This is a genomic window from Polaromonas sp. OV174, assembly GCF_900112285.1.
Taxonomy (GTDB): Bacteria; Pseudomonadota; Gammaproteobacteria; order Burkholderiales; family Burkholderiaceae_C; genus Polaromonas.
Window position 1 is genome coordinate 115,344 of the sequence record NZ_FOKZ01000003.1, and the last position, 115,343, is coordinate 230,686.

Genomic DNA, 115,343 nt, shown 5'->3' on the forward strand with positions numbered 1-115,343 from the left:
ATCACCAATCAGGTGGTAGGTACTCCAGCTCGAAAGTGCCGACTCGTCGTGCTGGCAAGCCTGCAGGGCAGCAGCCAATTCATCGCGCTCCAATTGACCATCGACCAGGGCCGACATGAGTTCAGGGGTTTGCATAGACGGGTTCATGGTGTTCCTGGGCAGCAAATCTGCCGGTATCAAATATCTGAAAACTAGCCCTGATTCATGGGTTCATCAACGACTCAGCGGTGCTGCTGTCTGGCCTGGCCAAGCCCGTCACCAACGCTTGCCCGACTGGTTTTCAAGCAAAGGCTTGACCTTCTCCGAAATCGCTTCACGCGCCCGAAAAATACGGGAGCGCACCGTGCCTATCGGGCAACTCATGGCATCCGAAATTTCCTCGTAACTCAAACCTTCTATTTCGCGCAAGGTGATGGCCTGACGCAGTTCTTCCGGCAGCGCATCCATGGCGGCATTGATAATTTCCGCTATTTCCTTGCTCGCCAACACGGCATCCGGCGTTTCTGAACTGGTTAGTTCGTTTTCGACCGGAGAAGTTTCATCGTCATCCGCCGATTTGTAGGTGTTTTCCGATACCGTTGGGTTGCGCTTGAGATCCATCAAGGCCTTTTTGGCCGTATTCACAGCAATCCGGTACAGCCAGGTGTAAAACTGGGCCTCACCCCTGAATTGCGCCAAGGCCCGGTAGGCCCGGATAAAGGTCTCCTGGGCGATATCTTCGACCAGATCGACATCACGAACCATGCGCCCTATCAGACGCTGAATGCGTCGCTGGTACTTGATGACCAGCAGTTCAAACGCTTTTTGATCACCCGCGACAGCGCGCTCGACCAGCATGGCGTCGCTGTCTGTCGCCTTCTCGGCCGGCAGCGGGGGAAGCTCGGTGCTCATGACTTGATTCGCCTGACAGAATGCATAGCGTTCGATACTGCCACAGCCGCAGACGGCGATAACGCGGGCTCCGCAGACAATAAATCGTGTGGCGGCAACTGGGCAGCGGACGACTTGCCCGGTGAATACACAGCCCGGCGCAAATCCAGCCAGCGCTCGGGCATGGCATTGCGCTCCAGCCACAGCCACAAACGGCCACCGGACTGGTTTTCGAGTCGGAGCAACAACGCTTGCTGAAAATCGGCAATCACGGAAACCTCGTGTTCGGCGCTACCAATCTGATAGCTGCCCGGCTCCCAATGCCAAACCTCACCATCCCACGCCAACTGACCTGCCTGGGCGGCGCCAGTCCAGCCACGACGCGCGGCCAAGCCAGCCCCCACTACGGCGACCAAGCCCACCAGCATGCGCCAATCGAACAAGCGGGTTTGCTCAAACCACAGCAGCACCGACAACAAGCCAGCCAACCACAGCGCGAACAGAAAGCGGCCCAGAAAACGCGAACGCCCCAGCGGATAGACAACCGGCGGGGCGTTATGAAGACTCAAGACAGTCAGGAGCTTGGTGCGCTTGAACGGGAACAATCAGACCAGGTCAGGCACGCTTGAAGACCAGCGTGCCATTGGTGCCGCCAAAACCGAAATTGTTTTTGACCGCAATTTCAATATTGGCATCGCGCGCGGTATTGGCACAGTAGTCCAGGTCGCACTCCGGATCCTGGTTGAAAATATTGATGGTGGGCGGGATCTTCTGATGATGCAGAGCGAGCACGGTGAACACCGACTCTATGCCACCCGCGCCACCCAGCAAGTGGCCGGTCATGGATTTGGTAGAGCTGACCACCATGTTTTTGGCATGGTCGCCGAATGCCGCCTTGAGGGCATTGGTTTCGTTCAGGTCGCCCAGCGGCGTGGACGTGCCATGGGCGTTAAGGTATTGCACCTCATCGGGATTCACACCGGCATTTTTCAATGCCATGACCATGGAACGACGGGGACCATCAATATCGGGCGCCGTCATGTGATAAGCGTCGGCACTCATGCCAAAGCCAATGACTTCGGCGTAAATCTTCGCGCCACGCGCTTTGGCGTGTTCGTACTCTTCCAGCACCACCACGCCACTGCCCTCGCCCAGCACAAACCCGTCACGGTCCTTATCCCAGGGACGCGAGGCTGTTTTGGGGTCGTCGTTGCGGGTAGACAGGGCTCGGGCCGCGGCAAAACCGCCAAGACCCAGAGGCGAGACGCAGGACTCGGCGCCGCCAGCAATCATCACGTCGCAATCGCCATATTCAATCATGCGGGCCGACTGGCCGATGGCATGAAGGCCGGTGGTGCAAGCGGTGACAACCGCAATATTGGGGCCCTTGAAGCCGAACTTGATGGAGACATGACCGGAAATCATGTTGATGATGGATGCCGGCACAAAAAATGGCGAAATGCGGCGTGGGCCGCGGTTCGTCAACTCGGTGTGCGTCTGCTCGATCATGGGCAAGCCGCCAATGCCAGAGCCGATGTTGCAACCGATGCGCGTCGCCATCTCATAGTCAAGTGCCTCGCCCGTTGGCAAGCCACTGTCGGCCACGGCCTGGCACGCTGCGGCCAGGCCCAGATGAATGAAGCGGTCCATATGCCGGGCTTCTTTTTCGGGGATGTAATCCGCGATATTGAATCCCTTGACCTCTCCGGCAAATTTGCAAGCAAAGTTGCTTGCATCAAAACCCGTGATCAGATCAATTCCCGAAGTTCCGGAAAGCAAGCTGGCCCAGGAATCGGCAACGGTATTTCCAACCGGGCTGACACAACCCAGACCTGTCACGACGACACGACGACGGCTCATTCAGTAATCCTGAAAAAAACCTGAAAAAACCGCGAATGGCTTTTCAGGTTTGATAACGACAAAGGCGCGAAACCTTAGGCTTTTTGATGGGTGTTCGCGTAGTCAATCGCGTTTTGCACGGTGGTGATTTTCTCGGCATCTTCGTCCGGAATCTCAATGCCAAACTCGTCTTCCAGGGCCATGACCAGCTCTACGGTGTCCAGCGAATCAGCGCCCAAATCGGCCACAAAGGCTTTTTCGCTGGTGACTTGACCTTCTTCCACGCCAAGTTGCTCGGCAATGATTTTCTTAACACGTGCTTCGATATCGCTCATAGATCCCTCTGAGGGTTGTAAATTAATCCGTGATTTTACCGCGTTAGAGTTGTTGCCCTAAGCGCCGGGCCGGACGGATAAAAACCGGCGACGATTTTTTGTGTTTTACCACTGCCATGCAGCCGCCTCGCGAAACCCGCAAGGTCGGCAAGGTCAGCGGCTGGCACTACATATACATGCCACCATTGACATGAATTTCCTGACCCGTGATGTAAGCCGCTTGCGGACTGGCGACAAACGCCACGGCGTGCGCAATATCTTGTGGCTTACCCAGATGGCCCAGCGGAATTTGGCCCAGCAGGGCTTTTTGCTGCTCTTCAGGCAAGTGGGCCGTCATGTCGGTTTCAATGAAACCCGGCGCCACGCAATTGACCGTGATGTTGCGCGAGCCCAGCTCGCGCGCCAGCGCGCGCGTCATGCCAGCCACGCCGGCCTTGGCGGCCGCGTAATTGGACTGACCGGCATTGCCCGAAGCGCCCACCACCGAGGTGATGCTGATGATGCGGCCATAGCGCTGCTTCATCATGGTGCGCATAACAGCGCGGCTCATGCGAAACACTGCCTTGAGATTGGTGTCCATCACGGCATCCCAATCGTCGTCTTTGAGGCGCATCGCCAGCATGTCCCGCGTGATGCCGGCATTGTTTACCAGCACCTGCAAACCACCGTACTCCTTGACGATGTCGTCGATCAAGGCCTCTGCGGCCACCGCGTCGTTCACATTCAGGTTCTTGCCACCACAGCCGGGAAATGCGGCCAGGGTTTGGCTGATTTTGGCCGCACCCTGATCGCTGGTCGCCGTGCCAATCACTTTCAGGCCTTTTTGGGCCAGTTCCAAGGCAATGGCGGCGCCTATGCCGCGCGATGCTCCGGTGACCAGCGCAACCTGTCCTTCAAACTTGACTTCGCTCATGCCAGCATCTCCTTCACTTCAGCCAACGAGGCCGGATCAAACAGGGGGGCGCCCGTCAGCGCGGGATCAATTCTTTTCGCCATGCCGGCCAGCACCTTGCCCGGCCCGCATTCAACCAGCGTAGTCAAGCCGCGCGCCTGGATGGCTTGCACGCACTCGACCCAACGCACCGGACCAAAAGCCTGGCGATACAAAGCCGCCCGAATGCGATCAGCATCCGTCTCTATGGTCACGTCAATATTGTTGATGACCGGGATCTGGGGCGCCGCAAACTGAACGTCCGCCAGTTTTTCCTTGAGCTTCTCGGCTGCCGGCTTCATCAGGCTGGAATGGAAGGGGGCCGAAACCGGCAAGGGCAAGGCGCGCTTGGCACCGTTGGCCTTGAGCACTTCACAGGCCTTTTCCACGGCAGCCTTGCTGCCGGCAATGACGGTCTGCATCGGGTCATTGAAATTGACGGCCTCCACGATTTCCAAGCTATTTTGGCCAAAAGCGCCCGTCACCTCTGCGCAACCAGCTATCACTTTAGTAGCATCCATACCCAAAATCGCCGCCATCGCGCCGACACCGACGGGCACGGCGTCCTGCATGGCCTGCGCCCGAAAACGCACCAGGGGCGCGGCCTGCGCCAGCGACAACACGCCCGAGGCCACCAGTGCGGAATACTCGCCCAGCGAGTGGCCGGCCACCACGGCCGGCGCAGCGCCAGTCTCGGCCATCCAGGCCCGGTATGCCGCCACACCGGCCACCAGCATCACAGGCTGGGTGTTGGTGGTCAGGGCCAGCGCCTCTTTCGGGCCTTCCTTGATCAACTGAGCCACATCCTGAGCCAGCGCATCAGAGGCTTCCTCCAGTGTCTGCCTGATGACGGGGTGATCGCCCCACGCGTCCAGCATGCCGACAGACTGCGAGCCCTGGCCGGGAAAAACAAAAGCGAACGATTTCAAATAATTACTCCGGTTAGCAAGCCTTGAGAGGTATCAAGACCCATTTTAAGAAAATGCCTGATGCTCTTATCCGGGTCCACTGCGGACAAGGGCCGCTCCGGCGCCCCGGCCTCGCGTCAGCAACAGTCTGACGCCAAACTTCAGCGACTGGAACAGCGCAGCCGTCGCCAGCCAAGGGTCCAGAAGATAGTCCCACAGATTGGTCGACTCCAGCAACCCGGCCGTCCAGGCGAGCAAAGCCAGAGCCACCACCATGGGCAAAAGCCGCAGACCCCGGACCCAGCAAAATACCGACAAGGCCAACAAGGCCAGCCACAGGCCTGGCGCACCCCAGCCCAGCCTATAGGCATCCCAGTCGCCCCAGCCCAGCGCAAGCGGATATAAAAACAAGGCGGTCGCAGCGAGCACGCCATTCAAGGCCATTCGCTCGCGCTTCTCCAAGGCGCCAAGCCCGAGCAGACGGCGCCCCAGGCTCAGAGCAGCCAAGGCCACCAGCGTAATGCTCAGATCAGAACTGATGCCCCGTACATAGGCCAGCAGCGGCAACTGAGCGGCCCCCACCGGCATCCATAAAATGACAAAGCAAGCAGCGCCCACCCATTTGGACCAGGCACTGGCCTGACTAAAGTCGCGCCGCCAATTCAACAGTCGCAACAGCCCGGCGCAAAGCACCAGATCAATGCCCAGCAAGGCGACAAAGTCAGTGAGAGGCGGCAGCATGGCTGGGAACTGCCGGAGCAGCTAAAACAGGTTGCAGGGGATCGAGCCGAACATGCTTGATGCGCGTACGGTGCCAGGTGTAAATCAGATGGATGAAACCATCACGACTTTGCAGCAAATAGGGATAGGAAAATTCCTGCGAGCAACTGTCGGCGCCGCACAGCTGGCGCTTGGCGCTGGTCAGATAAGCCTGAGTCTGCGCCTCGCTGGCGCCGCGCGCCCTGAGCTCGTCACCCAGCAAACGCTCATAGTCGCCCGTGGGAATACGGGCTTTCGTGCTCTTTGTCGACTCCACGATCCAGGGTCGTACGCCATCGAAGCTGGCGCCTGTTTTGGCCTGCAGCAGCGCAAGGACTTCGCGATTGCTGGGAGCCGGGTTCAAGGCCAGCCATTGCGTGCCGTGACCGGTCACAACCCCGGCCAGCGCAGAGTCCGGGTTGGGCCAGGCTGTTGCATGGGTGTCAGACCAGGTCTTGCCGGCATCGCCGGTGGCGGAAGCCATCAGGGCTCGCGCATTGCCCGAGCGCATATAGACCTGCGCCTGCTCAGGCCCGGCAACGAGCAGCACGGGCTGCAAGCTGGTTCGACTGCCTGGAATGCGGGTTTTGTCGACCACCTGCCCCTGGGCGTTGATGCGCAAGACTTCAGCAAATTTCGTCACAAACTCGTGGTACACCGGCAGCCCGATTTGCCCATCCAGATAAGCCACAGGCGCACCCTTGACCAAGGTGCTGATGTTGATAAAAGGTGAGGTGACCAAACGCCTGGGCTCACTCCAGCTCACCCCCTCATCCGTGGAACGCGTCCAGGAAATGGAGCTGCCGGCCCAGCCGCCCAGCGACACATTGACAGTCCAGAGCAAGAGCGACCCGTCGGGGGCTCGGGCTATCACGGGATTGCCGAGCTTTTTCACATAACGCCAAAGGCCTTGCTGAAGCCGAATGCGGTCCAGCAGTGTGCTTTCCTCGCTCCAGCGCAAGCCCTGCGCATCCATCACGGCGGTGCGTATGGCCACGTCTGCCGCCCCTTCGCGGGAGCCTGAAAACCAGACCGCGCGCAAACGGCCATCGTCTAATTCGACAAGAGAGGCCGCATGCACGGCCTGGCCGGGAGAAGAAGAGACAAACTGCGCATCAAAGCGAAAGCTGCCATCGGGCGACAACTGCTGAGGCAGGTTTGCCTGCGACATGACTTTTGGAGTGCTCGCCAGCGCTGTCGCCTGCTGGGGCACACTGACAAAGCCCGCCGCGGGCAAGCGGCTCATCGTTTTCCAACCGGCCAAAACAAAGGCCAGTACCAGCAAAAGCAGCGCGGAGCGTTCCATCCCGACGCTCAAGCCAGAGGGTCTGAGATTCATGCAAGCACCTGTCTGCCAGGGGCGGGCTTAAGAAAAGAAGCCCTCATCTCAGTAGTTGAGAAGCACGGCACCCCAGGTGAAGCCTCCGCCCACGCCTTCGAGCATGAGGGTGTCGCCTTTTTTGATCTTGCCGCTACGCACGGCCGTATCCAGCGCCAGCGGAATCGACGCGGCCGAGGTATTGCCATGCTGGTCGACCGTGACGATCAGTTTTTCCAGCGGCATCTTCAGCTTTTTGGCGGTACTTTGCATGATGCGGATATTGGCCTGATGCGGAATCAGCCAGTCGATATCGGCATCGGTCAGATTCGCCTTGGCCAGCGTGGCGCGGGCCGCGCTTTCCAGCACTCCCACGGCCAGCTTGAACACGGCCTGACCGTCCATTTTGAGCAAGGGCTGACCCAGCACCTTGCCACCCGATACATGGCCAGGCACACACAGAATGCCGACATGCTTGCCGTCCGCATGCAGATCGCTGGCAAGAATGCCAGGCGTCTCCGAGGCTTCCAGTACCACGGCACCGGCGCCGTCACCGAACAGTACGCAGGTGGTGCGATCGGAAAAATCAAGAATGCGCGAGAACACTTCCGCGCCTATCACCAGCGCCTTGTTGGCGGAGCCCGTTTTGATCATGGCATCGGCCACGGTCAAGGCATAAACAAATCCGCTGCAAACCGCCTGAACATCAAAGGCAGCGCAACCGGCAATACCCAGTTTGTTTTGCAAAATGCAGGCCGCGGACGGAAACACCATGTCCGGCGTCGAGGTGGCAACAATGATGAGATCAATGTCAGACGCCTGCAAACCGGCCGCCTCGAGCGCGTGCTTGGCCGCCTCCACGCCCAGATCGCTACTGGACACATCGGCTGCTGCAAAGTGGCGCGCCCGAATGCCGGTGCGCTCCACAATCCATTCATCGGAAGTTTCAACGCCCTGGCTTGCCAGCTCGGCTGCCAGATCGGCGTTGGTCAGTCGGCGTGGTGGCAAATAACTACCAGTGCCGGTAATGCGTGAATAACGGGTCATTAATTAATGTGCCGAGGTTGAAACGATTGCGTCAACTGGCGTTGAAGAGACCACTGACGCTGCATCGGATAGCGGCGCCACTCGTGCAGCGGCCAACAATGGAGCAGCGTGGGCAATGCGTTCGCGAACTCTCTCAAGCAAGTTGTTCCGAGCCGCATCATAAGCCCGATTAAGTGCCCGCTCGAAAGCAAAGGCATCGGCCGAGCCATGGCTCTTGAACACCAGGCCTTGCAGGCCCAGCAGCGCAGCGCCGTTGTAGCGTCTATGGTCAACTCGATTTTTAAATGCAGCTAAGACCGGATAGGCAACGATAGCGGCAATTTTCGTCAAGAAGTTGCGAGAAAACTCCGCCTTGATAAAGCCGCCTATCATGCTGGCCAGGCCTTCGCTGGCCTTGAGGGCCACATTGCCGACAAAGCCGTCGCACACCACGATATCCGTCGTGCCCTTGAAAATGTCGTTGCCCTCGACATTTCCATAAAAATTGAGATCGCCAGAATTGGATGCTGATCGCAACAATTCGCCGGCTTTTTTGATAATTTCGCTGCCCTTGATCGCCTCTTCGCCAATATTCAGCAAGCCGACGCTGGGCGCGGGCTTGTTGCTGATGGCTGCCACCAAGGCAGAACCCATGACGGCGAACTGTAGCAAATGGTCTTCCGTGCAATCAACATTGGCACCCAGATCCAGCACGGTGGTGGCACCGCCTGTCGCATTGGGCAGCTGCGTAGCAATGGCCGGCCTGTCTATGCCATCCATGGTTTTCAGCACGTAGCGGGCAATCGCCATCAGGGCACCGGTGTTGCCGGCCGACACGGCGGCCTGAGCAACGCCGTCCTTGACCTGATTCATCGCCACCCGCATGGACGAATTTTTCTTGCGCCTGAGGGCAATTTCTATCGGGTCGTCCATGGTGACGACCTCGCTGGCGGCCACGATCTGACAACGGGCGTGCGACTGCAGCCGGGCGTACAGCGGATGCGCAGCCAAAATTTCCGGCTGACCCACCAAGACCACGGCGGCCTCGGGGTGAGCATCCAGAAACGCCAAGCTGGCCGGAATGGTGACGGCGGGACCGACGTCACCCCCCATGGCATCGACAGCGATCCTGATCATGAGACGACCGGTGCAGTCAAAAATTGGAGCTTAGACAAAAGAAAGGCCCGCAGTATGAGTGCGGGCCAGTACTCAAAGCGTGAAATTACGCTTCGGCTTTGGTTTTCAACACTTTGCGGCCACGGTAGAAACCGGTGGGGCTGATGTGGTGGCGCAGATGGATTTCGCCGGTGGTGGATTCCACAGCGATACCTGGCACGTTCAGTGCGTTGTGCGAACGGTGCATACCGCGCTTGGAAGGTGACTTTTTGTTCTGCTGGACGGCCATGTTCCGCTCCTGAGGGGGTGTAGGGTTGGTAAATTACGCACCAGAGATTTTGACTCCAAGCAGCTGGGCCGTATGGGGCCGCAACACTGCATTGGTACGCGAAGCCTTTGATTATAGCCCGATACCGGACAATTTTCACCAGACCCCGTTTTAGCTGTCTTTTGCGGTACACAGACACAGCACATTGACCGACAAATTCAGCACCGAATTCAGCGCCGAATTCAGCGCCGAACGCTGCAGCAACGGCTATTTTTTCTTCTTGAGTTGCGCCAGCACGGCAAAGGGATTGGGCTTTTCAGTGGTTTCGCCCGCAATCTCTGCCTCGCCAGCGCTCAGCGTGGGCGCCACTGGACAGGCCTCATGCATGGGCACCAGCGGCAAAGCCATCAACAACTCGTCTTCCAGCACCGCCAGCAAATCAAACTGTGGTGCCATGACCAGCAAATCCTCTTCGGACTGGTCGTCTTCCGCCATGGCGATGTCCTCATCTGCCACAAAGCGATACCACTGATCAACCTCCAAGGGCGTGGCCACGGCGCTCATGCAACGCTGACAGGTCAGCGGTATCGACGTGGTGGCCTGCAAATGCAGCCAGACCTCGTCGTCGGCACCGGTACGCGGCCGCAATTCTGCCCTGGCTTGCCAATTCACAACAGAATCCGGCTCCAGCCCATGCGCCTCCTGCGCAAGGCGCTCCAAATTTTGTAGCAAAGTGGTTTCGACGAGGGGCACGCCGTCTTGGGCGAAGGCCTGGATATTGAGATGGTTGGCTTGAAGAGATCTGGTCATGCTGGCAGTGTAAGAGAATCGGAGCATGAACATTGCCACCTCCCCCCTCGTTGCCAGCGCCGTAACAAGCCGCCCGCTGGTACTGGGCTCGACCTCGCGCTACCGCCGCGAACTGCTGCAGCGCCTGCACATCCCCTTCGACGTCGCCGCGCCCGACGTTGATGAAAGCCCCTTGCCCGACGAAAGCCCTCTCCTGCTGGCGCAGCGCCTGGCCCTGGCCAAGGCACGCGCCGTGGCCCGGGCCTTTCCCCATGCCGTGGTGATAGGCTCCGACCAGGTTGCCGACCTCAATGGCCTGCCGCTGGGCAAACCGGGCAACCATGAACGCGCTGTCGCGCAGCTGCGCCAGATGCGCGGGCAAACGGTGATTTTTCAGACCGCCGTCGCCGTGGTCTGCCAGGAGAGCGGCTTTGAGCAAAACAGCCTGGCCGCCGTACGGGTCAAGTTTCGTGACTTGACGGATGAGGAGATCGAAAACTACCTGCGCGCAGAACAACCCTATGACTGCGCCGGCAGCGCCAAGAGCGAAGGCCTGGGGATTGCCTTGCTGGAGGCTATAGAGAGCGATGACCCCACCGCACTGATAGGACTGCCGCTGATCCGCACCTGCAAAATGATCCAGGCCGCCGGTGTGGCGCTGCTGACCAACCGGAATCCCCAGCCATGAACAGCGTCGCCAAAGGAAAACTCTATCTGGTGCCGGCACCGCTGGATTTCGGCTGCGACACGCAAGCCCCGCTGCAGGATGTGATGCCCCTGGGAACCATCCAGATCGCCGCCCAGCTCTCCCATTGGATTTGCGAGAACGCCAAAAGCACGCGCGCCTATTTAAAACGCATCAACGAACTGCAGCCCTTGTCTCATCCGGTGCAAGCACAACAAATTCAGGAGCTGCCGCGCGAAGTCCACAAAAAAGGCGACCATGGCGGCAACTTTGACGCCAAGCCCCTGCTCGCCGCCGCCCTGCAAGGCCAGAACATAGGCCTGGTCAGCGAAGCCGGCATGCCCGCCATCGCCGACCCGGGCTCCTCGGTGGTGCGCGCCGCGCACGATCTGGGCCTGCAGGTGATCGCGCTGACCGGCCCGATGTCGCTGATGCTGGCGCTGGCGTCCAGCGGCCTGAGCGGCCAGAACTTCGCCTTTGTCGGCTACTTGCCACAAGACGGCGGCGAGCGCAGCCAGCGCATACGCGAGCTCGAATCATTGGCCCTGAAAACCGGCCAGACCCAACTCTTTATTGAAACGCCTTACCGCAACACCGCCCTGCTGCAGGCCTTGCTGCAAACCCTGCAGGGCAATACCCGGCTGGCGCTGAGCTGCGGCCTGACGCTGGACAAGAGCTGGTCGCGCAGCGCACTGGCCAGCAGCTGGAAGCGCGACAAGCCCAGCGCGCCGCTGGATTTGCCGACGGTTTTCTGCATAGGCCGCTGACCCGACCGCCTCAAGGGGCCAAAGCGCAAAAAAGCCCGGATGCCGCGGGCTTTTTTCTGACTGGGCGCGCCTAGCGAATGGCCGGAATCGCCTTGAAAGCCTTCATGGCGCCCTCACCCATGGCCGCGCCAAACCGCTTGGCCAGGCGCTCGGCAACGTTTTCCCGGCGCGTGTAGTCGATGATTTCCTCGGCCTTGACCACTTCGCGCGCGACGTAGTCCAGATTGCCCAGCTGGTCGGCCAGGCCCAGCTCCACCGCCTGCTGGCCACTCCAGAACAGGCCGCTGAACATCTCTGGCGTCTCCTTCAGGCGCTCGCCGCGCCCGGCCTTCACCACGCCTATGAACTGCTGGTGAATCTGCTCAAGCATGGCCTGCGCAAAAACGCGCTGCTTCTCGCTTTGCGGGCTAAAAGGATCAAGAAAACCCTTGTTTTCGCCCGCCGTCAGCAGCCGGCGCTCCACGCCCAGCTTGTCCATCAGGCCGGTAAAACCAAAACCATCCATCAGCACGCCTATGCTGCCAACGATGCTGGCCTTGTCGACAAATATCTTGTCGGCCGACACGGCAATGTAGTAAGCGGCCGAAGCGCAGCTTTCTTCCACCACGGCATAAACCGGCTTTTTGTATTTAGCCTTCAGGCGCAGGATTTCATCATTCATCATGCCGGCCTGCACCGGGCTGCCACCCGGGGAATTGATCAAGAGCACGACCGCCTTGGAGCCATCGTCTTCAAAGGCTGCGCGCAGCGCCGCATTGACAAACTCGGCACTGGCATCGGCACCGGCGGCGATTTCGCCCTTGACCTCGACCACAGCCGTATGCGGCACGGTCGCGTCGCTCACCGGCGTGCCGCGGTGCAAGGCCATCCACACCAAGGCAATGAAAAAAGCCAGCCAGGACAGGCGCACAAAGGTTTTCCAGCGGCGCGTGGCTTTCTGCTCATTGAGCGCGGCAAAGGCCAGCTTCTCCAGCGTTGCCCGTTCCCAGCCGGGAGCGCTGGCAGGGTTGGTGCCGACAGCTTTTTTCGCTATCGATTCAGAAGCATCCTGCGCCTGTGGAGAAAGGGCTTCAGCCTGATTTGACTGAAATTCCGGCTCCTTTTTCGGTTCCAGGAAAGGGTCGGTGTTACCGGGGCGGTTTGAATCGTTCATGGTTGCTAGTTTAGAGAGTTGTTAAAACGATACCGGCTTGAGCTTGTAATCGGCATGCCAATAAACAACACCGTGGTTTTCCGACAGCGCGATTTTGACCAGTCCGCCCTGACACGGGCCGCCCGCGCATTCCCCGGTATCGGGCCGGTAAGCCGCGCCGTGGCTGGCACACAGCAGCCACTGGCCGCTGTCATCAAAGATCCGGTTGGGCTGCCAGTCCAGCTCCATGGCCACATGGCTGCAGCGGTTCAGATAGGCCTGCGCCAACCCCTCGTAACGAATGGCAAAAGCGCGGCAAGTCTGACCGGCGTAATCGACGTCAAAGGGCACGGCGTCCCCGCCTTCCAGCAGATCGCAGCTATTGCAAAGCGGCAGCAACTCGTTCATAGGTGAAATTCAAGGCCAAAAACCGAAAACCGGGTGACTCAACGGGCTAGCCGTTGGCCAGCAGCCAGTCGTGCAGCCCCCGCACCGAGTGCGCGATGTAGCGCGGCGACAGGGCCGCAAAATCGTCAGGCTCATGCGCGCCATAGCTCACGCCCACGCTGGGACAAGCCGCGTTGAGCGCCATTTGCAGGTCGTGCGTGGTGTCGCCCACCATCAACACGCGCTCGGCCGGCAGATCGAACTGCTCCATCAGCTCGTGCAGCATGCGCGGATCGGGCTTGCCGGCGGTTTCATCGGCGGTGCGGGAGGCATCGAAAACACCCTTGAGTTCCACGCTTTGCAGCGTTTCGTCCAGGCCGCGCCGGGATTTTCCGGTGGCCACCGCCAGCAGATGACCGCGCGCCTTGAGTGCGGCAAGCAGCGGCAGCACGCCCTCAAACAGGCTCAGGTCGTTGAAATGGGCGGCATAGTGGTGGCGGTAACGCGCGCCCAGTTCCGGGTATTTTTCCGCTGGCACATCGGGTGCGGCATGGGCCAGGGCCTGCATCAGTCCCAGCCCTATGACGTAGCCCGCGGCTTGGTCGGTGGGCACGGTGCCGCCCACATCGCGCACCGCCGCCTGGATGCAGCGCACGATGATCTGGGTGGAGTCAAACAGCGTGCCATCCCAGTCGAAGGCAATCAGGTCAAAATTTCGAGTGTGCATCAGCCTATTGTCGCCGCGCTGCGGCCAGTACCGGTGTTCAGGCTGCCTCGGCCCGGGACGGCAAAAACTGTTGCAACTCCCCGGGCAGGGCGGCTTGCAGCTGAACCACTTTTCGGGTTTTGGGATGGTTGAACTTCAGGCTCCAGGCATGCAAAAACATGCGTTTCAGGGAAGCCGCGCCGGCGCTGGATTTTTGTAAGGCCTTGTTCAGCTCAAAGTCGCCGTATTTGTCGTCGCCGGCAATCGGATGCCCTTCGCCGGCCAAATGCACGCGAATCTGGTGCGTGCGGCCGGTCTTGATAGTGACTTCCAGCAGGGTAAAGGATGTGGCCGGCGCCAGCGGATTGGCAGCAATGGCCGACTTGACCTTGACCAGCGTGACCGAGCGCATGGCGTCGGGATGGTCGTTGGGAACAATTTTCACGCGACGCTCGCCATTGGGCAGCAGGTATTTGTGCAAGGCCTTGTCAATCACGCGGTGATTGGCGGGCCAGTCGCCGTTGACCAGCGCCAGGTAGACCTTGTCGGTTTCACGCTCCCGAAACTGCTCCTGCAGCAGCTTGAGTGCCATGCGGCGCTTGGCAATCAGCAAAATGCCGCTGGTTTCACGATCCAGCCGGTGCACCAGCTCCAGAAAATCGGCCTCTGGCCTGGCCATGCGCAACTGCTCGATGATGCCGAAGCTGACGCCGCTGCCGCCGTGCACCGCCACGCCAGCGGGTTTGTCTATGGCCAGCAGGAAGTCGTCTTCAAACAGAATCGGGAATTCTGCGGCCGGCGCGTAGCCGCCCACGGTGGAGCTGGCGCCGTGGCGCGCCACCTCCTGGGCCATGGCCTGGGCTTTTTGCTCGGCCCGCTCCGAGGTGCGTACCGGCGGCAAACGCACCACATCCCCGGCCTCAACACGGGTATCGGCATGCGCCCTGCCCTTGTTGACGCGCACCTCGCCGCTACGAATGATGCGGTAAACATGGGTTTTGGGCACGCCCTTGAGCTGGCGGATGAGGAAGTTATCCAGCCGTTGGCCGGCGTAATCCTCGTCCACGGTGACCAAGGTCACCTGGGGCGCGGCAGGGGCTGCCGCCCCGTGGTTGACTGGGCTTGGCAGAGCGGATGGTTTTGGTTTGATGGCAGCTGCAGGTGTGCGAAGCGGCGTAGTCGCCGGTCTTCTTGTCTTGCCTGAAGCTGGCCCTATAATGTGTTTCACTAGCGATGCGCTGTAAGCGGTTGATTTGTCTGGAGTTTAGTCCACACGAGTGCTAAGCCCTCAAAAGCCCCACAAACAGCCTTGCTGGAAAGTCGATGCCATGCCGGCAATTGCCCGCCAGCGACGAGTGCCAGGCACCTCGCGACACAGGAATTGCCATGCAGACGAGTCGACGTTTTGCGAACACAACTACGGAATACCATGTGTGCAGCCCCTGGTCACGCACCAGAGGCTGCATTCGGATCCAGCTGAGATCAAGTCCTTTCACGGGTAGCCTTCTGATGACAACACGGGTCAGTCTGATTTTCTTTTGCCTGCAGCGCCTCTGGGCCCTGCTTTGCGGCACAAGTCAGCCTGTAGCTCTTGTACAGCGGGCGCAAGTAGCTACTTTTTTTGTAGCAGACACCTACCGGACCCCTGCTCACTCCATCCACGCGCCTACGCCCAGACCACTTGGCTGACTGATTATTCAGTTGGCCAGCGTGCAGTCCAAAGCTCTCCGGCAATTCCCCACGTTCGCATTGCGTTGCTCCTGGCGTCGTTCGCCCATTTTTGGGATTTAGAACGAAGAACACAAAGGAAAATCCATGAAACGCATGTTGGTAAATGCCACCCAAGCCGAAGAACGCCGCTTGGCCATCGTCGATGGACAAAAGCTCCTCGACTACGAAATCGAAATTGAAGGCCGCGAGCAGCGCAAGGGCAACATCTACAAGGCCGTCGTCACCCGCGTCGAGCCTTCGCTGGAAGCCTGTTTTGTTGACTACGGCGAAGACCGCCACGGCTTCCTGCCCTTCAAGGAAATTTCGAAACAATACTTCGCCCAGGGCGTGCCGGTCAGCCAGGCGCGCATCAGCGATGTCATCAAAGAAGGCCAGGAACTGCTGGTCCAGGTCGAAAAAGAAGAGCGCGGCAACAAGGGCGCAGCCCTCACCACCTTCGTCTCGCTGGCCGGCCGCTATGTGGTGCTGATGCCCAACAACCCGCGTGGTGGTGGCGTTTCGCGCCGCATCGAGGGCGAGGACCGGGCCGAGCTGAAGGAAAACATGGACCAGCTGGAATACCCGGCCGGCTCCAGCATCATCGCCCGCACCGCCGGCATTGGCCGCAGCGCACCTGAATTGCAGTGGGACCTGAACTACCTGATCAAGCTCTGGACCGCGATTGACGGCGCCGGCAAGGGCGGCAAGGGCGCTTTCCTGATTTATCAGGAATCCAGCCTGGTGATCCGCGCCATCCGCGACTACTTCAACAGCGACATCGGCGACATCCTGTTCGACACCGACGACGTCTACGAGCAAGCGCGCCAGTTCATGGCCCACGTGATGCCCGAGCATGAGCACCGCGTCAAGCGCTACCGCGACGACGCCCCGTTGTTCAGCCGCTTCCAGATCGAGCACCAGATCGAGTCGGCCTATGCCCGCACCGTGCAGCTGCCAAGCGGCGGCGCCATCGTGATCGACCACACCGAAGCCCTGGTTTCGGTTGACGTCAACTCGGCCCGCGCCATCAAGGGCGGCGACATCGAGGAAACCGCCACCCGCACCAACCTGGAAGCCGCCGACGAAGTGGCGCGCCAGATGCGTTTGCGCGACCTGGGCGGCCTGATCGTCATCGACTTTATCGACATGGAAGAGTCGCGCAATCGCCGCGACGTGGAAAACCGTTTGCGCGATGCGCTGCGGCAAGACCGCGCCCGCGTGCAGTTCGGCACCATCAGCAAATTCGGCCTGATGGAAATGAGCCGCCAGCGCCTGCGCCCTGCATTGAGCGAAGGCGCTTCGATTCCTTGCCCGCGTTGCGGTGGTTCCGGCCACATCCGTGACACCGAAAGCTCGGCGCTGCAGATTCTGCGCATCATCCAGGAAGAGTCGCTGAAGGACAGCACGGCTTCGGTGTTGGTTCAGGTGCCGGTCGATGTGGCTTCTTTCCTGCTCAACGAAAAGCGTTCGGAAATCAGCAAGATTGAAATGAAGCAGCGCATCAATGTGCTGCTGGTGCCCAACAAGACGCTGGAAACCCCCAACTACCGTCTGGAACGCCTCAAGCACGACGACCCGCGCCTGGACAACATCGACGCCAGCTACAAACTGGCCGAGGAAATCGAGGACCCGACCACCGTCACGCGCCGCAGCCAGGAAAAGCACAACAAGCAGGAACCCATCATCAAGGGCGTGCTGCCCGATGCACCCGCGCCTGTGGCTCCACCCAAGCCGGTCGCGGCCCCTGCAGCCCCCAAGGCGCCAGTCCGCCCTGCGGCAGCACCGGCTCCGGCCGAAAAAGGCCTGTTTGGCTGGATCAAGAAACTGCTGGGCGGCGCCCCGGCACCGGCGCCAGTGCCTGTCGCCCAGGAAGTGAAAAAAGACGAGCGCGGCGAAGGCCGACGTGAGGCCCGCCAGGACGGCCGTCCTGATGGCCGTGGCGAACGCTCCGAGCGTGGCGGCGAGCGCGCTGGCCGTGATGGCCGTCGCGGCGGTCGCAACCGCGGCGAAGCTCGTGGCGAGGGCCCAGCCGAAGCCCGCGGTGAAAACCGCAACGAGGGCCGCAACGAAGGCCGCGGCAACGAACGCCGCGAGCGCCAGCCCGATGGCCGCGGCGAAGGCGCCCGCCAGGAGCGCCCAGCCGCCGAGCCACGCGGTGAAGCCCGCAGCGAAAGCCGCAACGAAGCCCAGCCACGCAATGAAAACCGCGAAGGCCGCGGCGACCGCAATCGCCCACGTGGCGAGCGCGCCGAACGCGCTGAACGCATCCCGCGCGATGCCGTAGAGCAGGATCTGGCATTGGCCAATCAAGCTGCCATGGCTGCGGCCATGAGCGGCGATGCAGTCGAGCCGCGCCAAGAGCGTGCGGCACCGGAAGCCGGCCGTGACGGTGAGCGCCAGCAACGCGGCGAAGGTCGCCGTGAACGCGGTGAACGTGGCGAGCGCAGTGGCCGTCGCGGCGAGCGCCGTGGCGATCGTCCCGAAGGCGCGGAAGGCCAGAACGCCGCAGCCTTGGAGCCAGCCGTCAAGCCGCTGGCCGCCGATGCCGCGCCACAGGCCGCTGTCACGCTGGATCAGATGGGCAGCACTGCGGCACCAGCCCAAGAAGCTGTCAACGAGCAGGGTGAAGAGCAGCGCCAGCCGCGCGAACGTCGCAGCCGCGACCGTTATGGCCGCGATCGCCGTGAACGTGGCGAGCAGCGCAACGAGACTGGCGCAGAAAACAGCGCCCCCGCCCAAGCCGACGCTTCAGAGACAAACAAGGCTCCAGCCCAGCAGGATCGTGCGCCCGTAGCTACTGAATCAGTAGCACCCGTGGTGGCACCAGCACCCGTGCAAGCCCCGGCTCCCGTGCCAGCGCCGGTAGTGCCCGCACCAGCAGTGGCAGTGGCAGCAGCCGCTCCCGCAGCAGTGGTCGCGGCCACGGGCGGCCTGCCCAAGGTCCAGTCTTACGACTTGCCTTTGCAGGATCTGGTTCAGGTGGCCCAGGCCTCCGGTCTGCAGTGGGTCAACTCCGATGCGGCCAAGATTGCCGAGGCGAAAGCCGCCATCGCCGCCGAAGTCAAGCCAGTGCAAGTTCCGCGCGAACGTCCGGCCCCCGTGGTGTCTAACGAAGGCCCGCTGGTGCTGGTGGAGACCAAGCGCAATCTGGGCACCATGCCCCTGCCGTTTGAAGAGTCCGCTCGCTAAGCGCTGATCCCAAGCTCGTTTGAGCCCCCGAAAAAAGCCCGCCATGCGGGCTTTTTTCTTTGGTGCCTGGTGTAGGCCACAGGCTAGGTCATGCAGCTGTTCGGGGCCCAAGAGCCTGTTCACGATCTCTACGGGGCCGCGCAAGTGTCTTTTCGGAATGGGATGCAGGGCACGGTGCGCGGCCAATAGCCCGGCTATGCGCAAACATCGCAACACCGCAGACCACCCGACAAGGCACTTACCCGGCGGGTTGGGGTGAGATCGTGAACAGGCTCTAAGCACAGCCGTGGTTTTGCAGGCCCTGAGCTTGCGCTCAATGGCCGGTACGGCAACCCGCAGGGGCTAGGAACATCAATCAGTGGAGATCAAGCCGTGTAGCGGCTTGCAGGGCACTAGCGGCGGCTGCCGCCCGAACGGGGCTTGGCAGCCTAGAGCAGCGCGGCCTGCTTGTAGGCTTGCGCGGCAGCGGCTTCGTCCTCGCGCTGCTCGGCCAGCAGCGCCAGCGCGCGCCAGGCATTGCGATGCAGGGTCTTGTCCTGCAGAGCCGGGGCTACCTGCGTCAGCAACTGGCGGGCCTTGCCCCAAAGCTGGCGATGCAGGCAGGCCATGCCGGCCAGGTATTGCAGCGTGGTATCGCGCGGCCGGCTGAGCTGGGCCGCTTCGATGCGCGCCAGCCAGGCTGCATCCAAAGACTCCAGGCCGGCTTCCAGCACGGAAATGAGTTTGATGCGCAGGTTATCGCCCAGATCCGAATTGGGCGCCATCATGCGCTCCCACACCGGCAGCAGCCAGGCCCTGGCCATGGCGGCATCGCCATTCAGTGCCATCAGGCGCGAAGCCGCATGCACCACCAGCTCGGGCATGGCGCGTTCGTTATCGTCCAGCGAGAACCAGGCCTGCTGCAGTTGCGCCGGATCATGCGCGTCATTGAGCAGCTCCAGCGCCAGGCCACGCACAATGCTTTGCGCGGCGCTGGGCGAGAAGGCTCGATGCTTGGCCAGCAGGCGCGCGGTTTCCAGCGCCTGCCGGGTCTGCTGCGCCAGCCTGGCGGCGCGCAGCTTCATGCGCAGGGCCAGGGTGCGGCGGGCGGCGCCCTGCGGCAGCTGGCCCAGCCATTCCAGGGCAGCGCCGGCATCACGGTCTTCCAGGGCCCAACGGGCGGCGCGAAACTGCACGCCCTCGCGCAGTTCCTGGGCATGGCGCTGGGCCGAGCTGCGCAGTGCCAATTGCAGATGCTGGTCGCGCAAGGCCTTGTTTTGCAGGGCCTGCGCGCTTTCGGCGGCCAACAGGTGAGCCAGCGAACGCAACTGGCCGGCCTGACTGGCGCTGTGGCCGTGGCCATGACCGGCCTGATCGACCATCAGCCCCAGGCTGTTTTCCTGCGCCAGGGCGTTTTGCGCCGCCTTGCCGGAGCGGATGTAGCGTCCGGCCAGCAGATTGGCGACCGCATCCATGAGGGCGCCGTACATGGCGCGCTCTTTTTGCTGGGCGCGCCAGCGCTTGGCTTCGGCGGGCAGGGAGAACACGGCGGCGCTGGCGCGCAAGGCCAGGTACAGCAACAGGAACAAGCCGGCCAGCAGCAGCACCAGCAGGTTGAAGGAAATATCGATGCGGTTGGGCGGCCAGAAGATGGTGACCACCGCCTGGTTGTTGCCGGCAAACAGGGCCACGGCGACGGCGACGCCAAACAGGGCCAGGAACCAGAGAGCGGCGCGCATAAGAGAGCTGTCAGCCTTTGCGGTGTGAACAGGGTTAGCGGCCGGCGGCGGCCGTGGCCAGCGCGGCCATGGTGTCGTCCAGGCGCGGCAATTCGCTGGTTTTCAGTTGGCCTTGCACCTGAGCCAGCAACTGCACGGCGACCTGGGTCTTGCGCGAGGCCGGATCAAAGTACTTGCCCAGCCAGACACTGGCATTGGCCAGATCGGCGCGTGCCGTTTCGGTCTGGCGCGACAGCAGGCCCAGACGGGCGTTGAGCAGCCTGAGCTTGAGGTTTTCCCGCAGAAAAAACGATTGTTCGGGCGACAGCAGGGCCGCCTCGGGCTGATCGATACGGCTCACGCGCAGCAATTTGTGGGCTTCTTCGCGCAGGCCATCCAGCGCCGGCCGCAGCCAGGACTGCAGCGCCAGCTTGTCCATCAGTCCCTGCCACCAGGTCTTGTCGGCGGCCGGCTTGCCACCAGCCGGGGCCACAGGCGCGGCCGGTGCAGGGGAAACTACCGGACGCGGGGCGTTATTGGCCACCATGCCATTGGCCAGCGGCAAATCATCGACCAGACGCACCAATTCATCGAGCTTGAGCATCAGTACCGGCACATCGGTCAGGCTGGCCGCCTTGATGCGGTCCATATCGCGGGCCATGGCCCGCTGCAAGGGGTTGAGGCGAGGCTGGGCGGCACGGGCCAGACGCTGGTCGGCCGACTTGAGCGCCGCCAGCAAGGGTTCGGCGCTGCCGGTGAGCTGCGCCTGCTGCTGCGCCAGCCGCAGTGCCGACTCCATATCGACCACCAGGTTTTCATCGCGCGAGCGCGACAGGCTTTGCATCAGCTCTTCAAGCTGGCCGCGCTGCAGGCTGACTTCGCTGAGGCGGGACTCCTGGATCGCCAGCCGGGTTGACAGCTCGCGCGTACCCTCCTGGGCCTGACGCGCCAGCGTGCGGGCCTCTATCGCCTGCGCGCCCGCATCCGTGCTGCGGCGCGCCAGTTCTTGCTGAATGCTGCCGAGCTTTTCCCACAACAGGCCGCTGGCCAGCAAACCGGCCGCGGCCAGCGCCGTGACCAGCAGCGCCCAACTGCGCGGCACCAGCCAGGCCTGCGGCGATGCGGCCGGCGGCTCACTGGTTTGCGGCTGAGGGGCGCGTGCGATCACAGGCATGTCATCGGGCATGGAGGGCTGGGGCAAGGCTGGGTGACTGTCGCTCATGAATAAAGTGATTCTATCGAGCCCAGCATCTGCCTGATGTCCTTGAGTGCCGGGCGTGACGCCGCTACAACACCCCAACCGGCGGCCCGCACGCTGTCCACAATGCGGGGATGCGTGGCGACGGCACGGGCAAGGCGCCAGTCCACCCCGGCCAATTCAGGCTGGCGCAGCAGATTCAGCAAAGCCTCGGAACTGCTAAAGAGCCAGATCGAGCCGTCGCTGCTGGCGGCACGGGCGCGCTGCAACTGGGCCGCGCTCAGCCTGGGGACGCAGCGCTGATAGACACCGACAAAATCCACCTGCGCGCCGGCGGCCTGCCATTGGCGGGCCAGCCAGTCGCGGCCCGAGGAACCGGCGGCGCCCGCCGCGTCTTCGCTTTGGCCGCGCACGATCAACACCCTTAGCCCCTGCCAGTCGCGCTGGCCAATTTGTTGCCACAAGGCTTCCGAGTCAAACTGGCTGGCATCGACCGCCGGCGCATCAATCTGCGCGGGCGCAATGCCGGCGGCGACCAAGGCGGCCACCGTGCCCGGCCCGGGCGCCAGGTAGCGCAGGCTGGCTGGCAGCTCTCTTACTATTGTTTCTATAGCCGACTGCGCCCGTTCCACCTGGGCTAGAGCCATATTTGGCTTAAAAAAGTGGGTGACGGCATGGCCGCTGACAAACATGCAGGCAGCGTAGCCGCTGAGGGATTGCCAGGCCTGTTGCAGCGCCTGCTGCTGCGCGGCGCTGGAGGCTGCGGCAATCTCTATCAGGGGCAAGGCCTCGGCCGTCACGCCGCTTGCTTGCAGCTGCTGCACCCAGTGCTGCGCGTCAGGCCCCGGCCGGGTGACTATGACGCTGGCCGCAGCCACGCCACTGGCCGTCATCAAGGGCTGAGGTCCTTGCCAGCCCAGACCGCGCCGGCGGCACGCAGCTGCGCCGCCACCGCGTCGCCCAGCGCCTCGGCCTGCTCAAAGCTGCTCACCACGGCCGTTTGCTGGACTTGCACCAAGGGCTTTAGCGGTACGCCTGTTGCCGACTCGGCCGTCGCCGGGTCACCCCAGGCGGCTTTGAGCTGCATATCGTGGCCCACGCCTTCGGTGGCCGGGCCGCTGGTGAAGGCTGCCAGCGGCATGGAGCAGCTGCCGCCCATGGCGCGCGAAACCGTACGCTCGGCCGTCACCGCCAGCCAGGTCGGCTGATGCGCCAAGGTAGCCAGTGCCGCGATCAGATCAGCGCGGTCGGACCGCACCTCTATGCCCAAAGCGCCCTGCCCGGCCGCGGGCAGCATGTCTATGGGCTCAAAGGCGTGGCGAATGCGCGAGGCCAGGCCCAGGCGCTTCAAGCCAGCGGCGGCCAGCACGATGGCAGCGTACTGGCCTTCGTCGAGCTTGCGCAGCCGCGTATCGAGGTTGCCGCGCAGCGGCTGGATGCTCAGATCGGGCCGCAAGGCCTTGAGCAGCACCAGCCGGCGCAGGCTGGAGGTGCCGACCACGGCGCCCTGCGGCAACTCGGCCAGCGAGGCAAACTGGTTGGAAACAAAGGCGTCGCGCGGGTCTTCACGCTCGAGCACGCAGGCCAGCGCAAAGCCTTCGGGCAGGTCCATGGGCACGTCTTTGAGCGAATGCACCGCCAGATCGGCCCGGCCTTCGCTCAGCGCCACTTCCAGTTCCTTGACGAACAAACCCTTGCCGCCGACCTTGCTGAGCGAGCGATCCAGGATCTGGTCGCCCTGGGTGGTCATGCCCAGCAGCTCTACCTGCCAGCCCAGACGGCTTTCGAGCAGCGCCTTGACATGCTCGGCCTGCCACATCGCCAGGCGGCTTTCCCGCGTGGCGATCACGGCTTTGACTGTTGTGGGGAGGGTTTGGGACTCTGCTGACACGCGTAACCTGCTTGTAATCTTGAAGGGGAGTGAATGCTAGCATGCGTGCTTCCGAGTCAGATCAATACCTAGAGGGCAGAGATGGTCACTTCCGCGCGCGCCAAAAAGATCAAAGAAGACAGCAAAGAGATCGTCAAAGACAAGACACCCGGACGCTCCCGGGACAACGAACGACCTCTGGTGGAGGACATACGCCTGCTGGGCCGCATCCTGGGCGATGTGATTCGCGATCAGGAGGGCGTGGCCGCCTACGAACTGATAGAGCAGGTGCGCAAGCTGTCGGTGGCCTTTCGCCGCGATGCCGACCAGGAAGCCGACAAGGCGCTGAAAAAACTGCTGAAAGGCCTGAGCGGCGACCAGACCGTCAGCGTGATACGCGCCTTCACCTATTTCAGCCACCTGGCCAATCTGGCCGAAGACCGCCACCATATCCGCCGCCGCGCCGTCCACGAGCGCGCCGGCGACACCCAGGAAGGCAGCATCGATGTGGCGCTGGCCCGCCTGCGCTGGGCCGGCATCGCGCCCAAAGCCATCGCCGACACGCTGGCCCGCAGCTTTGTCTCACCGGTGCTGACCGCCCACCCGACCGAGGTGCAGCGCAAAAGCATTCTGGATGCCGAGCGCGGCATCGCCCAGTTGCTCACCGCCCGCGATGACATCAAGGCCCTGGCGCTGGCCCACAATGCCGCCAAGGACGCTCTCACGCCGCGCGAGCTGGCCGCCAACGAAGCGCTGCTGCGGGCCCGCGTCATGCAGCTGTGGCAAACCCGGCTGCTGCGCTTTTCCAAGCTCACGGTGGCCGACGAAGTCGAGAACGCGCTGAGCTATTACGAAGCCACTTTTCTGCGCGAAATCCCCAAGCTCTACGCCAACCTGGAGCGCGAGCTGGGCAACCAGCCGGTACACAGCTTTCTGCGCATGGGCCAGTGGATAGGCGGCGACCGCGACGGCAATCCCAACGTCACCGCCGACACGCTGAATTACGCACTAAGCCGGCAGGCCGAAATGGCCTTGCGCCACTACCTGACCGAAGTGCACTTGCTGGGCGGCGAACTTTCCATGTCGGCCATTCTGGTGGACTGCAGCGTCGACATGCAGCGGCTGGCCGAAAGCTCGCCCGACACCAACGAGCACCGCCAGGATGAGCCCTACCGCAAGGCCCTGACCGGCGTCTACGCCCGTCTCGCCGCCACGCTGAAGACCCTGACCGGGGGCGAGGCGGCACGCCATGCCGTGGCGCCACAAAACGCCTATGCGCAGGCCGCCGACTTCCTGGCCGACCTGCGCACCATCCAGGCTTCGCTGAAAAGCCACCACGGCGAGGCCTTGGCGGCCCAACGCCTGCACCCGCTGATCCGGGCGGTTGAAGTGTTTGGCTTTCACCTGGCCACGGTAGATTTGCGCCAGAGCTCGGACAAGCATGAAGAGGTGGTGGCCGAGCTGCTGGCCGTGGCGCGCCTAGAGCCGCACTATAGCGAGCTCGAAGAAATGGCCAAGCGCGCGCTCTTGATGCGTCTGCTCAACGACGCCCGGCCGCTGCGCGTGCTGGGCACCAGCTACTCGGACCATGCCCAGAGCGAGCTGGCCATCTTTGAAGCCGCCCGCAGCGCCCGTGCACGTTTCGGCAAAGAGGCGATACGCCACTACATCATCAGCCACACCGAAACCGTCAGCGACCTGCTGGAAGTGCTGCTGCTGCAAAAGGAAGTCGGGCTGATGCATGGCACGCTGGACCACCAGTCCACCCACGAGCTGATCGTGGTGCCGCTGTTTGAAACCATTGAAGACCTGCGCAATGCCGCGCCCATCATGCGCGAGTTTTACGCCCTGCCCGGCATGGCCCAGGCGGTGCAACGCAGCGGCGCCGAGCAGGACATCATGCTGGGCTACTCCGACAGCAACAAGGACGGCGGCATTTTCACCAGCAACTGGGAGCTGTACCGCGCCGAAATCGCGCTGGTGGAGCTGTTCGACCAGCTGGCCAGTTCGCACAAGATCCAGCTGCGCATGTTCCATGGCCGCGGCGGCACCGTGGGCCGCGGCGGCGGCCCCAGCTACCAGGCCATCCTGGCGCAGCCACCGGGCACGGTGCGCGGACAAATCCGACTGACCGAACAGGGCGAGGTCATAGGCTCCAAATACGCCAACCCGGAGATCGGCCGGCGCAACCTGGAAACCCTGGTCGCCGCCACGCTGGAAGCCACCTTGCTACAGCCGACCAAGCCGGCGACCAAGGCCTTTTTGCAGGCCGCCGACCAGCTGTCGCAGGCCAGCATGGCGGCCTACCGCGCGCTGGTCTATGACACACCGGGCTTTACCGAGTATTTTTTCGGCGCCACGCCGATACGCGAGATTGCCGAACTCAACATAGGCTCCCGCCCGGCTTCGCGCAAGCCCTCGCAGAAAATCGAAGACCTGCGCGCCATTCCCTGGGGTTTCAGCTGGGGCCAGTGCCGCCTGACCCTGCCCGGCTGGCTGGGCTTCGGCTCGGCCATAGAGCAGTTTCTCAACCAGGGCGCAACGCCTGCCAGTCGCAAGGAAGCCTTGAGCCTGCTGCAAAAAATGTACAAGCAGTGGCCTTTTTTCCGCACCCTGCTGAGCAATATGGACATGGTGCTGGCCAAGAGCGACCTGGCGCTGGCCTCGCGTTATGCCGAGCTGGTGAGCGACGCCCGGCTGCGCAAGAAAATCTTCAGCGCCATCGAGGCCGAATGGCATCGCACGACGGAAGCTCTGACGCTGATCACCGGCGACAAACAAAGGCTGGCCGGCAATGCCGCGCTGCAGCGCTCCATACGCCACCGATTCCCCTATATTGACCCGCTAAACCACCTGCAGGTCGAGCTGGTGCGGCGTTACCGCGCCGGCCAGGCCGATCAGCGGGTGCAGACCGGGATTCATATCTCGATCAACGGCATTGCCGCCGGCCTGCGCAATACGGGTTGAGTGTCGGATGGCTGCGCCAGACTGACTGACTGCCGACATAAGGCCATTCGAAGCACTCGCTCCACGCCCGACCTTGACATCCGCAGATTGACCGTCAGCAATGTGGCGCCGATTTAGATAGTGGCTGCACACGAAGCCGGTGAAGTGCGGAAGTTACCCAAGGTCTGCTTAGAGGGGTGTTCGGCCTCCCCCAGAGTGGCGCGCCGCGAGCCGTCAACGCCAGCTAAATGCGATGGTGTGACTGCCGCCACCGATTGCCCTGGATTTTCTTGATCTTCAGTCTGATCAATGACTTTCGGCGCTGCTGCTCAAATACGACGCCGCAGCGTCAGCAACTGGCCCTCTGGTTGCGCTTGCGCCGCTGCTTTAGCACTGCCTTGCCGTGCTCGTCGATGCCGTGGGCCTGAAACACGTTCTTTGCCAGCTTGAGGCCCTTACGGCTGGGGCGTCCACCCCATTGGCCGGCGTCTACAACAACGCGTGAGGCTGCAGGCCAGCGCGGCCAAGCCGAGATCAGATGTCTTCCCCATCTCGATGATCCGAAGCGCCTGGCTATATATCCATTTTTTTTATAAATTTATAGATTAATGAAAATTGACTGATAAATCCAACTCTTTTAACCTGCGGATCAACACCACATTCACAGGAGACGCCGATGCTCACGACCGCAGAAGCCATTCGCACGATTCAGGTCATTCCTTCCGGGAAAGCCCTGGGCGCCGACATTCGGGGCATTGATTTGGCACAGCCTCTATCCGAGGCTCAAATCACGACCATCCGCGAGGCTTGGCAGCAACATTTGGTGCTGCGATTCCCGAACCAGAATCACATCACGATGGCGCACCAGAGTGCCTTCTCCAGCTACTTTGGCGCGCTGGACAAGCGCCCCACCGCGAGCTATGCCATGAGCAAGGAGCACGATGAATTGCCAAGTGAAATTACCGTGATCTCAAACGTTCAAATAGGCGGCAAACCGATGGGCGCGCTGGGCGACGGCGAAGCCGTCTGGCATGCGGACATGACCTACAACGAGATTCCGCCCAAAGGGGCATGCCTGTTGGCCAAGGAAGTTCCGCCCACTGGGGGCAATACGCATTTCGCCAATATGTTCGCGGCTTATGAAACGCTGCCGACGGACCTCAAAAAACGCATTCAGGGCCTAAGTTGCGTGCACGATGCCAGCCGTAACAGCGCTGGTGAGTTACGACTGGGCTTTGTTGACAATACCGACCCACGCCAGACTGTGGGTGCGGTGCATCCGCTAGTCGTCGCCCACGCCCAAACCGGTCTTCCATGCCTGATGCTGGGGCGACGTCGCAATGCCTATATCAAGGGGCTTTCACTTGAAGAGAGCGAAGCACTGCTAGACCAACTTTGGGCGCATGCAACGCAAGAGCGCTTCACCTGGACACAGGTATGGACGGTCGGTGACATGGTGATGTGGGACAACAGTTGCACGCTGCACAAACGCGACTCTTTTGACCCCAGTACGCGGCGCCTCATGTTGCGAACCCAAATCGCGTCACGCTAGTTTTTTGTATCAACTCGCCATTGCCTGGCCACTACGGAAATAGCATAAGGAGACAAGCTCATGATTAATCGCATACGACGTCAATTTTTGACTCTTGGCCTGATGATCGGTTTTTCCGCCGCTTCCTGGGGGCAGCAACCCATTATTCGAATTGTTCATGGCTCCAACGCGGGAGCGCCGCAAGATTTGATGCTGCGCGTCTTGGCCGATGAGATGAGCAAGGCGACCGGCCGCACCGTCCTGGTGGAACCCAAACCGGGCGCTTCAGGGCAAATCGCCATGGGCTTGCTCAAGCAGGCCCCCGCTGATGGCAACACCCTACTGGCTGAAGGAACCGGAATTACGTCCATTTTGCAGCTCCCCGGCCATTTGCATGCGTGGACTGATTTTGAGCCGCTTTACAGGGTTCAGCTCGATCCCTTTGCCCTGTATGCCTTGCCACAGCGATTCAAGGACTTTCCCGCCTTCGCCGAAGAGATGCGCACCAAAAAAGACCACGTGCGCGTTGGCGGCTATGCCATTGGAGGGCCGTTCCAGCTGGTCATGATGCAATTGAGCCAAAAGGTGAAAGGCGATTTCAGCTGGATTCCTTATGACAGCGGCGGCAAAGCCATCTCGGCGGTGGCCGGCGACCTCATCGAAGGCGCGGTCAGCAATGTCAGCGTGGCGGCCACCTTCACGCCCCGCACCAAAATTCTGGCCCAGACCGGCGAGACGCGCCTACCCCAGCTCCCCGACGTGCCTACCCTCAAGGAAATGGGTATCGATCTGGTCAAGTACCACTGGCGGGGATTCTTCATCAAGAAGGGAACGCCGCAGGATCTCATCGAACGCAACTACGCCATGATCAAGGCTGGCGTTAGCTCGGCACGCTTTCAGCAGTACCTGCGCGAGACGGGAACGATCGAAGGAACCATGAGTCGCCCGGCCATGGCCGAGATGTTGGCGGAGCAAGCCCGCAACGACACGCAATTGCTCAAGCAACTCAAGATGGTCAACTGAGAAGCGTAATTTCTTCAAGGCAGCGCCCGTAAAGGGCAGCTTCATTTTCTTTACTTGCGGGGCTGACTTTGTCCATCATTGAAAAAATACAATTGCATGACTTGCGCATGCCGTTCAAAGAACCGTACCCGACTTCGATTGCCACCCTCACCGCGCTGGACACCTTGCTGGTGATCGTCACCACCTCTGATGGTGCCGTAGGTTTTGGTGAGGCGGCCATTGTCGAAGGGTATACCCATGAGACGCGCCAGGGCGGATGGGACTTTTGCGCACAGCAGGCCAGACAGTCGATTGGCTTGACCGGCGAGCAGGCCATCAGCCAATGGCTAAGTCACCGCGCATTGCACTCTCATGCGGTGGCCGCCATGGTTTCTGCCGTCGAAATGGCGCAATCCCATCCAGTCCTTAGTGCACATCAAGAAACGGTGCGCGTCCCCTTGCTCGCACCGGTCAACTCAAAATCCCAAGCCCTGGTGCAAGCGGAAGTCGATCGGCTTCTGGCGAGTGGTTTTAAAACGCTCAAGGTCAAGGTGGGGTTCGACGTGAACGAGGATTTACAGCGTTTGGCCTGGATTCAGTCTCAGGTGGGCGATAGGGCCTCGCTTCGCCTTGATGGAAATCAGGGCTATCAACCCGAGCAAGCGCTTGAATTCGTCAGGCGAATGTCTCCACAAGCGATCGAACTTTTCGAGCAGCCTTGCCAGGACGCCAACTGGGATGCGGCGGTGCAAGTCGCCCGGGTCAGTCCCGTCTCCATGATGTTGGACGAATCCATTTATTTGAGCTCTGACATCGACAAGGCTGCCGAACTTCAAGCGGCGCAATACATCAAACTCAAACTCGTGAAATCGGGAGGGCTCGACTCCCTGGTGGATGACCTTCGCCGCATCACCCAGCATGGCATGCAACGCGTTCTGGGCAACGGGGTTGCCTCGGACATAGGCTGCTGGATGGAGGCCTGTATTGCTCATTCATACATTGGCAATGCGGGCGAATTCAATGGCTTCCTGAAGACCGAGGACAGGCTGTTTCAAAACCCGCTGGTATTCGCCGACGGCGATATTGTTTTGCCGCCAGGGTATTGGCCCATGCTGGACATGCCAGTCGTCGAGCGTCTGTCCGTCAAACAAACATCCTTCCATTAGAAATCACCATGAATTTAAACCTGCAAAATCGTGTGGCGCTCATCACGGGCGGTAGCAAGGGCATAGGCTATTCCATGGCCAAGCAATTGGGCGCGGCCGGAGCCAAGCTGGTGATTTGCGCACGCAATTCACAAGGTCTGGACGAAGCCAGAACATCGCTTGAATCCCAAGGATTCGAGGTGCTGACGGTTTCCGCTGACGTCTGCATGCCTCAGGATATCGAAAGACTGGTCGAGACGGCGCACTCGCATTTTGGGCGCGTCGACATCCTCGTCAACAACGCCGTCAGTTCCAGCCAGAATTCCTTTGATGCCCTGTCTGACGAAGAGTGGCGCCATCACATTGATGTGAAGCTCATGGGCTATATCCGCTGTATCAGGGCAGTCGTTCCGCATATGAAATCGCAGAACTGGGGCCGCATCATCAACATCGCCGGCATCACGGCCCGCGACGTCAGTGCTTACCGAATGACCAATGGTGTGGTCAATGCCGGCATCACAAATTTCACCAAGCATCTTGCGGAACAGGTCGGTTCGTCCGGCATTACCGTCAACGCGATTCACCCCGGCTATACCTGGACGCCGCGCCTGGAGTCAGCCCTGGAGAAGTGGGCCACCCTGGAAAACATGAGCATCGAGCAGGTCATCGCCCTGCGACTGAAGGAAATTCCCATTGGCCGCTTCATACAGCCCGAGGACATGGCGAATCTAGCCGTCTTTTTATGCAGCGAGTTGGCCGGAGCCATCACGGGCCAGGCCATCGCTGTGGATGGTGGATCAAGTCGCGCCATACAGTATTGAAGCCTGCACAGGCTATCTGCGGACTAATTACAAAGGACACCTCATGAAACTCGTTCGTTATGGCAACCCGGGCAAGGAAAAGCCGGGCCTCATTGATGCCGATGGCAAGCTGCGCGACCTGAGCGCCGCGCTCAAGGACATCGGCCCCGATCAGCTCGGTGATGCCGCGCTGGCCAAGCTGCGCAAACTCAAAACCGACAAGCTGCCGCTGGTCAAGGGTTCGCCGCGCATGGGTTGCCCGGTGGCAGGCGTGGGCAAATTCATCGCCATTGGCCTGAACTACGCCGACCATGCTGCCGAGTCCGGCCTGCCGATCCCGAAAGAGCCGGTTGTGTTCATGAAAGCCACCAGTTGCATTCAAGGTCCCAACGATCCGGTGATGCTGCCCAAGGCTTCGGTCAAGACCGACTGGGAGGTCGAGCTTGGCGTGGTCATCGGCACACGGGCCCGCTATGTGTCGCAAAAAGACGCGCTCAACCATGTGGCGGGTTACTGCACCATCAATGACGTCAGTGAGCGTGAATACCAGATCGAGCGCGGCGGCACCTGGGACAAGGGCAAGGGTTGCGACACCTTTGGGCCTATAGGTCCGTGGCTGGTGACGCACGACGAGGTGCCCAACCCGCAAAAGCTGGACATGTGGCTGGAGGTCAACGGCCAGCGCATGCAAACAGGTAACACCAAAACCATGATCTTCAGCGTCGCCAAGATCATCAGCTATGTCAGCCAGTTCATGACGCTGGAGCCCGGCGATGTGATCACCACCGGCACGCCGCCCGGTGTGGGCATGGGCATGAAGCCGCCGGTGTTCCTGAAAAAGGGCGACCAGATGGCCCTGGGCATTGAGAGCCTGGGTGAGCAGCATCAGCTGGTCGTGCCCTTCAAGCTCTGAGCTATAGGGGCTGACGCCCCAGCGTGGCACTAGCAAAAGAGCGACTCGTAGCGGCTGCGCGCGTTGGACCAGGGCGGGGCCAGGGGAGCCTAGGTGTTTATTGAGCCGAGTAAGAGAGCGCCATGGAACACCTGTTCTATCGGCGCTCGGACTTGTCTTTGTGGCGATCTCCGGCAAATTCTGGTCACGCACAAACGATGCTAGACTCAAAAAAACCCTATCCCTCGGCTGTGCAGAGCCTCCCATGGCACCTGCTTGATGTCACGTTTCTGACGCGAAGTGCACGCCGATTCCTGCACTCCAGACAATGCCCGAAAATGAGCATCAACTTTCGCCAGATTGAGGTGTTTCTTGTCGTCGCGAGAACGCTTAGCTTCAGCCAGGCAGCTTCCATCTGTCATTTGTCTCAACCCGCCCTCAGTGCGACCGTCAAACGTCTCGAAGAAACGCTAGGGGTGCGTCTTTTTCAGCGGACTACACGCCAGGTCGGCCTGACCGAAGTGGGTCTGGAGTTTCATCGCATGGCAGAGCAAATTGCCGAGCAGGTCGAGCAGGCACAGACTCGCATCAAGCAATACGCCAACGGGAAACGAGGTCGATTGACGATTGCCGCCGGGCCATCAGTCGCGGCCAGCTTCATTCCGAAAGTGATTCAGCAATTTGTCCCGCGGCTGCCGGATGTTGATATTCAGATTCATGACGAACTGTCTGACATCTGCCTGGAGATGGTGCGCTCCAGGAAGGCCGATATCGCCTTCACGCCGGTTGAGAGCAAGGATGCAGACCTGGTATCGCAGGCGCTTTTTCGGGACTACCTTGTCGTCATCTTTCCCGAGGGCCATGCGCTGGCCGCCAAGAAATCCCTGCGCTGGTCGGATATTCAGCGCCATCCGCAAGTTGCGGTGAACAAGAAAAGTCACATGCGACAGACCATTGAAGAACACTACGCTCAAGCAGGCGAGCAGTTTTCACCGGCCTACGAGGTTGCGCAAATAGCCACCATGTTGGGACTGATCGGCGCTGGATTGGGCGTAGGCGTTTTGTCCGAGTCTTTGCTGGAACGCATCAACATGACAGGCTTGGCCTACCGCCGTATCAGCAGCCGAAGCGCCTATCGGGGAATTTATGCCACGGTACTGGCGTCCAGCATTCCCAGCCCCCTGCTGGTCGAATTTCAGGAAGCCTGCGTACGCGTAGCTGCAGAGAAAAAATGACTGTTGATCCCCCCAGAAGTACTCCACTCCAGCGCCGAGCTTGGCTGGGAAGGCGAGGCGCTGATGAGGCCCTCGTCGCCCCTGACAGGCGTTTGCCGGATAGTCACGGGAACTCATCAATTTGATAGCAAGCTCCGACCGCCCTGACTGGTGAAAAAGCAAAAACCTTCTAAATTTCCAACAAATGCAGCGAACGGGTTCAGGACCCGAGAAACTCGCCAATCGGTTTCAGGTCATCGATACGATCGCAAATTGCCTTGACGATCATCAGAATAGGAATGCCCAGCAGCAGGCCCCATACGCCCCACAGCCAACCCCAGGCCAGCAGCCCCACAAACACCGCAACCGGGCTCATACGGCTGGTGCGGCTGGTCAGCCAGGGGGTGAGCAGATTGCCGACCACGGTGTGTATCAGCAATGAGGCGCCGCCTACCGCCAGCGCCATGTTGAGCGAGCCAAACTGCAAAAAGCCGACCAGTGCCGAGGCGCTGGCCGTGACCAGCGAACCCACATAGGGCACCAGATTCAACACACCGGCGGCAATGCCCCAGACGGCGGCATTGTCCAGCCCCAGGGCCAGCAGAGCCAGGCCCGTCAGCAGGCCGACCAGCGCACTGGTCAGCACTTGCACCTGCAGATAGCGCTGTATCTGGTCGGTGATCTCGTTCAGTGCCTGCAGCGTGATTTTTTTCTTGCTCAAGCTGGGACCGGCCAGCTTGACCAGCTTGCGGCGAAAGCTGTCGCCCGAAATCATCAGGAAATAGGTCAGAAAAACCACCACCGTGACCTGGCCCAGCAGGGCAATCAAGCCTATGGTGCCCGACCATAAATAATCTTTGACATTGAAACGCGGCGGCTCCACCACCACCCGCATGGTGCCGCGCGTCGCGGCTGGCACCGCGGCGCTTTCCTGCGCGGCCTGCTCGATTTGCGACGCCGCCTTTTGCACCGTGTCCAGCGTGCTGTCCGATTTGGCGCCGCGCGTTTTCACGGCTTGCCTGAATTTTTGCGCCGCCACCGGCAGCGCTTCCACCAGCTGAGCGGTCTCGTCGCTCAGGGAATAGGCGGTCGAGCCTATGGCGCTCAAAATGCCCAGCAGCAGCAGCGCCGCGCCCAGCCAGCGCGGCACCCGTTTGAGCGCCATCCAATTGACCAGCGGCGAAAGCGCGTAACTGAAAAGAATGCTGAGCATCACCGGAATGAAGACAGCCTTGGCCCAGTGAAGCACAAACAAACTGGCCAGTATGGCCAGCACCCCAAGCGACACACTACGAATGTCCACCGGCATGTGCAGCAGCACCCGCTCGGGCTCGATCAGAGCCACCTCAGATGCTGGGTCCAGCGGCGCTACGGTATGGTGTTCTTCAGTCATTGGCTTTCCTCGTCAAGCGCCTCGCGCAGCACACAGGCGATGCGACGGGACCTCTCCCGCCTGCACCCGGCTGCTCCGCTATTCAACGCCAGGCGCGAGTCAATCGGCGTAGGACAGCATCACAGGAAGGGGCCGGCAGCCGCGCCATCAAGCCCCCATGGCTTCGCGCACCGCGCTGAGCTGGCGGCGCGAAACCGCCAGCAACTCGTCGATGCCGTTGAGCCGCACGGCCCAGCCCTCGCCCTCCTCGGGGTCGAAATGCTTTTCCAGCGCCCGCACGGCGCGCCGCGCAATCAGGGCATTGCGGTGTATGCGCATGAACAGCCCGGCATGGCGCTCTTCCAGCTCGCTCAGCGAGCCGTCCAGAATGTAGCTGCGGCTGGCGGTGCGCACGGTGATGTACTTGAGCTCGGCCTTGAGGTAGAGCACCTCGGCCAGCGGCACCCGCTCGGTTCTGCCTCTATCCTGTATCAACAGCGTTTCTGAAGGAAATTTGGCCTGTAGCGCCCGTCCAGCATGCGCCAGCCGCTCCACTTTTTGTAGCGCTTGCTGCAACCGCTCCAAGCGTACCGGTTTGGTCAGGTAGTCCATCGCCTCGACCTCAAAGGCCTGCAGGGCGTGCTCGGAATGGGCCGTGACAAACACCACGGCAGGCGGCTGTGGCAGGCGGGCCAGGGTCTGGGCCAGCGCCATGCCGTCCATTCCCGGCATGCGGATGTCCAGCAACACCACATCAAAGCTGTCGCGCTGAATAGCGCTCATGGCTTGCACCGCATCCGCCGCTTCGGCCGCCACCAGCGCCGTCGGCGCCACACAGTCGCCCAGCAGGGTGCGCAGGCGCGAGCGCGCCAGCGCCTCGTCATCCACCACCAGTACCTTGAGTTGTTTCATGCGGGAATCTCCAGCCTGATCTGAAATATGCCATCCTTGTACACGGCACGGAACTGCGCCTGCACATCATGCAGCAACATCAGGCGCTCACGCACATTGGCCAGCGCCAGCCCGTGGCCGCGCTCCCCCACGCCGGCGGGCGTGGTGTTGCTGACCTTGATCACCACGCTGCTGCCGCGCCTGAGGGTGGAGATTTTGAGCTGCGCGCCGCTGGCGCTGGGCTCCACGCCATGCCTGACGGCATTTTCCACCAGCGGCTGCAGCAGCAAGGGCGGCAGCCTGGCCAAGCCTGCATGGGGGTCCAGGCTCCACTGCACGCGCAGGCGCTCGCCAAAACGAATTTTCTCGATCGCCAGGTAACGCTGGGCCAGGACGATTTCCTGCTCCAGCGTGACCGACTCGGCCGGATCGGCCAGCGCATGCCGAAACAGCTCGCTCAGGTCTTCCAGCACCGTCTCGGCCTTGGCCGGTTCGGCGCGCACCAGAGCAATAGCGCTGTTGAGCGTGTTAAACAAAAAGTGCGGCCGGATGCGCGACTGCAGCTCGGCCAGACGCGCGGCCGTGGCCGCCGGGGTGCGGGCCTTGGCGCGCCAGAACAGGCCCGCCAGCACCATGGCCGACAGCAAGGCGCCGGCAGCCGCGCTGGCCCACCAGGACGCCGGCTGCAGCAGCCCCATCAGCGCCAGCAAGCCGCAGCCATAGGCACCAGCGGCGGCCCCCAGCAGCGTGCCGGCCAGCCACTGGCCCCAGGGCGCCAGCTGCATCAGGCGCTTTTTGCAGGCACAAACGACGATCAGCCAGGCCAGCGTGGCGGGCAGCGCGCCGCCGGTCAGCAGCGAAAACCACAGCAGCCAGTCCAGCACCCCGTTCGCGCCGAACATGGCCCCCACGCCCACCACCGCCTCGACAAACAGCACGGCGCGCAGCACCACGCCGACGTGACAGGCGTCAAACATGGCGGAACGGGACGAGGGACTGGCCGCCTCGCCGATGTCCACCGGAATGCTCAGCCCCCCATGCAGCGTGGACTCTTCAAAGTTCGGTGGGTAGTCGGGCAGCGTCATCGTTTCCAGGGACCTCGCAGGCATTTTTTCGATTGGGGGGTTGGCACAGAGGCCCTGATTCTCAGGGCGCCCTAGCGCGCAGATAAAATCACCAGCCAGAGTATTGCACCGGTTGCGGCTTTTCAGCCATGGATTGGCCCACAATCCCAAACGTGCCCGGTCACACAGCATTTGCCCCTGGCGCAGCCGGCCCACAAGCCCGGCCCGCCACCTCCCAAAGAAAGCCCGACGTGAATCAACTCGACAAAAAATCCGAAGCCTGGTCTGCCCTGTTCTCCGAGCCCATGAGCGACCTGGTCAAACGCTACACCTCCAGCGTGTTTTTCGACAAGCGCCTGTGGCAGGCCGACATTGCCGGTTCACTGGCCCATGCCGACATGCTGGCGGCGCAAAACATCATTGCCGCCACCGACCACGCCGCCATCCAGAACGGCATGGCGCAAATCACCAGTGAAATCGAATCCGGCGCCTTTGAATGGAAGCTCGATCTCGAAGACGTGCACCTGAACATCGAGGCGCGCCTGACTCAGCTGGTGGGCGATGCCGGCAAGCGCCTGCACACCGGCCGCAGCCGTAACGACCAGGTCGCCACCGACGTGCGCCTGTGGCTGCGCGGCGAGATCGACCTGATAGGCGGCCTGCTGACCGATTTGCAAAGAGCGCTGGTCGACATCGCCGAAAAAAATGTCGAGGTGATACTGCCCGGCTTTACCCATCTGCAAGTGGCGCAGCCGGTGAGCTTTGGCCACCACATGCTGGCCTATGTGGAAATGTTTGCCCGCGACGCCGAGCGCATGGCCGACGTGCGCAAGCGCGTCAACCGCCTGCCGCTGGGCGCGGCCGCGCTGGCCGGCACCAGCTACCCGCTGGACCGCGAGCGCGTGGCCAAAACCCTGGGCATGGATGGCGTCTGCCAGAACAGCATAGACGCCGTCAGCGACCGCGATTTTGCGATTGAATTCACCGCCGCCGCCAGCCTGTGCATGGTGCACATCAGCCGTTTCAGCGAAGAACTGATTCTGTGGATGAGCCAGACCTTCGGCTTCATCCACATTGCCGACCGCTTCACCACCGGCAGCTCTATCATGCCGCAGAAGAAAAACCCCGACGTGCCCGAGCTGGCACGCGGCAAGACCGGCCGCGTGGTCGGCCACCTGATGGGCCTGATCACCTTGATGAAGGGCCAGCCGCTGGCCTACAACAAGGACAACCAGGAAGACAAGGAGCCGCTGTTTGACACCGTCGATACGCTGAAGGACACGCTACGCATCTTTGCCGAGATGGTGGGCGGCATCACCGTGCAGCCCGAGGCCATGGAGCGCGCCGCCCTCAAGGGCTACGCCACCGCCACCGACCTGGCCGACTATCTGGTGAAAAAAGGTCTGCCTTTCCGTGATGCGCACGAAACCGTGGCCCATGCCGTCAAGGCCGCCATCTCGCATGCGGTCGATCTGTCCGAGCTGCCGCTGGCGGTGCTGCAGCAGTTCAACCCCAAGATCGAAAAAGACGTCTACGACGTGCTCAGCCTGCGCGGCTCGCTCAATGCGCGCAACATCCTGGGCGGCACCGCACCGGCCCAGGTGCGGCTGCAGATTGCGCGCCACCGCGCCCGCTTTCAAAGCGCCTGACGGGAAGCGATGGTGCGCCGCAGCGTCCTGCCCCAGCCCACGCCGCTGACACGCCAGGCTTCAGCGGCCCGCTGGCCCGCAGCAGCGCTTGCGGCGATGATGTCCTTGGCGCTGGCCACGGCCCGGGCGCAAGACGCCTTGCGGCCGGTACCGGCACCAGCCATCCCCGCCGCTGCACCAACGCCGCCAGCGCCTTCTCCCGCGCACATCCGCTGGAAAACCAGCCTGAGCGCCTTTGCCAAGGCCGATCAGGAGCATCCTCCCGCAACCCAGGGCGTGCTCTTCGTCGGAAGTTCATCGATTCGCATGTGGCCCCAACTGGCGCAGGACTTCCGGCAGCTACCGGTGCTGCTCAACCGCGGCTTTGGCGGCTCTACGCTCGCCGACTGCAGCGCGCTGCTGCACCAGTTGGTGATTCCCTACCGCCCGCGCCAGATCGTGGTTTACGCCGGCGACAACGATCTGATGGAAGGCCAGCGGCCAAGCGCCGTGCTGGGTAGTTTTGTCTCGCTGGTGCAGGGCATTCGCGCCGAATTGCCGGACAGCCACATCGCGTTCATCTCGATCAAGCCGAGCCCGTCGCGCGCAGCGCTGCTGCCCCAAATCAAAACCACCAATGATCTGATCGAACGCTATACGCAGACCATGAAGGATGTGCGCTACATCGACGTTTACAGCCCCATGCTGGACGCACAAGGCCAGCCCAGGCCCGAGCTGTTCCTGCCGGACCGGCTGCACCTCAATGCGGCGGGCTACCAGCTGTGGCGGTCTGTGCTTGCCCCTTACCTGGTGACGCCCCAGGTGCCGGTACCGGCACCTGCGCCGCCAGCGGCGGGCTGACGCCAGCGCCCTTGAGAACGGCTGCCGCCGCTGGAAACATAGGCCCGCAAGGCCCGTCCATCAGGCGTTGGGGGCGGTCCAGGCGTAGCGAGACTCTGGCCACCCCATAGAGCGAGGCGAAACAACCCAGCAGCAGCGCCGCATCCGTCCACCAGGCATGGGCATAGGGGTTGGCGCCCCAGATCGCCAGCACCAGCAACACAATCATCAGGTGCGCGCAGAACACCGGCAGCGACGCCGCGCCCAGGGTTTCCAGCCAGCGCACACGCCTCACACGCGCCTTGAGCCAGGGACCGAAATGAATGACCACAGCCACCAGCGCCAACAGGTCGAGCAGGCGAAGCGGCCCCAACAACCACTTGTCAAAAAGCAGGTTCAACCCGACATTGCCGCCGAAAGCCGCCTGCCCGCCTTCACCATGGTGTCGCCAGATGAAGCCCACCAGCGCGACCAGCACCGCGAGCACCGTGACCCAGCGCGCAAACGCCAGCGGCCGGGCTCCCTCGGCCGATCGGCCGGCCCCCATCCACAAGCCCAGCACCCACAACAGCTGCCAGGAAAAGGTTGCGAAGGAGCCGGTTTCCTGAAACGGCACGCTCAAACCGGTCACGGCCACCGTGGCCTGATAGACCCACAGCCCCAGGCCTAACTGTGCCAGTCCCCACGCCAGCACACTCCCCGCCACGATCCAGAACCAGCCGTGCCGCAGCGCATGCGCCAGCACCCAGGGACTGACCAGCATGAAGAGGATGTACATCGGCAAGATGTCCAGCAGCGGCGGCGTATAAATCAGCATCAAGCCGGTGAGCAGCGCCGTCGCGGGGTGCGCCAGGTAAAACGACATCAGGTCCTTGACCGCGGGCTGGTCAATGCGCAGGCCGACGGCGGCAATGACGGTGAACAGAAAAAACAGCGTCGCCGCGTGGCAGGCATACACCTTCAAGGCCCGACGCCAAAACGCACCGCGCATGGCATCTATCCCTTTTTTCCGCGCCATGCGGGCATACACCATGCCGGCCATATAGGCCGAGAGCAGCACAAAGCCCTCGGCGGCAGAGACAAACCCAAAGGGCTGCCCCAGCGGCGAACTCAGGCGTGTGGGCAGATGGGTGAGGGTCATCAGGACCAGCATCAGCCCCCGAAGTGCGTCTAGCTCCCAGCGTCGGGTCATGTCTGTGTTTGGAGAGAAGTCCGTGGCGGCGCGAGTGATGCGGGGAATGGGCCGCCGCTGGCCGCGCAGGGCAAAGCTGCTATTGTACGAAGCGCCCCAAACCAGCGGCGCCAATCCGGGCAGCGGCGGGAGGTGACTGCGGATTGCGCGGTTGGCAGCGTAGACCCGAGCCATCAGCGAGAATATTAAGCCCCGCCTAAGCTGTACGGGTCACACTGTGTGACTTCAAGGAACCCCCATGCGATTGCTGCTGGTTGAAGACGACACCATGATCGGCGAGGCCGTGCTGCAGGTGCTGCGCGACCAGCACTATGCGGTCGACTGGGTGCGCGATGGCAGCATGGCCGACCAGGCGCTGCGCACCGAGCAGTACGACCTGGTGCTGCTCGACCTGGGCTTGCCCAAACGCGACGGCCTGGAAGTTTTGCGCGCGCTGCGGGCCAGGCGCAACCCGGTGCCGGTGCTGATCGCCACCGCCCGCGACGGCGTGGCCGACCGCATTGCCGGCCTGGATGCCGGCGCCGATGATTACGTCATCAAGCCCTATGACATCGACGAGCTGCTGGCCCGCCTGCGCGCCCTGCTGCGCCGCAGCGCCGGCCGGGGTGAGCCGGTGTTCGAGCACAAGGGCGTGAGCCTGAACCCCGCCACCCGCGAGGCCACGGTGCAGGGCCAGCCGGTGACCCTGTCGGCGCGCGAATGGGCGGTGCTGGAGCCCTTGCTGGCTCGCCCGGGCGCGGTGCTGTCACGCGCCCAGCTGGAGGAAAAACTCTACAGCTGGAAAGACGACGTCAGCAGCAACGCGGTAGAGGTCTATATCCACGGCGTGCGCAAAAAGCTCGGCAGCGATCTCATACAGACCGTGCGCGGCCTGGGCTATGTGGTGCCCAAGGAATGACACGACCCACAGGCCCAGACGCCAGCACCGCCCCGGAGCCCACGCCAGCCAGGGCCGCGGAACCGGCTTCGCCGGGCCGCAGGCGCAGCGCCCCCCCGGGGGGCAGCGCAATACGCGAAGCGACAAGCGTGGGGGCTCACTCATTACGGCGGCGCCTGCTCTGGTTTGTGCTGGTCGCCATCTTGCTGGCCACCGTGCTGCAGGCCGTCACGGCTTATCGCGGCGCACTGAAGCAGGCCGACGCCATGTTTGACGACCATTTGCAGCAAATGGCCCGCTCATTGCGCGGCGGCGTTCCGCTGGGCCTGCCGCAGGTGGACGAAGACGACACCGGTTTCGATTTGTATGTGCAAATCTGGGGTCAGGACGGCACGCAGATTTTCCGCTCCACCCACTCGGCCCTGCCGCCGCGCGCCGTACTGGGCTTTTCCGATGTGGAAGCCAATGGCAACCGCTACCGAGTCTACTCGCTGCAAACGCCGGTGCAAACCGTGCAGATCGCGCAAAACCTGAGCGCCCGCACGGCCCGCGCACGAACCCTGGCCCTGCGCGCCGTGCTGCCTTTTGCCCTGCTCACGCCGCTGCTGATGCTGGCGGTCTGGTGGATCATCAACCGCTCGCTGGCGCCCATAGAGCGGGCGCGCCGCGAGCTGGCCAGGCGCGCCGCCGACGACTTTTCCCCGCTGGCAGATAGCGGCCTGCCCGACGAAGTTCGCCCCCTGGTCGATGAGCTGAACCTGCTGTTTGGCCGGGTGCGCAGCGCCTTCGATGCGCAGAAAAATTTCGTCGCCGACGCCGCGCATGAATTGCGCTCACCGCTGACGGCGCTGAAACTACAGGCGCAGGCCTTGCGCCGCACCGAGACCGACCCCGCCGCCCATGAGGCCGGCGTGGCACGCCTGAACCAGGGGTTGGACCGGACCATACGCCTGGTCGAGCAGTTGCTGCTGCTGGCGCGCGAGGAAGCCGGCACTGGGCAAACCGCCAGCGCCGCCGAAAGCGTCGATTTGCAAGCCGTGGTGAAACTGGCCGTGGCCGATGTGCTGCCGCAGGCCGGCCACAAGAACATCGATTTGGGTCTGGCAGCCAAGCAGCCCATGGCTGAAGCCATCACCGTCAGCGGCCAGGGCGAAGCCTTGCGCATTTTGCTGCGCAACCTGCTGGACAACGCCGTCAAGTACACCCCCGCCGGGGGTCAGGTCGATGTCTCCCTGCAACGCCAGGATGGACAGGCGGTGCTGACGGTGGAAGACAGCGGCCCCGGCATTGCCGACGCAGACAGGCCGCGCGTGTTTGACCGTTTTTTCCGTGCCGCTGAGTCGCTTGAGGCCGGCAGCGGACTGGGCCTGGCGATTGTCAAAGTCATCGCCGACCGGCACGGCGCAACGCTGGCGCTGGCTCGCTCGGAATCGCTGGGCGGGCTGAGGGTTGACGTTCGTTTCCCGGTTGCAGCCGCCGTTTAAGCCAGGCCTAAGGCTGCGTCCTCACAGTTATGGGTATCGGCACCAGGGGGTGCCACCAACAACTGAAGGAAGCATCCCATGAAATCCGTCGCACTGAACAATACCCGCCTGGTCGTTGCACTGCTGGCCGCAGGTGCCATTGGCGGTGCCGGAGTCGGCGCCTTCAACGCCGCGCACACCTCGGCCATGGCCGCATTGCTGCCGGCCACCGTGGCCAGCGCTCCGGCCACGCCCATGGCCCTGCCCGACTTCTCGCAGATCACCGAACGCTATGGCCCGGCCGTGGTCAACATCAGCGTGACCGGTACCACCAAGGTCTCCAACGACTCGTCACAAGCGCAAGGCGATGACGACGATGGCATGCCCAGCGACCCCTTCTTCGAGTTTTTCCGTCGCTTCCAGCAAGGCCAGGGTGGACCGGGCGCCGGACGTGGTGGCCAGCAGGAAATGCCCACCCGTGGCCAAGGCTCTGGCTTTATCGTCAGCGCCGACGGCATCATCCTGACCAACGCCCACGTGGTGAAGGGTGCCAAGGAGGTCACGGTCAAGCTGACCGATCGCCGCGAGTTCCGTGCCAAGGTGCTGGGCGCCGACCCCAAGACCGATGTGGCGGTGATCAAGATTGATGCCAAAAACCTGCCGGTCGCCACTCTGGGCAAGACCAGCGAGCTCAAGGTCGGCGAATGGGTGCTGGCCATAGGGTCGCCCTTCGGTTTTGAAAACACCGTCACCGCCGGCGTGGTCAGCGCCAAGGGCCGCTCCCTGCCCGATGACAGCGCCGTGCCCTTCATACAGACCGACGTCGCCATCAACCCCGGCAACTCGGGTGGCCCGCTGTTCAACACACGCGGTGAGGTGGTGGGCATCAACTCGCAGATCTACACCCGCAGCGGCGGCTACCAGGGCGTGTCCTTTGCCATTCCCATCGACGTGGCCAACAAGATCAAAAACCAGATCGTGGCCACCGGCAAGGTCGAGCATGCCCGGCTGGGCGTGGCCGTGCAGGAGGTCAACCAGACCTTTGCCGACTCCTTCAAGCTCGACAAGCCCGAAGGCGCACTGGTCTCGACCGTTGAAAAAGGCAGCCCGGCCGAGAAGGCCGGCTTGCAGTCCGGTGACGTGATCCGCAAGGTCAATGGCCAGGCCATCGTGTCTTCGGGCGACCTGCCGGCCATCATCGGCCTGGCCTCCCCCGGCGACAGCGTCAAGCTGGAGATCTGGCGCCAGGGTTCGGCCAAGGAGCTGACGGCGCAACTGGCCAATGCCAGCGACAAAGCGGTGGCGGTGGCAGGCAAGAGTGATGCCGCCAGCCAGGGCAAGCTGGGCCTGGCCCTGCGGCCGCTGCAGCCCGATGAGAAACAGGAAGCCGGCCTGGATGCTGGCCTGCTGGTGCAGCAAGCCAGCGGCCCGGCGGCACTGGCCGGCGTGCAGTCCGGCGACGTGCTGATTTCCATCAACGGCGTTGCGGTGAAAAACGTCGAGCAGGTACGCGCCATGGTGGCCAAGTCTGACAAGTCGGTGGCGCTGCTGATTCAGCGCGGCGACACCAAGATTTTCGTACCGGTCAATCTCGGCTGACGCAGCCGGTTGCGCCAGGACAAGGCGGGCCCAGGCCCGCCTTTTTCATGCGCTTTTCCCGCGCCTGGCCAGGCTTGCCCCCAGGAAAAATCGGCTACGCTTGCCCCTCCAACGAGGAGTAAACGTGGTCCGAGTCATTTCAAAAATAGCCGCAGTCCTGCTGGCCGCAAGCGTGCTGCAGGCGCAGGCCCTGCAAATCATCAGCGTCTCGCCGCAAGGCGAAGTGGCCCAGATCCGCCAAGTGGTGGTCAAGTTCGACAACAGCGCCGTCAACTTTGGTGACCCGAAAGCGCCCGCGCCCATGTCGCTCAGCTGCAGCGATGCCCAAGCCACCAAGGGCAACTCCCGCTGGATCAGCGATCGCGAATGGGCCTTCGAGTTTGACACCGACCTGCCGCCCGGCGTGAGCTGCTCGCTGCAAGCAAAACCAGGCATAAAATCGCCCTCTGGCGCCCTGCTGACGGGCGCTAGCAGCTATAAATTTAATAGTGGCGGCCCCTTTATCAAAACCCTGCGTCCCAACACCTACCAGCGCATCGATGAAGAGCAGTACTTCGTGCTGCTGCTCAATGGCCCGGCCACGCTGCAAAGCATCAAGGACAAGGTCTGGTGTTCGCTCGAAGACCTGGGCGAGCGCGTCCCGGTCAAGCTGATTGAAGGCCAGGAACGCGAGGCGCTACTCAAGTCGCTAAACGCTGACAAACTCGCGGCCAAAGACCCGCTGCGCTACGTCACCCTGGCCTGCAACCGCCGCCTGACGCCGGCCAGCAAGATGCAACTGGTCTACGGCAAAGGCGTGAGCACGCCCAGCGGCGTGCCCAACAGCGTGGAGAAACGCTTCAACTTCCAGGTCCGCGAGCCCTTCACGGCCAGCTTCAACTGCGAGCGCGAAAACGCCCAGGCCGCCTGCCTGCCGATTCGCCCCATGAGCCTGAACTTCAATGCGCCGGTGCCGCGCAAACTGGCCGAGGCGATTCGACTGAAGTCCGCCAAAGACACGCTCAAGCCGGTGTTTGACAACGACAGTGATGACGCTGACGCCGTCGTCAGCTCGCTCTCCTTCAAGCCGCTGTTTGCCGAGCAAACCCCCTACACCCTGGAGCTGCCCAAGGACTTCAAGGACGCCGCTGGCCGCAGCCTGCGCAATGCCGACAGCTTTCCGTTAAAGGTGGCGACCGGCGCCATGCCGCCACTGGCCAAGTTCGCGGCCTCGCCCTTTGGCATCGTCGAGCGCTTCGCCGAGCCCGGCAGCAAAGCCGGCGACCCGGCCCTGCTGCCCGTCACGCTGCGCAATGTGGAAACCGAGCTGAAAGTCCAGGGACTGGCGGCTGGCCAGGTCAGCGCGCTGCAAGCCAGAAGCGATGCCGACATCATTGCCTGGTTCCGCAAGGTGCAGCGTTACGACAACTACGAAATTTCGCGCAAAGAGGCAGCGGCCGATGTCAAAGGCCCCCTGCCCCGAGCGCTGCAAGCACAGGACAAGAACGACGTGCAGACACGCATGGTCTCGCTGCTGAACGGCCAGGCCGGCGTCAAGACGCTGGACCTGCCCAAGCCCGTGGGCGGCGACCCGCGCCCCTTTGAAGTGGTCGGCATTCCGCTGGCGCCCGGTTTTCATGTGGTCGAGATCGCCTCGAAAAAACTCGGCACCTCCTTGCTCGACGAGCGCCACGGCGCTGGCCGGACCATGTATGTGCGCACGTCCGCGCTGGTCACCAACCTGGGCGTGCATTTCAAACTGGGCCGTGAAAATGCGCTGGCCTGGGTCACCACGCTGGACAAGGGCGCGCCGGTGGCCGGCGCCACGGTGCGCATTTCCAGTTGCAGCGGCGAAGAATTGGCCAAGGCCACCACCAACGCCCAGGGCATCGCCAATTTCAGCGGCCTGTCATCGCAGCCGCCCCGCTGCAGCCGCGACGATTACCAGCAGGCCTACTTTGTCAGCGCACGCAGCACTGCCGCCGGAGTCGAAGACCTGGCCTTCACCTGGAGCGACTGGCACAAGGGCATAGAGTCCTGGCGCTTCAATGTGCCGACCAGTCAGGAGCCGCAAGCCAACGAACGGGCCCATACGATTTTTGACCGCACCTTGCTCCGGGCGGGCGAAACGGTCAGCATGAAGCATCTGCTGCGCAGTGAAACCAGCCGCGGCTTTGGCCTCGCCGCCAGTACCCCCGGCACCCTGGTGATCACCCATGTGGGCAGCGGCCAGCAATACACCCAGCCCATCGTCTGGCGCAAAACCGCCTCTGGCGGACAAAGCGCCGAGAACACCTTCACCATTCCGCCCGCCGCGAAGCTGGGGGTGTACCAGGTGCAACTCGATGACAGCGACAAACGCAGCTTTACCGGTGGCCAGTTCCGGGTTGAAGAATTTCGCCTGCCGGTGCTGGAAGCCCGCATCACCCCCACAGACAAAAAAGCGCTGATCAAGGTGACGTCCGTGCCCACGGATGTACAGATCAACTACGTGGCCGGCGGCGGCGCGGTAAATCTGCCGGTACGCGTGTCGGCGCTGGTGCGCGGCAAATATCTGAGCTACAGCGATTACGAAGACTTCAATTTCTCGCCGCCCCGCGCCAAGCGCGGTGAAAGCAGCGAAGGCGAAGAAGAAAGCGCAGCCTCGCAAGACCAGCGCGTGATTGCCGACAAGCTGCCGCTGACACTGGACCGCAATGGTGCGGGCAAGCTCAGCATCAACGACGTGCCTGCGGCCAAGCAGCCCCAGGAGCTGCTGCTGGAAGCGACTTATGCCGACCCGAATGGCGAAGTGCAAACGATTCGCAGCGTCTCCACCTTGTGGCCGGCTGGAGTGGTCGCCGGCATCAAGACCGAGGGCTGGGTCTCGGCCAGCCAGAAAATCAAGTTCCAGGCGCTGGCGCTGGATTTGAGCGGCAAACCCGCGGCCAATGTCACGCTGGACGTCAAGGCCGTGGCCCGCATAGTCACCACCAGCCGCAAGCGCATGGTGGGCGGCTTTTACACCTACGACAACAAGACCGAAACCAAAGACCTTGGCAGCGTTTGCAGCGGCAAGAGCGATGCGCGCGGCCTGCTGCTGTGCGAGTCCACGCTCGGTGAGCCCGGCGAAGTCGAGCTGATCGTCACCGCCAAGGACAAGGACGGCAACAGCATTCAGGCCGCCAGCTCGGTCTATGTCACCAAACAGGGCGAGCTCTGGTTTGGCGGCGAAAACCACGACCGCATGGACGTGCTGCCGGAAAAGAAAAGCTACCAGCCCGGCGAGACCGCCAAATTCCAGGTACGCATGCCCTTCCGTTTTGCCACCGCTCTGGTGGCGATAGAACGCGAAGGCATTATTGAAACCCAGGTGGTGCAGCTCAACGGCCAGGACCCCACCATCAAGCTGGAGATCAAGGACGGCTGGGGGCCCAATGTGTATGTCAGCGTGCTGGCCTTGCGCGGCCGCCTGCGCGAAGTGCCCTGGTACAGCTTTTTCACCTGGGGCTTTAAGGCGCCGCGCGAGTGGTGGACCTCCTTCTGGTACGAAGGCCGCGAGTATGTGGCGCCCACCACGCTGGTCGATTTAAGCAAGCCCGCCTTCCGCTTTGGCCTGGCGGAAATCCGCGTCGGTACCAAGGCACATCAGCTGGATGTGAGCGTCAAGGCCGACAAGGAAAGCTACCCGGTGCGCGGCAAGGCCCAGGTCACCATCACCGTCAAACTGCCCAACGGCCAACCCGCGGCCAACGCCGAAGTGGCGCTGGCTGCCGTCGATCAGGCGCTGCTGGAGCTGATGCCCAACGACAGCTGGAACCTGCTGGATGCCATGTTGCAGCGCCGCGCCTGGGGCGTGGAAACCTCGACCGCACAAATGGAAATCATTGGCCGCCGGCACTACGGGCGCAAGGCCGTGCCGGCCGGCGGTGGCGGCGGGCGCAGCAACACACGCGAGTTGCTGGACACCCTGCTGCTGTGGAATCCCAAGGTCATGCTGGATGCCAAGGGCCAGGCCCAGGTGACCGTGCCGCTGAATGATGCCTTGACCACCTTCAAGATCGTGGCGGTGGCAGATAGCGGCACCAGCCTCTTCGGCACCGGCCAAACGTCCATCAAGGCGACGCAGGACTTGCAAATCATCAGCGGCCTACCGCCGCTGGTGCGCGAAGACGACCAGTTCCGCGCCCAGATCACCTTGCGCAACACCACTAAGGCGGCGATGAAGGTCGAGGTCAGCCCGCGCGCCACCCTGCTCGATTTGAAACCACAAACCGTGGACATTCCCGCCGGCGAAGCACGTGAGGTGGCCTGGATGGTTACCGCACCGGCGCAACTGGCGCTGACCCGTGCCGAAGCCATCCTCTGGGAGATCGAAGCCAAGGACACGCTGACCGGCGCACGCGACGGCCTCAAGGCGCGCCAGCGCATCATCCCCGCCGTGCCGCTGACGGTGCAACAGGCGACGCTGGTGCAGGTTGATGGCTCCTTCACCCTCGACGTGAACCCACCGGCCGATGCCCTACCCGGCCGCGGCGGCCTGAAGATGTCGCTGCAACCCAAACTGGCCGAAGGCATGGACGGCGTGCGCGACTGGTGGGCCAACTACCCGTTTGCCTGCCTGGAGCAAAAAACCAGCAAGTCTGTCGGCCTGCGCGACGGCAAGCTCTGGCAAAGCGTCATCAGCCAGATCCCGACTTACCTGGACAGCGACGGCCTGGCCAACTACTTCCCGCCGCGTGATGGCGAGGCTTCACGCGGCAGCGATGCACTGACGGCCTATTTGCTGGCCGCCACCCATGAAGCGGCCGGCATCAACCCGGCGTTTGCCCTGCCGGATGAGGTGCGCGCCCCCATGGAGCGCGGCCTGATCGCGTTTGTTGAAGGCCGCATCCAGCGCGAGTTCTGGAGCCCGCGCAAGGATCTGGACGTGCGTAAGCTGGCCGCCATCGAAGCCTTGTCGCGTTACGGCAAGGCCCAGGGCCGCATGGTTGGCAGCATCACGGTTGCGCCGAATCAGTGGCCTACCCATGCGGTGATCGACTGGCTGAACATCCTTAAACGGGTGGCCGATGTGCCCAAGCGCGAGGAGCGCATGGCCGAGGCCAACCAGGTCTTGCGCTCACGCCTGTCCTTCCAGGGCACCAAGCTGGTGTTCAGCACCGAAAAAGACGACTACTGGTGGTGGCTGATGGTCAACGGCGACGTCAACACCGCACGCCTGATGCTGGCGGTGATGGACGACCCGGCCTGGAAGGACGACATGGGCCGGCTGGCCAACGGCTTTATCGGCCGCCAGCAAAAAAGCGCCTGGCACACCACCACGGCCAACCTCTGGGGCGGCCTGGCGCTGGACAAGTTCTCGGCCAAGTTTGAAGCCACGCCGGTGGCTGGGGTGACCAAGGCCACACTCGCCGCTGCCTCGGCCAGCGTGGACTGGAGCAAGGTGGAGCGCATCAAGCCAACCGACGCAGCGGGCGCACCGAATCAGACGACCTTCTTCGGCGCGCCGGCCGCGCCAGGCAACCTGCGCAACAACAGCCTATTTTTGCCGTGGACCAGTTCAGGCAAGGAAACGCTGACGGTAACGCAACAGGGCACGGGCAAACCGTGGCTGACCTTGCAGTCGATTGCAGCGGTACAGCTGAAAGCGCCGTTCAATGCGGGCTATCAGATCAAGAAATCCATCACCCCGGTGGAGCAAGCCGTGAAAGGCATTTACACCCGCGGCGATGTGATCCGCGTCACCTTGGAAGTCAATGCCAGCGCCGACATGACCTGGGTCGCCATCACCGACCCGGTGCCCGGCGGCGCCACCATCCTGGGCAGCGGCCTGGGCCGCGATTCGGAAATCGCCACCAGCGGCGAGAAGAAATCGGGCGCAGGCTGGCCGGCGTTTGAAGAGCGCAGCTTCGAGGCTTTCCGCAGCTATTACGAGTACCTGCCCAAGGGCGTGGTGAAGATGGAGTACACCGTGCGTCTCAACAACGTCGGCGATTTTGCGCTGCCGCCAAGCCGGGTGGAAGCGCTCTACGCACCCGAGATGTTTGGCGAAGCGCCGAATGCGCGCATGAAGGTTGAGGCGGCGAAGTGAAGGCGGCCACACCATGAACACCAAGCTCATAGGCCGCATCGGCCAGGTGATCGCCGTCCTCGGCGTCGGCATGAGCATCTTCAGCGCCCAAGCCTATGGCGGGGCCATCAACTGCCGGGGCTGGAACCAGATCACCTGCTTTTTCCACGCTATCTTCTGGCTGTTCGGAAGCCAGGGGGTAGCGGCGCCGCTCCAGTGGATAGGCGTGAAGAACACGCAGGGCAAGGAAAGAGTCCTGACCCTCCTGGGCGCGACGATCAGCACGCTGGTGGTGATAGGTCTAGGCGCGACCTGGCTGTCTTTTAACCTCGCCATTCAACCCCCTGGCGCCTCATGACACTTCCAACAGAAACCAGCCCATGAAACCTGTTGCCTCCCCTGCTGCTTCAGCCCCGGTCCGCTGGTCCTCCACCGGCCTGGTCGTCGACGGCTCCACGCCCTGGTGCCAGCTGCTGGCCTTTGCGGATACGCTGCTGCGCGGTATCGGGCAAGTCATGCTGCAGAACAACAGCTATGCGGGTCTGATTTTTCTGGTCGGCATTTTTTACAACGCCACGCTTTTCGGCCTGGCGGTGCTGGTCGGAACCGCTGCCAGCAGCGCAACCGCCATGCTGCTGGGCGTTGAGCGCAGCCAGCTGCGCGCCGGCTTGTTCGGCTTCAATGGTGCGCTGGTGGGCATCGCCCTGCTCTACTTCCTGGAACCCAATGCCTTGAGCTGGATTTACGTGGTGTTTGCCGCGGCGGTCAGCACCGTGCTCATGGCGGCCCTGTTCAAACTTTTGTCCACCTGGAACATGCCGGTGCTCACCGCGCCCTTTGTCTTCACCACGCTGTGTTTTGTGCTGGCCTGCGCGCGCTTCGGGCGGCTGCAGTCGACGCAACTGCTGCCCACCGCCGGCCTGCCCAAGAACGCCAGTGTAGAGGGCGTGGTGAGCGCGGCCACCGTGGTGCAAGGGCTTTTCAACGGCGTGGCCCAGGTCTTCTTTCAGGGCAATGTGATCACCGGTGTCATCTTCACCCTGGCGTTGCTGGTCGCCTCGCGGCTGGCCTGCGCGACGGCGTTGCTGGGCTCGCTCACCGGGCTGCTGGTGGCCTGGCTCATGGGCGCCGCCGAACCGGCGATACGCTCGGGCGCCTTTGGTTTTAACTCCGTTCTCACCGCCCTGGCGCTGGGCAGCGTGTTTCTGGTGCTGGATGCGGCCTCGGCCGTTTACACCTTGCTCGCCACGGTGGCCACTGCTGTGCTATTTGCTGCCCTGTCGGCGGCACTGGAGCCGCTGGGCATGCCGGCGCTGACGCTGCCCTTTGTTCTGGTGGTGTGGGTTTTTGTCCTCGCCAGCCCCCTGTTCACGCGGCTACGGCTGGCCGTCAATCCATGATGATTCCCCTTACCCGCTTCACCAGCCCGCTCAAACGTGCCGGATTCGCTCTGCTTTTAATAGCTTCATGCGCCCGCCCTGCCTGGGCTACAGCCACTTTTGATGAGGTAAAACGCGAATTTCGCCCTTCCGACACCCTAATCCTTGATCGCAACGGCGAAGTGCTGCAGCGCCTGCGCACCGACGCCACCGTGCGGCGCGGCCAGTGGGTGGCGCTGGCCGACATCTCGCCGGCGCTGCGCACGGCGCTGGTGTTGAGCGAGGACAAGCGCTTTTACGAACACAGCGGCGTGGACTGGCGTGCCGTCTCCAGCGCGGCCTGGGCCAATTTGTGGAACACCAAAACCCGTGGTGCCTCAACCCTCAGCATGCAGTTGGCCGGCCTGCTGGACGAGGATTGGCGCGCCAGCAACAACGGCCGCAGCATCACGCAAAAATTCGGCCAGACCGTCTCGGCCCAGGTGCTGGAGCGGCGCTGGCGCAAGGACCAGATTTTGGAGGCTTATCTCAATCTGGTGCCGTTTCGCGGCGAGCTCGTCGGCATAGACGCGCTGAGCCGCACCTTGTTCGGCAAGGCCGCGCATGGGCTGGATGAACGCGAAGCCGCCGTGGCCGCTGCGCTGGTGCGCGCCCCCAATGCCAAGGTGGCGCAAGTCACGCAGCGCGCCTGCGGTGTGCTCAAAACCTTGCAGGCCCCAGCCAAGGCCGACTGCGACGGCCTGGACCTGTTTGCCAGCGCCGCCCTGCAACGCAAGGCCTTTGATGCCTCCGAAGGCGTGGCGCCGCACCTTGCGCGCCAGCTGGTTCGCGGCAGCGCGGTCATCAACAAGTCCACGCCGGCAACACTCGCCTCCACCCTAAGCGCCCCGCTGCAGCGCTTCGCCGTGCAAACCCTGAGCCAGCAGCTGCGCGAGTTGAGCGGCCGCCATGTCGAAGACGGCGCCATCGTGGTGCTGGACAACGCCACGGGCGAAGTGCTGGCCTGGGTCGGCTCCTCCGGCGATCTCAGCGCGGCCGCCGAGGTTGATGGTGTGCTGGCGCAGCGCCAGCCGGGCTCCACGCTCAAGCCTTTTTTGTATGCGCAGGCGATTGCCGAGCGCCGCATCACCGCCGGCTCGCTGCTGGAAGATTCCTCTTCGCAAATACAAACGGCGGGCGGACTCTACATTCCGCAAAACTACGACCGCCAGTTCAAGGGCCTGGTTTCAGCGCGCACGGCGCTGGGCGCGTCGTTCAATGTGCCCGCCGTGCGCACCTTGGTGATGGTCTCGCCCGATGCTTTTCACAAACAGCTCAAGGCGGCCGGTTTGCCCTTGAAGGAATCGGGCGACTACTACGGCTACAGCCTGGCGCTGGGCAGCGCCGAGGTCTCGCTGCTGGCGCTGACCAATAGCTACCGCACGCTGGCCAACGGCGGGCGTTACAGCGCCACCTCGCTCAGCCGAAACGCCAAACCCGTGTTCACACCGGCCATCGATGCCCGTGCGGCCTTCATCGTCACCGACATCATGGCCGACCCGCTGGCGCGCGCCCGCACCTTTGGCACCGACAGCATTCTGGCCACGCGCTTCTGGACGGCGGTCAAGACCGGCACCAGCAAGGACATGCGCGACAACTGGGCGGTCGGCTACTCGCAGCGCTACACCGTCGGCGTGTGGGTGGGCAACGCCAGCGGCGCGCCCATGTGGGATGTCAGCGGCACCAGCGGCGCCGCGCCCATCTGGGCCGCGCTGATGAATCACCTGCACCAGCGGGAGCCCAGCCGTGCGCCTGCGCCGCCTGCGGGGCTGGTGCAGCTGCGCACCGGCTTCGGCCATCAGCTCGAAGCCACGCGCATGGAGTGGTTTATTCAGGGCACAGAGCAAGCGCTTTTTGCTATCAATTCAGAAGCTGGTAGCGCATATCCAGAAAGCGCTACAGGCACAAAACGCTTAAAAAATGGCAACCAGGAAGGCCACCAGCCGGCGCGCATCACCGCGCCCGCCTCCGGCACCATCATCGCGCTGGACCCGGACATTCCACCGAATCGCCAGCGCCTGAACTTCAGCGCCCAGGGCAGCGGCCTGCGCTGGCTGATGGACGGCAAGGAGTTTGCGCGCGGCACGCAGGCGCAGTGGCTGCCCTGGCCGGGGCGGCATGTGGTGCAGCTGAGCGATGTTCACGGCAAGGTGCTTGACGAGATCCGCCTGGAAGTGCGCGGCGCCGGCCTGAAAGTGACGCAGGGCGCGGCACGCTGACCGCAGGCGCGGCACGCCGCACAATCGAAGCATGAACACACCCATCGACCTCATCACCTTGCGCGTGGTTGTCACCGCGGCCGACCTGGGCTCCATCAGCGCGGCCAGCGACCGCCTGCAACTGGCAGTGGCCGCCGCCAGCGTGCGCATCACGGCGCTGGAAGACTCCTTGGGCTTTCGCGTGTTTGAGCGTTCGCCGCGCGGCGTGCAGCTGACCCCGGCCGGCCACATGCTGGTGCAGCGCAGCCGCGAATTGCTGACCGGCGCGGATCGGCTGGCCATGGACCTGCACGACTACGGCCGCGGACTGCAAGGCCATGTGCGTGTGCAGGCCAACTCTTCCGCCTTGCTGGAGGTCTTGCCAGGCCTCTTGGAAACCTTTGCGCGCAGCCATCCGCTGATACGCATTGACCTGGAAGAACGCAGCAGCCCCGACATCCCGCTGGCGCTGCTCGAAGGCTGCGCCGACCTGGGCATCGTGGACCTGGCGCATGCGCCCCAGGGCATCACGCTGGCGGATTTTTTCAAGGACTCGCTGGTGCTGGTCACCCCCACCAAACACCGCTTGGCCAACGCCAAGCGAGTGGCGCTGAAAGACCTGCTGGACGAAGACTTCATCACGCTGGCGGACGGCACCGCCCTGTCCAACCGGTTGATGGCCTCGGCGGCGGAAGCCGGCAAACCCATACACATACGCATGCGCATGCGCAGCTTCGATGCCGTTTGCCGCATGGTGGCCGCCGGCCTGGGCGTGGGCATATTGCCGCTGGAGGCAGTGGCGCCGCAGCTGGCCTGCCTGCCGCTCAAGGCGATTGCCCTGAGCGACCCCTGGGCCAGGCGCACCCACCGCCTGGCCACGCGCAGCGGCGTGACGCCGTCGCCCGCGACGCGCACGCTGATGGCCGCGCTGACCACTTAGGCAAGCCTGGGCTTTCGCCAATCGCGAAAGCTGTCTTCAGCCGGCGTGCTTGCCGCAGCAGGGCTGCTTTTCTAGACTGGCCCTCACACACCAACAGGGCCGCCTATGGCCACGGAGAGACGATGAAAATCACACGCGTCAGCGCCACGCCGCTGAACCTGCCGGTATCGGTCAGCATTTCGGGCCGCACCAAAACCACCTCGCTATCGGTCTGCCTGGTCGACATAGAAACCGACACCGGCTTGACCGGCACCGGCATGACGGCCATCACCGAAGAGGAGGTGATAGGCAGCATCGTCAACGACATCGTCGCCCCGCATCTGATCGGGCTGGACCCGATGCGCCATGAGCAGCTCTGGGACAAGCTTTACTGGTTGCTCACGCCGCGCGGCCAGTCGGGCTATGCCAGCCATGCCATCGCGGCCCTGGACCTGGCCCTGTGGGATCTGAAGGGCAAGGCGCTGGGCCAGCCCTGCTGGCGCCTGCTGGGCGGCGCACGCAATCAGGTGCCGGTGTATGCAACCTTTGGCTTCGCCTTTTTCGACCGCGAAGAACTGGCCGAAGCCGCCAAGAGCTGGGTGGCGCGCGGCTTCAAGCGGCTGAAGATGACAGTCGGCCACCACGGCCTGCAGCGCCGCGACGAACCGCGGCCCCTGGACGAGTTGATCGCCGAAGACGTGCAGCGCATACGCGCCGTGCGCGAGGCCGTCGGACCCGAGGTGCAAATCTACATCGACGCCAACTGCAGCCTGGACTACTTCCACGCCCTGCAGCTGGCGCAGCGTGTCGAGCCCTATGGCATCAGTTTTTTTGAAGAGCCGGTGTCGCACAACGACATTCCCAACCTGGTGCAGTTGCGCAGCAAGACCTCGATTCCGCTGGCGGCCGGGCAGAACGAGGGCCTGGCCAGCCGTTTCCGCGACATGCTGGTCGCTGGCGCGGTGGACGTGGTTCAGCCCAATGCCTGCATCAGCGGCGGCTTCACGCAGAGCCAGCGCATCGCCGGCATGGCCTCGGCGTTCAATACCCGGTTTGCCAACGGTGGCGCCTGGCCGCACCACAACATGCATCTGCATGGCGGACTGGCCAACGGCTCGCTGGTGGAATACCACTCGGTCGCCGTTCAGTGCTGCAAGCTGGTGTTCGACGGCCTGCCCGAGCCTGAGGCCGGCGTGCTGACCCTGCCCGAAGCACCCGGCCTGGGCTTCACGCCCAACCGCGAACGCATCGCCGAACTGGCCTTGCGCCCGCTGTCGCGGGGTGCCGGCAAGGCTTGACGAGCCTTGCCGCCCCCTGACCTATAACGCCGCAGCCCCATCCATAAAAATAACCGGAGACAAGCATGAGCCACCCTATTTTCAAATTTGCCCGACGCAAGCTTCTATTGGCCAGTTTGGCCGCCCTCGCCACGCTGGCCGGCGGCGCTGCCCAGGCCCAGAGCTACCCCAACAAGCCGATACGCCTGCTGGTCGGCTACACCGCCGGCGGCGGCGTGGATGCGATGGCACGCATGCTGGCGCCGCGCCTGTCGACCCTGCTGGGCCAGCCCGTGGTGGTGGAGAACCGATCGGGCGCCTCCGGGCTGATTGCCGGCGACGCCACCGCCAGGGCCACGCCAGACGGCTACACCCTGATGCTGGCCGACAGCTCGATACTGATCGCGCAGTACCTGCAGCCACGCATGACCTTCGACCCGGTCAAGAGTTTCACGCCTGTGGCGAGTCTGTTCACGCTGCCGCTGGTCATCATCACCGGCAACAACTTTCCGGCCAAGACGCCCAAGGAATTTGTCGCGCTGCTCAAGGACAACCCGGGCAAATATTCGTATGCCACCTCCGGCGTGGGAACGGTGCACCACCTGGGCTTTGAAATGTTCAAGGGCCAGACCGGCGCCTTCGTGGTGCACATCCCCTATCGCGGCGCGGCGCAGATCGTGTCGGATGTGATGAGCCATCAAGTACCTATCGGCGTGGTCAGCGCCACCTCGGCGATTGCCCAGGCCAAAGCCGGCAAGCTGCGCGCGCTGGCCATCATGAGTCCGGTGAAACTGGCGGGCGCCGAAGACATCGCCCCGCTGGCCGACGCCCTGCCCGGCTTCGACGCGGCGCCCCGCCTCTTCCTGCTGACAGCCGCCGGCACGCCGGCCGCTGTGGTGGAGCGGCTCAGCGAAGCCAGTCGCAGCGTGATGGCCGCGCCCGACATGGTGCATGCTGCCGCCCTGCAAGGCGCCGTGCCGGCCTTTATCCCCGCTGCACAAATGGCCACCCACATGCCGCGCGAATCGGCCCAGTGGGGCAAGGTGGTGCGCGAGCAGAAGATCACCGCCGAGTGAGGAAATTTCCGGCAGGTCTCAAATTATTTCAAATCACAGCAGAGCAAACTCGTTAGGATGACGCCCTTAGGAGAGAAGCCCCCATGCCCGTGATTACCAATATTGAAGACCTGCGTGTTCTGGCGCAAAAACGCGTGCCGCGCATGTTTTACGACTACGCCGATTCCGGCTCGTGGACGGAAAGCACTTACCGCGCCAACGAGGCCGACTTCCAGACCATCAAGCTGCGCCAGCGCGTGGCCGTGAACATGGAGAACCGCAGCACGGCCAGCAAAATGGTCGGCATTGACGTGAAGATGCCGGTGGCCATCGCACCCGTTGGCCTGACGGGCATGCAGCATGCCGACGGCGAGATCAAGGCGGCGCGGGCGGCGGAGAAGTTCGGCATCCCTTTCATCCTCTCGACCATGAGCATCTGCTCCATCGAGGATATTGCCGCCAACACGCAGCGGCCCTTCTGGTTCCAGCTCTACATGATGCGCGACCGCGAGGCCATGGCGGCGATGATAGAACGCGCCCGCAAGGCCGGCTGCGACGCGTTGGTCTTGACGCTGGATCTGCAGGTGATCGGCCAGCGCCACAAGGACCTGAAGAACGGCCTGACCGCCCCGCCCCGCCCCACCCTGGCCAACATCATCAACCTCATGACCAAGCCGCGCTGGTGCTTAGGCATGGCCGGCACGCGGCGGCGCACCTTCGGCAACCTGGTCGGCCATGTCAAGGGCGTGAGTGACATGAATTCGCTAGCCTCCTGGACCAACGAGCAGTTCGACCCGCGCCTGTCCTGGGCGGACGTCGCCTGGGTCAAGGAAAAATGGGGCGGCAAGCTCATCCTCAAGGGCATCCAGGACGTGGAAGACGCACGCCTTGCGGTGCAAAGCGGTGCCGATGCCATCGTCGTGAGCAACCACGGCGGGCGCCAGCTCGATGGCGCGCAAAGCAGCATCAACGCGCTGCCAGCCATTGTCGAAGCGGTGGGCTCGCAGACCGAGGTGTGGATGGACGGCGGCATACGCTCGGGCCAGGATGTGCTCAAGGCCTGGGCGCTGGGCGCCAAGGGCACGCTGATTGGACGGGCCATGGTCTACGGCCTGGGCGCCATGGGCGAGGCCGGCGTGACCAAGGCGCTGCAGATCATCCACAAGGAGCTGGACATCACAATGGCATTTTGCGGCCACACGGATATCAACACGGTAGACAAAAGCATTCTGCTGCCCGGCACTTATTGAGCCTGAGCCAGGCCGGCCAGTTTCAACGCTGGCCAGCAGGCCTGGCGGGCACCGTCTGCAAATACGCATACAGCGCCTGGGCATCGACATCGTTGAGTTCACGCAGCGAGTCAAATGGCATCACCGTGATGGCGCTGCCATCGGGGCGCTTGCCGCTGCGCAGCATGGCGACGAACTGGCCGGCATCCTTGTAGCGCACCATGGCGCTGCCTTCGCCCGGCGTCAGGTTGGCCGCTGGCGCCCAGTCGGGCGGCGTGCCCGGAATCTTGCCGCCTGACAGGCCGGCGCCATGGCAGCCTATGCACATATTCGCCACATAGGCGCCGTGCGCCGCGTTCACCCCTTCTGCCACCGGCTGGGCTGGCGGCAGCGAGTGGTCTATCTTTTGCGCCGCGTCTTCAATGGCGCCCAAGCCATAAAGCAGTTTGACCGGCAGGGACAGTTGCAGCTGCGCCGGCCCACCCGTTGCGGCAGGCAGACTGCGCACATAGGCCACCAGCGCCGCCACGTCGGCATCGGTGAAGCGGTTGTAGTCTTCGCTGGGCATGATGAACAGGGGGCGGCCATCAGGCTTGACACCGTGGCGCAGCGTGCGCACCCAGTCTGCTGGCGTGTAAGCCGCCACCACATTGCCGGCACCCGGCGAGATATTGGGGCTGACCAGGCGCAAGCCCCGGCCATCGTTGATGAACTCGCGACCGGCGCCACCACTGCCGTGGCATTCGGCGCAGCCGCGCGTGTTGAACAGGTACTGGCCGCGTGCCAGGGCGGCGCCATCACCTGCGGCAACCGACACGGCCAGCGGCTGAACATTCACCTTGATCTGGCGCTGGCCCTTGCGCTCGGCCAGTTGGCTGCCCAGCACGACCGCCCCCGCCGCCAGCAGCGCCAGCGCGCCCAAGCTGCCACCCACCCATTTGATCCATCGCTTCATCACCCGGCTCCTTTTTGTCGATCGCCAAGGAAGGCTGTTGCGTGCTGGCCCGGCGCCGACTTTTGGACCAGGGAAGACTCTAGGAGCCGGAGCTGGCCTTGTCAATAAGGCCAGCCGGCGGGCGCGAAGATGGGTGTGTGTAAACGTTTACGCCGAAAGACACGATCAATAAAAAACCCAGGAGTGCTGAGCGGCCGGACAGCCTATCAATCGAGCGAGAGCTGGCGCTCGCGAATCAGTTTGTGCCAGAACTTCGTTTCATTTTGCACAAAGCGGGCCAGATGCGGACCATCAGAGGGCGTCACCTCTAGGCCGAACTCTTCCAGCCTGGCCTTGAGCTCGGGCACCACGATGGCTTTTTGCATTTCGGCCGACAGCCGCTCCACGATGTCCGCCGGCGTGCCCTTGGGCACATACAAACCTTGCCAGGCCACGGCCTCGAACTTGGACAAACCGGATTCCGCCAGCGTAGGTACATCGGGCAATGAGGCAATCCGTTTGGGCGACAGCACCGCCAGCGCGCGTACCTTGCCGGCGCGAATCTGGGCCAGGCCGCCGGCGGTATCGACCACCATCATGGGCAGTTGCCCACTGATCACATCCTGGATCGCCATGGCCGTGCCACGGTAGGGCACATGCACGATGAAGCTGCCGCTGCGCTCCTTGATCAGCTCCATGGCCAGATGGTGCGGGCTGCCGGCGCCGGGCGAGGCATAGCTATAGACGCCGGGCTTCTTCTTCACCTCGTCCAGCCATTGGCGGGCACTGGTGAAGGGGCTGTTCGGGTTGACCACCAGGATCAGCGGAAAGCCGGCCATGAAGCCCAGCGGCGTGAAATCGTCCGGGCTATAAGGCAGCTTCTTGTAGAGCGCGGTGTTCAGCACCATGGCGCCGTTGTCGCCGGTGACCAGGGTGTAGCCGTCGGCCGGCGACTTGGCCGCCACATCGGTGCCTATGATGCCGGCCGCGCCGGGGCGGTTGTCAATGACGATGGACTGACCGAGCTGCTTGCCCATTTGCACAGCAAGATTGCGCGCCAGAAAATCCTGCCCCCCGCCGGCCGGATAGGCAATCACCCAGCGCAGCGGCTTGTTCGGATAGGCTTTCTGGGCCAGAGCGGGCGAGCTGGCCAAAGTGATCGCGGCGGCGCTGCCCAAGGCGGCCTGTAGCACGGAACGGCGGGACAAGGAGGCTGAAAGGGTCACAAGAAATCTCCGGAAAAGTTGAGAGCCAAGAAACGGCTGGCACACCGCCAAGGGCCATGCCAGTTTTCCTCAGCCGATTGTGCCCTCGCCATCGGCAAGGTGAGCGGCAGGCGCGCAATTCTGAAGGTAGCCGGCTACTGTCCGACTCCTCCTGCAGCCGAAAGATTATGTGGGCCGCGGCGTGGATGAGGTCTATGTCGACTTCGGCACCGTGCCCGGCAGGCCGTTCCCGGCTGCCGCTGCGTCAGTTGCACACCCGCGCTATGCTTGACGTGTGAGCGCTCCTTCCCCATCAACACCCTCGAAAATCCGCCGCATCGCCCACCTCGACATGGACGCTTTTTTCGCGTCGGTCGAGTTGCTACGCTATCCGCAGCTCAAAGGCCTGCCGGTGGTTATAGGCGGCGGGCGGCGCAAGGTCGATGAAGCCCTGCTGGCCGACCCTGAGCGACAGCCGCGCTTCATCCCCATCGCCGAGTTTCCGCTGCTGAAAGACTACGTGGGCCGCGGCGTCATCACCACAGCCACCTATGCCGCGCGCCAGTTTGGCGTGGGCTCGGCCATGGGCATGATGAAGGCCGCCAAGCTGTGCCCGCAGGCCCTCGTGCTGCCGGTCGATTTTGAAGAGGTGCGCCGCTACTCGCGCCTCTTCAAATCCACCATCACCGAGATCGCGCCGCTGATGCAGGACCGCGGCGTGGACGAGGTCTACATCGACTTCACCGAGGTGCCCGGCGGCCAGCGTGAAGGCGGGCGCGTGCTGGCGCGGCTGATCCAGAAAAGCATTCTTGAAAAGACCGGCTTGACCTGTTCCATCGGCGTGGCGCCCAACAAGCTGCTGGCCAAGATGGCCAGCGAGTTCAACAAGCCCAATGGCATCTCAATCGTTCATGAGGCCGACCTGCAGACGAAAATCTGGCCGCTCAATGTGCGCAAGATCAACGGCATAGGCCCCAAGGCCGGCGAGAAACTGGCCAGGCTGCATGTGCACACCATTGGCGAGCTGGCCGCGCAAGACCCACAATGGCTGGTGGCCAACTTCGGCAAGGCCACCGGCGCCTGGATGCATGAAGTCGCCTGGGGCCGCGACGACAGCCCCGTGGTGACGGAAAGCGAACCCGTCAGTATGAGCCGCGAAACCACCTTCGAGCGCGACCTGCACGCGGTGCGCGACAAGGCGGCGCTGGGCGCCATCTTCACCGAGCTGTGCAGCAAGCTGGCCGAAGACCTGCAACGCAAGGGCTACGTCGCAAAAACCCTAGGCATCAAACTGCGTTATGACGATTTCAAGATTGCGACACGCGATCAGACGGAGCAGCACTACACGGCCGACGCTGCCAGCATCCGCAAAATCGCCGGCCAATGCCTCAAACGGGTGCCGCTGGCGCGGCCGCTGCGCCTGCTGGGCGTGCGCGCCAGCGCCCTGGCGAAACTTGGCAGCGCCGAAACTTTAGAGTCAAATACGGCTCTAGCCCGTACCAGTCGTGCGCAAACAGCTACTGATTCAGTAGCAAATAGCACACCATCGCTGTTCTGAGCGCCTTATTTTGCGGCCGGCACGCCGGTATCACGGCAAGCCGCTGGACGCCCTTAGCCCGCAACGTGGTGTGTCGCCTGCAGCCGGAAGCGCCCTAGGCGCAACGGCTCAGTCCAGCCCGTCGAAATCCGCGTCGTCCGGCCCGATGTGGGCGGGCGAGCGCCAGCCGGCGTCGCGCATGGAACGCGCCACCTGTTTTTCCACGCCCATCAGCACCGCGAACAGCGCCATGCGCACCGGAATGCCGTTGTCGGTCTGGCGGAAAATCGCCAGTCGGGGATCGTGGTTCAGGTCCACGCTCAGGTCGTTCGCACCCGGCCGGCCATCGCGCGGCAGCGGGTGCATCAGAATGGTGTCGGGCTTGCAGACCGCATCCACCAGCGCCTTGCGCACCTGGAACTCTGGCGTGTAGCCCTCGATCTCCTCGCCCGCAAAGCGTTCTTTCTGGATGCGGGTGGCATACACCACGTCCGCACCGCGCAGACCCTCTTGCAGCGACTGGGTCTGCTCGATCACATGGCCGTGGCGCGCCACCAGTTCCAGCAGATAAGCCGGCATCTCCAGCGAGGGCGGCGCGATCAGCGTGAACTTCAGGTTGCGGTAAAGCGCCAGCAGCCGGATCAGCGAATGCACGGTGCGGCCGTATTTCAGGTCACCGACGATGGCCACATGGGTGCCGTCGACCAGCTTGCCCATGCGCGAGAACTCGCGCTGTATGGTGTAGAGGTCGAGGATGGCCTGGCTAGGATGTTCGCCCGGGCCATCGCCGGCATTGATCACCGGGATGTTGGTGGCCCGCGCAAATTCGGCCACCGAGCCCTGATCGGGATGGCGCACCACCAGCGCATCCACATAACCACTCATCACGCGGCTGGTGTCGTAAATCGACTCGCCCTTGGCCATGGACGAAAAGGTGAAACCCGTGGTGTCGCAGACCGTGCCGCCGAGACGACAAAAGGCCGCGCCAAAGCTCACCCGGGTGCGGGTGCTGGCTTCGAAAAAAAGGCTGCCGAGCACGGCGCCTTCAAGAATACGTGTCACCTTTTGGCGCCGCGCGATGGGCTGCATGATGTCGGCGACCTGGAACAGGTCTTCCAGGCTACCGCGGTCGAACTGCGCGACCGACAGCAGATGCGGCTTGCCCTCCGCCGCGATACGCTGGCCTATGGTGCGGTCGTCTGCCGCGCCCCCGGCCACCGCCGCACCCAGGGCTTCACGCTGCAGGATTTCAGCGACAAATTTGCCCACCATCTCCGGCATGGCCCGCGACTCGCCCGAGTCGTCCGGCAGCAGCCAGGTGTCAAGTGCGCGGCGGCGAACACCCAGCCTTTCGGAAAAAGCATCACGGGTGAGGTTGAGGCGACGCATGGCGTCGCGCAGTAGGTCTTGTTGCTGGCTCATGGCAAAAAGTATACGCCACGAGCCTTTATTTTCTTTGAATATTTACGCATTGCGTATATCTTTAAAGAAAAATGGAGGCTCACCGCTTGGGCACACCGCCCTGCCACTGCGGCCAGTTCTGCACGATGTGGTCAACCACGCGGCTACCGACCTGCGCTACGTTCTCCACCGTCTCGGCAAAGCCGCCTGCGGTTTCGCCCGGTGCCGGGTCCAGGTGCTGCAGCGTCGTTTCCTTGGGATTGCCCTGGTCGAAATTGACCGCGCCGCGCAAACTCATGATGCGGCTAATGCCATGCGTGCGCTGGATCACCAGCGTGAGGGAGGCGGCTTCCATTTCGGTGATGGTGTAGTCGTCCGCGCCATAAAGCTTGGCGATGTACTGCGCCTGCTTGGACATGCCCGGGCCATGAAAAAAGGTGTCGCCCGTCATGTGTGTGCCGGTGGAGACGGAAGGCGCGCGGCGTGCGGCGGCGTCGGGGTAGCGCAGCCGGTATTGACGCGCTTGGTCTGAATCCTTGAGCGGCATGTCGACCGTCAGGTTCATGGCCCAGTTGACCAGGACCGGGTTGAGCTGGAAGCGGCGGTAGTCCTCATAACCCTTGCGCGGCATGAAGGTCGGCTCGCCCGCCTTGTTTTCCTCAGGCGCCCAGCGATGGCCCAGGTCGTAGTCCACCAGCCAGGTCGCCCAGCTGACATCGCCAATGGTGCCGCGCGAGGGCGGCGTACCGGCCACGCCCGACAGCACGTAGTAAGCCTTGGAAAAATCCAGTTGCGGGTTCAGCAAAATCGCCTGCATGGATGAGGAGGAATTGACCTTGCCCATGCCCAGCACCGCGCCGCAAACGCCGTCGGCATTGCAGTAAACCGGGTTGAGCGCGCCCGGCACCGTGATCGGCTTGGCGCCCTTCCAGTAGCGCTCATACCAGTGCTGGAACTCGCCGGCGCGGTCGCCGCTGTTCTGGCCGATCTCGAACATCGCAGCCACAAACACCTTGACCTGAACCGGTTGGGCCGCGCGCGTCTCACGCGTATCAGGCACCGAGGCACAGCCGGCGGCCATGGCCACCAGCCCACACAAGGCCAGCCAGCGGGCGCCTTTCAAGCAACGAGTCAACATGATTTCTTTCTCCCTAAAACGAAACAGGCGCAAGAGCTGCGCCTGAAAAAGACTGAACACACCTCGCCACGGCGACATAGGGTATTCCACAAGCTGGAATTGTCGCCCAAAGGCCGCGCTGCCGCCGATCCGCCCTAGCGTGGACATCGCGCTGACATGGCTTTGACATATGGCTCAACTATAAAAAAGGCCAGTTCATTCTTAAACAAGGTTTTGATTTCATGTTTCCTGCCAATCGTCGCGGTTTCGTCATGGGTCTGGTGGCTGCGGCATCCACCAGCGCCCTTCACGCCCAGGCCACGCTTGCCGGCCAGCCACGAACGCTGCCGCCCTTGCCCGCGGCCAGCGGCACCGCCCTGGCGAGCGATCGCCGCTACTGGGCGGCGGTGCAGTCGCTCTACACCGTGACCCCGAAAACAGTGAACCTGGAAAACGGCTACTGGGGCCTGATGGCCGACCCGGTGCGCGCCGAATACCAGGCCAAGACCGACATGGTGAACCGTGAAAACTCCTATTACGCCCGCGCGCAGTTTGGCAAGGACAGCGCCCAAACGCGCCAGCTGCTGGCCAGTGCCGTCGGTGCTGCGCCCGAGGAAATTGCCTTCACCCGCGGCGCCACCGAAGCCCTGCAACTGCTGATAGGCGGCTACAACAAGCTCAAGGCCGGCGACACGGTGCTGTTTGCCGATCTGGACTACGACTCCATGCAGTACGCCATGAACTGGCTGAAAGAGCGGCGCGGCGTGAATGTGGTCAAGTTCGCCATTCCCGAGCCCGCCACGCGCGAGGCGGTGCTGCAAACCTACCAACAAGTGCTGGCCAACAACCCCAGGGCCAAACTGCTGCTGCTCACCCATGTCAGCCACCGCACCGGGCTGGTGATGCCGGTGGCCGACATCGCCGCTATGGCCAAGGCGCGTGGCGTGGACGTGGTGCTGGACGCGGCGCATTCCTGGGGCCAGGTCGACTTCAAGATAGCGCAACTGGGCGTGGACTTTATCGGTTTCAACCTGCACAAGTGGATAGGCGCGCCGCTGGGCCTGGGCTTTTTGTACATCGCCCAGGGCCGGCTGGCCGACATAGACCGCGCCATGGCCGACGAGGACTGGCCCAGCGACGACATCCGCTCGCGCGTGCACAGCGGCACCTACAACTTTGCCGCCCTGCTGACCCTGCCCAAGGCGCTGGCCCTGCATGCAGAAATCGGCCCCCAGGCCAAGGCCCAGCGTTTGCGCTACCTGCGCGACTATTGGGTCAGCCGTGCCCGCACGCTCAAGGGCGTAGACATCCTGACGCCCGATGAGCCCGGCATGGTGGCGGGCATCACCTCTTTGCGCCTGGCTGGCCACAGCACGCCAGAGCAGAGCAAGGCACTGGTGGCGCAACTGCGCGACCGCTACGGCATCCTGACGGTTCAGCGTGGCGGCGTGGCCAAAGGCCCTTGCCTACGCATCACCCCGGCGCTGTACACCACGGAGGCCGACCTGGACCGCTTTACCTCTGCCCTGAGCGCCATCACCGCCGCCTGATGCGCCCAGGCGGCGGCCTAAAAAAATAGGGCCTGGCGGTGTTGACAGTACCTTTCACGAAACTTACAGTGAAAGTACTGCACGGAGGTTTTATGTCCAGCCCGTCCCGTCACCACCCCTGGCACCGCATCACGCTGGCGCAATTGCAGCGCCTCAAGGACTGGCGGGTGGCGCAGCGCAAGGCGCATCCGGTGGAATGCCAGGTCTGGGAAGCCGTGCTGACCTGCTGGATCATGGGCTGGATAGGCTGGTTGCCCGCCTATGCCTTTGAGGCGTCCTGGGCTTATCCGCTCTGCGTGCTGGGCATGCTCACACCGCGCTGTTATGTGCACTGGCGCGAGCGCGCCCATGAAGCCGCGCGTCTCAGGTGTGACTGGCTAAATCTGGTGAGCTGAGCAGGTCTGGCTTGCGCTGCAGGCCGCCACCACGCAGCAATCACTTGCGCATCGAGTCGAGCTGTTCGCCCTTGCTCTGCACCTGCTGCGCCTTCGCGTAGCTCTCGATCAGCAACTGGTACTCGGGGAATATCTTGGTATAGATCTCGGCCCACTGCAGGGCATCGTCGCGGTGCCAGGTTTTTTGCAGCTCCGAGGCCACCGCCGCCGTGTCCATGGGCACCACACCAGCCTGCACCACACGCGCCAGCGTGATTTCCTGCGCCATCTTGGAGTAAGTGCCTGAGGCATCAACCACCACAAACACCTTGTAACCCTCGGCCACCGCGCTGATCGCCGGGAAGGCCATGCAGACGCTGGTGATGGTGCCGGCGATGATCAAGGTCTTGCGGCCCGTGGCCTTGACCGCGGCGACAAAGTCCGCGTTGTCCCAGGCATTGATTTCACCTTTGCGCGCCACGTATTTGGCGTGCGGGGCATTCTCGTGGATCTCAGGGATTAACGGGCCGTTGGGCCCTTGCGGCACGGACGCGGTGGTGACCACAGGAATCTTGCACAGCGTTGCCATCTTGGCCAGCGCGGCGGCGTGCGCACGCAGTTTGGGCATAGGCATGTCGTTCACGGTCTGGAACAGGCCGCTCTGATGGTCGATCAGCAGCATGGCTGCGTCGTCGGGATCTATGACGGGACGCTGGCCATTGAAGTTGGCCACATTTGGAAAATTACTCACGGCATTTCTCCTTTAAGAATGATGAAAAAATCCCCAGGCCCTAGCCCTGCGGTGTCCGCGTCGGCAGAGGCCGCGTGATGGTTTAGCCCTTGTCGTAGGAAAACTGGATGCCCGCCGTGCCGCCGGTTTCTATGAAAAGATTCATGAAGGCCGGCACGGTTTCCGTGCGCGCCCAGTCGCGCTGCAGTTCGCAGAACAGCTGAACCACGCTGATCATCTTGCCGCCGGCCTGTTCGATGCGGCGCAATGCCGCTTCATGCGCGGCGACCGAGGTGCCGCCAACCGCGTCGGCCACCACGTAGACCTCGTAGCCCTCATCAATCGCATCGAGCGCGGGAAAGGTCAGGCAGGCCTCGGTCCACAAGGCCGTCATGATCAGTTTCTTGCGTCCCGTGGCCTTCACGGCCGCGCGGAACTCGACGTCTTCCCAGGAGTTGATGGTGGTGCGGTCATAGGTGGGCACGCCTTCTAGCGCCTTCCTCAGTTGCGGAATCGGCGGCTTATTGAGGCCGGACTTGACGTTGACGGTGGAGTGCACGATGGGCAGGCCGTAGGCCATGGCGGCCTTGGAGGCGCCAACGATGTTGTTGATCAGCAATTGCCGGTCCATGGAGGCGATCGAATTCACCTGCACGGGCTGGTAGTCGATGATCACAAAGGCCGCGTTCTTGGGCGTGAGCAGATTGTCCTTGACGGGGTCGCGGATGGGTTCACTGGCCATGATGGTCTCCTGACATTCATTGACATGTGCTGAAGCGCAGCACCGCTTTTGCCCGCAGGCAGATCCCCAGCGGCCTCGCCACCGGACCGAACGCGCTACGCAGACGCATGCCCTGCCCATCAGGCGATGCTTTGCCCCCCGAAAATCGCCATGTAGAACAAAGTCGAAGGAGGCAGCTTAAGGACTGGGATTGGCGATGTCTAGGCTGCCAAGCGCACACGCCGTGCTCTCAAAAAGGAAATTCATGCGCTTTGCGTGAAACCCTGCGGTCTGGCGTCTCAGGTGTGACTGCCTGTATCTGACGGGCTGAATTACAGTGCGGGCATGAACCCCCTCACCTGCTTTCAGCTCAGCATCACCGACCACATCGCGCACCTGGTGCTCAGCCGCCCGGAGGCGATGAACACCATGAACCCGACCTTCTGGCGCGAACTGGATGCGGTGCTGACGCAGATCCACCAGGCCGGTGAGGCGCGGGTGCTGGTGATCTCCAGCAGCGGCAAACATTTCAGTGCCGGCATGGCACTGGAAACCTTTGCCGGCGCCATCGCCATGGACGACCAGAGCCCCGAAGGCCGCGCCGCCATCTTCGACCTGCTGAGCGACATGCAGGCGACCTTCACGAAACTGGAGAACTTGCGCATCCCGGTGATTGCCTCCATCCAGGGCGGCTGTATAGGCGGTGCGGTCGACATGGTGACCGCCTGCTGCATTCGCTATGCCAGCGCCGAGGCTTTTTTCTGCATCCAGGAAATCAACATCGGCATGGTGGCCGATGTGGGCACCATTCAGCGCCTACCCAAACTGGTGCCGCTGGCGGTGGTCAAGGAGTTGGCCTATACCGGCCGCCGCCTCTCTGCACAAAAGGCCTTGGGCTATGGCCTGGTCAACGAGGTGTTTGCATCGCAAGAAGCCATGCTGGCCGGCGCGCTGCAATGCGCTGCGGAGATTGCAAGCAAGCCGCCGGTGGCGATCTGGGGCACCAAGCAGGCCATTCACTACGCGCGCGACCACCCGGTGGACGATGCGCTGAAACAAATGGGCTGGCTACAGGGCGCGATCTGGAGCAACCAGCATGTGCGCGAGGCGGTCAGCGCCATGAAGGACAAACGGCCGGCCAGCTTTCCAGCCCTGTCCGCTCTCAAAAATTTTAGCGATTCAGGGCTCTAGCGCTTACTGGTCATGCGCATTCAGCTATATTATTTATAGCAACTACTGGCGCGCCGTGCGGATATTGGCCGGCAAGCCCTGCGGGTGGCTGGTGCGAAACGGGTTGATGTCCAGCCCGCCGCGGCGCGTGTAGCGCGCATAAACCGACAGCTGCAGCGGCTTGCAGCGCGCCCAGACATCCATAAAGATGCGCTCCACGCACTGCTCGTGAAACTCGTTGTGGTTGCGAAAACTCACCAGGTATTGCAGCAGGCCTTCCTGGTCAATCTGCGGGCCGCTGTAGCTGATGCGCACGCTGCCCCAGTCGGGCTGGCCGGTCACCAGGCAATTGCTTTTCAGCAGATTGCTGGTCAGCACCTCGCTCACCGGCGGCTCGTCAAAGGCGGCAGTCAGCAGCTCGGGCGCCGGCGTGTAGCGCGTGCATTCGATATCCAGCCTATCCAGGTTCAGGCCGTCCAGCTCATGCACCGGCTCGCGGTCGAACAGCTCGGGCAGCAGCAGCTTCACGCCCACGCTGGAGGCGTTGGGCGCACCGCGCCAGGCGGCTTCGCTGATATCGGCGCGCAGCCGCGCCTGCACCTCAGCGGCATCGGCAAAGCGCGTGTTGTTAAAGCTGTTGAGGTAGAGCTTGAAGGACTTGCTCTCGACGATATTGGGCGTTTCGCAGGGCACGGTGAAATGCGCCAGCGCCACCTGCGGCTTGCCGCGCAGATTGAGCCAGCTCAGCTCAAAGGCGGTCCACAGGTCGGCGCCAAAAAACGGCGGCGTGCCGCTCACGCCTATCTCCAGGCGCTTAGCCAGGCGCGGAATCGGGAACAGCAGCGAAGCGTCGTACTGGTCGACATAGGCCGAGGCCTTGCCCAGTTGTGAGTGTTCAGGGAGGTTCATGGTCGTCACTTTCAATTCAATGTTGTTTCGTTCTGGCGGCATCCAGGTGCGGAATCAGCAGCGCCAGCAGACGCTGCACCACGCCGGGCGGCAGGTCGTGGCCCATGCCCTCTATGCCGGCCAGCCTGGCGCCGGGAATGCGGCGCGCCGTGTCTTCGCCGCAGGCATAAGGCACCAGCGGATCGCTCTTGCCATGCAGCACCAGCGTGGGCGCAGTTACGTCGGCCAGCGCCGCGGCGCGCGTGCTGTCGGCCGCAATCGCCACCATCTGCCGGGCAATGCCTGGCGGATAAAAGCTGCGCTGGGCGGCGGCGCTGACGCGTTCGCGCAACTCGGCGTCGCTCATGGGAAAAGCCGGGCTGCCTATGGCCTTGAACAGGCGCACGGTATGGTCTATGGCCGCGGGCATGCCCTTGCCGGCGGGGCGGCTGAGCATGGCACGCGTCACCTCGGGCGTGGCGGCAGGCAGGCCGCGCGCGCCGCTGGAACTCATGATGCTGCTCAGGCTCAGCACCCGCTTGGGGGCCAACAGGGCCAGGCGCTGGGCAATCATGCCGCCCATGCTGACGCCTATGACATGGGCCTGCTCTATCTGCAGCGCATCCAGCACGCCCAAAGCATCGGCGGCCATATCCTGCAGGCTGTAGGGCGGTGTGATGGACCAGCCCAGCTTGAACTTCAGTCCGGCCCACAGCAGGCCGGGCGTGCCCAGGGCGTCAAAGCGCTGGCTCAGGCCAACGTCGCGGTTGTCAAAGCGCACGACGCGAAATCCGGCATCGACCAGGGCCTGCACCATGTCCGGCGGCCAGGCAATCAGCTGCATGCCCAGGCCCATGATGAGCAGGACCACGGGCCGGCCCGGCGCCGCCGTGCCGGCGTCGCTGTCCTCGACTTCGATGTGAATTCCGTTTGCTCTTATTTTCATAGCTTTTTGCGCCCATTGCTTATGGCCTGCAAGGCTTTTTTCCTTAAAAAATGCCGGCCGCACGGCCAGCCTCAGTCGCCCTGCTTGCGCCTGAACACCAGTCTATCGATCTCGGAGACGCTGGGCTCGAAACGATAGCCTTCGGCCTCGAAGTCCTTCAGCTTCTTGACGCCGAGCAGCTGGTTCTCGATCGCGTAGCGCACCATCAGGCCGCGGGCGCGCTTGGCATGGAAGCTGATGATTTTGTACTTGCCGCCTTTGAAGTCCTGAAACACGCAGTTCACCACGCGGGCCTTCAGCGCCTTGCGGTCCACCGCCTTGAAATACTCTTCGCTGGCCAGATTGACGATGAGCGGCGAGGCATCGGCCGCGGCGCGCTCGTTGAGGTAGTCAGAAATCTGCGAGCCCCAGAACTGATACAGGTTTTTGCCGCGCTCGGTGGCCAGCGCCGTGCCCATCTCCAGGCGATAGGGCTGCATCCAGTCGAGCGGACGCAGCACGCCGTAAAGCCCGCTGAGAATGCACAGATGCTGCTGCGCCCAGTCCAGTTGCTGCGCATCCAGGCTTTTGGCGTCCAGCCCGCCATAGACATCGCCATTGAAGGCCAGCACCGCCTGCTTGGAGTTTTTTGCCGTGAATTTGGGCGACCAGGCCTCATAGCGCGCCACGTTCAGGCCAGACAGCGCATCCGACAGCTTCATCAGGCTGCCTATGTCCTGCGGTGTCTTGGTCTTGAGCACCTCAATCAACTCGGCCGACTGGCGCGTGAACAGGGGCTGGGTGTGGGTGGCCACATGGGGCGGGGTGTCGTAGTCCAGCGCTTTGGCTGGCGAGAGTAAAAACAGCATGGATGTGAGTTCTTCTGAGCAGGCAAAGGCCAGACTTTACGACAGCCACGGGCTGCCAGGGTAGGGGCGGCCATCAAAGCCCTGCCGGCCGGAACGGCGGCCAGAGGCGGCGGTGGCACCAGTCGAATAAAATCAGGCCTACGCTTGCCCATCTCACTCCAACCCAAGGCGGCATCCCTGCGATGTCGTTTTTTATTGCCCCATGACTGAAGCTGCCATTCCTACGCCCGCCGCCCCCGCTCCCGATGCCACCAAGGTGTTTGCTCCCACACCGGGGCTGGACAGCCTGGCCAAGTCCTTCGAGCCTGCGGCCATTGAAGCCCAATGGGGCCCGCTGTGGGAGCAAAGCGGCCAGTACGAGCCCACGCTGGACGCCAGCAAGCCCTCCTTTGCCATCCAGTTACCGCCACCCAATGTGACCGGCACCTTGCACATGGGCCACGCCTTCAACCAGACCATCATGGATTCGCTGGCGCGCTACCACCGCATGAAGGGCGACAACACGCTGTGGGTGCCCGGCACCGACCACGCCGGCATCGCCACGCAAATCGTGGTGGAGCGCAAGCTGCAAGGCGAAGGCAAAAGCCGTCACGACCTGGGCCGCAAGAACTTTGTCGCCAAGATCTGGGAGTGGAAGGAAGAGTCCGGCTCCACCATCACGCGCCAGATGCGCCGCATGGGCGACTCGGTGGCCTGGAAGCACGAGTACTTCACCATGGACCCCAAGATGTCCAAGGTCGTCACCTCGACCTTTGTGCAGCTCTACGAACAAGGCCTGATCTACCGCGGCAAGCGCCTAGTCAACTGGGACCCGGTGCTGAAATCGGCGGTGAGCGACCTGGAAGTGGAAAACGAAGAGCGCAACAGCTTCATGTGGCACATTGAATACCCCTTCAGTGATGGCCCGCAAACCGCCGCCGACGGCACGCCAATGCGCGGCATGCACATTGCCACCACGCGCCCGGAAACCATGCTGGCCGATGGCGCGCTGGCGGTTCACCCCGACGACGAGCGCTACCAGCACCTGATCGGCAAGATGGTCGACCTGCCGCTGTGCGACCGCCAGATTCCGGTGATTGCCGACACCTACGTGGACCCGGCCTTTGGCAGCGGCTGCGTCAAGATCACCGGCGCGCATGACTTCAATGACTACCAGGTGGCATTGCGCCACAAGCTGGCGCTGATCACCATCTTCACGCTGGACGCCAAGATCAACGAAAACGGCCCGCTGCCATACCAGGGCCTGGACCGCTACGACTGCCGCAAGGCGGTCTTGATGGATCTGGAAGAGCAGGGTTTTCTGGAAAAAGCCGTGCCGCACAAAAACATGGTGCCGGTCTGCACCCGCACCGGCCAGGTGGTCGAGCCCATGCTGACCGACCAGTGGTTTGTCGCCGTCAACAAAGTTTCAGAGCAAGACCCGACCGGCAAGTCGATTGCGCAAAAAGCCATTGATGCGGTGGACAGCGGCGCCGTCAAGTTCGTGCCCGAGCAGTGGGTCAACACCTACAACCAGTGGATGGGCAACATCCAGGACTGGTGCATCTCGCGCCAGCTATGGTGGGGCCACCAGATCCCGGCCTGGTATGACGAAGACGGCAAGGTCTATGTCGCCACCGATGAAGCCGCCGCCCAGGCCCAGGCGCCCGGCAAAAAGCTCACGCGCGACGAAGACGTGCTCGATACCTGGTACTCCTCGGCGCTGGTGCCCTTCTCTTCGCTGGGCTGGCCCGAGAAGACCAAGGAACTCGATCTGTTCCTGCCCTCCAGCGTGCTGGTCACCGGCTACGACATCATCTTCTTCTGGGTTGCCCGGATGATCATGATGACCACGCATTTCACCGGCCAGGTACCCTTCAAGCATGTCTACATCCATGGCCTGGTGAAAGACTCGCACGGCAAGAAGATGAGTAAGTCCGAGGGCAATGTGCTGGACCCAGTGGATCTGATCGACGGCATCGAACTGGCGCCGCTGCTGGACAAGCGCTCACAAGGCCTGCGCAAGCCCGAAACGGCGCCGCAGGTGCGCAAGAACACCGAAAAGGAATTCCCGGCCGGTATTCCGGGCTACGGCGCCGACGCTCTGCGCTTTACCTTTGCCTCGCTGGCCAGCCTGGGTCGCAGCATCAACTTCGACAGCAAGCGCTGCGAGGGCTATCGCAACTTCTGCAACAAGCTCTGGAACGCCACCCGCTTCACCTTGATGAACTGCGAAGGCCAGGACTGCGGCCTGCAAGAACACAGCAAAGAGCAATGCGCGCCTGGCGGCGAATTTGAAAACTATCTTGATTTCTCGCAGGCCGACCGCTGGATCTCATCGACCATGCAGCGCGTCGAAGCCGACGTCGCCAAGGGCTTTGCCGAGTACCGCCTGGACAACGTGGCCGGCAGCATTTACCAGTTCGTCTGGGACGAGTTCTGCGACTGGTACCTGGAAATCGCCAAGGTGCAGATCCAGCTCGGCAGCGACGCCCAAAAGCGCGCCACCCGCCGCACGCTGATACGTACGCTGGAAGCCATCATGCGCCTGGCGCACCCGCTGATTCCCTTCATCACCGAAGAGCTCTGGCAAAAAGTGGCGCCCGTCGCCGGCAGGGCCGGTAAGTTCATCGGCATGGCGGCCTACCCGCAAAGCCAGCCCGAGAAGATTGATACGCAAGCCGAAGCCCATGTGGCCAAGCTCAAGACCCTGGTCGACGCCTGCCGCAACCTGCGCGGCGAAATGAAGGTGTCGCCGGCCACGCGCCTGCCGCTCTTCGTCGTCGGCGATACCGCCTTCATGACGGCCGCCGCGCCGGCCCTCAAGGCTCTGGCCAAGCTCAGCGAAGTCAAGGTCTTCGATGACCAAGCCGCCTGGGCCGCCGCCGCCGAAGCTGCGCCCGTGGCGGTGGTGGGCGACGCCCGCGTCTGCCTCTACATGGAAGTCGATGTCGCGGCAGAAAAAGCCCGCCTGGCCAAGGAGGCCTCCCGCCTGGAAGGCGAGCTGGTCAAGGTCAATGCCAAGCTGGCCAACGAGGCTTTTGTGAACAAGGTACCGCCGGCAGTGCTGGAGCAAGAGCGCAAGCGCCTGAGCGACTACACGGCCACGCTGGAAAAAATCCGCGAGCAGCTGCTGCGCCTGAAATAAGCGCAAGGTAAACGCAAGCGCCGGGGGCCCTAAAGCTCCCGGTGGTTAGGGCATGAGCGCCATCGGCGACTCCAGCCTCACCGGCGCGCTGGGCGGCGCGTTCACGCCCGCCGCAGGCGTACTCAAGGCCTCGTGCAGGCGGTGCGCCACGTACCAGCTGGCGCGCAAGCGCGCTTCACGCGTGTGCGAGCTTAGGCGCGGTGTGATGAACAGGTTTTTCAGCCCGTTGAGTGGCGAGGTCTCGCCCAGAAAACCGGCCTCATGGCCATCAAGGATGCAGGCCTCTATGCGGCCATCGCGCAAAGCCGCCGCCAGCGCCTCCTGCTCGAACAACTCGCTGCGGCTCAGCCCCACCCACAACTGCTCGGGCTTGCAGGCCGCCAGCAGCTTGGCATTGACAAAACCCTTGAAGCGGCTGGCATACAGCATCTGCACCGACACCGCATCGGCCTGGCCGATCAGCTCGGGCAAGGACACCGGCTGGATACGCAACCGCTCCCAGAGCGGCGAAGTGTGATGCACGGCCGGGTCGTAACCGATCAGGCGCACGCCCAGGCCGCTCAGCATGCCGGCCAGCGTCTGCGCCACCGGCGCCAGCCCCAGCATGCCGACCGTGCTGCCGTGAAGCTCACGCCCCAGTTGGATGGCGGCAGGCCGGCGCCCCATCAAGGACGACACCACACCGCGCCGGTACAGCAGCAACAAGCTGCTCAGCAAATACTCGGCATTGGCGCGTACATGAGCGCTGCTGGCATGCACGACCTTGATGCCGCGCGCCTTGCAGGCCTCAAGACCGCTGTTGTCCATGCCCACATGCAGGCGGGCCACGGCCTCCAGCCTGGGCAGAAAATCGAGCAGCTCGTGAGTGACGACGGTTTGCCGGGAAAAGACTATGCCCCGGGTCTTGTAGGCAGCCTGACGCAAGGCCACAAGGTCCTCTGCCAGCTCGGGACGGTATTCCACATGGTGTCTGCTGGCAAGCCAGTCCACGGCCTCGGGCAGCAAGGCGTCAAGAAGTAAGATGTCCACTTGCGTCAATCCTTATGGTGCAAATTGCTGATTGAGGGTTTGTCCCACACCAAACAAGGCCCAAAGCCGATACGGCGGCCAACACAAACCCGTCACACTTTTGTCTTTTCTTTATCAATGTCGATGCCAAAACTCACACTCAACAAAGCGGTATTTCCGGTCGCCGGACTGGGCACCCGCTTTCTGCCCGCCACCAAGGCCCAGCCCAAGGAAATGCTTCCCGTTGTCGACAAGCCGCTGATCCAGTACGCGGTGGAAGAGGCTTATTCGGCAGGCATTCGTCACATGATTTTTGTAACCGGACGCAATAAACGGGCCATCGAAGATCACTTCGATACCGCTTACGAACTGGAGAACGAACTGGAGATGGCCGAAAAGCATGCTTTGCTGGCCCTGGTGCGCTCCGTTCAGCCCGACGATATGAACTTTGCCTTTGTGCGCCAGCCGCGCTCCCTGGGCCTGGGCCACGCGGTGTTATGTGCCGAACACCTGGTCGGCAATGAGCCTTTTGCCGTGCTGCTGGCCGATGACCTGATGGTCGGTCCGGCGAGCGGCCCCTCGGTGCTGGCGCAAATGGCGGCGCAGTTCGAGCAGTTGCAGCAATCCATACTGGCCGTGCAGGAGGTGCCGCTGGAGCAGACGCGCCGCTACGGCATCGTGGCCGGGCAAGACGTGGGCCCAGGCCTGATGAAAGTGCAAAAAATTGTAGAAAAACCCGCGCCGGAGCTGGCCCCATCGCGCATGGGTGTGGCCGGTCGCTACCTGCTCACACCGGCGATTTTCAAGCACATACGCAGCCAGACGGCCGGCGTGGGCGGTGAGCTGCAACTCACCGACGGCATCTCCAGCCTGCTGGCCGAAGAGACCGTGTATGCCCTGCAATACCAGGGCAAGCGCTATGACTGCGGTAGCAAGGAAGGTTTTCTAGAGGCCACCGTCGAACTGGCGCTACAGCATCCGGAAGTCGGCCAGCAGTTTCGCCGCTACCTGAGCGGACTCAAACTGGACTAAAGCCTCGATTTAAATGCTTTTGACCGGCCTTGATCGTTTTTAATGAAAAGCCAAGGCCGGCAAGGCTCAGCGACGCTTCAGTACGTGAATGAAATCGTTGCCCGCCGTTTGCTGCTCAACCAGCTCGTTACCGGTCTGTTTGGCAAAGGCCTGAAAGTCGCGGGTCGAGCCGGCATCGGTGGAGACCACGCGCAAAAGCTGGCCGCTCAGCATTTCAGCCAGGGCTTTCTTGGCTTTCAAAATAGGCAGCGGGCAGTTCAGTCCGCGCGTGTCGAGTTCTTTGTCGATGTTCATAGCAATCCTTGAATGGTTTTTATTTTAGGCAAGAACAAGGCGGGACCCGGCCCCAAGCCCCTGTTCCGCGTGCATTTATGAGGGGTTTTCACCCCAGGCCATAAACGCCGGCTCATGGCCGCGCGAGCGCAGCCAGTCCGCCAGCGCGTAGCCGGTGCTGGACGGCCAGCACTTGAGCTGCTCCAGCTCGTAAAGCTTGTAATCCACCAGCTCAGGCGACAAGCTCACCTCGCCGGTGCAGACCGCATGATAGGCAATGATGATCTGGTTCATGCGCTGGAAGTCATAAACCCCGATCAGACTCAAGGCCGTGGCGTCCAGATTGGTTTCTTCCTTGATCTCGCGGGCAATACCGTCCTGCGGCGTTTCGCCCGCCTCCATGAAACCGGTGATGAGGGCATACATGCGGCCCGACCAGGCCGCATTGCGCGCCAGCAACACCCGACCCTGGTACTCGACGACCGCCGCCAACACCGGCGTGGGATTGTTCCAGTGGGTGTAGTCGCAGGCAGGGCAACGCAGGCGTGTCTTCGCCCCACCGTCTTCCATTTGCGACACCATGGCAAGCGGCGTCGCGCAACTCGGGCAAAACCGGAATTCGTGGTTCATGAGAGACGGATTGTTTTCACAGATTACTCTGATTTTTATAGCTGGTAGCGCCCATGGGATATGGGCTAGGGGCCAATTTTCTTTTCAATCAGGCGGGGAAGACGCCGGTCGAGAGATAGCGGTCACCACGGTCGCAAACGATGAAGACAATCACCGCGTCTTTCACCGTCTTGGCAATTTCCTGCGCCACCCAGCAGGCGCCGGCGGCGGAAATACCGGCAAAAATACCTTCTTCGCGCGCCAGCCGGCGGCACATATCTTCGGCGTCAGCCTGGCTGACCAGCACCAGCTCGTCGACGTTGCTAGGGTCGTAAATCTTGGGCAAATACTCCTGCGGCCATTTGCGTATGCCCGGAATGCGTGAGCCTTCGCTGGGTTGCGCGCCTATGATTTTGATGGCCGGATTTTTCTCTTTCAGGTAGCGCGAAACTCCGGTAATCGTGCCGGTTGTGCCCATGGCACTGACAAAATGTGTCACCTTGCCTGACGTATCTGTCCATATTTCGGGCCCCGTGGTCTCGTAATGGACGCGCGGATTGTCGGGATTGGCGAACTGATCGAGCACCCGGCCCTTGCCTTCGCTTTGCATCTTGTCGGCCAGGTCGCGCGAGTATTCGATGCCGGCGCTCTTGGGCGTCAGGATCAACTCGGCGCCAAAAGCCTTCATGGTCTGGGCGCGCTCTATGCTCAGGTCCTCCGGCATGATCAGAATCATGCGATAGCCCTTGATGGCAGCGGCCATGGCCAGCGCGATGCCGGTATTGCCCGAAGTGGCTTCGATCAGCGTGTCGCCCGGCTTGATGTCGCCGCGCTCTTCGGCGCGCTTGATCATGGCCAGCGCGGGCCTGTCCTTGACGGAGCCGGCCGGGTTGTTGCCCTCCAGCTTGCCCAGAATGACGTTGCCGCGGGCGGCGTTTTCGGTGGCAGCAATACGCTGCAAAGCGACTAGCGGTGTTTTTCCGATCGCATCTTCAATGGTTGGGAAGTTCATGGTCCACACTGTGCCATAATTTCGTTCTTAGCTTTTATTGCCCGGGTGGTGAAATTGGTAGACGCAGGGGACTCAAAATCCCCCGCCGCGAGGCGTGCCGGTTCGATTCCGGCCCCGGGCACCAAATACCTAAAGCCGTCTCTGTTTTCGCAGAGACGGCTTTTTTGTTTTAGCCTTGTTTTAGCGCCGCCTGAAAGTCATCCCCGATGTCCTTGCCAGCACCCCACCCCCAACGCTCCCAACGTTTTGGCCTGGTCGCGCACCGGCGTCACCGCCAGGCCGATAGTGGCCTGGTGCGCTGGGCCCAGGCCTGCGAGCCGGCGATACGGGCACTGGGCCTGGGCCTGCACGCGGTAGGCGGCACTTACGATGCGCTGGCGCGGGCTGGCCGGCTTGCCGGCTATGCACCGCTGGTGCGCTATCCCTTTGGCTACGAAGGCGGGCTGATGCGGCTGGTGTCGCATGTGGCGGGCGCTGCCGACCCCAAGGATGGGCTGGACGGCATGATTTACCTGATAGATCCGGTCGATCCGTCCTCGATTTACCCGGAGGCGCTGGCGCTCAAGCGCCAATGCGTGACGCACGGCAAGCCCTTTGTCTCCACGCTGGCCGGCGCCACCGAGTGGATCGCCGTGGAACTGGCGCACGCGGGTCTGAACGAGGTCAAGATCGAGGGCGCCGAACGGCTGTTCGCACTGGAAACGCAGACGCTGGCGCTGATCGCCCACGATGCCTTGAAGGACCGCATGGTCGACTTTGCCGCCACGCATTTCGAGCTGCTTTCCCGCTTTGCCGGCCGCGTGGCCACCGGCACCACCGGCAGCCGACTCAATGACATGGCCTGGGCGCGCGGCTGGCCCCAGGGCCAGCCCTGGGTCAAGCGTTACCAGAGCGGCCCGCTGGGCGGCGATGCGCAAATCGCTGAGCTGGTACTGGACAGGCGCTGCCACAAGGTCATCTTCTTCGAGGACCCGCATGTGGCGCGCCAGCATGAGGCCGACATCCAGCTGCTGGAGCGCGCGGTCTGCAGCGCCAGCGTGGAAACCACCTGCTTCAACTCGCCGGTGATGGCCCAGCGCTGGGCCCAGGCCTTGCAGCTACGGCCGACCGCCTGACCAGGCACCGGCTTCTGCCGCCCCAGGCGAAGCCTTAATCAAGTTTGAATTCGCCCACCGCCGCCTGCAGCTGGTGCGCCTGTGCCGACAGCGCGGCGGAGGCGGCAGCCCCCTGCTCAACCAGGGCGGCGTTTTGCTGCGTGGCCTGGCCCATCAGCGCCATGGCCTGACTCACCTGCTCTATGCCCTGGCTTTGCTCCACCGAAGCCGCCGAGATCTGCGCCAGCAGGCTGCTGACCCGCTGGACGGCCTGCACGATGTCCTGCATGGTGCTGCCGGCGCGATTCACCAGCTCGGAGCCATGGCCAACCTGCTGCACCGAGTCCCCGATCAAGGCCTTGATTTCCTTGGCCGCCTCGTCGCTGCGCCGCGCCAGGCTGCGAACCTCTCCGGCCACCACCGCAAAGCCGCGGCCCTGCTCGCCGGCCCGCGCCGCCTCCACGGCGGCATTGAGCGCCAGGATGTTGGTCTGAAAGGCAATGCCCTCGATCACGCCGATGATGTCGACAATCTTTTTCGAGCTGCCGCTGATGGAGGCCATGGACGCGACCACCTGGGCTACCACCTCGCCGCCCTGCCCGGCAATGCCCGAGGCCGTGGCGGCCAGCCCGCTGGCCGAGCGTGCGTGCTCCGCGTTCAGCTTGACCGTGGCGGTCAGCTGCTCCATGCTGGACAGCGTTTGCACCAGCGAGGCCGCCTGCTCCTCGGTACGCCGCGACAGATCGGCATTGCCGGCGGCAATGTCCCCGGAAGCCTCGGTAATCTCATCGGTCGAGCCCTTGATGCGGCTGACCAGATCGGTCAAGGTGTCTTCCATCTCTCCCAGGGCGCCCAGCAGCCGGCCAAAGTCGCCGCCGCGCTCGGTCACGAACTCCTGGCTGAGATCGCCCGAGGCCACGGTCTCGGCGATGTAGATGGCCTCCTTGAGCGGCTGCGCGATGCTGCGCACCAGCCGGTAGGCCAGGATGCCGCCCAGCGCCAGCGCGGCCAGGCCCAGCCCGAACATCAGGGCGCGCGCCGAACTCACCTCTGAACCGGCTTGTGCGCTGCGGTTACTGACATGCTTTGTCTGCCAGTCGGTCAGCGACTGGACCTCTTGCTGCAGGCGATCCAGCGCCGGCAGGGCCGCACCCGTCAGGGAACGGGAGGCCGCCTCGCGCTCGCCCTGTTCCAGCAGCTTTGCCACCTGGCCAAAGGCCTGCATATAAGCCGCGCGCGCACTTTGGATGCGCGCCAGCAAGGCCGTCTCCTCATCCGGGAGCACGGCCTGTTCCAGCACCGCCAGCGCCTGGGTGACGAGCTGCTGGTTGCTCTCCATGTGCTGGCGTATTCCCGCCGCCTGCGTCTGGTCGTTCGTCAGGAACAACTCCATCGTTCTTCTGGCATTGGCTTGCGTCGTGGCCTTGACCGTCGCCAGCGCCTCGGCCTTGCGCCAGTCCGTGCCGGCGATCTGCTGGCTGATGGCGCCTACCCCGGCCAGATGGCTCAACCCGACGGCCGTCAAGCCGCCCATCAGCAGCAAAAGCAGGCCGAACGCGGCCATCAGCCGCGTGCTGATCTTCAGATTTTCCAGATGCATGGTGTTTGTGTCTCCTGCCGGCCCCCTCCGTCTCAAGATGCGTGAGATGCCCAAAGCATCACCGTAGCCAGACCACGGCGCCCCATAAGCCCGAAAAAGGGCGAAAAATGGCCGCATTTCAGCGCATTGGCATGCGCCGGCGGCACGGCGAGGCCCACCCGCCTTGGGTTGCCATCGCACTGTTTGAATCAAATCGGGCTCTAGCCCATAACCCACGGGCGCAAGCAGCTCCCGTTTTTATAGCACCCCACTCTGACGCTAAACCAAGCCTTGCGCCACCGTGGGGTAGCGCAACACCATCCTGAGCTCATTTTTCAGGCGCCAGTTGTCCAGCCGCCGCGACTCGCTCATGAAGCTCAGCAGCATCAGCGGCAACTGCTCCTTCGCGCTATCGCGCGCCAGCCGGGGCGGCCGGGGCAACTGGTAGAGGTCGGCGGCCAGGTCGAAGTAGTCGCCCATCAGCAGTTCGGTGTCGTCGCAGGCATGCGTCACGCGTTGCGGCTTGCCGCGCCACAGCGCCGCCAGGCAGGCGCGCGCCAGGTCGTCGGCGTGAATATGGCTGGTGTAGACATCGTCTTCGCGCCGCAGCACGGGCGTGCCCTTGAGCAGTCGCCCCCGCGGCGTGCCGCCTTCGCGGTCGGGCGCATAAATGCCCGGAATGCGCAAGATGTGCACCGGCGTGCCGCTGGCGCGCCCGAACAGCCGCAGATGGGCTTCGGCATGCACGCGGCGCTGCGAGCGCGGCGTGTGCGGGTTGAGCGGCCGGGTTTCACTCACCCTCTCGCCGCCGCAGTCGCCATACACCCCGCTGGTCGAGCCATAGACCAGCGACTGCGGCAGGCCGCGCAAACGCAAGGCCCGCAGCAGCGCCAGCGTGCGCGGATCGCAGCGCCAGTCCGGGTTGTCGCCGGGCGGCGGCGCCAAGTGAACCACACGGGTGGCCAGGCCGGCCAGCCGACGCAAGGTAGCCGGCTGATCCAGATTGCCCAGCAAGGGCGTGATGCCCTGAGCGCGCAAAGCCGGCACACGCCCGGCGGAGGAAGTCAGCGCCAGCAGCTTGAGCCGGGACGGCAACTGGCCGGCCACGCGCTGGCCAACATCGCCGCAGCCGACGATCAACACCCGCTGCCGGCGGAAACGAAAAGGCAGCGCGCCAAGGGGATTCAGGTTTGAGGGCAAAATTGGGGGTTTGCTGGAAGACCAGCCCAGTCATCAAGACCCCCAAGGATACCCAATATATGAGTTTCAACGTGAGCGTGCAGCCCAGCGGCAGAACCTTTACCGCCAATCCCGATGAAGCGCTGCTGGCCGCCGCCATTCGCCAGGGCATAGGTCTGCCCTATGGCTGCAAGGATGGCGCTTGCGGCTCCTGCAAATGCAAGAAGCTGGAAGGCACGGTGAGCCACGGCACACACCAGCTCAAGGCCTTGTCGCCCGAAGACGAGGCCAACGGCTTCATCCTGACCTGCTGCGCCGTGGCGCACAGCGACGTGGTGATCGAGTCGCGTCAGGTCACCGACGAAAGCGCCTTTCCGATCAAGAAAATGCCGGTGCGCATCAACAGCCTGAACAAGCTGTCGCACGACGTCATGGCGGTGCGCCTGCAGCTGCCGGCCAGCGATACCTTCAAATACCACGCCGGCCAGTATGTGGAGTTTTTGCTGCGCGATGGCGACCGCCGCGCCTACTCCATGGCCAACGCGCCACACACCCAGGCCGACAACCCGGGCGTGGAGCTACACATACGCTACATGTCTGGCGGCAAGTTCACCGAGCATGTGTTTGCCACCATGAAGGAAAAAGAGATTTTGCGCATAGAAGGGCCTTACGGCAGCTTCTTCCTGCGCGAAGACAGCGACAAGCCCGTGGTGCTGCTGGCTTCGGGCACCGGCTTTGCGCCCATCAAGGCGCTGATCGAAAACATGCAGCACAAAAACATCACGCGCCCGGCCGTGCTGTACTGGGGCGGCCGCCGCCCGGAGGACCTGTACATGAACGACTGGGTCCAGGCCAAACTGGCCGAAATGCCCAACCTCAGCTATGTGCCCGTGGTCTCAGACGCCCTGCCCGAAGACCAGTGGAGTGGCCGCACCGGCTTTGTTCACAAGGCCGTGCTGCAAGACTTTCCCGACCTCTCGGCGCATCAGGTCTATGCCTGCGGCGCGCCCATCGTGGTGGAATCTGCCCGCGACGAATACAGCGCGGTGGCCGGCCTGCCGGCAGAAGAGTTCTTTTCCGACCCCTTCACCACCGAGGCTGACAAGGCCAAAACCGCCTGAAACACCTGAAGCCGGGCGCCACTAAAGCTATCAAAACCATAGCATTTAGCGCCTAAAACCAAAAGGCTAGAGGCACTTTTTTCTTTAATTCAACACCCAGCACCGCCGCCGCAACAGAGCTTGAGCCCTGTTGCCCTCATGGCACGCCATGAAACAGCTGGGTCAACTTTTTCGAAACCATCAGACCATGAACCGCCGAAACTTCCTGCCTTTTTTGAGCAAAAGCCTCGCACTCGCGTCCATCGCCACGCTGGCCTTGTCGTCCACCCTGGCGCTGGCCCAACCCAAAGTCATGCGCATCATCGTTCCCTATGCGCCGGGTGGCCCGCTCGACATCACGGCCCGTCTGGTCGCCGAACGGGTGAAGGATTCCCTGGGCACCGTGATCATTGAAAATCGCCCCGGCGCCGGCGGCAACATCGGCGTGGATGCCATTGCCAAGGCCGCGCCCGACGGCATGACCATAGGCCTCGCCGCCGTCGCCACCCATGCCATCAACCCCTGGCTGTACAGCAAGATGCCTTACAACGCGGCGACCGACTTTGCCCCCATCACGCAAATGGTGCGGGTGCCCAATGTGCTGGTGATGAATGCCGAAACGGCGCAGCGCCTGCACATCAACACGCTGGCCGACCTGATCAAGTACGCCAAGGCGAACCCGGGCAAACTCAATTTCGCCAGCGGCGGCAATGGCAGCGCCGGCCACCTGGCCGGTGAGATGTTCAAGGCCCAGGCCGGCATCTTTGCGCTGCACATTCCCTACAACGGCGGCAACCCGGCCCAGCTGGCGCTGCTGAGCGGCCAGGTCGACTTCAACTTTGACAACCTCGCCGCCGCCTCAAGCAACATCAAGTCCGGCAAGCTCAAGGCGCTGGCGGTCACCACGGCCAAGCGCAGCGCCATGCTGCCCGATGTGCCGGCCGTGGCCGAAACGCTCAAGGGCTTCGAGATCGACACCTGGTGGGGACTGGTCGCGCCGGCCGGCACGCCCAAGGACGTGATTGCCAAACTCAGCCAGGCCTACATCGCGGCACTGAACTCACCCGAGGCCAAGAGCCGTTTTGCCACCCTGATGGCCGAACCGGTGGCCAGCACGCCCGAGCAGTTTGGCGCTTTCATGAAGAGCGAGCAGGCCAAATACGAGAAAGTGGTGAAAGCCTCGGGCGCCAAGGTCGACTAAGTTCGCAATTTGTGGTGTTTTAGGGATCAAGCCCATACCAGTTGGTCGTAGCAAGCTATGAAATTAATAGCTTGCTGCAGCTACCCTGCCAGCAGCACGCGACAAAAACCTCAGTTTGCAGCCAGCGCCTGCGTCATGTAGACAGCGGCGCCGAGATAAGTCGCCAGGTGCTGCCGCTCGCGCGGGTCGTCCAGCGTCGTGGCCCGAAAACCTAGGCGCTGCCAGAACGCCTGCGAACCCTGCACCGACACCAGGGCGCAATATGCCAACCCCTCCTGCCTGGCCACGGCCAGCGCATGGCTGACCAGCGCGGGACCCAGGCCCTGACCGGCCGCCGCAGTGGAAACGGCCAGATCGTGCAAATACAGACAGTTGGGTAGCGCTGGCGAATGAAAGTGCCCGCCCAGCGGCGTGATCTTGCCCAGTACCGAGCGGTAGGCCACCAGATAAGCACACACCCCGGCAGGCCCTTGCGCCACCCAGGCGGTATCGGGAAACTCGTTCAGGCGGGCGCGCAGCGTCGCATCGTCTTCCAGATAATGCGGATGATAGGAGTCGGCCTGTATGGCCGCGACACTGGCCAGGTCGCCAGGGCGCATCAGTCGCACGCTGGGACTGGGCCGTGTCACCAGATCACTACTCACCCAGATAAGCCGCCCGCACCCGTGGATCATTCAGCAAGGCCTTGGCCTCGCCGTTCATGGTGACATTGCCGGACTCCATGACGTAGCCGCGATTGGCAATGCCCAGCGCGCGGCTGGCGTTTTGCTCCACCAGCAAGACCGTGGTGCCTAGCGCGGACACATCGCGCACCACCTCGAAAATCTTGTCCACCATGATGGGCGACAGGCCCATGGAAGGCTCGTCGAGCAGCAGCACCTTGGGCCGGCTCATCAGCGCCCGGCCCATGGCCAGCATCTGCTGCTCGCCGCCCGACATGGTGCCGGCCAGCTGATCCTTGCGCTCGCGCAGGCGAGGAAACAGCACAAACATCTTTTCGATATCGGCGGCAATGCCGGCCTTGTCGTTGCGGATGTAGGCGCCCATCTGCAGGTTCTCGGTGATGGTCATGCGGGCGAACACGCCGCGGCCTTCTGGCACCATGGCCAGGCCTTCCTTGACCAGATCCCAGGCGCCGCGGCCCTTGATGCTTTTGCCCAGGTATTCGATGTCGCCGGCCAGCATGGGCAGCGTGCCGGTGATGGCTTTCATGGTGGTGGTCTTGCCGGCGCCGTTGGAGCCGATCAGCGTGACCAGCTCGCCCTCGTTGACCTCAAGGTCAACGCCCTTGACGGCCTGGATGCCTCCGTAGGCTACTTTGAGACCTATCACTTTAAGCAGTGTGTTTGCCATGTTCTTGCTTTCCTTCAATGACCGGTGCCCAAATAGGCGGTGATCACTTTTTCATTTTTCTGCACATCGGCGGGCGCGCCTTCGGCGATCTGTTTGCCGTAGTCCAGCACCGTCACCCGATCGCACAAGCCCATGACCAATTTCACATCGTGCTCAATCAGCAAGATGGTGCGGTTGTCCTTGCGAATGCGGTCTATCAGCTCGCGCAGCTGCACTTTTTCGGTGGCATTCATGCCGGCAGCCGGCTCGTCCAGCGCGATCAGCTGCGGGTCTGTGGCCAAGGCCCGGGCAATCTCCAGGCGCCGCTGGTCGCCGTAGCTCAGGGTGCGGGCCTTGAAGTCGGCGTACTTGCCAATGCCCACATAGTCCAGCAGCTCCTGCGAGCGCTTGGCAATCGCCGCCTCTTCGTGCTTGAAACCCGGCGTGCGAAAGACCGCACCGAGCAGGCCGGACTTGGTGCGTATGTGACGACCGACCATCACGTTCTCAAGTGCCGTCATGTCGGCAAACAGGCGGATATTTTGAAAGGTGCGGGCAATGCCGGCCTTGGCCACTTCATGCACCGCCGTCGGCTTGTAAGGCTTGCCGGCCAGCTCGAAAGTACCGCTGTCCGGCGTGTACAGGCCGGTCAACACGTTAAAGAAGGTGGTCTTGCCCGCGCCATTGGGACCAATCAGGCCATAGACCTGACCGCGTTCGATCTTGATGCCGACATCGCTGAGCGCCTGCAAGCCACCAAAACGTTTGGAAACACCGGAGACATTAAGAATGGTTTCACTCATGTCCATTCCCCTTAGTTCTTGACAGGTTTAGCCAGCGACTTGCCGTGCTCTGGCGAAGGCCAGAGACCGCGCGGCCGCATCAGCATGATGACGATCATGGCCAGCGCAATCAGCAGCTGGCGCAAGATGGCGGAATCGAGACGGCCGTCGGTCATGGCCTGCAAGGGCCCGGCCACATGGCGCAGCACCTCGGGCAGCGAAGCCAGCAGCAAGGCGCCCAAAATGACGCCGGGCAGATAACCGATACCGCCCAGCACCACCATGGCCACGATCATGATGGACTCCATCAGGCTGAAGGATTCGGGCGAGACAAAACCCTGGAAGGCGGCAAACATAGCGCCCGACACGCCGCCAAAGGTGGCGCCCATGCCGAAGGCCAGCAGCTTCATGTTGCGGGTGTTGATGCCCATGGCCTTGGCGGCGATTTCGTCCTCGCGGATCGCCATCCAGGCCCGGCCAATGCGCGAGGTTTGCAGCCGGTGGCAAATGATGACAGACACGATCACCAGCGCCAGGAAGAGGTAGTAATACATCGACACCGAGTTGACGGTAAAGCCGAAAAACTCATGCGACTTGCCCAGATCGAAGCCGAAGAACTTAATGGAATCGATCTGGTTGATGCCCTTGGGGCCGTTGGTCAGATTGACGGGCCGGTCCAGGTTGTTCAGGAACACCCGGATGATTTCGCCAAAACCCAAGGTGACGATGGCCAGGTAGTCGCCGCGCAGCTTGAGCGTGGGCGCGCCAAGAATCACGCCAAACAAGCCCGCCAGGGCGGCCGCCGCCGGAATGGCGGCCCAGATCGGCAGGTGCAGGCCTTCGGGAAAGGCGGCGGCAATGGCCGGAAAGGCCTCCGCCAGATGCGGCGAGCCTAGCAGGGCAAACAGGTAGGCGCCGAGCGCAAAAAAGGCCACGTAGCCAAGGTCGAGCAGACCGGCATAGCCCACCACGATGTTCAGGCCCAGGGCCAGCAGCACATAGAGCAACGTCATGTCGACAATCCGCACCCAGGCGTTGCCGCCCTGCTGCAGCAGCAAGGGCAGCACCAGCAGCGCGATGCCGGCGATTAAAAAGGTAGCCAGTTTGTTGAGTTTCATGAGAATTTTTCCTTGTATCTCGGCTGGATAGAGGGTGACGTGGGCCTCAGGCCCGGTCCGCCACACGTTCACCCAGCAGGCCGGATGGGCGCAGCGTGAGCACGAAAATCAGCACGATAAAAGCAAAAATATCGGAGTACTGGCTGCCCAGCACGCCACCGGTCAGCGGGCCTATGTAGCCAGCGCCTATGGATTCAATCAGCCCCAGCAAGATGCCGCCCAACACGGCGCCGCCCAGGTTGCCGATGCCACCAAACACCGCCGCGGTAAAGGCCTTGAGGCCGGGCAAAAAGCCCATGGTGTGCTGCACCGTGCCGTAATTCGAGGCATACATCACGCCGGCCAGCGCGGCCAAGATGGCGCCGATGATGAAGGTGGCGGAAATCACGGTATCGGGTCGCACACCCATCAGCGCGGCCACGCGAGGATTCTCGGCCGTGGCCCGCATGGCGCGGCCCAGCTTGGTGTAATGCACCAGCCACATCAGCACCGACAGCGACACCGCCGTAGCACCCAGGATGAAGAGCTGCGTCACGGTGATCACGGCGCCACCGACCTGAAAGGGCTCACTGGGCAGCAGCGTGGGATAAGGCTTGTAATTGGGCTTCCAGATGATCATGGCCAGCGTCTGCAGCAGCAGCGACATGCCGATGGCGGTGATCAGCGGCGCCAGCTTGGGCGAATTGCGCAGCGGCCTATAGGCGATTTTTTCAATCGTGAAATTCAGCGCCGCGCAGACCACAAAGGCGATCAAGAGGGAGATCAGCAAGATCAGCCAGCCCGGCGCGCCCGGCATGGCTTCCTGCATCCAGCGGATGATGGTCCAACTGGTGAGAGCCCCCACCATCAAGACCTCGCCGTGGGCAAAATTGATCAGGTTGATGATGCCGTAAACCATGGTGTAACCCAGGGCGATCAGGGCATACATGCTGCCCAGAACCAAACCATTGATGATTTGCTGTAGCAATATTTCCATAACTCTCTCCGGTTTGATTGAACTTGCCAACTCCGCTTTCGCCGCCATGCCATGGGATCACCACGACATCACGTGAGCTAACAAAAAGCCCGCCTATCAAAACCAGGAAACTGGGTTGGGTGGCGAGCTAATTGGCGAATTGTAGCCATGGGTCTCTAGCGAGAATTGGGCCAGGAAGGCCGTTTTTGCGGGGTTTACCCTTGAGAAATTTTATTTTTTTCGCGCAGTCAGGGTTTATCAGGAGGGCTGGTCCAGCGTCAATTTCTCTGCTGGTTTTTTAGCTTCAGTTCGTTCAACTTATCCGCAATCCGTATCTCCAGGCCACGGTTGACGGGCCGGTAAAAAGCCGGTGCAGCCATGCCTTCGGGAAAATAATTTTCACCGGCGGCAAAGCCATCCTCCTCGTCGTGTGCATAGCGGTAGTGCTTGCCGTAATCGAGCTCCTTCATGAGCTTGGTCGGGGCATTGCGCAGATGCAGCGGCACCGGACGCGTGCCGTCTTTCTTGATGAAAGCCTTGACCTCATTGAAGGCTTTGTACACCGCATTCGACTTGGGCGCCACTGCCAGATAAACCACGCACTGGGCCAGCGCCAGCTCGCCTTCCGGCGAACCAAGGCGCTCATAGACCTCGGCGGCATCCAGCGCCAGCCGCAAGGCGCGCGGATCAGCCAGGCCTATGTCTTCGCTGGCCATGCGCACCAGGCGGCGCGCCATGTAGCGCGGCTCCGCACCACCATCGAGCATGCGCATGAACCAGTACAGTGCGGCGTCGGGATCGGAGCCGCGCACGGATTTATGCAGCGCCGAAATGGTGTCGTAAAACTGCTCGCCGCCCTTGTCGTAGCGGCGCAGGCGCTCGCCCAGCACCTTGAGCAGCCAGGCATCGCTGACCTCGCTGATGCTCTCGGCCCTGGCCGCCACACTGAGGGATTCCAGGGTGTTGAGCAGGCGCCTGGCATCGCCATCGGCGTAGGCCACCAGCCGCTCTACGGCCTCATTTGCTATGTTTTCAATAGCTGGCAGCGCCCGCTCAGCAAGGACCCTGGCCACGATTTTCTTGAGATCGGGCTCGTCAAGCGGCTGCAGCACATAAACCACGGCGCGCGACAGCAAGGCCGAATTCACCTCGAACGAGGGGTTTTCCGTGGTGGCGCCAATAAAGGTGAACAGACCGCTTTCCACATGCGGCAAGAAGGCATCCTGCTGGCTTTTGTTGAAGCGGTGCACCTCATCGACAAAGACAATGGTGCGCTTGCCGCCCTGCCCTTGCCAGATGCTGGCCTGCTCGACCGCCTCGCGAATCTCCTTGACGCCGCCCAGCACCGCCGAAATGGTGATGAAATGCGCCTCGAAACTGCTGGCCATCAGCCGCGCGATGGTGGTTTTACCAACACCGGGCGGGCCCCACAGAATGCAGCTGTGCGGCTGGCCGGACTCGAAGGCAATGCGCAGCGGCATGCCCTGACCCAGCAAATGCTGCTGGCCAATGACTTCACCAAGATTTTTGGGACGCAGGCGCTCGGCCAGAGGAGGATGGGAAGAAGAAGTCGCCATTAATTTTTAGTGCGGTGCCGCCATGCGGCACGGAAGTTCGCTGGCGCATCGTCGCCAAGTTTATCGGACGCGGCCCGGGCTTACCGGATAATTTGGGCCCTCACCCCCGCATAGGCCTCAAGGATTTTCGTGAAACTTTATCTGCTCTTCGTCGTTGTGGCGACCGCCACCGTACTCAGCCCCGGCCCTGGCGTTGTCATGACGCTGACCAATGCACTTCGCTACGGCATGCGCGGCACCTTTGGCGGCATTCTGGGCATAGCCACCGGCGCCCTGATCGTGGCCGCCATTTCAGCCACCAGCCTGGGCGTTTTGCTGGCCACGTCAGCGCTGGCATTCACCGCGCTCAAGCTGCTGGGCGGCGCCTACCTGGTCTACCTCGGGATTCGGCTGTGGCGCGCGCCGCCGCTGAAATTGTCGGCAGAAGCGGCGCACGAAGCGAATTTCGGCAAACGCTTTCTCGAGGGCCTGTCCCTGCAGCTGACCAACCCCAAGGCGATCTTTTTCTTTCTCTCGGTATTTCCGCAATTTATCGCTCATGAGGCGAATTACGCGAGCCAATTCATGGCGCTGGTGCTGACCTACAGCGCCCTGGTCGTGATCATTCACTGCGTCTACGCCTTTTTCGCCAAAAAGGCCAAGAACTGGCTGACTTCAGAGCGAGGCGGCCGCAGCGTCAACAAGGCCGCCGCCGCCATGTTTTTGTGCTTCGGCGCTGCCCTGGCGACGGCGAGCCGCTGAGACTCTTACTGCCGAATGACATCCGCCCCTTTGGGCGGCGTGAAACGGAAAGTGTCTGGCGGCAGGCTGGGGTTGACCTCGACCTTGCTAAAGCTCAGCAGTGAGCGCTGACCGAAGCTGTCCAGAATTTCCAGTGCCGCCAGACTGGCCGGCTTCTCGCCAGCCAGAAAGCCCACGCGGACGGACTGCAACTGACCATCCTTGGTTTTGGGCGTTGCCAGCACCCATTGCAAGCCATCCTTGTCAGGCGCGGCCGTCAGCGTGAAATCGGCCTGCAGGGCGCGCAGATCGGGCGCAGCGGCAATCAGGGCGGCAGGCGTCGAGCCCAGCGCGCTGGCCTGCTTGCGCGCGGTGACCTGATTCAAGTCGGTGTCATACAGCCACAGCGTCTGGCCGTCGGCCACTATGCTTTGCTCGAATGGTTTTTTGTAGATGAACTTGAAGCGATTGGGGCGGGAGAACTCGAAGGTACCGCTGGAAGTCTTGCTGCGCGCCGCCTGGCCTTCCCTGGTTGGCGCAGTCACCACCTGGCTGAATTCGGCACGGCCGCTATGCACCGTCTTGACGAATGCTTCAAGGCTTTCAAGGCCATCAGCCCAGGCAGAATGGGCGGATACAGCTATCAAGACTGCAGCAAAGAGATTTCTCATCAGACTCACTCCGCCCGCGTGGGCACCAGAATTTCGCGCTGACCACTGCCGCTCATGGCGCTGACCAGGCCGGCCTTTTCCATGTCTTCAACCAGTCTGGCAGCGCGGTTGTAGCCAATTTTCAAGTGCCGCTGCACCAGTGAAATGCTGGCCTTGCGATTTTTCAGCACCACTTCAACGGCCTGGTCGTACATCGGATCTTTCTCCCCACCGGCATCGTCCGCCAGCTCGCCACTCTCGCCGTCGACCGTGCCGCCTTCGAGCACGCCGTCGATGTAATTGGGCTCGCCCTGCTGCTTGAGGTAGGCCACCACCCGGTGCACTTCATCATCACTGACAAAAGCACCATGCACCCGGATTGGAAAGCCGGTACCACTTGGCATGTAAAGCATGTCGCCCATGCCCAGCAAGGCTTCGGCACCCATCTGGTCAAGAATGGTACGGCTGTCGATCTTGCTGCTGACCTGAAAGGACAGGCGCGTTGGAATATTGGCCTTGATCAGACCGGTAATCACGTCGACGCTGGGGCGCTGCGTGGCCAGCACCAGATGAATGCCGGCGGCCCTGGCCTTTTGCGCCAGCCGGGCGATCAGCTCTTCAATCTTCTTGCCGACCACCATCATCAGGTCGGCCAGCTCGTCAATCACCACCACGATGTAAGGCAAGCGCTCCAGTGGTTCGGGCTGCTCGGGGGTCAGGCTGAAGGGGTTGTAGATGAATTCGCCGCTGGCCTTGGCCTCGTCGAGCTTGACGTTATAGCCGGCCAGATTTCGCACGCCCAGTTTGCTCATCAGCTTGTAGCGTTTTTCCATTTCTGCAACGCACCAGTTCAGGCCGTGCGCGGCCTGCTTCATGTCGGTCACCACCGGGGCCAGCAGATGTGGAATGCCTTCGTAAACACTCATCTCCAGCATCTTGGGGTCTATCAGCAGCAGGCGCACATCGCGCGCATCGGCCTTGTAGAGCAGGCTCAAAATCATGGCATTGATACCCACCGATTTGCCCGAACCGGTGGTGCCGGCCACCAGGCAATGCGGCATCTTGGCCAGGTCGGCCACCACGGCATTGCCGGCGATGTCCTTGCCCAGGCCAATGGTGAGCAGTGACTTGGCCTCGTTATATGCCTGGGAACCCAGAATTTCGCTGAGCCTGATCGACTGGCGCTTGGCATTGGGAAGCTCCAGCGCCATATAGTTTTTGCCTGGAATGGTCTCGATCACGCGAATCGACACCAGACTCAGCGCACGGGCCAGATCCTTGGCCAGCGTGACCACCTGCGAGCCCTTGACACCAGTGGCGGGCTCAATTTCATAACGCGTGATGACCGGGCCAGGCGCCGCCGCCACCACACGCACTTCGACACCAAAATCTTTCAGCTTTTTCTCGATCAGGCGCGAGGTCATCTCCAAGGTTTCGGGCGCCACGGACTCCTGCCGCAGCAAAGCGCCATCCAGCAGGTTGACCTGTGGCAGCTTGGAGTCAGGCATTTCGGTGAAGAGCGGCTTTTGGCGCTCCTTGGCGACCCGCTCGCTTTTGGGAATATCCACCAGGGTGGGCTCAATAAAGACCGGCACCGGGTGCTGCGCCTTAATCTCCACGCGCTCGTCAATCAAAACTTCCTCGCGCTCCCGGGCCGCCTTCTTACCCACCGCCAGGTCGACGGCAATCTCGCGTTTTTCGCGCCGTGAGGTGATGAAATGATCAATATAGGCGCCCAGCGCCAAGGCCACGCGAGCCCATGAAAAGTTGAAGACGCAGGAGATGGCAACCACACCCAGCGCGATAAAGACCAGGCCTGAACCGGCAAAACCCAACCATTTAACGCCCAGAGAGCCGACCATATAGCCCAGCGCACCGCCCGCATGTCCAGGCAGCCTGAACTCAAAACGATAAAGCCGTGACCACTCCAGCGCGGCACTGACGAGCAGCAGCACCACCAGGCCCAGCCAGAACCGGATACGGCTGGCCTGTAAGGATTTTTCGGGGGCCAGCGACTCGCCGCGCAAACCGCGCGCCAGCGACGACAGCCAGATTCGCGCGCCCGCTGCCAGTGCCCACCAGGCCGAAAAACCCAATAGGAAATAGCTGCCATCGGCCACAAAAGCGCCCAGGCGCCCGCCCCAGTTTTTAACGACCTGCTGCGCTCCACTGGCCGCGTCGGCATGACCGGAAGTTGACCAGGCGGCATCTTGCGGTGAGTAGCTCAGCAACACGGCCAGCCAAAAAACCAAGCCGGCCAGGCCCAAAATCAGGCTGACTTCATGGGCGAAGCGTTTGACGCCGGGGGATGCGCCCGCGGCGGGGGGGTTTCTGGAATTCAGGGTGTCAAGTGAGTAAGTCATGGGCCGTCTCAGAGCTTACCGCAGTTGAGTCAGGCCCGAATCGCGTGCGAGCGCAAACTGTAAGCGCGCGCCTTCAGCTCAGTGTGTGCAAATGGTCGTTTACCAGCAGGGATCCGTCGTCACGCACTTCAATGAATCCGCGCTCTTCCAGGTCTTTCATGACCCGGCTGACCATCTCGCGTGAAGCCCCTACCATTTTGGCCAGGTCCTGACGCGAGACCTTGTCGCGAATCACGGCCTTGCCATCGGCGTTTTCCCCGGCAAACTCCAGCAACACCCTGGCCACGCGGCCATAAACGTCCATCAGCGCCAGCGATTCAATTTTGCGATCCGCATGGCGCAGGCGCCGCACCAGCCCCTTCAGCACCGCATACGCCATGGAGCCGTTCTCGGGCAGGCAGCGTTCAAACTCTGGCCGGCCGAGTATCAAGGCATCAGTCTGTATCTCTGCGAGCACCGTGGCGGAATGGGGTTCGTTGTCGATCAGGCTCATCTCGCCTACATAGTCGCCAGGACGCATGGTGGCCAGAATCACTTCACGGCCGCGAATATCGGTACTAACGACACGCGCCCGACCGGTCAGAATAATGGACAAGGCATTTGATTTCTTGCCCTGCTCCACGATAGGTTCACCCCGTTTGAAACGACGCTTGACCACGGCATCTGCCACGGATGCGGCCTGAGTGGCCGTTAACATGGAAAAAAGAGGCACCCGGCGAATCAATTCCAGGTTGGACACCATGGTTGTCATATCAACTTTCTTCAAACCTCACAACCGCTCGCAAATGGCATGAGTTCTTACAATGACCGTTAGTCCGCAACAAAACAAATGCCGCAAATCTTACCTTTAGTGGCACTTGAGCGACCTGACTCTACCTGAGTTCCAACCCATCCCAATCAGTTACTCATCATGAAACATTCCAAAGTTCTCATTCTCGGCTCAGGCCCTGCGGGCTATACGGCAGCCATTTATGCCGCACGGGCCAACCTCAACCCGGTGCTGGTTACCGGCATGGCGCAAGGCGGTCAGCTCATGACCACCACCGATGTCGACAACTGGCCGGCCGACGTGCACGGCGTGCAGGGGCCTGAACTGATGCAGCGCTTTCTGGAGCACGCGGAGCGCTTCAAGACCGAGATGATTCTTGACCATATCAACCAGGTTGACCTGAGCAAGCGCCCATTCACCTTGACCGGCGACAGCGGCAGCTACACCTGCGACGCCCTCATCATCGCCACCGGAGCTTCGGCCAAGTACCTGGGACTGGAATCAGAGACCGCCTTCATGGGCCGTGGTGTTTCGGCTTGCGCCACCTGCGACGGCTTCTTCTACCGCGGCCAGGAAGTCTGCGTCGTGGGCGGCGGCAACACCGCCGTCGAGGAAGCGCTCTATCTGTCGAATATCGCCAGCAAGGTCACGCTGGTGCACCGCCGCGACACCTTCAAGGCCGAAGCTATTTTGATCGACAAGCTGCATGAGAAAGTGGCCACGGGCAATATCGAACTCAAACTGCACCACACCCTGGAACAGGTGCTGGGAGACGCATCGGGCGTGACCGGCGTGCGTCTGAAAAGCACGCAAAACGATGCAACGCAAGACGTCGCGCTCACTGGCTGCTTTATCGCCATTGGCCATCAGCCCAACACCGAAATTTTTGCCGGCCAGCTGGAGATGAAAGACGGCTACATCATCACCAAAACCGGCCTGCAGGGTTTTGCCACCATGACCAGCATACCGGGCGTTTTCGCCGCTGGCGACGTACAGGATCACGTCTACCGCCAAGCCATTACCAGCGCCGGTACCGGCTGCATGGCGGCACTGGATGCCCAGCGTTTTCTGGAGCAAAACGCCTGAAAATCGCAGCATCTCAAGAGGCGTCGTGGCGCGCCTCTGCAGGCATTCACGAGGCTGGCCAAGTCGTATTTTTGAAATTTTTTGTTTTCGGGCTATAATTTGCGGCTTAGCTGAGCATTCGTAGGGTCTGTCCAGCACGGATCCAGTCAGTTTTTCAGCATCCTATTTCTAATTTTTTACGGAGAGTGCGCTCATGGCACGCGTCTGTCAGGTAACGGGCAAAGGCCCGATGGTGGGAAACAATGTTTCTCACGCAAACAACAAAACCAAGCGTCGGTTCATGCCCAACCTGCAGTACCGTCGTATCTGGGTCGAGAGCGAAAACCGCTGGGTGCGCTTGCGCATTACCGCAGCCGGCCTGCGCTTGATCGATAAAAACGGCATCGATGCGGTCCTGGTGGACCTTCGTGCCCGCGGCGAAGTTTAAGGAGAACCAACATGGCTAAAGGCGGACGCGAAAAAATCAAGCTGGAATCCACGGCTGGTACCGGTCACTTCTATACGACCGACAAAAACAAGAAAACCACGCCTGACAAAATGCTGATCATGAAATTTGATCCAAAAGCACGCAAGCACGTGGAATACAAAGAGATCAAACTGAAGTAATTCAGCCTGACTCCGGCAACGCTTTGGCGTTGCCCCAAAAAACCCGCTGTACCCCAGCGGGTTTTTTTATGCCTGCTGCTGGCGAATGGCGCACGCTTATGCCTTGCCGCAGCCCAAGTCCAGACGCAACCCCCTTGCCCCACCCCTACCAATGCCAAACCGCCGCCAAGCCTCTCTACAGCAACCGGAGACTTGAAAGCCCTCCTCGCGTTACCAGGCACGCAGAGCTCGTCGAGTCTCGATCCAACCCTGGCCACAGAAAAGCAGCAAGACCAATTTCAAGGTGCTTCAAGTGGCCGCCAATACCATGACAGAGCCAGCCAACAAAAAAGCCACCTCAGCGGCGTACCGCTGAGGTGGCTTTAAAGATGGATTGTTCAGTACAGATCAGCTGCGAGCAGCGCGCAACTTCATAGAGAACTCGCGCAGTGCGGCAATACCGCTTTCTTCGGCGCGGTGGCACCAGGCCTGCAGGTCAGACGCCAGTTGCTCGCGCGATGCCGACTTGCTTAGCCACATCTGGCGCAACTCTTCGCGCATGACGACCATTTTGTCCAGCACCGGATGCTCAGCCCTGGCCTGAGCCAGATGCGGCTTGGCCACTGCGGGCACCTTGTCATCATCGCGGTGCAACCAGCGATTGGCGGCACGCAACACAGACACGTCGGCTTTCTTGGCCTCCAGCAGCGCAAGCTCTGCCTTGCCAACACGCCGCAGCTCGCGGGCAAAGCCAGCCATCACCTCGTAACGGTGAGCGATCAGCGCTTCCAGCGTTCTCTCATCAGCCACAGGCTGAATGGCACCCAGCCGCAACCTTGGCGGCACCTTCTTGACAGAAGCCAGGCCCACAGCCTGCATGGCGCGGATATAAAGCCAGCCGATGTCAAACTCATAAGGCTTGACCGAGAACTTGGCCGATGTGGGATAGGTGTGGTGGTTGTTATGCAGCTCTTCGCCGCCAATCACAATGCCCCAGGGCGAAATGTTGGTACTGGCATCAGGTGCTTCAAAGTTGCGATAGCCCCAGTAGTGGCCAATGCCATTGATGATGCCGGCCGCAGTCACGGGAATCCAGACCATCTGAACCGCCCAGACGGCCAAGCCAGCCACGCCGAACAAAGCCAGATTGATGATCATCATCAAGCCAACGCCTTGCCAGCTGTAGCGCGTATACACATTGCGTTCGACCCAGTCATTGGGCGTGCCATGACCGAATTTGCTCAAGGTTTCCTTGTTTTTGGTCTCGGCGCGATAGAGCTCAGCACCGGTCCAGAACACGGTTTTGATGCCATGCGCCTGGGGGCTGTGCGGATCTTCCATGGTTTCGCACTTGGCGTGGTGCTTGCGATGCACGGCCACCCATTCCTTGGTGACCTGGCCAGTTCCCAGCCAGAGCCAGAAGCGGAAAAAATGTGAAGGAATGGCGTGCAAGTCCATGGCGCGGTGCGCCTGATGGCGGTGCAAGTAAAGCGTCACGCTGACAATCGTGATGTGCGTAGTCACCAGGGTGTACAGCACAATTTGCCACCAGCTGGCAGCAACCAAGCCATGAGCCAGCCAGTCTAGGGCGGCATCAAAAAAGATCATAAAAGTCCTTTAAACAATCTGCACCAGCCACCGATTCAAAAGGCGTCTCCATAGGCTGCACCAGACAACCCCTAATTATAAGTCGATCATCCCCAAACACCAAATATTCGGGGATGTAACCGTGATGACGAAAAACTCGAAAATCTTGACATCAATCAAGCAACGTCGGTCTATTTGTAGCTAACTGTCACCAAAAATCTCATGCCTTTTGCCAAACCGCTGCAAAAAACCCATCCGTCTGGTGCAGGTATGGCCAGAGCCGGAGGTAGGGTCCGCGGCAAAGCTTTTCGGCATGTTCTACCCCTAGATGGGTCAACAAAGGCCCCGCTTCAAGGACGTTGAACTCTTTATTTGCCGCACCAAAGGCCTCGGCAATGGCCTCATTTTCCTGGCGCAAAATACTGCAAGTGGCATAAACCAGCCGCCCGCCCGGCTTGAGCAGGCGTGCCGCGCTTTGCAAAATGGCCGTCTGCTTGACCACCAGCTCTTCAATCGCCTTGGGGTTTTGCCGCCATTTCAGATCGGGATTGCGCCGCAAGGTGCCCAAACCCGAGCAAGGCGCGTCCACCAGCACCCGGTCTATCTTGCCAGCCAAGCGCTTGATACGGTCGTCGCGCTCATGGGCAATGGCGACCGGATGAACGTTGGACAGACCGCTGCGCGCCAGCCGCGGCTTGAGCGCCGCCAGCCGGTGGCCAGAGGTGTCAAAGGCGTACAGACGACCGGTATTGCGCATGGATGCGCCCAGGGCTAGCGTCTTGCCGCCCGCGCCGGCACAAAAATCCACCACCATTTCGCCGCGCTTGGCATCGACCAGCAGGGCCAACAGCTGCGAACCTTCATCCTGCACCTCGATGGCGCCGCGCGTGAAGGCGTCCAGCTTGCCCAGCTGCGACTTATCGGCCAGCCGCAAGCCCCAGGGTGAATACGGTGTTGCTACAGTTTTAAGAGCAAAACGCGTAAGCTCCTTCTGGATTTCAGCCCGTTTATCCTTCAAGGTATTGACGCGAAGATCGAGTCCGGCGGTGGCATTGAGACTTTCCACCAGCGGCCAGAAATCATCGCCCAGCTGTTCCTTGAGCGGCTCGACCAGCCACTGCGGCAGGTTGTGGCGGTGCAACTCCATCAAATCCGCAGGCTTGACCTGGTCGCAACGGCCCAGCCAGTCTTCTTCCTGGTCGGTCAAGGCCCCCAAGAGGAAGTCACGAGGCCCGGCAAAACCCAGAATCGCCAGCCGGCGCTCGGGCGCGCCACTGCCGTGCTGAGCCAGATAGGTATAGAGATTCTTTTTGCGCAGCACGCCATAAATCGTTTCGGCAACGGTGCCGCGCTCGCGCGGACCCAGGCGCATGTCGCGAAAATAGCGTGAAACCACCATGTCGGCGGGATGGTCAAATTTAAGAACCTGCTTGAGCAGCTCGGAACAACAATCGAGTAAGGCGTTAGGATGCATAGCCCCTATTGTCCCACTGCCGCCCTTTGGCAGCTTTCTTCGGCCTTGATTGACCATGCCAGACCTGCTTCCCCCACTGATAGAAACCCCGCCCGGCCTGTACCGTCACTACAAAGGCATGCTTTATGAAGTGGTGGGCACGGTGCGCCACAGTGAAAACCTTGAACCCATGACCTTGTACCGGGCGCTCTACGGCGAGCGAGGACTGTGGGTGCGGCCGGCCGCCATGTTCAATGAAGAAGTGGTGATTGAGGGCCTGCGCCAGCCGCGTTTCGCGAAACAAGCCGACTCAGTGCCGGAGTAACTTGGATGCAGCGGCCACAGCGCCGGGCCGCCCCAAGCAAGGCCAACCCCCTTGGGGCAGCGCATTAAACGCAGTGTTCTCCAAAAGCGGCGTAGCCAAAAGCGTGGGGGTATGTCATGTCACCGATAATCGTGGGTTATGTCCGAAACCACCGAAATCGCCAAACAGGTCAAGCGCCGCCGCACGTTTGCCATCATTTCCCACCCCGACGCGGGTAAAACCACGCTGACCGAAAAGCTCTTGCTGTTCTCGGGCGCGATCCAGATCGCCGGCAGTGTCAAGGCGCGCAAGGCCGCGCGCCACGCTACTTCCGACTGGATGGAGATTGAAAAGCAGCGCGGTATCTCGGTGGCCAGCTCGGTCATGCAGATGGAATACCGCGATTGCGTCATCAACCTGCTGGACACCCCCGGCCACCAGGACTTCTCGGAAGACACCTACCGCGTGCTGACCGCCGTCGATGCGGCGCTGATGGTGATTGACGCGGCCAACGGCGTCGAGCCGCAAACCCGTCGCCTGCTGCAGGTCTGCCGCGCCCGCAATACGCCCATCCTGACCTTTGTCAACAAGATGGACCGCGAGGTGCAAGACCCCATGAGCGTGATGGACGAGATCGAGCAGGAGCTGGGCATGACCGTCGTGCCCTTCACCTGGCCGGTCGGCATGGGCAAGCTTTTTCACGGCGTGTTCGACCGCCGCGAAAAACGCATGCGCGTCTTCAGCCCCGGCGAAGACAAGGCCGGCGGCGACGATGAAATCCTGGCCGGCCTGGACAATGCCGAAGCCAGCAAGCGCTTCGGCGCCGAATTCACGCAGGCGCAGGACGAGCTCGAACTGCTCAACGGCGCCTCGCCTGAATTCAGCCGAGAAGACTTTCTCAGCGGCAAACAGACGCCCATGTTCTTCGGCTCGGCCATCAACAACTTCGGCGTGCAGGAAGTGCTGGACGCGCTGGTCGACCTAGCACCGGCCCCCGCCGAACGCCCGTCCATGCAGCGCATCGTCAAGCCCGAGGAAAAGAAATTCTCCGGCGTGGTGTTCAAGATCCAGGCCAATATGGACCCGGCGCACCGCGACCGCATCGCCTTTTTGCGCGTCGCCAGCGGCGAGTTCACGCGCGGGATGCGCCTGAAGGTGGTGCGCAGCGGCAAGGAGTTGCGGCCCAACACCGTGGTCAGCTTCATGAGCCAGCGCCGCGAGCTGCTGGACACTGCATTTGCCGGCGACATCATAGGTATCCCGAATCACGGCGTGCTGCAGCTCGGCGACACCTTGACCGAGGGCGAAGCGCTGCAGTTCACCGGCCTGCCCTTTTTCGCGCCGGAAATGTTCCGCGCTGTGGAAGTGGCCGATCCGCTGCGCAGCAAGCAGTTGCGCGCCGGCCTGACGCAGCTTGGCGAAGAAGGCGCGATCCAGGTGTTCCGCCCGATTGCCGGCTCATTGCTGCTGCTGGGTGCCGTCGGCCAGCTGCAGTTTGAAGTGGTCGCTCACCGCCTGGAACATGAATACGGCGTCAAGGCCCGTATCATGGGCAGCAACTTCAACCTGGCGCGCTGGGTCACCAGCGAAGACGCCAACGAGTTGAAGAAATTCATGGATGCCAACGCGCATCGCGTAGCGCTCGATGCGGTGGATGCCCCTACCCTGCTGGTCGATCACAGCGCCACCTTGCGCGCCGTCGAACAGCAATGGCCCAAGATCAAGTTCCATGCGCTGCGCGAACACGCCGGACTGGTGTTCCAGTCAAAAATGTAATGCTTTAGGGCGCCAGCCCAATCAAAACGAGCGCAAGCAGCTATCAAAATAATAGCTTTTTGCGCTTTTTTCATGGCCCGCACAAGTTGCGCGTGGCGGGCCTATCTCATTTGGCGTTCAGAAAATCCGCCACTTCCAGCAACACCAGCTCGTTGTCGTCCGCCTTGTTGGGCTCGCGGCTGCTGGAGAAGGGCAGATTGTTGTCATTGCCGACCACGATGTGCGTGCCATCCACCACATCGACGTTTTCAATCGTGAAGAAGGGGAAGGTCAACACGCCGTTGTTCAGCGGCTTGCGCGCCAGCTTGGCCGGGTCGGCAATCGCCATCAGATCTATGTAGCCTATTTTTCGCACGGCGCCGCCGACGTTGGCATCGCTCAGCTCGACCTTATAGACCCGTTTGAATTTGGCGAGGTCATGAAAGCAGTCGCTGCGCTTCTGGCCTTCCGGGCAAGCCTTGTCGGCCGTGCCTTCGCCGTTGTCGCGCTCTATGATGAGGCCCGTCGTGCCGTCGATCATGTTGAAGTCGCCAATCGCGTGCGCATTGTTTTCCAGCAGGTACTTCCAGTGGCGGCCGGTCCAGGCTTCGCGCTTCACATCAAACTCCAGCACGCGCAGGTAATCCTTGCCGTCCAGGTTTTCATTGGCTTTGCTGGCGCCATCCCACACCGCACCCTCCAGCAAGGCATAGAGCTTGCTGCCGTCTTTGGACGAAGCCATGCCTTCAAACCCCTTGGAGCGCCGCACCTGGAAATCCACCGCGCCGCCTGGCGCGCCCGGCGTGGTCACGGCCGGGTGATCCGGCGAGCGCACCACCTTGCCGTCGACCAGGGTGTCAAACACCGCCAGCACCTTGCCCTTGAGATCGGCCTTGATCAGAAAGGGGCCGAACTCGTCACCAATCCACAGGGCGCCGCCGGCAAACTGGAAGCTTTCGGTGTCGAAGTCGCTGCCGGTCAGATAGCGCTTTTTCGTGCCTTCGTGAACGATGCGAAACGGCACTTTTTTATCGGGGTCGTGCAGGAATATGGTTTCCAGCCGCTTCATGGCACCGGTCTTGAAATCGATGTTGTAGCGGTTCAGGTAGAGCATGGAATCGGGCGAATTGGCCTTGGCGCCAAAACCGTTGTCCGTGATGATCCAGAAGCTGCCGTCTGGCATTTTCTTGATGCCTGAGTGACCTTGCAAGGGCTGGCCCTTGAAAGGCAGCGACACGCCGGTAGGCCGGCCGGCGGACAAGCCCTCGACCGACGCCACGGCCTCGACGCGCTTGCCGTTAGAAAATTTCCCGCTGATCTTCAGGTCTTGCGGCGCGTCTTTGGGTGCCGCGATGAAAGACTTGGCGGGCATCACCACGTGGCCGGCTAAGGTAGCGGGAAAAGCGGTCTGGGCCTGCAGCGGCGAGACCAGCGCGGCGGCGGCCAAGGCGGAGAAAATCGATTTGAAAGCCAGATGCCGCATGAGGGCAGAACAGGAAGAAGGCATGTGCAATCCACAGTTGATGAGGAGTGCATGCTCAGCAATTCATGTGACGCCCTGATTACAAAATGCGCTTTTGATCGCCAGCACCACGCCCTTTCTGGGACAACAGACTGCAGCCCTGCAGGGCAGGTCGCGCTTTTTGCCATAAGCTATGCGGATGTCCCGAAAAGCAAACCTGCTCGGTTTTTTCCTCACACTGCTCTGCGCCTTCTTTGGCGCAGCCCATGCACAGGCCTTTGACCACCTGTATGAAAGCAGCGCCAGGATTGCGCTGAGCCAGCCGCTGCAATGGGTGGCGGTGCCCAAAGGTTCGGTCGCATCGCCTGAGGTCTTGAGCGCCGACAGCCCCACTGCCGGGTCGTGGAACTTTCAGCCTTATACGGACGACACCACGCTTCCCACCTCGGACAAACAAGAGGTTTGGGCCCGCTTCGCGCTGCCGCTTACCCCCAGCCTGCAGACCTGGTTTATCCGGCTGCCGGGCCGGGCGATCTTCAAGGTAAGCCTTTATTCACGTGATCCTCAGGGCGGCTGGAAAGTCCATTCGGCCGGCCAGGCGATTGCGCCCGCAGACTGGGCTTTACGCACCCGCGTTCCCAGCTTCGAGCTGCAGTCACGCAGCGATCTGGCACCCATTTACTTCCTGCGCTTTGAGCATCACAAGCCCATCACCGAGCGGCCCATGCTGCTCACGCCCATCGAGTACATCGATGGCGCATCCCGGGTCGGCGTGGTGATAGGCCTGATGTGGGGAATGTTCAGTCTTCTGGCCGTGCTTTGCCTGGCCGCCTTCAGCATGGCGCGCAACAAGGTGTTCCTGTGGTTTGGCGCCGTGGTGGTGACGCTGATGTTCACGCAGCTGGTAGTGATAGGTTACGGCGGCTGGCGCATCTGGCGGCACAGCATCTATCTCAACCAGGTCATGGGCTGGGTCTCGGCCGCGCTGACCATGGCTGCTGCCGCCTGGTTTTGTGCCCAGGCCAGCTACGCCAGGAGCGCCCACCCGCGCATCTACCAGCTGCTGGCCGTCATCACGGTGAGCAGCTTGCTGATGGCATGCCTGGTGGCTATCCAGCCGGACCTGGTGCCGCGTAACCTGCGCAACCTGTGGCTGGCGCTTGCCATTTTGATGACCATGGGCAGCCTGGTCTGGATGTCGCTGCGGGGGCAGGCGTGGAATCTCCAGCTATTGCTGGGTGCGGCACCGATAGCGCTGGCCATGCTGGCGCGGCTCTCCTACAACGCAGGCTGGGTGTTGAACATTGAATCGGCGCAAGCTGCGGGCGTGCTGTCGGCCATGCTGGGCCTGCTCTGGGTTTTCCTGGTGTTGGCCTGGCGCAGCCGGGCCGCGCTGTTCTCCAACCACCGCGCCGCCGCCTTGGCGACCTATGACCCGGCCAGCGGCCTGATGCTGCCCCGCATCATTGAAGGCAGGCTGCCGCAAATGCTGCTGCGCGCACGCCGGCAAAAGTCGGAATGCGGCGTCTTGATGTTGCGCTGGCTCAACCAGGGTCCCAGCAATGACGAATTGAGCGATCAAAAGCGCAGTTTTGCGCTTTCCCGCATCGGTGAAATTTTGCGCCGGGCTGCCCGCGATATGGACACCGCGGCTCGCTATGACGAGAACCAGTTCATGATGCTGGTCGACGGCCCCATCAGCCGCGACGCCCTCTCCGAGATTGCCACCAGAATCCTGGCGGACTGCCTGCGGGCCGCCCAAAAATGGGGCGACCCGAGCACCTTCAATCTGCGCATTGCCATCTGGCATGGTACGCCCACTACACAAACTGCCCAGCAAGTGATGGAGGCGCTGACAAGCCGTTTGCACAGCATGTCCAGCGGAACAAGGCGGCATGTGCAGTTTGTCGATTCGGCGCTGGAGCCTGAGATTGTGGTGGTGCAAGACATCAGCCGGCGGGAAGATTTGATGGCGAAGATCAATGCGCTGGAGACCTCGCATCCGGCACTGTCCAGGCAAACGGCCGCCAGCCTGGATCGCTGAACGCGCCCTTTGCCGCGGCCATGCCGCTTGGCGCCCAAGCAGCAGGCCGATAGAAAAGGCAACACCGCCGGCACAAAACTGCGTAGAGTGGTTGCTGCCATGAACCACGCCACACCTCAGCCGCTCCCGGCGCCAGCCAGCAACCCAGTCGATCCCGACCCGCAGGAAACCGCCGAATGGCGGGATGCCTTTGAGGCCTTGCTAGCCACCCAGGGCCTGGCCAGGGCACGCCAGATGCTGGAGCAATTGAGTCTTCTTGCCAGAGAGCGCCGCATCGGCTGGCGGCCCGAACTGTCCACGCCCTACGTCAACACCATTGGCGTGAATGAGCAACCAGTGTTTCCGGGCGACCTGGCGCTGGAAGAGCGCCTGGCCTCCTTGATGCGCTGGAATGCGCTGGCCATGGTGGTGCGCGCCAATCAGGCCGAGACCGGCGGCTCGGCCGAACTGGGCGGACATATCGCCAGTTACGCCAGTGCGGCCGATCTGTTTGAAACCGGCTTCAACCACTTCTTTCACGCGCGCGAAGGCACGGGCGAAGGGCAACACCGCGGCGACTTGGTGTTTTTCCAGCCGCACAGCGCCCCCGGCGTTTATGCGCGCGCCTTCCTCGAAGGCCGGCTGAGCGAAAAAGATCTGGGGTTTTACCGCCAGGAACTCAGCGCACCCAGCCATGGGGCGCAAGGCCTGTGCAGCTACCCGCATCCCTATTTGATGCCGGACTTCTGGCAGTTCCCCACCGGCTCCATGGGCATAGGGCCCATCAGCTCGATTTACCACGCGCGCTTCATGCGCTACCTGACGCATAGACGCCTGCTCGATTGCAGCGGCCGCAAGGTCTGGGGGGTGTTTGGCGACGGCGAAATGGACGAGCCCGAATCCATGAGCGCGCTGACGCTGGCCGCGCGCGAAGGCCTGGACAACCTGGTCTGGGTCGTCAACTGCAATCTGCAGCGCCTGGACGGACCGGTGCGCGGCAACGGCCGCATCATCGACGAGCTTGAAAAACTCTTTGCAGGCGCCGGCTGGAACGTCATCAAGCTGGTCTGGGGCAGCGACTGGGACGGCCTGTTTGCCCGCGACCTGAGCGGCGCCCTGACGCAAGCCTTCGCCCACACCGTGGACGGCCAGATGCAGACTTTTGCGGCCAAGGACGGGCGTTTCAACCGCGACAACTTCTTCGGCCAGAACGAAGAACTGGCGCGGCTGGCGCAGGGAATGACGGACGAGCAGATCGATCGCCTCAAACGCGGCGGCCACGACCTGGTAAAAATCCATGCGGCCTACGCAGCGGCCGCCAATCACCAAGGCCAGCCCACGGTAATCCTGGCGCACACAAAAAAAGGCTATGGCATGGGTAGCACCGGCCAAGGCAAGATGACCACGCATTCGCAAAAGAAATTCGACGAGACCGACCTGCTGGAATTTCGCAACCGCTTCAACCTGCCGCTCAGCGACGAGCAGGCCAGGCGTATAGATTTTTACAAGCCGGACGCCAACAGCGCCGAGATGCAATACCTGCACGCCAAACGCCAGGCGCTGGGCGGCTATCTGCCCAGGCGCGAAACCACGGCAGAACAAATCGCCATCCCTGCCCTGCCCTCCTACGCCGGCTTTGCGCTGGCCGCCGACGGCAAGGAAATGAGCACCACCATGGCTTTTGTGCGCATGCTGGGCGGCCTGCTGAAAGACCCGGCGCTGGGGCCGAAGATCGTGCCCATAGTCGCCGATGAGGCGCGCACCTTCGGCATGGCCAATCTGTTCAAGCAGGTCGGCATTTATTCCAGCGTCGGCCAGAAATACGCGCCCGAGGACATAGGCTCGGTGCTGAGCTACCGCGAGGCGCTGGACGGCCAGATCCTGGAAGAAGGCATCAGCGAAGCCGGCGCGCTGGCCAGCTGGACGGCGGCCGCCACCAGCTACAGCGTGCACGGGCTGGCGATGCTGCCTTTTTATATTTACTACTCGATGTTCGGCTTCCAGCGCGTGGGCGACCAGATCTGGGCCGCGGCCGACCAGCGCGCCCGCGGCTTTTTGCTGGGCGCCACCTCGGGCCGCACCACCCTGGGCGGCGAAGGCCTGCAGCACCAGGACGGCTCCAGCCACCTGGCGGCCGCCACCATTCCCAACTGCAAGGCCTACGACCCGGCTTTTGCGGGCGAGCTGGCCGTCATCATCGACCGCGGCATGCGCGAGATGATGACCGAACAGCAAGACGTGTTTTATTACGTGACCCTGATGAACGAAAACTACGCCCAGCCCGATTTGCGGCCAGGCGCGGAGGCCGACATCATTCGTGGTTGCTACCAATTCAATAGCTACTTTCGCCTGTCGGACAAGGGCCAGAACCCTGAAATGCTTAAGAAAGTGACCCAAACCGTCACCTTGCTGGGCTCGGGCGCCATTTTGACCGAGGTCATCAAGGCCGCGCAGCAACTGGCAGAACTTGGCATAGTGGCGACGGTTTACAGCGTGACCAGCTGGAGCGAACTGGCACGCGACGGCGCGGCCTGCCAGCAAGATGCGCTGAACGGTGATGGCGCGCCGCGTGAGGCCTTCATCACGCAGCAGTTGCGCAGCAGCCAAGGCCCCATCATCGCCGCCACCGACTATGTGCGCGCCGTGCCGGAAAGCATTCGCGCCTTTCTGCCGGCAGGCCGCAGCTATCTGACGCTGGGCACCGACGGTTTCGGCCGCAGCGACACCCGGGCCGCGCTGCGCGAGTTTTTCGGCGTCAATGCCAGAAGCATCGCCAAGGCGGCGTTGCACCAGCTCAAGTCAACGTAAAAAGCCCGTGAGCGCATCAAGCACCGACGGGCTTTTGTCTAGCTTCTTGCGCCGCGCTTATTTAGGCAGCAGCACCTTGTCCACCACGTGGATGACGCCGTTGGACTGGTAGACGTCAGGAATCGTCACGGTGGCCACACCGCCTTTTTCGTCGGTCACTGTGAGCTTGCCGCCAGCCGATTTGGCCACCAGCGTGCCGCCGGCCACGGTCTTGATGGCGGCCATGCCCTTGCCGTCGGCAATCATCTTGCTGATGGCGGCGGCGTCCCACTTGCCGGCCACCACGTGGTAGGTCAGGATGCCGGTCAACATGCCCTTGTTTTCAGGCTTGAGCAGGGTGTCCACCGTGCCGGCCGGCAAGGCGGCAAAAGCCGCATTGGTAGGCGCAAACACGGTGAAGGGACCCGGGCCTTTGAGCGTCTCCACCAGGCCGGCGGCTTTCACGGCGGCCACCAGCGTGGTGTGGTCTTTGGAGTTGACGGCGTTATCTATGATGTCCTTGCTGGGGTACATGGCCGCGCCGCCCACCATCACCTGGGCAAACGACGAGGCAGCGGCGAGGGACAGCGTGATGGCCAGGCCGATGGAGGCCAGTTTGTGTTGGGTCTGCATATGAATTCCTTTAGCTTGATTTAAAACATCAGCCGGAATCGGAATGATTTCCAAGCGGCTGTCATGAATACGGGCCCGATGAAGGACTGGATTCAAGAAGCGCAAGAAATAATTAAGCAGAACCCCAGCAGCGCCTCAGCCCCGGGAGGCGAAAAAAGCCCGCACGGCTTGCGGAAAGATCAGGTGCTCCTGCGTCAGCACACGGGCCGCCAGCGCTTGCGCCGTGTCGCCAGGCAGCAGCGGCACCACGGCCTGCGCCAGGATGTCGCCATGGTCCAGCTCGGCCGTCACCTGGTGCACGGTGGCACCCGCCACCTGGCAGCCTGCGTCTATGGCGCGCTGGTGCGTGTTCAGGCCGGTGAAGGCCGGCAGCAGCGAAGGATGGATGTTGATCAGCCGGCCGGCGTAATGCTGCACAAAACCCGGCGTGAGTATGCGCATAAAGCCCGCCAGCACCACCAGCGCGGGCGCATGGTGGTCTATGCGCGCCATCAGCGCCGCATCAAAGGCCTCGCGCGAGTCAAAGCTCTGGTGCGGCAAGACCTCGGTGGCCAGTCCCAGGCCGCTGGCCAGGGCCAAGCCGGGCGCATCCGCCTTGTTGCTGATGACGGCGGCCACCCGCACGCCCCACTTCGCCTGCCAGGCCTCTTTTTGCGCCGCTCGGGCAATGGCGGCCATATTGGAGCCGCTTCCCGAAATCAGGATCACGATGTTTTTCATTGTTCTAAGATTATCGCCATGAGAGCACTTACCCCGAATGAAACCCGCGTGTTGGCCACCCTGATGGAAAAGACCCGCACCGTCCCCGACAGCTACCCCTTGTCGCTCAATGCCTTGCTGCTGGGCTGCAACCAGAAAACCAGCCGCGACCCGGTGATGGAGCTGTCCGAATCCGAGGCGCAGCAGGCAATCGACGCGCTCAAGGCCTGCAGCCTGGTGTTTGAAGCCAGTTCCAGCCGGGTGCCGCGCTTTGAGCACAATTTCCAGCGCGGCTTTGGCGTGAGCGAGCCGCAGGCCGTGCTGCTGGGCCTGCTGATGCTGCGCGGGCCGCAAACGCCGGGCGAGCTGCGCACCAACAGCGAGCGCTGGTACAAGTTTGCCGACATCGCCAGCGTGGAAGACGCCTTGGCCGAACTGAAAACCCGCAGCGAAGACGGCGGCGCGGCCCTGGTGCAGCAACTGCCCCGGGCCGCCGGCATGCGCGAACAGCGCTGGGCCCATTTGCTTAGCGGTGAGCCGTCTTTGCAGCCGTTTTCACAAGCCGGCGCAGGCGATGCCGCTATCGAGACGGAAGCAGAACCGGTTTCCCTGGGCCAGGCCGAGCGCCTACAGCAGCGCATGGCCGCGCTGGAAAGCCAGGTAGCGCAACTGCAGTTGCAACTGGCGCATTTGCACAAGGAATTGGGACTGTCTCAAGCCTGACACGCTGGCGCGAACGATCGTGCTAAAAATAGCCCACTGGAGAACCCCTCATGGATTTAGCTTTCACCCCTGAAGAGCAGAAGTTTCGCGCAGACATACGCGCCTGGGTTGCCGCCAACCTGCCGGCCGATATTTCGCACAAGGTGCACAACGCCCTGCGCCTGTCGCGCGACGATATGCAGCGCTGGGCCAGGATTCTGGGCAAAAAGGGCTGGCTGGGCCACGGCTGGCCCAAGGAGTTTGGCGGCCCGGGCTGGAACGCCGTGCAAAAGCATTTGTTTGAAGAAGAGTGCGCGCGGGCCGGCGCACCGCGCGTCGTGCCTTTTGGCCCGGTGATGGTGGCGCCCGTCATCATGGCCTTTGGCAATGCCGAACAGCAACAGCGCTTTTTGCCCGGCATCGCCAGCGGCGACGTCTGGTGGAGCCAGGGCTATAGCGAGCCGGGCGCGGGCTCCGACCTGGCCTCGGTCAAATGTCGGGCCGAGCGTGTTGGCGACAAATACATCGTCAATGGCCAGAAAACCTGGACCACCCTGGGCCAGTACGGTGAATGGATCTTCTGCCTGGTGCGCACCAGCACCGAAGGCAAGCCGCAGACCGGCATCAGCTTTTTGCTGATAGACATGAAGTCACCCGGCGTCACGGTGCGCCCCATCAAGCTGCTGGAGGGTGAATCCGAGGTCAATGAAGTCTGGTTTGACAACGTGGAAGTGCCGACCGAGAACCTGATCGGCGAGGAAAACAAGGGTTGGACCTACGCCAAGCACCTGCTCAGCCACGAGCGCACCAATATCGCCGACGTCAATCGCTCCAAGCGCGAGCTGGAGCGCCTCAAGCGCATCGCCAAGACCGAGGGCGTTTATGACGATCTTCGCTTTCGCGACGAAATCGCCAAGCTGGAAGTCGACGTGGTGGCGCTGGAAATGCTGGTGCTGCGCGTGCTGTCGGCCGAGAAATCGGGCAAGAATTCACTGGATATTGCCGGCCTGCTCAAGATCAAGGGCAGTGAAATCCAGCAGCGCTATGCCGAACTGATGATGCTGGCCGCCGGCCCCTACAGCCTGCCCTTTATCGAGGAAGCCATGGAGGCCGGCTGGCAAGGCGACTTCCCCGGTGGCGTGCCGGCCAATGCGCCGCTGGCCGCCAGCTATTTCAACCTGCGCAAGACCACGATTTACGGCGGCTCCAACGAGGTGCAGCGCAACATCGTCGCGCAATTCGTGCTCGGTTAAGTGCACAAGATTTAAAGGACAAGCCATCATGGATTTTGATTTCACCGACGACCAGGAACAACTGCGCGACGCGGTGCGCAAATGGGTGGACAAGGGCTACGACTTCGAGCGCCGCCGCGCCATCGTCAAGGGCGGCGGATTTTCTCGCGAAGCGTACGGCCAGCTGGCCGAACTCGGCCTGACCGGCCTCTATGTTCCCGAGGCCCAAGGCGGGCTCGGCATGGGACCGGTGGAAGCCATGGTGGTGATGGAAGAACTGGGACGCGGCATGGTGCTGGAGCCCTTGACCCAGACCCTGATCGCCGGCGCCCTGCTCGCCGGCTACGCGCCCGAGGCCTTGCAGTCGGCTTGGCTGCCAAAAATAGCTTCTGGCGAGAGCCTGGTGGTGCTGGCCTACCAGGAGCGCGCAGCCCGCTACCATTTTGAAAAATGCGAGGCAAAAGCGGCTCTAGCCCAGGATACATGGTCGCTGACAGCTACCAAAAGCATAGTGCCCGCAGGCGACCAGGCCGATGCCTTCATCGTGCCGGCGCTGGTTCAGGGCAAGATGGCGCTGTTTCTGATCGAGCGCTCGGCGGCCGGCGTGGCCACGCGCGGCTACGCCACGCAGGACGGCGGACGCGCCGCAGAAGTCACGCTGAGCAATGCACCGGCCAGCCTGATCACGCTGGATGGTTTGAGCGCGCTGGAACACGCGGTGGACATAGGCATTGCCGCCAGTTGCGCCGAAGCAGTCGGCGTGATGGACAAGACGCTGGCGGTGACGGTGGAGTACATGAACACGCGCAAGCAGTTCGGCGTGGCCATCGCGAGCTTTCAGGCGCTGCGCCATCGCGTCGCCGACATGAAGATGCAGCTGGAGCTGGCCCGCTCCATGAGTTACTACGCCTCGCTCAAGCTCAATGCGCCGCTAGAGGAGCGGCGCCGCGCGCTGGCCAGGGCCAAGTACCAGCTGGGGGTGTCCATGCGCTTCGTCGGCCAGCAGGCGGTGCAGCTGCATGGCGGCATAGGCGTGACCGACGAGTACATCGTCAGCCATTACTTCAAGAAACTGACCCAGCTGGAGATGAGCTTTGGCGACACCCTGCACCAGTTGGGCGAGGTGTCGCGCCAGATGCAGGACAGCGCCGGCGTTTTCGCCTGAAACAGGCTTGAAACAAAGCAGGGCCGGCGCCATTCAATGCGCCGGCCCTGCTGCACTCAAGCCCTATGCCAGCCTCGCGCTGGCATTTTTTTGCCCGGCCTAAAAGCCCAGCACGTGCGGCAGCCAGGTCGAGATGGCGGGCACAAAGGTCAGCAGCATCAGCACCACCAGATGCGCCAACAGGAATGGCGGCAGCTCGCGCGTGAGTTCGGCCATGGACACCCGGGTCGCCACCGCCGTGACAAACAGCAGCCCGCCCACCGGCGGCGTGATCATGCCCAGGGTCAGGTTGACGATCACCACCATGGCGAAGTGAATCGGGTCTATGCCCAGCGCGGCGGAAATCGGCGCCAGTATGGGCACCAGAATCATGATGCCGGGCAGCGGCTCCATGAAGATGCCAAAGATCAGCAGCAAGATGTTGACCGCGATCAGAAAGGTCCAGGGCGACAGGTTCCAGCCCACAATCGCTTGCGACACCGCCTGCGGCACGCCTTCCACCGTCAGCACCCAGGCAAAGGCCGCGGACGCCGCCATCACCATCAGCACCGAGGCGGTCAGCAAGGCCGAGCGCGCCGCGATGGCCGGCAAGGCCTTCCACTCCAGCGTGCGGTAAACCCACTTGCCGCAGGCCAGCGCGTAGAACACGGCGACCACCGAAGCCTCCGTCGGCGTGAAGATTCCAAAGCGTATGCCGACCAGAATCAGCACGATCAGCAGCAGCGCCGGAATCGCCTTGAAGCTGTTGACCCACATCTGGCGGGCCGAGGGGCGCGGCTCGCTGGAGCGGTAGTTGCGCTGGCGGCAGACGCGCCAGTTCACAAAGGCCATGGCCAGGGCGATCAAAATGCCGGGAATGAAACCGGCAATAAACAGCCCGCCCACCGACACCTGCTCGTCCTGCATGGCGTAAATAATCATCGCGATGGAGGGCGGAATGATGGGCCCGACGATGGCGGTGCTGGCCGTCAGCGAGGCGGCATAGGCGCGCGAGTAGCCGGCTTTTTCCATCATCCTGACCATCATGGAGCCGGGGCCGGCAGCGTCCGCCAACGCCGAGCCGGAAATGCCCGAAAACAGCGTCAACGACAGCACATTGGCATAACCCAGGCCGCCGCGCAGGTGGCCGACGAACTGGGCGGCAAAACGCAGCAGCACGGCCGTCAGCGCGCCGCCCGACATCAGCTCGGCGGCCAGAATGAAGAAGGGCACGGCCATCAGCGGAAAGCTGTCGATGCCGGTGAACATCTCCTTGAAGACGATGAGCTGCGGATAGCGCCCGCCAACGAAGACGGCCAGCGCCGCCGACATGGCCAGCGCGAAAGCCACGGGGAAACCCAACGCCATCAGCACGACGGCGGCAATAAAGAGTGTGAGTGTCATGAAATAAAGGCCTTCATCAAATCAAAGCGAGGCCGCAGCGTCGGCGTCCATCTCGTCCGAACTCTCGTAGCTGCCGTCCTTGACGTAGCCGCGCACGATGAAGAGCAGGTGAATAAACAGCAGAAAAAAGCCCACCGGCATGGCCGAGTAAATCCAGGAGATCGGGATGTCGGTGGCCGCCGTGGTCTGAAAGCGCGTGGCCCAGACGTAGAGGATGGAGGAGTAGGTCATCACCAGCGCAAACACGCCAATGCCTGCCACCACCACGCCGCGCAGCAGCCGCGCCAGCGGCGTGCTGACGGCCTTGTGCAGATTGTCGATGGCGACATGGCCGCCAAAGCGCAGCACCAGGCCGGCGCCCAGAAAGGTGCCCCAGATCATCAGGTGGCGCGCGACTTCCTCGGCCCAGACCAGGGAGTCGCCGGTGGTGTAACGCAGCACCACATTGGCAAACACGATGCAGGCCATGGCCAGCAACAAAACAATCAGCAGCCAGCGGTTGCACGCCACCAGGATGCTCTCAAGGCGATTTAGCATAAGGAAACAAGGCGCCCGCGGGCGCCTTCCTCAAAAAGAATGGAAACAACAAAACGCCCGGACCAGGCCGGGCGCTGCAATCGGGCGCTAAAGGCCCGGATTACTTGACGTTGCTGATGTCGTCCAGCGTTTTCTGGCCGAATTTGCTGGCGTACTGCTTGTAGGCCGGGGCCATGGCCGTCTTGAAGGCCGCCTTGTCGACCTGGGTCACCACCTGGGTGCCGTGCGACTTCATCTCTTCCACGCCCTTTTTCTCGACGTCGTCGACGAACTTGCGCGAAGCCAGCGCACCGGCGCGCGCGCCTTCGGTGAAGGCGGCCTTTTGGGCATCGTTCAGGCTGTTCCAGAAACCGGGCGAGACGATCAGCGCCACGGGCGCGTAGACGTGCGAGGTCAGCGTCATGTGCTTTTGCACCTGCCACAGCTTGGCCGACACGGCGACTGACAGCGGGTTCTCCTGGCCGTCTATGGTGCCCTGCTGCAGGGCGCCTATCACTTCGGGCCAGGACATGGGCGTGGGCGATGCGCCCAGGGTGCGGAAAGCCGTGATGTGAACCGGGTTCTCGGTCACGCGAATCTTCAGGCCCTTCAGGTCTTCCGGCTTGCTGACCGCGTGCTTGTTATTGGTCAGATGGCGAAAGCCCTGCTCGCCCCAGGCCAGTGCGATCAGGCCGCGAGCCCGGAACTTGGTCAGCAAATCCTGACCGAACTTGCCATCCAGCACGGCGCGGGCATGGGCCGTGTCGCGGAACAGAAAGGGAACGTCCACCACACCCACATCGGGCACGAAATTGCTCAGCGCGCCGGTGGAAACGATGACCGCCTCGACGGTGCCCAGCTGCAGACCTTCGATTAGCTCGCGTTCGCCGCCCAGGGCGCTGGAGGGAAATTGCTTGAACTTAAAGGCCTGGTTGGTGCTTTTCTCGACCGAATCGGACCAGGCTTGTGCCGCGGCGCCGTAATGGG

100 protein-coding genes and 1 tRNA gene (2 of these 101 cut by a window edge) are annotated in these 115,343 nt (G+C 62.3%); 44 read left to right on the forward strand and 57 right to left on the reverse strand.

The window, feature by feature from the left end:
• From BM160_RS03935 to BM160_RS03995, 13 genes are all read right to left on the reverse strand, one after another.
• Positions 1–147, reverse strand: the 5' end (the start) of a protein-coding gene (locus tag BM160_RS03935) for a sigma-E factor negative regulatory protein (protein WP_092000813.1). It extends 492 nt beyond the left edge of the window; 147 of the gene's 639 nt are visible here — the first part of the coding sequence; it begins with the start codon at positions 145–147; its stop codon lies off the left edge, out of view.
• 108 nt (positions 148–255) lie between these two features.
• On the reverse strand, positions 256–891 hold the full coding sequence (gene rpoE / locus BM160_RS03940) for an RNA polymerase sigma factor RpoE (RefSeq protein ID WP_092000816.1): 636 nt from the start codon (positions 889–891) through the stop codon (positions 256–258).
• The gene (locus BM160_RS03945) at positions 888–1,439 is read right to left on the reverse strand and encodes a protein YgfX (protein ID WP_092001246.1); all 552 of its coding nucleotides are present in this window, start codon (positions 1,437–1,439) and stop codon (positions 888–890) included. Before BM160_RS03945 ends, rpoE begins: the two co-directional genes overlap by 4 nt.
• Positions 1,440–1,485: 46 nt before the next feature.
• Positions 1,486–2,730 carry a beta-ketoacyl-ACP synthase II gene (fabF, locus tag BM160_RS03950; RefSeq protein WP_092000820.1) on the reverse strand — a complete coding sequence of 415 codons (1,245 nt, stop codon included), beginning with the start codon at positions 2,728–2,730 and terminating at the stop codon, positions 1,486–1,488.
• 74 nt (positions 2,731–2,804) lie between these two features.
• Positions 2,805–3,044: an acyl carrier protein gene (gene acpP / locus BM160_RS03955; RefSeq protein WP_011484542.1), complete on the reverse strand. Its 240-nt coding sequence runs from the start codon at positions 3,042–3,044 to the stop codon at positions 2,805–2,807.
• A 166-nt stretch (positions 3,045–3,210) separates the two neighbouring features.
• Positions 3,211–3,957 carry a 3-oxoacyl-ACP reductase FabG gene (gene fabG / locus BM160_RS03960; RefSeq protein WP_092000824.1) on the reverse strand — a complete coding sequence of 249 codons (747 nt, stop codon included), beginning with the start codon at positions 3,955–3,957 and terminating at the stop codon, positions 3,211–3,213.
• Positions 3,954–4,904, reverse strand: a complete 951-nt coding sequence (gene fabD, locus BM160_RS03965; protein ID WP_092000827.1) for an ACP S-malonyltransferase — start codon at positions 4,902–4,904, stop codon at positions 3,954–3,956. The genes fabG and fabD overlap by 4 nt, the downstream gene beginning before the upstream one ends.
• Positions 4,905–4,970: 66 nt before the next feature.
• Positions 4,971–5,624, reverse strand: coding sequence for a hypothetical protein (locus BM160_RS03970; protein ID WP_092000832.1), 654 nt, complete (start codon positions 5,622–5,624; stop codon positions 4,971–4,973).
• Positions 5,605–6,981, reverse strand: a complete 1,377-nt coding sequence (locus tag BM160_RS03975) for a sialidase family protein (protein WP_255368616.1) — start codon at positions 6,979–6,981, stop codon at positions 5,605–5,607. The genes BM160_RS03970 and BM160_RS03975 overlap by 20 nt, the downstream gene beginning before the upstream one ends.
• A gap of 48 nt (positions 6,982–7,029) precedes the next feature.
• Positions 7,030–8,007, reverse strand: coding sequence for a beta-ketoacyl-ACP synthase III (locus tag BM160_RS03980; protein ID WP_092000835.1), 978 nt, complete (start codon positions 8,005–8,007; stop codon positions 7,030–7,032).
• A 3-nt stretch (positions 8,008–8,010) separates the two neighbouring features.
• The gene (gene plsX, locus BM160_RS03985) at positions 8,011–9,123 is read right to left on the reverse strand and encodes a phosphate acyltransferase PlsX (RefSeq protein ID WP_092000838.1); all 1,113 of its coding nucleotides are present in this window, start codon (positions 9,121–9,123) and stop codon (positions 8,011–8,013) included.
• 85 nt (positions 9,124–9,208) lie between these two features.
• Entirely contained in the window at positions 9,209–9,391 is a 183-nt protein-coding gene (gene rpmF, locus BM160_RS03990) for a 50S ribosomal protein L32 (RefSeq protein ID WP_011802449.1), read from the reverse strand.
• A gap of 246 nt (positions 9,392–9,637) precedes the next feature.
• Positions 9,638–10,180 carry a YceD family protein gene (locus tag BM160_RS03995; protein ID WP_177218903.1) on the reverse strand — a complete coding sequence of 181 codons (543 nt, stop codon included), beginning with the start codon at positions 10,178–10,180 and terminating at the stop codon, positions 9,638–9,640.
• 25 nt (positions 10,181–10,205) lie between these two features.
• Between BM160_RS03995 and BM160_RS04000 the strand changes: the two genes are divergently transcribed.
• Positions 10,206–10,847 carry a Maf family nucleotide pyrophosphatase gene (locus BM160_RS04000; protein ID WP_092000841.1) on the forward strand — a complete coding sequence of 214 codons (642 nt, stop codon included), beginning with the start codon at positions 10,206–10,208 and terminating at the stop codon, positions 10,845–10,847.
• Positions 10,844–11,611 carry an SAM-dependent methyltransferase gene (locus BM160_RS04005; protein WP_092000844.1) on the forward strand — a complete coding sequence of 256 codons (768 nt, stop codon included), beginning with the start codon at positions 10,844–10,846 and terminating at the stop codon, positions 11,609–11,611. Before BM160_RS04000 ends, BM160_RS04005 begins: the two co-directional genes overlap by 4 nt.
• Before the next feature lie 70 nt (positions 11,612–11,681).
• On the opposite strand, the gene BM160_RS04010 is transcribed toward BM160_RS04005, so the two are convergent.
• The 4 genes from BM160_RS04010 to BM160_RS04025 are packed head-to-tail and all read right to left on the reverse strand — an operon-like array spanning position 11,682 to position 14,986.
• Positions 11,682–12,764 (reverse strand): S49 family peptidase, encoded by a 1,083-nt coding sequence (locus BM160_RS04010; RefSeq protein WP_092000849.1) that lies wholly within the window; start codon positions 12,762–12,764, stop codon positions 11,682–11,684.
• Between the two features lie 21 nt (positions 12,765–12,785).
• Complete coding sequence (locus BM160_RS04015) at positions 12,786–13,151, reverse strand: Rieske (2Fe-2S) protein (RefSeq protein WP_092000853.1); 366 nt, start codon at positions 13,149–13,151, stop codon at positions 12,786–12,788.
• Between the two features lie 46 nt (positions 13,152–13,197).
• Complete coding sequence (locus tag BM160_RS04020; protein WP_092000856.1) at positions 13,198–13,857, reverse strand: HAD family hydrolase; 660 nt, start codon at positions 13,855–13,857, stop codon at positions 13,198–13,200.
• Positions 13,858–13,894: 37 nt separating this feature from the next.
• Positions 13,895–14,986, reverse strand: a complete 1,092-nt coding sequence (locus BM160_RS04025) for an RluA family pseudouridine synthase (RefSeq protein WP_369821742.1) — start codon at positions 14,984–14,986, stop codon at positions 13,895–13,897.
• A gap of 665 nt (positions 14,987–15,651) precedes the next feature.
• On the opposite strand from BM160_RS04025, the gene BM160_RS04030 reads away from it, so the two are divergent.
• Positions 15,652–18,735, forward strand: coding sequence for an Rne/Rng family ribonuclease (locus BM160_RS04030; protein ID WP_092000863.1), 3,084 nt, complete (start codon positions 15,652–15,654; stop codon positions 18,733–18,735).
• Positions 18,736–19,163: 428 nt separating this feature from the next.
• Here BM160_RS04030 and BM160_RS04035 read toward each other — a convergent pair whose 3' ends face one another.
• The 4 genes from BM160_RS04035 to hemC are packed head-to-tail and all read right to left on the reverse strand — an operon-like array spanning position 19,164 to position 23,449.
• Positions 19,164–20,453 (reverse strand): heme biosynthesis protein HemY, encoded by a 1,290-nt coding sequence (locus BM160_RS04035; protein WP_092000866.1) that lies wholly within the window; start codon positions 20,451–20,453, stop codon positions 19,164–19,166.
• Between the two features lie 34 nt (positions 20,454–20,487).
• Positions 20,488–21,654, reverse strand: a complete 1,167-nt coding sequence (locus BM160_RS04040; RefSeq protein WP_092000869.1) for a uroporphyrinogen-III C-methyltransferase — start codon at positions 21,652–21,654, stop codon at positions 20,488–20,490.
• The gene (locus tag BM160_RS04045; protein WP_092000872.1) at positions 21,651–22,523 is read right to left on the reverse strand and encodes a uroporphyrinogen-III synthase; all 873 of its coding nucleotides are present in this window, start codon (positions 22,521–22,523) and stop codon (positions 21,651–21,653) included. The genes BM160_RS04040 and BM160_RS04045 overlap by 4 nt, the downstream gene beginning before the upstream one ends.
• Positions 22,523–23,449, reverse strand: a complete 927-nt coding sequence (gene hemC / locus BM160_RS04050) for a hydroxymethylbilane synthase (RefSeq protein ID WP_369821743.1) — start codon at positions 23,447–23,449, stop codon at positions 22,523–22,525. Before hemC ends, BM160_RS04045 begins: the two co-directional genes overlap by 1 nt.
• Positions 23,450–23,602: 153 nt before the next feature.
• Between hemC and ppc the strand changes: the two genes are divergently transcribed.
• The 7 genes from ppc to BM160_RS04085 all read left to right on the forward strand — a co-directional run bounded on the left by ppc (position 23,603) and on the right by BM160_RS04085 (position 33,051).
• A complete protein-coding gene (gene ppc, locus BM160_RS04055; protein WP_255368618.1) occupies positions 23,603–26,467 on the forward strand; it encodes a phosphoenolpyruvate carboxylase in 2,865 nt (954 codons plus the stop codon).
• A 655-nt stretch (positions 26,468–27,122) separates the two neighbouring features.
• The gene (locus BM160_RS04060) at positions 27,123–27,998 is read left to right on the forward strand and encodes a TauD/TfdA dioxygenase family protein (RefSeq protein WP_218156581.1); all 876 of its coding nucleotides are present in this window, start codon (positions 27,123–27,125) and stop codon (positions 27,996–27,998) included.
• Positions 27,999–28,058: 60 nt separating this feature from the next.
• Positions 28,059–29,000: a Bug family tripartite tricarboxylate transporter substrate binding protein gene (locus BM160_RS04065; RefSeq protein ID WP_092000880.1), complete on the forward strand. Its 942-nt coding sequence runs from the start codon at positions 28,059–28,061 to the stop codon at positions 28,998–29,000.
• Positions 29,001–29,068: 68 nt separating this feature from the next.
• Positions 29,069–30,145 (forward strand): mandelate racemase/muconate lactonizing enzyme family protein, encoded by a 1,077-nt coding sequence (locus tag BM160_RS04070; RefSeq protein ID WP_143093179.1) that lies wholly within the window; start codon positions 29,069–29,071, stop codon positions 30,143–30,145.
• 8 nt (positions 30,146–30,153) lie between these two features.
• Positions 30,154–30,945, forward strand: a complete 792-nt coding sequence (locus BM160_RS04075; protein ID WP_092000886.1) for an SDR family NAD(P)-dependent oxidoreductase — start codon at positions 30,154–30,156, stop codon at positions 30,943–30,945.
• Positions 30,946–30,988: 43 nt separating this feature from the next.
• Positions 30,989–31,837, forward strand: coding sequence for a fumarylacetoacetate hydrolase family protein (locus tag BM160_RS04080; RefSeq protein ID WP_092000889.1), 849 nt, complete (start codon positions 30,989–30,991; stop codon positions 31,835–31,837).
• Positions 31,838–31,959: 122 nt separating this feature from the next.
• Positions 31,960–33,051, forward strand: a complete 1,092-nt coding sequence (locus BM160_RS04085) for a LysR family transcriptional regulator (protein WP_092000891.1) — start codon at positions 31,960–31,962, stop codon at positions 33,049–33,051.
• 199 nt (positions 33,052–33,250) lie between these two features.
• Here the strand turns inward: BM160_RS04085 and BM160_RS04090 are convergent, their stop codons facing one another.
• The 3 genes from BM160_RS04090 to BM160_RS04100 form a co-directional block, all read right to left on the reverse strand.
• Positions 33,251–34,423, reverse strand: a complete 1,173-nt coding sequence (locus tag BM160_RS04090; RefSeq protein WP_092000894.1) for an AI-2E family transporter — start codon at positions 34,421–34,423, stop codon at positions 33,251–33,253.
• A gap of 147 nt (positions 34,424–34,570) precedes the next feature.
• Positions 34,571–35,314: a LytR/AlgR family response regulator transcription factor gene (locus BM160_RS04095; protein WP_092000897.1), complete on the reverse strand. Its 744-nt coding sequence runs from the start codon at positions 35,312–35,314 to the stop codon at positions 34,571–34,573.
• Positions 35,311–36,402, reverse strand: coding sequence for a sensor histidine kinase (locus tag BM160_RS04100; protein WP_255368619.1), 1,092 nt, complete (start codon positions 36,400–36,402; stop codon positions 35,311–35,313). The genes BM160_RS04095 and BM160_RS04100 overlap by 4 nt, the downstream gene beginning before the upstream one ends.
• A gap of 206 nt (positions 36,403–36,608) precedes the next feature.
• On the opposite strand from BM160_RS04100, the gene argH reads away from it, so the two are divergent.
• Both argH and BM160_RS04110 read left to right on the forward strand, forming a co-directional pair.
• The gene (gene argH, locus BM160_RS04105) at positions 36,609–38,006 is read left to right on the forward strand and encodes an argininosuccinate lyase (RefSeq protein ID WP_092000903.1); all 1,398 of its coding nucleotides are present in this window, start codon (positions 36,609–36,611) and stop codon (positions 38,004–38,006) included.
• Between the two features lie 12 nt (positions 38,007–38,018).
• Entirely contained in the window at positions 38,019–38,846 is an 828-nt protein-coding gene (locus BM160_RS04110; protein WP_255368620.1) for an SGNH/GDSL hydrolase family protein, read from the forward strand.
• On the opposite strand, the gene opgC is transcribed toward BM160_RS04110, so the two are convergent.
• Positions 38,746–40,017, reverse strand: coding sequence for an OpgC domain-containing protein (gene opgC / locus BM160_RS04115; protein WP_092001260.1), 1,272 nt, complete (start codon positions 40,015–40,017; stop codon positions 38,746–38,748). The genes BM160_RS04110 and opgC overlap by 101 nt on opposite strands.
• 238 nt (positions 40,018–40,255) lie before the next feature.
• On the opposite strand from opgC, the gene BM160_RS04120 reads away from it, so the two are divergent.
• The 11 genes from BM160_RS04120 to BM160_RS04170 all read left to right on the forward strand — a co-directional run bounded on the left by BM160_RS04120 (position 40,256) and on the right by BM160_RS04170 (position 58,104).
• Positions 40,256–40,915, forward strand: a complete 660-nt coding sequence (locus BM160_RS04120) for a response regulator (protein WP_092000908.1) — start codon at positions 40,256–40,258, stop codon at positions 40,913–40,915.
• Positions 40,916–41,043: 128 nt separating this feature from the next.
• The gene (locus BM160_RS04125; RefSeq protein WP_255368623.1) at positions 41,044–42,378 is read left to right on the forward strand and encodes an ATP-binding protein; all 1,335 of its coding nucleotides are present in this window, start codon (positions 41,044–41,046) and stop codon (positions 42,376–42,378) included.
• A gap of 78 nt (positions 42,379–42,456) precedes the next feature.
• Positions 42,457–43,956 carry a Do family serine endopeptidase gene (locus BM160_RS04130; protein WP_092000914.1) on the forward strand — a complete coding sequence of 500 codons (1,500 nt, stop codon included), beginning with the start codon at positions 42,457–42,459 and terminating at the stop codon, positions 43,954–43,956.
• A gap of 124 nt (positions 43,957–44,080) precedes the next feature.
• The gene (locus BM160_RS04135; protein WP_092000917.1) at positions 44,081–50,008 is read left to right on the forward strand and encodes an alpha-2-macroglobulin family protein; all 5,928 of its coding nucleotides are present in this window, start codon (positions 44,081–44,083) and stop codon (positions 50,006–50,008) included.
• Between the two features lie 13 nt (positions 50,009–50,021).
• Positions 50,022–50,345, forward strand: a complete 324-nt coding sequence (locus tag BM160_RS04140; RefSeq protein WP_092000921.1) for a hypothetical protein — start codon at positions 50,022–50,024, stop codon at positions 50,343–50,345.
• 22 nt (positions 50,346–50,367) lie between these two features.
• Positions 50,368–51,387 carry an urea transporter gene (locus BM160_RS04145; RefSeq protein WP_092000924.1) on the forward strand — a complete coding sequence of 340 codons (1,020 nt, stop codon included), beginning with the start codon at positions 50,368–50,370 and terminating at the stop codon, positions 51,385–51,387.
• Complete coding sequence (pbpC, locus tag BM160_RS04150; protein ID WP_255368624.1) at positions 51,384–53,624, forward strand: penicillin-binding protein 1C; 2,241 nt, start codon at positions 51,384–51,386, stop codon at positions 53,622–53,624. The genes BM160_RS04145 and pbpC overlap by 4 nt, the downstream gene beginning before the upstream one ends.
• A 31-nt stretch (positions 53,625–53,655) precedes the next feature.
• Positions 53,656–54,543 carry a LysR family transcriptional regulator gene (locus BM160_RS04155; RefSeq protein WP_092000931.1) on the forward strand — a complete coding sequence of 296 codons (888 nt, stop codon included), beginning with the start codon at positions 53,656–53,658 and terminating at the stop codon, positions 54,541–54,543.
• 122 nt (positions 54,544–54,665) lie between these two features.
• Positions 54,666–55,820 (forward strand): mandelate racemase/muconate lactonizing enzyme family protein, encoded by a 1,155-nt coding sequence (locus BM160_RS04160; RefSeq protein WP_092000934.1) that lies wholly within the window; start codon positions 54,666–54,668, stop codon positions 55,818–55,820.
• 65 nt (positions 55,821–55,885) lie between these two features.
• Positions 55,886–56,875: a Bug family tripartite tricarboxylate transporter substrate binding protein gene (locus BM160_RS04165; protein WP_092000938.1), complete on the forward strand. Its 990-nt coding sequence runs from the start codon at positions 55,886–55,888 to the stop codon at positions 56,873–56,875.
• 83 nt (positions 56,876–56,958) lie between these two features.
• A complete protein-coding gene (locus BM160_RS04170; RefSeq protein WP_092000941.1) occupies positions 56,959–58,104 on the forward strand; it encodes an alpha-hydroxy acid oxidase in 1,146 nt (381 codons plus the stop codon).
• Positions 58,105–58,126: 22 nt separating this feature from the next.
• On the opposite strand, the gene BM160_RS04175 is transcribed toward BM160_RS04170, so the two are convergent.
• Complete coding sequence (locus BM160_RS04175) at positions 58,127–59,038, reverse strand: c-type cytochrome (RefSeq protein WP_092000944.1); 912 nt, start codon at positions 59,036–59,038, stop codon at positions 58,127–58,129.
• Positions 59,039–59,244: 206 nt separating this feature from the next.
• Entirely contained in the window at positions 59,245–60,243 is a 999-nt protein-coding gene (locus BM160_RS04180) for a Bug family tripartite tricarboxylate transporter substrate binding protein (RefSeq protein ID WP_255368625.1), read from the reverse strand.
• A gap of 274 nt (positions 60,244–60,517) precedes the next feature.
• On the opposite strand from BM160_RS04180, the gene BM160_RS04185 reads away from it, so the two are divergent.
• A complete protein-coding gene (locus tag BM160_RS04185; protein WP_092000947.1) occupies positions 60,518–61,780 on the forward strand; it encodes a Y-family DNA polymerase in 1,263 nt (420 codons plus the stop codon).
• A gap of 108 nt (positions 61,781–61,888) precedes the next feature.
• On the opposite strand, the gene BM160_RS04190 is transcribed toward BM160_RS04185, so the two are convergent.
• Complete coding sequence (locus tag BM160_RS04190) at positions 61,889–63,181, reverse strand: aspartate carbamoyltransferase (protein WP_092000950.1); 1,293 nt, start codon at positions 63,179–63,181, stop codon at positions 61,889–61,891.
• Positions 63,182–63,260: 79 nt separating this feature from the next.
• The gene (locus tag BM160_RS04195; RefSeq protein ID WP_092001265.1) at positions 63,261–64,298 is read right to left on the reverse strand and encodes a purine-nucleoside phosphorylase; all 1,038 of its coding nucleotides are present in this window, start codon (positions 64,296–64,298) and stop codon (positions 63,261–63,263) included.
• A 221-nt stretch (positions 64,299–64,519) separates the two neighbouring features.
• On the opposite strand from BM160_RS04195, the gene BM160_RS04200 reads away from it, so the two are divergent.
• Together BM160_RS04200 and BM160_RS04205 are read left to right on the forward strand one after the other, a co-directional pair.
• On the forward strand, positions 64,520–65,827 hold the full coding sequence (locus BM160_RS04200) for an aminotransferase class V-fold PLP-dependent enzyme (RefSeq protein ID WP_092000953.1): 1,308 nt from the start codon (positions 64,520–64,522) through the stop codon (positions 65,825–65,827).
• A gap of 92 nt (positions 65,828–65,919) precedes the next feature.
• Positions 65,920–66,222, forward strand: a complete 303-nt coding sequence (locus BM160_RS04205; protein WP_092000957.1) for a hypothetical protein — start codon at positions 65,920–65,922, stop codon at positions 66,220–66,222.
• A 40-nt stretch (positions 66,223–66,262) separates the two neighbouring features.
• Here the strand turns inward: BM160_RS04205 and BM160_RS04210 are convergent, their stop codons facing one another.
• Complete coding sequence (locus BM160_RS04210) at positions 66,263–66,883, reverse strand: isochorismatase family protein (RefSeq protein WP_092001268.1); 621 nt, start codon at positions 66,881–66,883, stop codon at positions 66,263–66,265.
• A gap of 151 nt (positions 66,884–67,034) precedes the next feature.
• Positions 67,035–67,673, reverse strand: coding sequence for a hydrolase (locus BM160_RS04215; RefSeq protein WP_092000959.1), 639 nt, complete (start codon positions 67,671–67,673; stop codon positions 67,035–67,037).
• Between the two features lie 324 nt (positions 67,674–67,997).
• On the opposite strand from BM160_RS04215, the gene BM160_RS04220 reads away from it, so the two are divergent.
• Positions 67,998–68,843: an enoyl-CoA hydratase-related protein gene (locus BM160_RS04220; protein WP_092000961.1), complete on the forward strand. Its 846-nt coding sequence runs from the start codon at positions 67,998–68,000 to the stop codon at positions 68,841–68,843.
• Positions 68,844–68,885: 42 nt separating this feature from the next.
• Here the strand turns inward: BM160_RS04220 and queF are convergent, their stop codons facing one another.
• From queF to yaaA, 3 genes are all read right to left on the reverse strand, one after another.
• Positions 68,886–69,731, reverse strand: coding sequence for an NADPH-dependent 7-cyano-7-deazaguanine reductase QueF (gene queF, locus BM160_RS04225; RefSeq protein WP_092000965.1), 846 nt, complete (start codon positions 69,729–69,731; stop codon positions 68,886–68,888).
• Between the two features lie 16 nt (positions 69,732–69,747).
• Positions 69,748–70,656 (reverse strand): alpha/beta fold hydrolase, encoded by a 909-nt coding sequence (locus BM160_RS04230; RefSeq protein WP_092000969.1) that lies wholly within the window; start codon positions 70,654–70,656, stop codon positions 69,748–69,750.
• Between the two features lie 71 nt (positions 70,657–70,727).
• Positions 70,728–71,504: a peroxide stress protein YaaA gene (yaaA, locus tag BM160_RS04235; RefSeq protein ID WP_092000974.1), complete on the reverse strand. Its 777-nt coding sequence runs from the start codon at positions 71,502–71,504 to the stop codon at positions 70,728–70,730.
• Positions 71,505–71,706: 202 nt separating this feature from the next.
• On the opposite strand from yaaA, the gene BM160_RS04240 reads away from it, so the two are divergent.
• Positions 71,707–74,631, forward strand: a complete 2,925-nt coding sequence (locus BM160_RS04240; RefSeq protein ID WP_092000978.1) for a valine--tRNA ligase — start codon at positions 71,707–71,709, stop codon at positions 74,629–74,631.
• 45 nt (positions 74,632–74,676) lie between these two features.
• Here BM160_RS04240 and BM160_RS04245 read toward each other — a convergent pair whose 3' ends face one another.
• Positions 74,677–75,660, reverse strand: coding sequence for an NAD(P)-dependent oxidoreductase (locus BM160_RS04245; RefSeq protein ID WP_092001271.1), 984 nt, complete (start codon positions 75,658–75,660; stop codon positions 74,677–74,679).
• A gap of 123 nt (positions 75,661–75,783) precedes the next feature.
• Here BM160_RS04245 and galU point away from each other — a divergent pair, with 123 nt between their 5' ends.
• Positions 75,784–76,671, forward strand: coding sequence for a UTP--glucose-1-phosphate uridylyltransferase GalU (galU, locus tag BM160_RS04250; RefSeq protein ID WP_092000981.1), 888 nt, complete (start codon positions 75,784–75,786; stop codon positions 76,669–76,671).
• A gap of 66 nt (positions 76,672–76,737) precedes the next feature.
• On the opposite strand, the gene BM160_RS04255 is transcribed toward galU, so the two are convergent.
• The 3 genes from BM160_RS04255 to cysM all read right to left on the reverse strand — a co-directional run bounded on the left by BM160_RS04255 (position 76,738) and on the right by cysM (position 78,565).
• On the reverse strand, positions 76,738–76,965 hold the full coding sequence (locus BM160_RS04255; protein WP_092000984.1) for a sulfurtransferase TusA family protein: 228 nt from the start codon (positions 76,963–76,965) through the stop codon (positions 76,738–76,740).
• 75 nt (positions 76,966–77,040) lie between these two features.
• Complete coding sequence (locus BM160_RS04260; protein ID WP_092000987.1) at positions 77,041–77,574, reverse strand: NUDIX hydrolase; 534 nt, start codon at positions 77,572–77,574, stop codon at positions 77,041–77,043.
• An 88-nt stretch (positions 77,575–77,662) separates the two neighbouring features.
• On the reverse strand, positions 77,663–78,565 hold the full coding sequence (gene cysM / locus BM160_RS04265) for a cysteine synthase CysM (protein ID WP_092000990.1): 903 nt from the start codon (positions 78,563–78,565) through the stop codon (positions 77,663–77,665).
• Positions 78,566–78,604: 39 nt separating this feature from the next.
• Here cysM and BM160_RS04270 point away from each other — a divergent pair.
• Together BM160_RS04270 and BM160_RS04275 are read left to right on the forward strand one after the other, a co-directional pair.
• A tRNA-Leu gene (locus BM160_RS04270) sits at positions 78,605–78,689 on the forward strand.
• Between the two features lie 82 nt (positions 78,690–78,771).
• Positions 78,772–79,680: a methylglyoxal synthase gene (locus BM160_RS04275; RefSeq protein ID WP_092000995.1), complete on the forward strand. Its 909-nt coding sequence runs from the start codon at positions 78,772–78,774 to the stop codon at positions 79,678–79,680.
• A 34-nt stretch (positions 79,681–79,714) separates the two neighbouring features.
• Here BM160_RS04275 and BM160_RS04280 read toward each other — a convergent pair whose 3' ends face one another.
• The gene (locus BM160_RS04280) at positions 79,715–81,259 is read right to left on the reverse strand and encodes a methyl-accepting chemotaxis protein (protein ID WP_092000998.1); all 1,545 of its coding nucleotides are present in this window, start codon (positions 81,257–81,259) and stop codon (positions 79,715–79,717) included.
• A gap of 258 nt (positions 81,260–81,517) precedes the next feature.
• Entirely contained in the window at positions 81,518–82,438 is a 921-nt protein-coding gene (locus BM160_RS04285; protein WP_092001001.1) for an SDR family oxidoreductase, read from the reverse strand.
• 59 nt (positions 82,439–82,497) lie between these two features.
• Here BM160_RS04285 and BM160_RS04290 point away from each other — a divergent pair, with 59 nt between their 5' ends.
• Entirely contained in the window at positions 82,498–83,538 is a 1,041-nt protein-coding gene (locus BM160_RS04290; protein WP_092001004.1) for a CDP-6-deoxy-delta-3,4-glucoseen reductase, read from the forward strand.
• 187 nt (positions 83,539–83,725) lie between these two features.
• On the forward strand, positions 83,726–84,718 hold the full coding sequence (locus tag BM160_RS04295; RefSeq protein ID WP_092001007.1) for a Bug family tripartite tricarboxylate transporter substrate binding protein: 993 nt from the start codon (positions 83,726–83,728) through the stop codon (positions 84,716–84,718).
• 110 nt (positions 84,719–84,828) lie between these two features.
• Here the strand turns inward: BM160_RS04295 and BM160_RS04300 are convergent, their stop codons facing one another.
• From BM160_RS04300 to BM160_RS04325, 6 genes are all read right to left on the reverse strand, one after another.
• Positions 84,829–85,362 (reverse strand): GNAT family N-acetyltransferase, encoded by a 534-nt coding sequence (locus tag BM160_RS04300; protein ID WP_218156582.1) that lies wholly within the window; start codon positions 85,360–85,362, stop codon positions 84,829–84,831.
• On the reverse strand, positions 85,355–86,071 hold the full coding sequence (locus BM160_RS04305) for an ABC transporter ATP-binding protein (RefSeq protein WP_092001277.1): 717 nt from the start codon (positions 86,069–86,071) through the stop codon (positions 85,355–85,357). Before BM160_RS04305 ends, BM160_RS04300 begins: the two co-directional genes overlap by 8 nt.
• Before the next feature lie 14 nt (positions 86,072–86,085).
• Positions 86,086–86,853 carry an ABC transporter ATP-binding protein gene (locus BM160_RS04310; RefSeq protein ID WP_092001280.1) on the reverse strand — a complete coding sequence of 256 codons (768 nt, stop codon included), beginning with the start codon at positions 86,851–86,853 and terminating at the stop codon, positions 86,086–86,088.
• Positions 86,854–86,864: 11 nt separating this feature from the next.
• Positions 86,865–87,950 carry an ABC transporter permease subunit gene (locus BM160_RS04315; RefSeq protein ID WP_092001011.1) on the reverse strand — a complete coding sequence of 362 codons (1,086 nt, stop codon included), beginning with the start codon at positions 87,948–87,950 and terminating at the stop codon, positions 86,865–86,867.
• Between the two features lie 46 nt (positions 87,951–87,996).
• A complete protein-coding gene (locus BM160_RS04320; protein WP_092001016.1) occupies positions 87,997–88,926 on the reverse strand; it encodes a branched-chain amino acid ABC transporter permease in 930 nt (309 codons plus the stop codon).
• Positions 88,927–89,183: 257 nt separating this feature from the next.
• The gene (locus BM160_RS04325) at positions 89,184–90,482 is read right to left on the reverse strand and encodes a replication-associated recombination protein A (RefSeq protein ID WP_092001019.1); all 1,299 of its coding nucleotides are present in this window, start codon (positions 90,480–90,482) and stop codon (positions 89,184–89,186) included.
• Between the two features lie 129 nt (positions 90,483–90,611).
• On the opposite strand from BM160_RS04325, the gene BM160_RS04330 reads away from it, so the two are divergent.
• Positions 90,612–91,223 carry a LysE family translocator gene (locus BM160_RS04330; RefSeq protein ID WP_092001022.1) on the forward strand — a complete coding sequence of 204 codons (612 nt, stop codon included), beginning with the start codon at positions 90,612–90,614 and terminating at the stop codon, positions 91,221–91,223.
• Between the two features lie 5 nt (positions 91,224–91,228).
• Here BM160_RS04330 and lolA read toward each other — a convergent pair whose 3' ends face one another.
• The 3 genes from lolA to BM160_RS04345 form a co-directional block, all read right to left on the reverse strand.
• Complete coding sequence (gene lolA, locus BM160_RS04335) at positions 91,229–91,873, reverse strand: outer membrane lipoprotein periplasmic chaperone LolA (RefSeq protein ID WP_092001025.1); 645 nt, start codon at positions 91,871–91,873, stop codon at positions 91,229–91,231.
• Positions 91,874–91,878: 5 nt separating this feature from the next.
• A complete protein-coding gene (locus BM160_RS04340; RefSeq protein ID WP_092001028.1) occupies positions 91,879–94,215 on the reverse strand; it encodes a DNA translocase FtsK in 2,337 nt (778 codons plus the stop codon).
• 73 nt (positions 94,216–94,288) lie between these two features.
• A complete protein-coding gene (locus BM160_RS04345; RefSeq protein ID WP_092001031.1) occupies positions 94,289–94,966 on the reverse strand; it encodes a Crp/Fnr family transcriptional regulator in 678 nt (225 codons plus the stop codon).
• 159 nt (positions 94,967–95,125) lie between these two features.
• Here BM160_RS04345 and trxB point away from each other — a divergent pair, with 159 nt between their 5' ends.
• From trxB to rpmG, 3 genes are all read left to right on the forward strand, one after another.
• Positions 95,126–96,070, forward strand: coding sequence for a thioredoxin-disulfide reductase (trxB, locus tag BM160_RS04350; protein ID WP_092001034.1), 945 nt, complete (start codon positions 95,126–95,128; stop codon positions 96,068–96,070).
• Positions 96,071–96,263: 193 nt separating this feature from the next.
• Entirely contained in the window at positions 96,264–96,497 is a 234-nt protein-coding gene (gene rpmB, locus BM160_RS04355) for a 50S ribosomal protein L28 (protein WP_011802583.1), read from the forward strand.
• An 11-nt stretch (positions 96,498–96,508) separates the two neighbouring features.
• Entirely contained in the window at positions 96,509–96,676 is a 168-nt protein-coding gene (rpmG, locus tag BM160_RS04360) for a 50S ribosomal protein L33 (RefSeq protein WP_092001035.1), read from the forward strand.
• A 387-nt stretch (positions 96,677–97,063) separates the two neighbouring features.
• On the opposite strand, the gene BM160_RS04365 is transcribed toward rpmG, so the two are convergent.
• A complete protein-coding gene (locus tag BM160_RS04365; RefSeq protein ID WP_092001038.1) occupies positions 97,064–98,263 on the reverse strand; it encodes a DesA family fatty acid desaturase in 1,200 nt (399 codons plus the stop codon).
• A 199-nt stretch (positions 98,264–98,462) separates the two neighbouring features.
• Positions 98,463–99,716, reverse strand: coding sequence for an RsmB/NOP family class I SAM-dependent RNA methyltransferase (locus tag BM160_RS04370; RefSeq protein WP_092001040.1), 1,254 nt, complete (start codon positions 99,714–99,716; stop codon positions 98,463–98,465).
• A 55-nt stretch (positions 99,717–99,771) separates the two neighbouring features.
• Between BM160_RS04370 and BM160_RS04375 the strand changes: the two genes are divergently transcribed.
• Both BM160_RS04375 and BM160_RS04380 read left to right on the forward strand, forming a co-directional pair.
• The gene (locus tag BM160_RS04375; RefSeq protein ID WP_092001043.1) at positions 99,772–100,020 is read left to right on the forward strand and encodes a DUF1653 domain-containing protein; all 249 of its coding nucleotides are present in this window, start codon (positions 99,772–99,774) and stop codon (positions 100,018–100,020) included.
• 138 nt (positions 100,021–100,158) lie between these two features.
• On the forward strand, positions 100,159–101,775 hold the full coding sequence (locus tag BM160_RS04380; protein ID WP_092001046.1) for a peptide chain release factor 3: 1,617 nt from the start codon (positions 100,159–100,161) through the stop codon (positions 101,773–101,775).
• Positions 101,776–101,881: 106 nt separating this feature from the next.
• On the opposite strand, the gene BM160_RS04385 is transcribed toward BM160_RS04380, so the two are convergent.
• On the reverse strand, positions 101,882–103,237 hold the full coding sequence (locus BM160_RS04385) for an esterase-like activity of phytase family protein (protein WP_092001049.1): 1,356 nt from the start codon (positions 103,235–103,237) through the stop codon (positions 101,882–101,884).
• A 178-nt stretch (positions 103,238–103,415) separates the two neighbouring features.
• Between BM160_RS04385 and BM160_RS04390 the strand changes: the two genes are divergently transcribed.
• The gene (locus BM160_RS04390) at positions 103,416–105,260 is read left to right on the forward strand and encodes a sensor domain-containing diguanylate cyclase (RefSeq protein ID WP_177218904.1); all 1,845 of its coding nucleotides are present in this window, start codon (positions 103,416–103,418) and stop codon (positions 105,258–105,260) included.
• 99 nt (positions 105,261–105,359) lie between these two features.
• Entirely contained in the window at positions 105,360–108,047 is a 2,688-nt protein-coding gene (mdeB, locus tag BM160_RS04395) for an alpha-ketoglutarate dehydrogenase (protein WP_092001283.1), read from the forward strand.
• A gap of 57 nt (positions 108,048–108,104) precedes the next feature.
• On the opposite strand, the gene BM160_RS04400 is transcribed toward mdeB, so the two are convergent.
• Together BM160_RS04400 and purN are read right to left on the reverse strand one after the other, a co-directional pair.
• Positions 108,105–108,659, reverse strand: coding sequence for a fasciclin domain-containing protein (locus BM160_RS04400; protein ID WP_092001055.1), 555 nt, complete (start codon positions 108,657–108,659; stop codon positions 108,105–108,107).
• Positions 108,660–108,794: 135 nt separating this feature from the next.
• Positions 108,795–109,379 carry a phosphoribosylglycinamide formyltransferase gene (gene purN / locus BM160_RS04405; protein ID WP_092001058.1) on the reverse strand — a complete coding sequence of 195 codons (585 nt, stop codon included), beginning with the start codon at positions 109,377–109,379 and terminating at the stop codon, positions 108,795–108,797.
• 18 nt (positions 109,380–109,397) lie between these two features.
• Between purN and BM160_RS04410 the strand changes: the two genes are divergently transcribed.
• From BM160_RS04410 to BM160_RS04420, 3 genes are read left to right on the forward strand one after another with little or no spacing between them, the layout of a single operon-like run.
• Complete coding sequence (locus BM160_RS04410; RefSeq protein WP_092001061.1) at positions 109,398–110,081, forward strand: YceH family protein; 684 nt, start codon at positions 109,398–109,400, stop codon at positions 110,079–110,081.
• Between the two features lie 50 nt (positions 110,082–110,131).
• On the forward strand, positions 110,132–111,313 hold the full coding sequence (locus BM160_RS04415) for an acyl-CoA dehydrogenase family protein (RefSeq protein ID WP_092001065.1): 1,182 nt from the start codon (positions 110,132–110,134) through the stop codon (positions 111,311–111,313).
• Positions 111,314–111,341: 28 nt separating this feature from the next.
• Positions 111,342–112,457, forward strand: coding sequence for an acyl-CoA dehydrogenase family protein (locus BM160_RS04420; RefSeq protein WP_092001069.1), 1,116 nt, complete (start codon positions 111,342–111,344; stop codon positions 112,455–112,457).
• Positions 112,458–112,556: 99 nt separating this feature from the next.
• Here the strand turns inward: BM160_RS04420 and BM160_RS04425 are convergent, their stop codons facing one another.
• The 3 genes from BM160_RS04425 to BM160_RS04435 form a co-directional block, all read right to left on the reverse strand.
• A complete protein-coding gene (locus BM160_RS04425) occupies positions 112,557–113,840 on the reverse strand; it encodes a TRAP transporter large permease (protein WP_092001072.1) in 1,284 nt (427 codons plus the stop codon).
• A 21-nt stretch (positions 113,841–113,861) separates the two neighbouring features.
• A complete protein-coding gene (locus tag BM160_RS04430) occupies positions 113,862–114,377 on the reverse strand; it encodes a TRAP transporter small permease (RefSeq protein WP_092001075.1) in 516 nt (171 codons plus the stop codon).
• 100 nt (positions 114,378–114,477) lie between these two features.
• Positions 114,478–115,343: the 3' portion of a TRAP transporter substrate-binding protein gene (locus BM160_RS04435; RefSeq protein WP_092001286.1), read on the reverse strand. 124 nt of this gene lie beyond the right edge of the window; 866 of the gene's 990 nt are visible here — the last part of the coding sequence; its start codon lies beyond the right edge, outside the window; the stop codon is at positions 114,478–114,480.

Coding starts and splice junctions, on each gene's coding strand:
- rpoE (WP_092000816.1), bottom strand. CDS start 891: ATGAGCACCGAGCTTCCCCCGCTGCCGGCCGAGAAGGCGACAGACAGC.
- fabF (WP_092000820.1), bottom strand. CDS start 2,730: ATGAGCCGTCGTCGTGTCGTCGTGACAGGTCTGGGTTGTGTCAGCCCG.
- acpP (WP_011484542.1), bottom strand. CDS start 3,044: ATGAGCGATATCGAAGCACGTGTTAAGAAAATCATTGCCGAGCAACTT.
- fabG (WP_092000824.1), bottom strand. CDS start 3,957: ATGAGCGAAGTCAAGTTTGAAGGACAGGTTGCGCTGGTCACCGGAGCA.
- BM160_RS03970 (WP_092000832.1), bottom strand. CDS start 5,624: ATGCTGCCGCCTCTCACTGACTTTGTCGCCTTGCTGGGCATTGATCTG.
- BM160_RS03975 (WP_255368616.1), bottom strand. CDS start 6,981: ATGAATCTCAGACCCTCTGGCTTGAGCGTCGGGATGGAACGCTCCGCG.
- BM160_RS03980 (WP_092000835.1), bottom strand. CDS start 8,007: ATGACCCGTTATTCACGCATTACCGGCACTGGTAGTTATTTGCCACCA.
- plsX (WP_092000838.1), bottom strand. CDS start 9,123: ATGATCAGGATCGCTGTCGATGCCATGGGGGGTGACGTCGGTCCCGCC.
- rpmF (WP_011802449.1), bottom strand. CDS start 9,391: ATGGCCGTCCAGCAGAACAAAAAGTCACCTTCCAAGCGCGGTATGCAC.
- BM160_RS03995 (WP_177218903.1), bottom strand. CDS start 10,180: ATGACCAGATCTCTTCAAGCCAACCATCTCAATATCCAGGCCTTCGCC.
- BM160_RS04000 (WP_092000841.1), top strand. CDS start 10,206: ATGAACATTGCCACCTCCCCCCTCGTTGCCAGCGCCGTAACAAGCCGC.
- BM160_RS04005 (WP_092000844.1), top strand. CDS start 10,844: ATGAACAGCGTCGCCAAAGGAAAACTCTATCTGGTGCCGGCACCGCTG.
- BM160_RS04010 (WP_092000849.1), bottom strand. CDS start 12,764: ATGAACGATTCAAACCGCCCCGGTAACACCGACCCTTTCCTGGAACCG.
- BM160_RS04015 (WP_092000853.1), bottom strand. CDS start 13,151: ATGAACGAGTTGCTGCCGCTTTGCAATAGCTGCGATCTGCTGGAAGGC.
- BM160_RS04020 (WP_092000856.1), bottom strand. CDS start 13,857: ATGCACACTCGAAATTTTGACCTGATTGCCTTCGACTGGGATGGCACG.
- BM160_RS04030 (WP_092000863.1), top strand. CDS start 15,652: ATGAAACGCATGTTGGTAAATGCCACCCAAGCCGAAGAACGCCGCTTG.
- BM160_RS04035 (WP_092000866.1), bottom strand. CDS start 20,453: ATGCGCGCCGCTCTCTGGTTCCTGGCCCTGTTTGGCGTCGCCGTCGCC.
- BM160_RS04040 (WP_092000869.1), bottom strand. CDS start 21,654: ATGAGCGACAGTCACCCAGCCTTGCCCCAGCCCTCCATGCCCGATGAC.
- BM160_RS04045 (WP_092000872.1), bottom strand. CDS start 22,523: ATGACGGCCAGTGGCGTGGCTGCGGCCAGCGTCATAGTCACCCGGCCG.
- hemC (WP_369821743.1), bottom strand. CDS start 23,449: ATGTGGCAGGCCGAGCATGTCAAGGCGCTGCTCGAAAGCCGTCTGGGC.
- ppc (WP_255368618.1), top strand. CDS start 23,603: ATGGTCACTTCCGCGCGCGCCAAAAAGATCAAAGAAGACAGCAAAGAG.
- BM160_RS04060 (WP_218156581.1), top strand. CDS start 27,123: ATGCTCACGACCGCAGAAGCCATTCGCACGATTCAGGTCATTCCTTCC.
- BM160_RS04065 (WP_092000880.1), top strand. CDS start 28,059: ATGATTAATCGCATACGACGTCAATTTTTGACTCTTGGCCTGATGATC.
- BM160_RS04075 (WP_092000886.1), top strand. CDS start 30,154: ATGAATTTAAACCTGCAAAATCGTGTGGCGCTCATCACGGGCGGTAGC.
- BM160_RS04080 (WP_092000889.1), top strand. CDS start 30,989: ATGAAACTCGTTCGTTATGGCAACCCGGGCAAGGAAAAGCCGGGCCTC.
- BM160_RS04085 (WP_092000891.1), top strand. CDS start 31,960: ATGGAACACCTGTTCTATCGGCGCTCGGACTTGTCTTTGTGGCGATCT.
- BM160_RS04090 (WP_092000894.1), bottom strand. CDS start 34,423: ATGACTGAAGAACACCATACCGTAGCGCCGCTGGACCCAGCATCTGAG.
- BM160_RS04095 (WP_092000897.1), bottom strand. CDS start 35,314: ATGAAACAACTCAAGGTACTGGTGGTGGATGACGAGGCGCTGGCGCGC.
- BM160_RS04100 (WP_255368619.1), bottom strand. CDS start 36,402: ATGCCTGCGAGGTCCCTGGAAACGATGACGCTGCCCGACTACCCACCG.
- opgC (WP_092001260.1), bottom strand. CDS start 40,017: ATGACCCGACGCTGGGAGCTAGACGCACTTCGGGGGCTGATGCTGGTC.
- BM160_RS04120 (WP_092000908.1), top strand. CDS start 40,256: ATGCGATTGCTGCTGGTTGAAGACGACACCATGATCGGCGAGGCCGTG.
- BM160_RS04130 (WP_092000914.1), top strand. CDS start 42,457: ATGAAATCCGTCGCACTGAACAATACCCGCCTGGTCGTTGCACTGCTG.
- BM160_RS04140 (WP_092000921.1), top strand. CDS start 50,022: ATGAACACCAAGCTCATAGGCCGCATCGGCCAGGTGATCGCCGTCCTC.
- BM160_RS04145 (WP_092000924.1), top strand. CDS start 50,368: ATGAAACCTGTTGCCTCCCCTGCTGCTTCAGCCCCGGTCCGCTGGTCC.
- pbpC (WP_255368624.1), top strand. CDS start 51,384: ATGATGATTCCCCTTACCCGCTTCACCAGCCCGCTCAAACGTGCCGGA.
- BM160_RS04155 (WP_092000931.1), top strand. CDS start 53,656: ATGAACACACCCATCGACCTCATCACCTTGCGCGTGGTTGTCACCGCG.
- BM160_RS04160 (WP_092000934.1), top strand. CDS start 54,666: ATGAAAATCACACGCGTCAGCGCCACGCCGCTGAACCTGCCGGTATCG.
- BM160_RS04165 (WP_092000938.1), top strand. CDS start 55,886: ATGAGCCACCCTATTTTCAAATTTGCCCGACGCAAGCTTCTATTGGCC.
- BM160_RS04170 (WP_092000941.1), top strand. CDS start 56,959: ATGCCCGTGATTACCAATATTGAAGACCTGCGTGTTCTGGCGCAAAAA.
- BM160_RS04175 (WP_092000944.1), bottom strand. CDS start 59,038: ATGAAGCGATGGATCAAATGGGTGGGTGGCAGCTTGGGCGCGCTGGCG.
- BM160_RS04190 (WP_092000950.1), bottom strand. CDS start 63,181: ATGAGCCAGCAACAAGACCTACTGCGCGACGCCATGCGTCGCCTCAAC.
- BM160_RS04195 (WP_092001265.1), bottom strand. CDS start 64,298: ATGTTGACTCGTTGCTTGAAAGGCGCCCGCTGGCTGGCCTTGTGTGGG.
- BM160_RS04200 (WP_092000953.1), top strand. CDS start 64,520: ATGTTTCCTGCCAATCGTCGCGGTTTCGTCATGGGTCTGGTGGCTGCG.
- BM160_RS04205 (WP_092000957.1), top strand. CDS start 65,920: ATGTCCAGCCCGTCCCGTCACCACCCCTGGCACCGCATCACGCTGGCG.
- BM160_RS04210 (WP_092001268.1), bottom strand. CDS start 66,883: ATGCTGCTGATCGACCATCAGAGCGGCCTGTTCCAGACCGTGAACGAC.
- BM160_RS04215 (WP_092000959.1), bottom strand. CDS start 67,673: ATGGCCAGTGAACCCATCCGCGACCCCGTCAAGGACAATCTGCTCACG.
- BM160_RS04220 (WP_092000961.1), top strand. CDS start 67,998: ATGAACCCCCTCACCTGCTTTCAGCTCAGCATCACCGACCACATCGCG.
- queF (WP_092000965.1), bottom strand. CDS start 69,731: ATGAACCTCCCTGAACACTCACAACTGGGCAAGGCCTCGGCCTATGTC.
- BM160_RS04230 (WP_092000969.1), bottom strand. CDS start 70,656: ATGAAAATAAGAGCAAACGGAATTCACATCGAAGTCGAGGACAGCGAC.
- yaaA (WP_092000974.1), bottom strand. CDS start 71,504: ATGCTGTTTTTACTCTCGCCAGCCAAAGCGCTGGACTACGACACCCCG.
- BM160_RS04240 (WP_092000978.1), top strand. CDS start 71,707: ATGACTGAAGCTGCCATTCCTACGCCCGCCGCCCCCGCTCCCGATGCC.
- galU (WP_092000981.1), top strand. CDS start 75,784: ATGCCAAAACTCACACTCAACAAAGCGGTATTTCCGGTCGCCGGACTG.
- BM160_RS04255 (WP_092000984.1), bottom strand. CDS start 76,965: ATGAACATCGACAAAGAACTCGACACGCGCGGACTGAACTGCCCGCTG.
- BM160_RS04260 (WP_092000987.1), bottom strand. CDS start 77,574: ATGAACCACGAATTCCGGTTTTGCCCGAGTTGCGCGACGCCGCTTGCC.
- cysM (WP_092000990.1), bottom strand. CDS start 78,565: ATGAACTTCCCAACCATTGAAGATGCGATCGGAAAAACACCGCTAGTC.
- BM160_RS04275 (WP_092000995.1), top strand. CDS start 78,772: ATGTCCTTGCCAGCACCCCACCCCCAACGCTCCCAACGTTTTGGCCTG.
- BM160_RS04280 (WP_092000998.1), bottom strand. CDS start 81,259: ATGCATCTGGAAAATCTGAAGATCAGCACGCGGCTGATGGCCGCGTTC.
- BM160_RS04290 (WP_092001004.1), top strand. CDS start 82,498: ATGAGTTTCAACGTGAGCGTGCAGCCCAGCGGCAGAACCTTTACCGCC.
- BM160_RS04295 (WP_092001007.1), top strand. CDS start 83,726: ATGAACCGCCGAAACTTCCTGCCTTTTTTGAGCAAAAGCCTCGCACTC.
- BM160_RS04305 (WP_092001277.1), bottom strand. CDS start 86,071: ATGGCAAACACACTGCTTAAAGTGATAGGTCTCAAAGTAGCCTACGGA.
- BM160_RS04310 (WP_092001280.1), bottom strand. CDS start 86,853: ATGAGTGAAACCATTCTTAATGTCTCCGGTGTTTCCAAACGTTTTGGT.
- BM160_RS04315 (WP_092001011.1), bottom strand. CDS start 87,950: ATGAAACTCAACAAACTGGCTACCTTTTTAATCGCCGGCATCGCGCTG.
- BM160_RS04320 (WP_092001016.1), bottom strand. CDS start 88,926: ATGGAAATATTGCTACAGCAAATCATCAATGGTTTGGTTCTGGGCAGC.
- BM160_RS04325 (WP_092001019.1), bottom strand. CDS start 90,482: ATGGCGACTTCTTCTTCCCATCCTCCTCTGGCCGAGCGCCTGCGTCCC.
- lolA (WP_092001025.1), bottom strand. CDS start 91,873: ATGAGAAATCTCTTTGCTGCAGTCTTGATAGCTGTATCCGCCCATTCT.
- BM160_RS04340 (WP_092001028.1), bottom strand. CDS start 94,215: ATGACTTACTCACTTGACACCCTGAATTCCAGAAACCCCCCCGCCGCG.
- BM160_RS04345 (WP_092001031.1), bottom strand. CDS start 94,966: ATGACAACCATGGTGTCCAACCTGGAATTGATTCGCCGGGTGCCTCTT.
- trxB (WP_092001034.1), top strand. CDS start 95,126: ATGAAACATTCCAAAGTTCTCATTCTCGGCTCAGGCCCTGCGGGCTAT.
- rpmB (WP_011802583.1), top strand. CDS start 96,264: ATGGCACGCGTCTGTCAGGTAACGGGCAAAGGCCCGATGGTGGGAAAC.
- rpmG (WP_092001035.1), top strand. CDS start 96,509: ATGGCTAAAGGCGGACGCGAAAAAATCAAGCTGGAATCCACGGCTGGT.
- BM160_RS04365 (WP_092001038.1), bottom strand. CDS start 98,263: ATGATCTTTTTTGATGCCGCCCTAGACTGGCTGGCTCATGGCTTGGTT.
- BM160_RS04370 (WP_092001040.1), bottom strand. CDS start 99,716: ATGCATCCTAACGCCTTACTCGATTGTTGTTCCGAGCTGCTCAAGCAG.
- BM160_RS04375 (WP_092001043.1), top strand. CDS start 99,772: ATGCCAGACCTGCTTCCCCCACTGATAGAAACCCCGCCCGGCCTGTAC.
- BM160_RS04380 (WP_092001046.1), top strand. CDS start 100,159: ATGTCCGAAACCACCGAAATCGCCAAACAGGTCAAGCGCCGCCGCACG.
- BM160_RS04385 (WP_092001049.1), bottom strand. CDS start 103,237: ATGCGGCATCTGGCTTTCAAATCGATTTTCTCCGCCTTGGCCGCCGCC.
- BM160_RS04390 (WP_177218904.1), top strand. CDS start 103,416: ATGTCCCGAAAAGCAAACCTGCTCGGTTTTTTCCTCACACTGCTCTGC.
- mdeB (WP_092001283.1), top strand. CDS start 105,360: ATGAACCACGCCACACCTCAGCCGCTCCCGGCGCCAGCCAGCAACCCA.
- BM160_RS04400 (WP_092001055.1), bottom strand. CDS start 108,659: ATGCAGACCCAACACAAACTGGCCTCCATCGGCCTGGCCATCACGCTG.
- purN (WP_092001058.1), bottom strand. CDS start 109,379: ATGAAAAACATCGTGATCCTGATTTCGGGAAGCGGCTCCAATATGGCC.
- BM160_RS04410 (WP_092001061.1), top strand. CDS start 109,398: ATGAGAGCACTTACCCCGAATGAAACCCGCGTGTTGGCCACCCTGATG.
- BM160_RS04415 (WP_092001065.1), top strand. CDS start 110,132: ATGGATTTAGCTTTCACCCCTGAAGAGCAGAAGTTTCGCGCAGACATA.
- BM160_RS04420 (WP_092001069.1), top strand. CDS start 111,342: ATGGATTTTGATTTCACCGACGACCAGGAACAACTGCGCGACGCGGTG.
- BM160_RS04425 (WP_092001072.1), bottom strand. CDS start 113,840: ATGACACTCACACTCTTTATTGCCGCCGTCGTGCTGATGGCGTTGGGT.
- BM160_RS04430 (WP_092001075.1), bottom strand. CDS start 114,377: ATGCTAAATCGCCTTGAGAGCATCCTGGTGGCGTGCAACCGCTGGCTG.